Raw genomic sequence first — 111,382 nt, forward strand, 5'->3', positions numbered from 1 at the left:
CGACAGCGGGCATGAGCCGGGATATGCGCATGATGCCTCGTTTCGCGCGACACGCTGGGTGGGCGTGTCCGTGGGGGATGGTGGGCAACAGGGTGCCGGAGCGCGACGAGGACGGGGTACTAACGTTTGGCCATAACACGGCGTTATGGGGCGGGAGTTGGGGGAGCCGGGCTCTTCTGCGGGCGCCACGCCCAGGGCGCCGCGTCCGGGCCGAGGCCCACGACGACCGGGCGGCCGTCCGCCGCGTCCACGTGGAGGGCGGCGCCGTCCAGGGCGACCGGGCCCCGCGACCGTACGACGGCCCCCTCGGCGGTACGCAGCTGGATCCGGCCCTCCGCGGTCCGGCCGAGCAGGACCGGGCCGGCCGGCGACGCGGCGGTGGTCACCGGACCGTACCCCTCGAACCGGGGTGCGGGGGTGGCGTCGGCGCGTACGGCCACGAGCTGTTCACGCGCTGCGGGCCTGTAGTACAGCTCCACGGACCCGCCGGGCGCGGGGAGTGCGCCGGGCGCGTGCGCGGGCACGGGGGAGCCGGTGAGCTGGGTGCGGGCGGTGACGTCGGTGTCCGGGGCGTCCTGGGTCCAGTGGTGCACGGCATGGTGCCCGGCCGCGTACACATGGACGCGCCCCGCCGTGTCCACGACCGCGGTCAGCCCGTCCTGGACCTCGCCGCCGCCCATGTCCCGCCAGCCGCTCCAGCGGCCGGTCGCCGCGTCGCGCACCCGGGTGCTGAGCCCCTTCTCCGCGTTCCGTACGAAGAGGTGGACGCGGCCGTCCGGGGCGGTGACGGCGACCGGGGTTCCGACGCGGCGGCCGTGGTCGGGGCCCGTGGCGGGGTTGCCGAGGCCCCGCCAGGCGAGGAAGGGGCCATCGGGGGAGCGCTGCTCCAGGAGCACGATCTCGCGTTCGTTGTCCGCGCCGTGCCCGCCGAGCGCCGCGAACCGCAGCCCGAACAGCAACTGCCGGCCGTCCGCCGTCGCCGCGGCGCCCAGCACCGGGGCGAGCGGACCGCCGCCGAGGTCGTCCGGCGCGTCCCAGACGCCGCTGCCGGGCGCGCTCTCGCGCCACCGTACGGCGCGCAGCCCGAGGACCCCGTAGGCGGTGAGCCGGCCGTCCGCCCCGGCGGCGACCTGGGCGCGGGGGCCCGGGTAGCGGTGGTGGGTGGAGCGCACCCAGCCCTTGCGGTTGGTGAGCGGCCGGTCGCCGCCCACGTTGTAGTCCCCGCAGCCGGAGGGGTTGCCGCACTCCCAGTCGGGGGCGCCACCGTACGGGACGAGGTGGGCGGCCTTGCGTTCCAGCACGGCGGGCGGCAGGTTCTTGGGCCAGTGCCGGTTGTAGTACCCCCGGAACGCGGCGACGACGAACCCGGGCACCGGCTCCCCGCGTCCCGCCGCCCGGGCCACCCAGCGGATCAGGGCGGCCCAGGCGAAGCACCCGGCCGCGGTGTGGTCGGCGTGGTCGGAGTACCCGCGCTGCTCGCTGTCCCGGCGGCGTTCGTACTCGCTGCTGAACTGGAGGTCCGGGTCCGGGTCCAGGGTGTGCACCAGGGTGGGCCGGTACCGCTCCAGCAGCCCCACGAGGACGTCGACGAGACCGTCGTACGTGTACGAACCCGCTCTCCCCAGAGGGGAGTTGTCGGCCACCACCGTGCGCAGCACGAGCCGCCGGTCCCGCCAGAGGCTCGGCAGCCCGAGCCGCCCCCGCCCCGTGTGCATCGCGGTGTTGAGGAAGACCAGCTCCACCCGGCGTGCCCCGTCGGTCAGCACGTTCACCTCGGCCCGGTGGCCGCCGTGCAGGGCGAGGACGGAACGCTCCCACGGCGTGAAGCGGTCCAGGCCCAGCAGGACGGCGTACGCCTGGCGCAGGCCCTGATGGCGGGAGGAGGAGTACGCCGCACGGTCGGGGGCCGGGCGGGGCGCGCCGGGGATCTTGTTGACGCCGTCCGCCTCGCCCGCGGTGAGATACACGCAGACCAGCGGGGTCCCGGCGTCCAGGGCCTCACGGGTGTCCGGGTTCATGAAGTAGAGGTCGTCGTCCGGGTGGGCCAGCAGTTGCAGGACCAGGGCCTGCCGGGTGCTCGCTATGGCCAGCCCGGGCGCCGGGTCAGCCTCCGGCCCGCGCCGCCGGGGAGCGGGTACGGCGCATCCTGCGGTGGCGGCGGCCGTGCCGGCCGCTCCGGCCGCGAGGAGCAGGGTGCGTCGGGGCAGCCGTATCCGGCCCGGGAAAGATCGATCCACCACGCCGCGCACTCCGCTCCCGCTTCCCCCGCAGCGGGCGAACGGCCGCCCTGCCCTGCGTCACTCCCGACTCTCCGCGCAGGTCAGCGGCGGTCGGGCCGCACCTGCGGGGGAGTAGACGGACGGAGGGGCGGGTGGGTTGCCCGGGTGGGGAGTGGGGTTGCGCACGCGGGGCGGGGCGGGCCGCCCCGAGGGCCCGTCGTGATCCCGCTGCCGCCGGATGCGCGCCCGCGTTTGATCGCACGCTCGCTCGGGGTAGGATTCCCGACTCGATTGGCCAGGCCCGCGCCCCGTATGGCACACTGACCAGGTTGCTCGGTTGAGTGTCAATGCTGCGCGCCTCCCGCCGGGAGGACCGGAAGCGAGTCCCACAGTACTCGTCGGCCCTGTAGGGCCGGACGTACGGGAATCTTCCGGGAAGCAATGCAGGGCGCCGGCCAGGCACCCGGTGGGTGTTCCGCCCCCGGTTCCGCGGTCCTCGGGCCCGCACCCCCTTGGTTGGGATCTTCTTCGGGAGATTTTCGTAGAGGGGATGCGACACGCCCGACCGCGTGGGTCGGAGGAGGAGTCCAGAGAACCCCCGGGTTCCAGAGCGTTAAACAGAGAGACAGGACTACTAGTAGCCATGGCGGGACAGAAGATCCGCATCCGGCTCAAGGCCTACGACCACGAGGTCATCGACTCCTCGGCGAAGAAGATCGTCGAGACGGTGACCCGCACTGGTGCGTCGGTCGCGGGCCCGGTGCCGCTGCCCACTGAGAAGAACGTGTACTGCGTCATCAAGTCGCCGCACAAGTACAAGGACTCTCGCGAGCACTTCGAGATGCGCACCCACAAGCGCCTCATCGACATCCTCGACCCCACGCCGAAGACGGTTGACTCGCTGATGCGTCTCGACCTGCCGGCCGGCGTCGACATCGAGATCAAGCTCTGAGGGGACGGGCCGAGATGAGCAAGAACATCAAGGGCGTCCTGGGCGAGAAGCTCGGCATGACCCAGGTCTGGGACGAGAACAACCGGGTTGTCCCGGTGACCGTCGTCAAGGCCGGTCCGTGCGTCGTGACGCAGGTTCGCACCAACGACAGCGACGGCTACGAAGCGGTCCAGATCGCCTTCGGCGAGATCGACCCGCGCAAGGTGAACAAGCCCCTCAAGGGTCACTTCGCCAAGGCCGACGTCACCCCGCGCCGCCACCTGGTCGAGCTCCGCACCCCTGACGCCAGCGAGTACACGCTGGGCCAGGAGGTCACCGCCGCTGTGTTCGAGTCCGGCGTCAAGGTCGACGTCACGGGCAAGAGCAAGGGCAAGGGCTTCGCCGGTGTCATGAAGCGTCACAACTTCAAGGGCCTCGGCGCCGGGCACGGCACCCAGCGCAAGCACCGTTCCCCCGGTTCCATCGGTGGCTGCGCCACCCCTGGGCGTGTCTTCAAGGGCATGCGCATGGCGGGCCGCATGGGTAACGAGCGCGTCACCACCCAGAACCTGACCATCCACGCGGTTGACGCGGAGAAGGGTCTGCTCCTCATCAAGGGCGCGGTCCCCGGTCCGAACGGCGGCCTCGTCCTGGTCCGTACCGCGGCCAAGGGGGCTTGAGGTAATGAGCACCATTGACATCCTTTCGCCGGCAGGCGACAAGGCCGGTACCGTCGAGCTCCCCGCGGAGATCTTCGACGCGAAGACCAGCGTTCCGCTGATCCACCAGGTCGTTGTCGCTCAGCTGGCGGCTGCCCGTCAGGGCACGCACAAGACCAAGCGCCGCGGTGAAGTCCGCGGTGGTGGTAAGAAGCCTTACCGCCAGAAGGGCACCGGCCGCGCCCGTCAGGGTTCGACCCGCGCCCCGCAGTTCGCCGGCGGTGGCGTCGTCCACGGCCCGCAGCCGCGTGACTACTCGCAGCGGACCCCGAAGAAGATGAAGGCCGCCGCCCTGCGCGGTGCCCTCTCGGACCGGGCCCGTCACTCCCGTATCCACGTCGTCACCGGCGTGGTCGAGGGTGCCGCCTCCACGAAGGCCGCCAAGACGCTGCTCGGCAAGATCTCGGAGCGCCAGAACCTGCTCCTGGTCGTCGACCGCGCCGACGAGGCCGCGTGGCTGTCCGCGCGCAACCTGCCCCAGGTGCACATCCTGGAGCCGGGCCAGCTCAACACGTACGACGTGATCGTCTCTGACGACGTGGTCTTCACCCAGGCCGCTTTCGAGTCCTTCGTGTCTGGCCCCCAGACCGCTGAGACCGAAGGGAGCGACGCCTGATGAGCGAGGCGACCGTTACCAGCAAGACGTACTCGGACCCGCGTGACGTTCTCGTCAAGCCCGTGGTCTCCGAGAAGAGCTACGCGCTGCTCGACGAGAACAAGTACACGTTCATCGTCGCGCCCGGCTCCAACAAGACCCAGATCAAGCAGGCCGTCGAGGCGGTCTTCTCGGTCAAGGTCACCGGGGTCAACACGATCAACCGGCAGGGCAAGCGCAAGCGCACCCGCACCGGTTTCGGCAAGCGCGCCGACACGAAGCGCGCCATCGTGACCCTCGCCGAGGGCGACCGTATCGACATCTTCGGCGGCCCGACCTCTTAAGTGAGGTCGAGTCGTCCGGAATCGGACGAGGACTGAGAAATGGGTATCCGCAAGTACAAGCCGACGACCCCGGGCCGTCGTGGCTCCAGCGTCGCCGACTTTGTCGAGATCACGCGGTCCACGCCGGAGAAGTCGCTGGTCCGCCCCCTGCACAGCAAGGGCGGCCGTAACAACGCCGGTCGTGTGACCGTTCGCCACCAGGGTGGTGGCCACAAGCGCGCCTACCGCGTGATCGACTTCCGTCGTCACGACAAGGACGGCGTGCCGGCCAAGGTCGCGCACATCGAGTACGACCCGAACCGCACCGCGCGCATCGCGCTGCTGCACTACGCGGACGGCGAGAAGCGTTACATCGTCGCTCCCCGTGGCCTGTCGCAGGGCGACCGTGTCGAGAACGGTCCGACCGCCGACATCAAGCCCGGTAACAACCTGGCGCTGCGCAACATCCCGGTCGGTACGACCATCCACGCCATCGAGCTGCGGCCCGGCGGCGGCGCGAAGTTCGCCCGTTCCGCGGGTGCCTCCGTGCAGCTGCTGGCGAAGGAGGGCACCATGGCCCACCTTCGTATGCCGTCGGGTGAGATCCGCCTGGTCGACGCGCGCTGCCGCGCGACGATCGGTGAGGTCGGCAACGCCGAGCAGTCGAACATCAACTGGGGCAAGGCCGGCCGCATGCGCTGGAAGGGCGTCCGCCCGACCGTCCGCGGTGTCGCGATGAACCCGGTTGACCACCCGCACGGTGGTGGTGAAGGCAAGACCTCCGGTGGTCGCCACCCGGTCTCGCCGTGGGGTCAGAAGGAGGGTCGTACGCGTGCTCCCAAGAAGGCGAGCAACAAGTACATCGTCCGCCGCCGCAAGACGAACAAGAAGCGCTAGGAGCGGGTTTAGATGCCGCGCAGTCTGAAGAAGGGGCCCTTCGTCGACGGACACCTCATCAAGAAGGTGGACGTACAGAACGAGGCAGGCACCAAGAACGTCATCAAGACCTGGTCCCGTCGCTCGATGATCGTCCCGGCCATGCTGGGTCACACCATCGCGGTGCACAACGGCAAGATCCACGTCCCGGTGTTCGTCACCGAGTCGATGGTCGGCCACAAGCTCGGCGAGTTCTCGCCGACTCGCACCTTCCGCGGCCACGTCAAGGACGACCGGAAGTCGAAGCGCCGCTAGCGCGGGGTGGAAACGACTATGACTTACACCGAAGGGACAACCATGGAAGCCAGGGCCCAGGCGCGGTACATCCGCGTCACGCCCATGAAGGCCCGCCGAGTGGTGGACCTCATCCGTGGCATGGATGCCACGGAGGCTCAGGCGGTCCTGCGTTTCGCCCCGCAGGCCGCGAGCGTGCCGGTTGGCAAGGTGCTGGACAGCGCCATTGCCAACGCTGCACACAACTACGACCACACCGACGCCTCTTCGCTGGTCATCAGCGAGGCGTACGTGGACGAGGGTCCGACCCTGAAGCGGTTCCGTCCGCGTGCCCAGGGCCGGGCCTACCGGATCCGTAAGCGGACCAGCCACATCACCGTGGTCGTCAGCAGCAAGGAAGGAACCCGGTAATGGGCCAGAAGGTAAACCCGCACGGGTTCCGGCTCGGCATCACCACGGACTTCAAGTCCCGCTGGTACGCCGACAAGCTGTACAAGGACTACGTCAAGGAAGACGTCGCCATTCGTCGCATGATGACGAAGGGCATGGAGCGGGCCGGCATCTCGAAGGTCGAGATCGAGCGCACCCGCGACCGCGTCCGCGTTGACATCCACACCGCCCGCCCGGGCATCGTCATCGGCCGCCGCGGCGCCGAGGCCGATCGCATCCGCGGCGAGCTGGAGAAGCTGACCGGCAAGCAGGTCCAGCTGAACATCCTCGAGGTCAAGAACCCCGAGGTGGACGCTCAGCTGGTGGCCCAGGCCGTCGCCGAGCAGCTCTCCTCCCGCGTCTCCTTCCGTCGGGCCATGCGTAAGAGCATGCAGTCCTCGATGAAGGCCGGCGCCAAGGGCATCAAGATCCAGTGCGGCGGTCGCCTCGGCGGCGCCGAGATGTCCCGCTCGGAGTTCTACCGCGAGGGCCGTGTGCCCCTGCACACGCTCCGTGCGAACGTCGACTACGGCTTCTTCGAGGCCAAGACGACCTTCGGCCGCATCGGCGTGAAGGTCTGGATCTACAAGGGCGACGTCAAGAACATCGCCGAGGTTCGCGCCGAGAACGCCGCGGCCCGCGCCGGTAACCGTCCGGCTCGTGGCGGCGCTGACCGCCCGGCCGGCCGCGGTGGCCGTGGTGGCGAGCGTGGCGGTCGCGGCCGTAAGCCGCAGCAGTCGCCGGCAGCCGAGGCCCCCAAGGCCGACGCCGCCGCTGCTCCGGCTGCTGAGAGCACCGGAACGGAGGCCTGACCGAAATGCTGATCCCCCGTAGGGTCAAGCACCGCAAGCAGCACCACCCGAAGCGCAGCGGTATGTCCAAGGGTGGCACGCAGGTTGCGTTCGGCGAGTACGGCATCCAGGCGCTGACCCCGGCGTACGTGACGAACCGTCAGATCGAGTCCGCTCGTATCGCGATGACCCGTCACATCAAGCGTGGCGGCAAGGTCTGGATCAACATCTACCCGGACCGTCCCCTGACGAAGAAGCCCGCCGAGACCCGCATGGGTTCCGGTAAGGGTTCTCCCGAGTGGTGGATCGCGAACGTCAAGCCCGGTCGGGTGATGTTCGAGCTGTCCTACCCGAACGAGAAGATTGCTCGTGAGGCGCTCACCCGCGCTGCTCACAAGCTTCCGATGAAGTGCCGGATCGTTCGGCGCGAGGCAGGTGAGTCGTGATGTCGGCCGGTACCAAGGCGTCCGAGCTGCGCGAGCTGGGCGACGAGGAGCTCCTCAACAAGCTCCGCGAAGCCAAGGAAGAGCTGTTCAACCTCCGCTTCCAGGCGGCGACGGGCCAGCTCGAGAACCACGGCCGGCTCAAGTCCGTCCGTAAGGACATCGCCCGGATCTACACCCTGATGCGTGAGCGCGAGCTGGGCATCGAGACGGTGGAGAGCGCCTGATGAGCGAGAAGACTGTGACTGAGACGAACACCGAGCGCGGTTTCCGCAAGACCCGTGAGGGTCTGGTCGTCAGCGACAAGATGGACAAGACCGTCGTCGTCGCTGTCGAGGACCGCGTCAAGCACGCGCTGTACGGCAAGGTCATCCGCCGTACGAACAAGCTCAAGGCCCACGACGAGCAGAACTCCGCCGGCGTCGGCGACCGCGTCCTCATCATGGAGACGCGTCCGCTGTCCGCCTCGAAGCGCTGGCGCATCGTCGAGATCCTCGAGAAGGCCAAGTAATTCCTGAGGGGTTTCCCTCAGGTCAGTTCCGCCAGGCTCGGTGAGGGAGCCGCGTAAGTCACTTACGTGGCTCCCCACCGGGAACCGGCAGACGATCAGGAGATAGACGTGATCCAGCAGGAGTCGCGACTGCGCGTCGCCGACAACACGGGTGCGAAGGAAATTCTCACCATTCGTGTTCTCGGTGGCTCGGGTCGCCGCTACGCGGGTATCGGTGACGTCATCGTCGCCACCGTCAAGGACGCGATCCCCGGTGGCAACGTGAAGAAGGGTGACGTCGTCAAGGCCGTCATCGTTCGCACCGTCAAGGAGCGTCGTCGTCAGGATGGCTCGTACATCCGCTTCGACGAGAACGCCGCCGTCATTCTGAAGAACGACGGCGACCCCCGCGGCACCCGCATCTTCGGCCCGGTGGGCCGGGAGCTGCGCGAGAAGAAGTTCATGAAGATCATCTCGCTCGCGCCGGAGGTGCTGTAAGCATGAAGATCAAGAAGGGCGACCTGGTCCAGGTCATCACCGGTAAGGACAAGGGCAAGCAGGGCAAGGTCATCGTGGCCTACCCCGCTCAGGACCGCGTCCTCGTCGAGGGTGTCAACCGGGTCAAGAAGCACACCAAGGCCGGTCAGACGGCTCGCGGTTCGCAGACGGGTGGCATTGTGACCACCGAGGCCCCGATCCACGTCAGCAACGTTCAGCTTGTTGTGGAGAAGGACGGCAACAAGGTTGTCACCCGCGTCGGCTACCGCTTTGACGACGAGGGCAACAAGATCCGCGTTGCCAAGCGGACCGGTGAGGACATCTGATGACTGCCACCACTGCGCCGCGTCTCAAGACGCGCTACCGCGAGGAAATCGCCGGCAAGCTGCGTGAGGAGTTCTCGTACGAGAACGTCATGCAGGTTCCCGGTCTGGTCAAGATCGTGGTCAACATGGGTGTGGGCGACGCCGCCCGCGACTCCAAGCTGATCGACGGGGCCGTCCGCGACCTCACCACGATCACCGGCCAGAAGCCGGCCGTCACGAAGGCCCGCAAGTCCATCGCGCAGTTCAAGCTGCGCGAGGGTCAGCCGATCGGCTGCCACGTCACCCTCCGCGGTGACCGGATGTGGGAGTTCCTGGACCGTACGCTGTCGCTCGCGCTTCCGCGTATCCGTGACTTCCGTGGCCTGTCGCCGAAGCAGTTCGACGGCCGTGGCAACTACACCTTCGGTCTCACGGAGCAGGTCATGTTCCACGAGATCGACCAGGACAAGATCGACCGGGTCCGGGGCATGGACATCACCGTGGTCACCACGGCGACCAACGACGACGAGGGTCGTGCCCTCCTTCGTCACCTCGGCTTCCCGTTCAAGGAGAACTGACCGTGGCGAAGAAGGCTCTGATCGCTAAGGCCGCCCGTAAGCCGAAGTTCGGCGTTCGCGGGTACACCCGCTGCCAGCGCTGCGGCCGGCCCCACTCCGTCTACCGCAAGTTCGGCCTGTGCCGCGTGTGCCTTCGTGAGATGGCTCACCGTGGCGAGCTGCCGGGCGTGACCAAGAGCTCCTGGTAACTCTCCTTCGCCCCCTGGGCGTTGGAAGTTCCCGGAGACTCTCGGTAAGCATCTGGTCGGCAGGAGCCCCACCTTTCATGCCGTAGGCTTGAAGGGTTGGGCGCCTGCCGCCCAAGACCGACTTACTACGCCGTAGGTCCCCGCACCGCACCCGTCCCGCCAGTGAGTGGGGAGAGGGATGGCGCATACAGGAAACCCCGGCGAGAGAGGCCGAAGGCCAATTCATGACCATGACTGATCCCATCGCAGACATGCTCACGCGTCTGCGTAACGCGAACTCGGCGTACCACGACTCCGTCGTGATGCCGCACAGCAAGATCAAGTCGCACATCGCGGAGATCCTCCAGCAGGAGGGCTTCATCACCGGCTGGAAGGTCGAGGACGCCGAGGTCGGCAAGAACCTCGTCCTGGAGCTGAAGTTCGGCCCGAACCGCGAGCGTTCGATCGCCGGCATCAAGCGCATCTCGAAGCCGGGTCTGCGTGTTTACGCAAAGTCCACCAACCTGCCGAAGGTCCTCGGCGGCCTGGGCGTGGCGATCATCTCCACGTCCCACGGTCTCCTGACCGGCCAGCAGGCAGGCAAGAAGGGCGTAGGTGGGGAAGTCCTCGCCTACGTCTGGTAGTCGGGAAAGGAAGGAAAGCTCATGTCGCGAATCGGCAAGCTCCCCATCCAGGTTCCCGCCGGTGTGGACGTCACCATCGATGGCCGTACGGTCGCGGTGAAGGGCCCCAAGGGTTCCCTCACGCACACCGTCGCCGCGCCGATCGAGGTCTCCAAGGGTGAGGACGGCGTTCTGAACGTCACCCGCCCGAACGACGAGCGTCAGAACAAGGCCCTCCACGGCCTGTCCCGCACGCTGGTGGCGAACATGATCACCGGCGTGACCGCGGGTTACTCCAAGGCGCTCGAGATCAGCGGTGTCGGTTACCGCGTCCAGGCGAAGGGCTCCAACCTGGAGTTCGCCCTGGGCTACAGCCACCCGATCCTCATCGAGGCTCCGGAAGGCATCTCCTTCAAGGTCGAGTCGCCCACGAAGCTCAGCGTCGAGGGCATCGACAAGCAGAAGGTCGGCGAGGTAGCCGCCAACATCCGCAAGCTGCGGAAGCCCGACCCGTACAAGGCCAAGGGCGTCAAGTACGCGGGCGAGGTCATCCGCCGCAAGGTCGGAAAGGCTGGTAAGTAGCCATGGCATACGGTGTGAAGATCGCCAAGGGCGACGCGTACAAGCGCGCTGCTCGCAAGCGGCGCCACATCCGCGTCCGCAAGCACCTGTCGGGTTCGCCGGAGCGACCCCGTCTGGTCGTGACGCGTTCCAACCGCCACATCGTGGCCCAGGTCATCGACGACATCGCGGGCCACACGCTCGCCTCGGCGTCGACCCTGGACACCTCGATCCGTGGTGGCGAGGGCGACAAGAGCGCCCAGGCCAAGCAGGTCGGCGCCCTGGTCGCCGAGCGTGCCAAGGCTGCAGGCGTCGAGGCCGTCGTGTTTGACCGCGGTGGTAACCAGTACGCCGGGCGGATTGCCGCTCTGGCTGACGCCGCCCGTGAAGCCGGGCTGAAGTTCTAAGCCCCGGTTCCTACGCACAGCGGACGTAACAGAGAGAGGTAATTCCCATGGCTGGACCCCAGCGCCGCGGAAGCGGTGCCGGTGGCGGCGAGCGGCGGGACCGGAAGGGCCGCGACGGTGGCGCAGCCGCCGAGAAGACCGCGTACGTCGAGCGCGTCGTCGCGATCAACCGCGTCGCCAAGGTTGTGAAGGGTGGTCGTCGCTTCAGCTTTACCGCGCTGGTCGTGGTGGGCGACGGTGACGGCACGGTCGGTGTCGGATACGGCAAGGCCAAGGAAGTTCCCGCGGCCATCGCCAAGGGTGTCGAAGAGGCCAAGAAGAACTTCTTCAAGGTCCCGCGCATCCAGGGCACCATCCCTCACCCGATTACGGGCGAGAAGGCAGCGGGCGTCGTCCTGCTCAAGCCGGCTTCCCCCGGTACCGGTGTTATCGCCGGTGGCCCGGTGCGTGCCGTGCTCGAGTGCGCCGGCGTTCACGACATCCTGTCGAAGTCGCTTGGCTCGTCCAACGCGATCAACATTGTGCACGCGACCGTGGAGGCCCTGAAGGGCCTGCAGCGTCCCGAGGAGATCGCGGCCCGCCGCGGTCTGCCCCTCGAGGACGTCGCCCCCGCGGCTCTGCTTCGTGCGCGTGCGGGAGCGGGTGCGTAATGGCTCGCCTCAAGATCACGCAGACGAAGTCGTACATCGGCAGCAAGCAGAACCACCGCGACACCCTGCGTTCGCTCGGGCTCAAGCGCCTGAACGACTCGGTTGTCAAGGAGGACCGCCCCGAGTTCCGCGGAATGGTGCACACCGTCCGCCACCTCGTGACGGTTGAGGAGGTTGACTGACATGGCGGAGAACAGCCCGCTGAAGGCCCACAACCTCCGGCCTGCCCCGGGCGCCAAGACCGCCAAGACCCGTGTGGGTCGTGGTGAGGCGTCCAAGGGTAAGACCGCAGGCCGTGGTACCAAGGGTACGAAGGCTCGTTACCAGGTTCCGGAGCGCTTCGAGGGTGGCCAGATGCCCCTCCACATGCGTCTCCCGAAGCTCAAGGGCTTCAAGAACCCGTTCCGCACGGAGTACCAGGTCGTGAACCTGGACAAGCTCGCGACGCTCTACCCCGAGGGTGGAGAGGTCACGGTGGCCGACCTGGTCGCCAAGGGCGCCGTGCGCAACAACCACCTCGTCAAGGTCCTCGGACAGGGCGAGATCTCCGTGGCGCTGCAGGTTTCGGTTGACGCCGTCTCCGGCTCCGCCAAGGAGAAGATCACCGCCGCCGGCGGTACGGTCACCGAGCTCGTCTGAGCCGCGGGACAGAACTGAGCCTGGCCGGCCGCCTCTTCGGAGGTGGCCGGCCAGGCTTTTTCGTGCCCGGGGCCATTTCGGTGCGATGTACGGGAACCGTAAAGGCTCGGGAAAGGTTGAACGAGTGTCCACCGCACCGGCGGTGGGGGAGCGGAGGGGCGTTCACGTCCCAAATGGTGTGGCTTGGCCGGTCTTTCGCGGCGCGGGCCGGGGAGCGGGCCGCGCACCGGTGTGCGGTGCGTGTTTCCTGCTCAGTCCCGAGCCGGGTAGGGTAGCGCCGTTAATCTTTTGTGGCCTCCTTACGATGTAGGGCTGCCTTGTATCCGATCCCATCCAGTCCCATCCAGACCCGTCGCCTCTGACGCATAGCGCGGGGGTCGCAGGAGGCACCGTGTTCACCGCGTTCGCCCGAGCGTTCAAGACGCCCGACCTGCGCAAGAAGCTGCTCTTCACGCTCGGCATGATCGTGATCTACCGGCTCGGGGCGCACATCCCGGCTCCCGGCGTCGACTACACGAAGGTCCAGCAGTGCATCGACCAGGCGGACTCGGGTGGTCTCCTCGGTCTGATGCAGATGTTCAGCGGTGGCGCCCTGCTGCAGATCACCATCTTCGCGCTCGGCATCATGCCGTACATCACGGCCAGCATCATTCTGCAGCTGCTGACCGTCGTGATCCCGCGCCTGGAAGCCCTGAAGAAGGAGGGGCAGTCCGGCACGGCGAAGATCACGCAGTACACGCGTTATCTGACGGTCGCGCTGGCCGTCCTCCAGGGCACGGGCCTCGTCGCCACCGCCCGCAGCGGCGCGCTCTTCCAGAACTGTTCCGTGGGCGACCAGATCGTCGCGGACAAGTCGGTCTTCACCACGATCATCATGGTCCTGACGATGACCGCCGGTACGGCCGCCGTCATGTGGCTCGGTGAGCTGATCACCGACCGCGGCATCGGCAACGGCATGTCGATCCTCATGTTCATCTCGATCGCCGCCACGTTCCCCGGCGCCCTGTGGGCCATCAAGGAGAGCGGCAAGCTGGCCGACGGCTGGATCGAGTTCGGCACGGTCATCCTCATCGGCTTCGTGATGGTCGGGCTCGTCGTCTTCGTCGAGCAGGCCCAGCGCCGCATCCCGGTGCAGTACGCGAAGCGCATGATCGGCCGCCGGTCCTACGGCGGTACGTCCACGTACATCCCGCTCAAGGTGAACCAGGCGGGTGTGATTCCCGTCATCTTCGCCTCGTCGCTGCTCTACATCCCGGCGCTGATCGTCCAGTTCTCCGGCTCCAACGCGGGCTGGGCCACCTGGATCACGGACAACTTCGTGAAGCAGAACGAGCCGATCTACATGGTGGCGTACTTCCTGCTGATCGTCTTCTTCGCCTTCTTCTACGTGGCCATCTCGTTCAACCCCGACGAGGTCGCCGACAACATGAAGAAGTATGGTGGCTTCATCCCGGGTATCCGCGCAGGTCGTCCTACTGCCGAATACCTGAGCTACGTGCTCAACCGGATCACTTGGCCAGGCTCGCTGTACCTGGCCCTGATCGCTCTTGTGCCGACGATGGCGTTGGCGGGCTTCGGCGGTGCCAACGCGAACTTCCCGTTCGGCGGGACGAGCATCCTCATCATCGTGGGTGTGGGTCTGGAAACCGTGAAGCAGATCGAGAGTCAGCTCCAGCAGCGCAATTACGAAGGGTTCCTCCGCTGATGCGCATCGTCCTCGTCGGGCCTCCTGGTGCCGGCAAGGGAACGCAGGCTGCGTACCTTGCCCACAACCTCTCGATTCCGCACATCTCCACGGGTGACCTCTTCCGCGCCAACATGAGCCAGGGCACCGACCTTGGCAAGCAGGCCCGCGCCTACATCGACGCGGGTCAGCTGGTGCCGGACGAAGTCACCATCGGGATGGCGAAGGACCGCATGTCCCAGTCGGACGCCGTGAACGGCTTCCTGCTGGACGGCTTCCCGCGGAACGTGGGCCAGGCCGAAGCCCTTGACGTGATGCTCAAGGACGAGGGCGTGAAGCTCGACGCGGTTCTCGACCTGGAGGTCCCCGAGGACGAGGTCGTAAAGCGGATCGCGGGTCGCCGCGTGTGCCGCAAGGACAGTTCGCACGTCTTCCACCTGTCGTACAGCCCGCCGAAGACCGAGGGCGTCTGCGACGTCTGCGGGGGCGAGCTGTACCAGCGTCACGACGACAGCGAGGAGACGGTCCGCACCCGGCTGGAGGTCTACCACACGCAGACCGAGCCGATCATCGACTACTACCGGGCCCAGGGCCTGGTGGTGACCATTTCCGCGCTCGGCGAGGTCGCTGACGTGACCGCCCGCGCCATGGAGGCGCTGAAGCCCTCCGACGAGGGCTGAGCGTCCCCCGTACCACCCGCTGTGCAAGCCGGCCGCGGCGCCTCTGGGCGCCGCGGCCGACTGCTTGCCCCCGTATCGTTGAACACGCCGAGCCGTACCCGTCACCGTCGATGCAGAGAGGCGCCGAGCAATGGTGCAGATCAAGACCCCCGAGCAGATCGCGAAGATGCGCGAGGCGGGCCTGGTGGTCGCTGCCATTCACGCCGCCACCCGTGAGGCGGCCGTGCCCGGGGCCACCACGCACGACCTGGACCAGGTCGCCCGCAAGGTGATCGCCGACCACGGCGCCAAGTCGAACTTCCTCGGGTACGGCGGGTTCCCCGCGACCATCTGCACCTCGGTCAACGAGGTCGTCGTCCACGGCATTCCGGACGAGAAGACGGTCCTCAAGGACGGCGACATCATCTCGATCGACGCCGGCGCGATCGTGGACGGCTGGCACGGTGACGCGGCCTACACCGCCTTCGTGGGCACCGGTCACGCTCCGGAGCTGGTCGAGCTCTCCCGGGTGACCGAGGAGTCGATGTGGGCCGGGATCGCCGCGATGAAGGTGAACAACCGGCTCGTCGACATCTCCCGGGCCATCGAGACCTACATCCGCCGCCAGCCTCGCCCGGCGACCGGGAAGTACGGGATCATCGAGGACTTCGGCGGCCACGGCATCGGCACCGAGATGCACATGGACCCGCATCTGCTGAACTACGTCTCCCGCAAGCGCGGTAAGGGCATCAAGCTGGTCCCGGGCGTCTGCCTGGCGATCGAGCCCATGGTCTCGCTCGGCACGGCGCGGACGGAGACCCTCGCCGACGACTGGACGGTCATCACGACGGACGGCACCTGGTCCTCGCACTGGGAGCACTCCATCGCGCTGACCGAGCAGGGCCCGCTGGTCCTGACCTCCCCGGACTGCGGCAGGGCGAAGCTCGCGGAGTACGGCATCGAGGCCGCTCCCGACCCTCTCGGGTGATGCGACCCTTCCGGAAGGTCTAAGGATCACTCCGGCTGGGCAAACTTGACGGATTCGTCTTTTGGAGTCCGCTGACGTAGACTGACTCGTCGGCTCTGGTGCATCCGTGTGTCCACATGCAAACGCATGGCGGGCACGGATGGCGGGAGCCGATCAAGGTAGCCGATTCGAAAGGCGAAGCGTGGCCAAGAAGCAAGGTGCCATCGAGATTGAGGGCACCGTGATCGAGTCCCTCCCGAACGCAATGTTCAAGGTGGAGCTCCAGAACGGTCACAAGGTCCTGGCGCACATCAGCGGCAAGATGCGGATGCACTACATCCGTATCCTCCCCGATGACCGGGTTGTGGTGGAGCTCTCTCCGTACGACCTCACGCGTGGCCGGATCGTCTACCGCTACAAGTAGATCTTGCCCGCACCTCGTTTCGGCGGGTGATGGCACTGACCCGGAGAACCTGACATCCCATGAAGGTCAAGCCGAGCGTCAAGAAGATCTGCGACAAGTGCAAGGTGATCCGCCGTCACGGTCGGGTCATGGTCATCTGCGACAACCTGCGCCACAAGCAGCGCCAGGGCTGACGCACGACCGCCTGCATCTCGCAGTTCTTCGCGCGACGCACGTAATACGTACATACGCAGTACCCGTCCAAGCCACGGCTGACGACACCTCCGGCGGGGGCCGGGGACCCGGACGTACCACTGCTCCTCGGGAGCGGTCGGCGGTCGGGAGTGGCACTGCGGAAGACCCCCGATCTAACAACTGGAGCCATTGAATGGCACGCGTTTCAGGTGTTGACATCCCGCGCGAAAAGCGCGTGGAGGTCGCCCTCACCTACGTCTTCGGTATCGGGCGCACCCGGTCCAAGGAGATCCTCGCCGCCACCGGCGTGAACCCGAACACCCGCGTTCGTGACCTGGCCGAGGAAGACCTCGTCAAGATCCGCGAGCACGTGGACGCCAACCTCCGCACCGAGGGTGACCTCCGCCGTGAGGTCCAGGCGAACATCCGCCGCAAGGTCGAGATCGGCTGCTACCAGGGCATCCGCCACCGTCGTGGTCTGCCCGTCCACGGTCAGCGCACCAGCACGAACGCGCGTACCCGCAAGGGCCCGCGTCGCGCCATCGCCGGTAAGAAGAAGCCGGGCAAGAAGTAGTCCTCAGCGGACGCACTGCCGATCTCCGGTCTTCCGGAGCACGCAGCAACCAGCGGTCTTCGCTGTAGGACCGATCACCTCCCCTCTCCATCTGGAGTCAAGACATGCCCCCCAAGGGTCGTCAGGGCGCAGCCAAGAAGGTGCGTCGCAAGGAAAAGAAGAACGTCGCTCACGGCCACGCGCACATCAAGAGCACGTTCAACAACACCATCGTCTCGATCACGGACCCCTCGGGCAACGTGATCTCCTGGGCCTCCGCCGGCCACGTCGGCTTCAAGGGCTCGCGCAAGTCCACCCCCTTCGCCGCGCAGATGGCCGCCGAGTCGGCCGCCCGCCGCGCGCAGGAGCACGGCATGCGTAAGGTCGACGTCTTCGTCAAGGGTCCCGGCTCCGGCCGTGAGACCGCGATCCGTTCGCTCCAGGCCACCGGCCTGGAGGTCGGTTCGATCCAGGACGTCACCCCGACGCCGCACAACGGCTGCCGTCCGCCGAAGCGTCGTCGCGTCTGACCCGCTACGGCCGGTGACGGCCGTGCGTCAGTAGCGCCGGGTCCGGGCGGTACACCTCTTACGGGGCGTACCGCCCGTACCCTTGTTACATCTGTCGGGCATCAAATAGTGGGTGCCCACGACTGAAGGATCACCGCATGCTTATCGCTCAGCGTCCGTCGCTGACCGAAGAGGTCGTCGACGAGTTCCGCTCCCGGTTCGTGATCGAGCCGCTGGAGCCGGGCTTCGGTTACACCCTCGGCAACTCCCTCCGCCGTACGCTCCTCTCCTCGATCCCCGGTGCCGCTGTCACCAGCATCCGGATCGACGGTGTCCTGCACGAGTTCACCACCGTGCCGGGCGTTAAGGAGGACGTCACCGACCTCATCCTGAACATCAAGCAGCTGGTCGTCTCCTCGGAGCACGACGAGCCGGTCGTGATGTACCTGCGCAAGCAGGGCCCGGGTCTGGTCACCGCCGCCGACATCGCGCCCCCGGCCGGTGTCGAGGTGCACAACCCCGACCTCGTTCTCGCCACGCTCAACGGCAAGGGCAAGCTGGAGATGGAGCTGACCGTCGAGCGCGGTCGCGGCTACGTCTCCGCCGTCCAGAACAAGCAGGTCGGCCAGGAGATCGGCCGTATCCCGGTCGATTCCATCTACTCGCCGGTGCTCAAGGTCACGTACAAGGTCGAGGCGACCCGTGTCGAGCAGCGCACCGACTTCGACAAGCTGATCGTCGACGTCGAGACCAAGCAGGCCATGCGTCCCCGTGACGCCATGGCGTCGGCCGGTAAGACCCTGGTCGAGCTGTTCGGTCTGGCGCGCGAGCTCAACATCGACGCCGAGGGCATCGACATGGGCCCGTCCCCGACGGACGCCGCTCTCGCCGCCGATCTGGCTCTGCCGATCGAGGAGCTGGAGCTCACGGTCCGTTCGTACAACTGCCTCAAGCGCGAGGGCATCCACTCCGTGGGTGAGCTCGTGGCCCGTTCCGAGGCGGACCTGCTCGACATCCGCAACTTCGGTGCGAAGTCGATCGACGAGGTCAAGGCGAAGCTGGCCGGTATGGGCCTCGCGCTGAAGGACTCGCCTCCCGGCTTCGACCCGACCGCCGCCGCCGACGCCTTCGGTGCCGACGACGACGCGGACGCCGGTTTCGTGGAGACCGAGCAGTACTGAGTCCCCTCCCGGCTGGGGGTGCCCCTGGCCGGGGCTGAGGCTTCGTCCTCCATCGCCGGACGGGCTTGATGTATCAGGCCCGAACGGCAGCTACGACTTCCGTGGGGCGTCCGCCGCACGGGAACTGACACCGGTACCTGATACGGCCGGTGCAGCACACAAGGAGAAACACCATGCCGCGTCCCACCAAGGGAGCCCGTTTCGGCGGTAGCGCCGCTCACGAGAAGCTGCTTCTCGCGAACCTGGCGAAGTCGCTGTTCGAGCACGGCCGCATCACGACGACCGAGGCCAAGGCCCGCCGCCTGCGCCCCGTCGCCGAGCGCCTCGTCACCAAGGCGAAGAAGGGCGACATCCACAACCGTCGCCTGGTGCTCCAGACGATCACGGACAAGAGCGTCGTCCACACGCTCTTCACCGAGATCGCTCCCCGGTACGAGAACCGCCCCGGTGGTTACACCCGTATCACCAAGATCGGCAACCGTCGTGGCGACAACGCCCCGATGGCGGTCATCGAGCTGGTCGAGGCGCTGACCGTGGCCCAGCAGGCCACCGGTGAGGCCGAGGCCGCCACGAAGCGCGCGGTCAAGGAAGACGCCCTCAAGAAGGACGAGGCCCCCGCGGCCGAGGCCGTCGAGGACGCCAAGCCGGCCGACGACGCGGAGTCCAAGGACGCCTGAGCGTTCTGAGACGGACCACGGGACGGGCCCGCATCACCCTTCGGGGCGGTGCGGGCCCGTTTCGCTGACCAGGGTGTGGAGAGGGAGACACGGTGAGTGACCAGGCCGAGCCCGGTTTCGTACGGGTACGACTGGACCTGTCCTACGACGGCAAGGACTTCTCCGGCTGGGCGAAGCAGACCAGCCGGCGCACGGTGCAGGGGGAGATCGAGGACGCGCTGCGGACCGTGACCCGTTCCGCGGTGACGTACGACCTGACGGTGGCGGGGCGTACGGACGCCGGGGTGCACGCGCGCGGCCAGGTGGCCCATGTCGATCTGCCGGAGGCGGTCTGGGCCGAGCACGAGGAGAAGCTGCTGAGGCGGCTGGCGGGCCGGTTGCCGCTGGACGTACGGATCTGGCGCGCGGCCCCCGCCCCGCCGGGGTTCAACGCCCGTTTCTCCGCGCTGTGGCGGCGGTACGCCTACCGCGTCGGCGACCGGCCCGGCGGGGTCGATCCGCTGACCCGGGGCCATGTGCTGTGGCACGACCGGCCGTTGGACCTGGACGCGATGAACGAGGCGGCCGCGCTCATGGTCGGCGAGCACGACTTCGCGGCGTACTGCAAGAAGCGCGAGGGCGCGACGACCATCCGTACGCTACAGAAGCTGAGCTGGGTACGGGATCCGGAGTCCGGGGTCCTGACCGCGACCGTGCAGGCGGACGCGTTCTGCCACAACATGGTGCGGGCGCTGATCGGGGCGGCACTGTTCGTCGGCGACGGGCGGCGGCCGGCCTCCTGGCCCGCCGAGGTGCTGGCGGCGAAGGTGCGCGACCCCGGGGTGCACGTGGTGCGCCCGCACGGGCTGACGCTGGAGGAAGTGGCGTACCCGGCGGACGACTTGCTGGCAGCGAGGGCCGAAGAGGCGCGAAACGTACGGACGTTGCCGGGTGCGGGCTGCTGCTGATCCTCAACCCCCGGGCATACGCTCGGGGGTTCGGCGGCCGGCTTCGGTCAGCCGTTGGGGTCGGCGACGGCCTGTGAGGCCTGGAGCTGTCCACGGCGGTGGATCTGACGGAAGGTGAAGTTCGTCAGGTCTTTGTTGACCGCGTAGACGTTCTCGTCGGCGGTGGTGACCCGCTTGCCGTCGAGGAAGCCGCCGATGGTGAAGTAGGCGTAGCGGCCGTACGAGTTGGACGTGCGCAGGCAGACCGTGCCGCCCCGGCAGAAGGTGTCGACGCCTCCGCCGCTGAGCGAGGCGAGACCGCCGGATGCCTGGTCGACGGCCTTCTTCGCGCGGGCCTCCGTCGCGAAGACGGCGACGCCGACCGTGACGGCCACCCCGTCCTTGCGGTAGGTGGCCCGGATGAGCTGCGTGCAGCCGTTGTTCGTCAGGACGGAGCCGAGGGCACCCTGGGTGCCGGTGGCGCACTTCGCGGAGCTGCTCGTCGCGCCCTTGAGGTGGACGCGGTCGCCCATGGTGAGCTTCTTGCCGGGGAAGAACCCGTCGACGGTGACCGGCGCCTTGTCCTTTTCGGCGCTGGATATGAAGTCCTTGGGGTCCGGCGGGGGCGGCGGGGCGACCGAGGAGAACGAGGGCTGGGGCGCGGAGGTGTCCTCGGGGAGGTCGGCGGGGGCGGGCAGTTGGCTCGCGTTCTTGTCGGCCTTGCCGGTGCCGCCGCCGTTCGATGTGACCACGGCGGTGGTCACGATCGCGCCGATCGCGACGGTGGCCAGGGCCCCGCCGCCGATCATCAGCAGTCTCTTGCGGCGGGCCCGCGCGGCCGACTGATCCGCCAGCGCCGCCCAGTCCGGTGTCCCGTCACCCCCGGGCCCCCAGGAGGCCCCCCCTTGCCCAAAGCTCATGCGCGCAGTTTAGGGGGTGAGGTAAACCGGTTGGGCCAGGAGTTCGTGGACCGTGACAATGCTCGGTATGGGACATCTCGAAGCGGGCCATCTTGAGTACTACCTTCCGGACGGGCGGGTGCTGCTCGGCGATGCCTCGTTCCGGGTGGCCGACGGGGCGGTCGTCGCGCTCGTCGGGGCGAACGGCGCGGGCAAGACGACCTTGCTGCGCCTTCTCGCCGGCGAGCTCCAGCCGCACGGCGGCACGGTGTCGGTGAGCGGCGGGCTCGGGGTGATGCCGCAGTTCGTGGGCTCGGTGCGGGACGAGCGGACCGTACGGGATCTGCTGGTGTCGGTCTCACAGCCGAGGATCCGGGAGGCGGCGAAGGCGGTCGACGCGGCCGAGGAGAAGATCCTCACCGTCGATGACGAGGCCGCGCAGATGGCGTACGCGCAGGCACTGAGCGACTGGGCGGAGGCGCGCGGGTACGAGGCCGAGACCGTCTGGGACATGTGCACGATGGCCGCGCTGGGCGTCCCGTACGAGAAGGCGCAGTGGCGCGAGGTGCGCACGCTCAGCGGTGGCGAGCAGAAGCGGCTGGTGCTGGAGGCGCTGCTGCGCGGGCCCGACGAGGTGCTGCTCCTGGACGAGCCGGACAACTATCTGGACGTGCCGGGGAAGCGGTGGCTGGAGGAGAAGCTGAAGGAGACCCGTAAGACGGTCCTCTTCGTCTCCCACGACCGGGAGCTGCTGTCCCGGGCCGCCGAGAAGATCGTCAGCGTCGAGCCGAGCCCGGCGGGGAGCGACGTGTGGGTGCACGGCGGGAGCTTCGCCACGTACCACGAGGCGCGCAAGGAGCGGTTCGCGCGGTTCGAGGAGCTGCTGCGGCGCTGGCAGGAGGAGCATGCCCGGCTGAAGGCGCTCGTCCTGCGGATGCGGCAGCAGGCGGCGAACAGCCCGGACATGGCCAACCGCTACCACGCGATGCAGACCCGATTCAAGAAGTTCGAGGAGGCGGGACCGCCGCCGGAACCGCCGCGTGAGCAGGACATCCGCATGCGGCTGCGCGGCGGGCGGACCGGGGTGCGGGCGGTGACCTGCAAGGGTCTGGAGCTGACCGGGCTGATGAAACCGTTCGACCTGGAGATCTATTACGGGGAGCGCGTCGCGGTCCTCGGCTCCAACGGGTCCGGCAAGTCGCACTTCCTGCGGCTGCTGGCGGGGGAGCCGGTGGCGCACACGGGGGAGTGGAAGCTCGGGGCGCGGGTGGTGCCCGGGCATTTCGCGCAGACGCACGCCCATCCGGAACTGCTGGGGAAGACCCTGGTGGACATCCTCTGGTCCGAGCACGCCAAGGACCGGGGCGGGGCGATGTCGGTGCTGCGGCGGTACGAGCTGGAGCGGCAGGGCGACCAGGACTTCGAGCGGCTGTCTGGTGGGCAGCAGGCTCGGTTCCAGATCCTGCTGCTGGAGCTGGCGGGCACGACGGCGCTGCTGCTGGACGAGCCCACGGACAACCTGGACCTGGAGTCGGCGGAGGCGTTGCAGGACGGGCTGGAGTCGTACGACGGCACGGTGATGGCCGTCACGCACGACCGGTGGTTCGCGAAGTCGTTCGACCGGTATCTGGTGTTCGGGTCGGACGGGGTGGTGCGGGAGACGGGGGAGCCGGTGTGGGACGAGCGGAGGGTGCAGCGGGCGCGGTGAGCCGGGGTGCGGGGTGCGGGGTGCCGTGCGGCGCCGTTGCGGGGGCGCTGCCCCCAGGCCCCCGCGCCTCAAGCGCCGGCGGGGCTGGGGTGTGCGGCGGGGCTGAAAGGATCGCCTCAAGCGGCCGGCGGGGCTGAGGTGCGCGGCGGGGCTGGTGCCTTCAGGGGCGTTTTGACCCCTGCGGGGGGTCGACGGTAGGCTTCCCCTTTGTTATGCGTATCGGCCGCGCCCTCGTGGCGCTCAGGGCCCTTACGTAGGTTCTCTGGAGCAGTTACCAGTGGCTCGCATACGGGCAGCGTCCCGGCATTGTGAGCCCCAGCTGCATGATCGCTTCAGGGGTGCCATGTGTCTGGACCTCATCCACTGAAGAAGCGAAGGCTACGAAGTGCGTACGTACAGCCCCAAGCCCGGCGATGTCACTCGCCAGTGGCACATCATTGACGCTCAGGACGTCGTCCTGGGCCGTCTGGCCACCACGGCCGCCACTCTCCTCCGTGGCAAGCACAAGGCGATCTACGCCCCCCACATGGACATGGGCGACTTCGTCATCATCATCAACGCCGACAAGGTGCACCTGTCCGGCAACAAGAAGACCCAGAAGATGGCGTACCGCCACTCGGGCTTCCCGGGCGGTCTCCGTTCGGTGCGCTACGACGAGCTGCTGGCGAAGAACCCCGAGAAGGCCGTCGAGAAGGCCATCAAGGGCATGATCCCCAAGAACACCCTGGGCCGTCAGGTGCTCTCGAAGCTCAAGGTCTACGCGGGCGACCAGCACCCGCACGCTGCTCAGCAGCCGGTCCCGTTCGAGATCACCCAGGTCGCGCAGTAGTTCCGGCCACCCCTAAGACGTACAGAAAGATCTGAGGAGAATCGTGGCCGAGACCACTGTTGAGAACCCCGTCGAGGGCACCGAGGGCGAGGAGACCTTCGCCGAGGTGACCACCTTCGAGTCCGAGGTTCCCGTCGAGGGCGAGTACACCAGCGAGTCCCTCGCGGGCCGCTTCGGTGACCCGCAGCCCGCCGCCGGCCTGGGCCGTCGCAAGAACGCCATCGCCCGCGTCCGGATCGTTCCGGGCACCGGCAAGTGGAAGATCAACGGTCGCACCCTTGAGGACTACTTCCCCAACAAGGTGCACCAGCAGGAAGTCAACGAGCCCTTCAAGGTGCTCGAGCTCGACGGCCGCTACGACGTCATCGCCCGTATCTCGGGTGGCGGCGTCTCCGGTCAGGCCGGCGCCCTGCGCCTCGGCGTGGCCCGCGCGCTGAACGAGGCGGACGTGGACAACAACCGCGCCACGCTGAAGAAGGCCGGCTTCCTCTCCCGCGACGACCGTGCGGTCGAGCGCAAGAAGGCCGGTCTCAAGAAGGCCCGTAAGGCCCCGCAGTACAGCAAGCGCTAAGTATCGCCTGCTCGACTGTCACGTTCGCCCCGGCGGCACACTCCGTGCTGCCGGGGCGTTCGTTTATCGACGCTCGCGGGCGTATAACGGCATGAGACGTTCATCGGTCCGGTGGCGCCGTACCCGTGTTCAGCCTGCGCCCATGCCCGCGCCGGGCCCGAGCAATGCCGTCCGGCACGCCTTTTTGTGGGTTTTCGCCGCTTTCGTTGTTGGTTTCTCAGTTCGTTTGCTGTGCAGTAGTGGTTTGTGGTTTCGGAGCACTTCGGAGGACACCAGTGGGACGACTCTTCGGTACGGATGGAGTACGGGGTGTCGCCAACGCCGATCTGACGGCCGAGCTGGCGCTCGGTCTCTCGGTCGCTGCGGCGCACGTACTCGCCGAGGCAGGCACCTTCGCGGGCCATCGCCCGACCGCCGTGGTCGGACGTGATCCGCGGGCATCCGGAGAGTTCCTGGAGGCCGCCGTCGTGGCGGGCCTGGCCAGCGCCGGGGTGGACGTGCTGCGCGTCGGCGTCCTGCCGACGCCCGCGGTCGCCCACCTCACCGGGGCCCTCGACGCCGACCTCGGTGTGATGCTCTCCGCCAGCCACAACGCGATGCCCGACAACGGCATCAAGTTCTTCGCGCGTGGCGGCCACAAGCTCGCCGACGAGCTGGAGGACCGGATCGAGACGGTCTACGAGCAGCACCGCAACGGTGAGCCGTGGAACCGCCCGACCGGCGCCGGCGTCGGCCGGGTCTCCGACTACGCGGAGGGCTTCGACCGGTACGTCGCCCACCTCATCGGTGTCCTCCCCAACCGGCTCGACGGTCTGAAGGTCGTCCTGGACGAGGCGCACGGCGCCGCCGCCCGGGTCTCGCCGGCCGCGTTCGCACGGGCCGGCGCCCAGGTCGTCACCATCGGGGCCGACCCGGACGGCCTCAACATCAACGACGGCTGCGGCTCCACCCACCTGGAGCTGCTGCGCGCCGCCGTCGTCGAGCACGGGGCCGACCTCGGCATCGCGCACGACGGCGACGCCGACCGCTGCCTGGCCGTGGACGCGGCGGGCGAGGAGGTCGACGGCGACCAGATCCTCGCCGTGCTGGCCCTCGCCATGCGGGAGGCCGGGCAGCTGCGGAAGGACACCGTGGTCGGCACGGTCATGTCGAACCTCGGCTTCAAGCTGGCCATGGAGCGCGAGGGCATCCGGCTCGTCCAGACGGCGGTCGGCGACCGGTACGTCCTGGAGTCGATGAAGGCCGAGGGCTTCGCGCTGGGCGGCGAACAGTCCGGTCACGTCATCGTCCTGGACCACGCCACGACCGGCGACGGCACGCTGACCGGCCTGATGCTGGCCGCCCGCGTCGCCGCCACCGGGCGGAGCCTCGCCGAGCTGGCCGGGGTCATGCAGCGCCTGCCGCAGGTCCTCATCAACGTCCCCGACGTCGACAAGACCCGGGTGAACACCTCGGCCGAGCTGGCCGCGGCGGTCGTCGAGGCGGAGCACGAGCTCGGCGAGAGCGGGCGCGTACTGCTGCGCCAGTCGGGTACGGAGCCGCTGGTGCGGGTCATGGTCGAGGCCGCCGACATCGAGCAGGCGCGGGCCGTCGCGGGCCGGCTGGCCGATGTGGTGAAGTCCGCGCTGGGGTGACGCCCTGAGCCATACGGCCCGTCAGCGGTCCGTCACGCTCCCACCGAGGCCCCCGGCGTGCTCGCCGGGGGCTTTCGCGTACGCCGGAGCTTCCACAGGCCCTTCTGGAGCAGCAGCGTCAGCGTGCCCGCCAGGACGATGCCGCCGAGGTTGGCGAGGAGCTGCTGGCCCGAGCCGATCGTCTGCTGGTAGTCGGCGTAGCTGAACGCGACGGCCGCGTTGGCGGCGGCCGGGACCGTCGTCACGGAGATCGCCACGCCGATCAGGGCCCCGGACTTCGCCGAGGTGAGGGAGAGGGTCCCGGCGACGCCGGCCAGGAACGCGACGACGAACGACATCCGGTCCGGGTGCCAGATGAAGCCGGTGTTCGGCCGGGGCCTGTCGATCATGTCGCGGGTGAACAGGCCGAACGCGTCCAGCAGCCAGGCGAACCCGGCCGTCACGATCATCGCCAGCGCGAAGCCGCCGATCAGCGCCCACAGCGAGCGGGCGACCAGGCGCGGGGCGCGCTGGACGACGGCCGTGGAGATCCCGGCCAGCGGGCCGAACTCCGGGCCGACCGCCATCGCGCCCACGATCAGCACCGCGTTGTCGAGCATCACGCCGCAGGCGGCGAGCATCGTGGCGAGGGCGAGGAAGGAGACGTAGGTGAGGGAGAACGTCGACTCCTCGTGCGTCGCCTCCGTCAGCTCCTCCCACAGCACCGCGTCGGCGCTGTCGCCCGGGGCCTCGCGCTCGGCTCTGTCGGCGTGCGAGGAGAGGGTGAGGTCGAGGTTCTCGACGCTGATCGCCCCGGTCCTTTCGATGCCGAGCCGGCGCAGCGCCTCGATCAGCTCGTCGCCGGCCTCGCGCGCCACGTCGCACATCACGACGTCCCCCGCGGGCGAGCGGGCGGCGCCCGGCAGGACCACGAGGTGGGCGGTGCCGACGGTGGACCCCAGGAGGGCGACAACCTCCTCCGTGGTGTCGGCGGGCACGATCAGACGCAGGTGCAGCACGCGGCACGCCCTTCCGGGCCGAAAGGTCAGAGCTTGCGCAGGGACAGCTTCTGGACCTTGTGGTCCGGGCCCTTGCGGAGCACCAGGGTGGCACGGCCGCGCGTCGGAGCCACGTTCTCCAGGAGGTTCGGCTTGTTGATGGTCCGCCACATGGTGCGCGCGTAGTCCAGTGCCTCCTCCTCGGAGACCTGGGTGTACTTGCGGAAGTACGAGGACGGGTCCTGGAACGCCGTGGCGCGCAGCTTGCGGAAGCGGTTCAGGTACCAGGTCTCGATGTCCTCGGCGCGCGCGTCGACGTACACGCTGAAGTCGAAGTAGTCGGCGAGCCCGACCCTGGTCCGGCCGTCGCTGCCGGGCAGGGCGGGCTGCAGGACGTTGAGGCCCTCGACGATGAGGATGTCGGGGCGGCGCACGGTGAGCCGCTCGCCGGGGACGATGTCGTAGATCAGGTGCGAGTAGACGGGCGCGGTCACCTCGTCCTTGCCCGCCTTGATGTCCGCGACGAACCGGGTCAGGGCCCGCCGGTCGTACGACTCCGGGAACCCTTTGCGCGAGGTCAGCCCGCGCGCCTTGAGCTCCTTCATCGGCAGCAGGAACCCGTCCGTCGTCACCAGCTCGACCCTCGGGTGCTCGGGCCAGCGGGCCAGCAGCGCCTGGAGGATACGGGCACTGGTGGACTTCCCGACGGCGACACTGCCCGCGACCCCTATGACGAACGGGGTCCCGCGCTGCGCCCCGTGCCCGTTCCCGGCGTCCCCCAGGAAGGTGTTCAGCGCGCCGCGCAGCCCGGAGGTGGCCTGGACGTACAGGTTGAGCAGCCGGGAGAGCGGCAGATAGACGTCCCGCACCTCGTCCAGATCGATGACGTCCCCGAGCCCTCGCAGCCGCTCCACCTCGTCGGCGGTCAGCGGCAGCGGCGTCTTGTCCCGCAGGGCGCTCCACTCGTCGCGCGAGAGGTCGACGTACGGGGTCGGCGCATGCTCGGTGCGGCGCTGGGGGCTCCGTGCGGGCGAAGTGATCACCCTTCATTGTTGCGGGAGTTTTGACGGAGTGGGGGGTGGGGTCGGTCACGTGGGTGGCGGCCCCCGGGAAACGGCCGTGGGCCCGGTGTCCGCTCCCCTGTGCCGGACACCGGGCCCACGCCCGGGCTTCGTGTGGGACGTACGGTCAGGGCTTCTGGCCCTTGGCGTCGACCACGGCCGCCCTGGTCCTCGCGACGTCCAGCAGGATGTCGCCGCGCTGGTAGGCGATCGGCTCGATGCCCTCGGGGCCGGTGACCTCGTGAGTCCTGGTGACGACATCGCGCTGGCCCGCGTAGCTGTAGTCCACCGGGTCGATGAAGATCTCGCTCCGGGTGTTCCGGTCGTACGCGCGGGTGACGGCGATGACCTGGCGGCCGCCGGCGTCACGGATCAGGTGGTCGGTCACGCCGATGCCCTTGATCGTGGCCAGCGCCCGGTAGATCCGGGCCAGCGCGTCAGGTGGCAGCGGGTACGACTGCAAGAGGACGGTCAGGGCGCGGAAGCTGTGGGCGTCCTCGTCCTCCCGAGGTCCGTTGGACCCGTCGCCGGTGGGGAAGACCTTCCGCAGTTCCGCGAGGAGTGCTTCCGGGTCTTCCGGCAGGCCGGCGGCGATCCGGTAGGACTCGCGGGCGGTCCGGTAGTCCGTGTCGGACTCGTCGTTCTCCGCGGCCTTGTCGTCGTACGGGATCCAGGAGTCCGGGCTGTAGGACCACGGCATCGTCTTCCGGATGTCGGCGGGCATCTCTTTCCACTGCTTCTCCTGTTCCGGGTTCTCCTCCCGGAGGTAGATCCACTGGTCCGACCGCGGTTCCGGAGGCACCTCCTGCCGCTCCAGGTAGTCGGCGGCCTCCCCCAGGGCGGCGGCCGGGCTCGACAGGTCGAGGTCGCCCGCCACGGTCGCCGGGCCCGACTGGCGGGGGTCCGAGGTGTCGACGATCTGCGTCACGAAGAGCGCCGCCGCGGTGATCGCCACCACCGCGCCGAGCGAGGCGATCCGCCAGTCGGCCCGCAGCCGGAGCGTGCGGCGGCTCCTGCCCTCGATGGCGTCGGTCAGCCGCTCGCGGCCGGGGGCCAGTGTGGCGCGGTCGGGTACGGGGGCGTCGGCACGCAGCTCCCGCAGCCGGGTCATTTCGTCCATGACGGGCTCAGCTCCTGTCCGGCCGTGGCGGGCGACGCGTCGAGCGCCGAGTCGAGCGCGGATGTGAACGCGGGGTCGGTGCTCAGGGACGCGCGGACCTTGCGGCGGGCCCGGTTCAGCCGGGACCTCACCGTGCCCAGCGGTATCCGCAGGGCCTCGGCCACCTCCTGGTAGCCGAGGTCCGCCCACGCGACCAGCAGCAGAACGTGCCGGTCACCGGGCGACAGCGCGGACAGCGCCCCCGCGAGCGGGGCCTGCACGGCGATCCGGTCGTCCGAGCGGTCGCTCCACGACGCGGCGACCGGGTCGTGTCCCGTCCGGGCCAGCGCCTTCAGCGCGCGCACCTCGGTACGGCGGTGCTTGCCGATCAGGTTGGCCGCGATGCCGTACAGCCAGGGCCGGGCCAGCCGGTGGGCCGTGTCGTAGCGGGCCCGGGTGCGGAACGCGATGAGGAACGTCTCCGCCGTGATGTCGTCCGCCGCGCCCTCCCCGAGGCGGCGGGCGGCGTAGCGGTGGATGTCCGGGGCGTGCCGGTCGTAGAGCCCGGCGAACAGTTCGGGCTCGTCGAGCGACTGGGCGATGACGTCGGCGTCGTCCCTGCCGTCGCCTCTGCCCTCGCCCGCGGTGCCCGGGCGGGCCGGAGGTGGTCCGGTCACTGCGCCTCCAGGGTGCGTCGGTCGGTGTGTCTGTCACCCCCCTGTTGTCCGCAGCGGACGGAATGGTTCACGAGTGAACGGCGGCCCCCCACGACGGAGGAGGCCGGGCCGCAGCGGACTGCGGGCCCGGCCTCGTCTCACGCGTCCTGGGGGTACCAGCGCAGTTCTACCGTGTTGCCGTCCGGGTCGAGGACGTAGACCGAGGTGGCCGAACCCCGGGCCCCGAAGCGGGGGACCGGGCCCTCCTTCACCGTGAACACCCCGGAGTCGATGACCTCCTGCCAGTCGAGCGGATCGACGACGAGGCAGATGTGATCCACGTTCGACTCGCCGCGCGGACGGTCCAGCAGGTCGATGATCGTCGTCGGGCTGACCCGGACCGACGGGAACGGGACCTTGCCCGCCCGCCACTCCTCCACCCGGACCGGCTCCAGGCCGAGCGGCCCGCAGTAGAACTCAAGGGCTCGCTCGACGTCGCCGACGTTGAGGACGAGGTGGTCGAAGTCCTTGATGCGGACGACCGGCTGTACGGACATGGCTCAGGCCTCCGACGCGTACGTGACGAAGTCCGCCCAGGCGGCGGGCGTGAAGCCGAGGCGCGGGCCGCCCGTGGGGAGTTGCTTGGAGTCGCGTACGTGGATGGTGGTGGGGGCGGCGGCGACCTCGACGCAGGAGGGGCCATCGTTGGTGCTGTAGCTGCTCTTGAACCACGTCAGCTCAGGGGTGCTCATGTCTCTCCCAGCAGTTTCTCGATGAATTCCCGCGACAGCCGGGGCGTGAGGGCCTGCGACCGGATGAGGTTGTAGCGCATCTCCAGGATCTGCACCTGCCTCGGATCGCTGATCAGCCCGCTGATGAGCTGAACCTCGTTGAGCCCGACGGTCTTTCCGTCCGTGAGCTTAAGGACGCGGTGCGAGCCGCCCAGACCCGCGTGCTCCTCCGCCTCCATCGGCATGACCTGGATCTCGACATGCCGCAACTGGCTCAACTCAAGCAGATGTTCGAGCTGGCGTCGCAGGACCATTCTGCCTCCGGTCCGCCGCCGGAGCGTCGCCTCTTCCTGGACAAAGGTCAGCAGGGGAGCGGGGCGGCGGTCGAAGACCACCTGCCTGGCCATCCGGGCGGCCACCAAGCGCTCGATGTCGTCCTCTGCGTACGCGGGCCGCCGTTCGCGGTACAGAGCTTGGGCGTACTCCTCGGTCTGGAGCAGCCCGTCGATCACGCCGTTGGCGTACGACCCGATCTCGATCGCCTCCGCCTCCAGCTTCGCCAGGTCGCGGACCTTCCTCGGGTACCGCGCCTCCTCCACGTCCTTCTTCATCGCCGAGATCTTGCCGTTCGCCCCGACGGCATCGTCCGTCTTGTCCAGGAACTCCGGCTTCGGGATGCGCCGCCCGCCCTCGACCTTGAAGACCAGGTTCTCGCTGTACCCGATGATCGAGCCCAGCTCGGCGGCGCGTAATCCGGCTTCCTCGCGCCACAGCTTGATCTGCCGGCCCACGGCCGCGATGACCGCGCCGGAGTCGTCCTCCAGGCCGAACTCGTGGTCCTCTTCGGTTCCGTCGATCATCTGCCGTTCCCGCCTTCATCCGTGCGCCCGCGCGGTGGGCACCGTACGTACGGGGACAGGCCCGTACACGCCAGGGACAGTGACGGTCCGTACCCGTGTCAGTGCTTCTCAGCGTAGGTACGGGCGGCCACGCTGAGTGACGTGAACCGAAAAATCACCCAACCGCGTGCACGCACCGGACAGTTCGCCGTCCAGCTCTCCGCCACCCGCCGGGGCGCCCGACTCGCCCGCCTGCTCGCCACCGAGCAACTGCGCTCCTGGGGGCTGCCGCTGGAGGACGCGAGCCTCGTCATCGGTGAGCTGGCGACCAACGCCGCCCTGCACGGGTACGTCCCCGGACGCGACTTCCGGATCGTGCTGAGCGTGTACGACGACGTGTTGCGGATCGAGGTCGCCGACACCCGGGGTGACCGCCTCCCGGAGAAACGCGACCCGGACGCGGACTCCGAGGGCGGGCGCGGGCTGTTGCTCGTCGAGGCGCTGTCGGTGCGGTGGGGTACGGAACACGGGCCGTTCCCGCGCAAGACGGTCTGGGCCGAGGTGGCGCTCACCGGATCGTGACGGTCGCGATCCGGTGGGCGGGAGAGGCCCCGGGAACGTGGGTCACCGGGGCGTGGGTCACCGCGACGCGGTCAACCGCGACGTGGTGGCCCACGACGTAAAAGCTTTTGAGTACGTGTCTTTGATCACTGGAGAAACAACCCGACCCAACCCCCCTCGTGGACCTCTGCGGGCCCCGGTCAGCTCGGGGGAGGCGCGATCACTCACATGGGTGAAGTGTGCCAACCGGGCTGGATTTATGACCTGTTGGCGGGCATATGCTCACGCTGACCACCACCCCAGACATTGAGACGGCCCCCGGCCGGGACTGGCATCCCGACCGAAGGCCTGACCACCGAGGAAGTAGGAGCTTCCCGATGGATACCCAGCAGGTTAGCGCTCCCCCGCGCCCTCCGTCCGCCGGAGTCGTACACATCAACATCCGGCTCACCGACGGCTACACGATCATCTCCAACCGGCTCTCCCAGCACCGCGGCATGTCCCTGCTGGCCATCGGCCTCGGCACTCACATCCAGTCGCTGCCCGACGGGCGGCGCGTCGGCGTGAAGGCGCTCGCCGCGGTCTTCCCGGAGAGCGAGACCCGTATCGCCGCCGCGTTGCGGGAGTTGGAGCAGCACGGGTTTCTGCGCCGCACCCGGGAGCGGGTCGGAGGCGGGAAGCTGGCCACGCGTACGGAGTCGTACAACCACCCGGAGGCGGCGGCCCGGGGGCGCGGGAGGGGACGGGAGCGCGTGGCTGTGCCGGTTCCGGCGCGTGCGGCTGTGCCGGTGCCTGCGGCTGGGCCTGTGCCCGCAGCTGGGTCTGGGCCTGGGCCTGTGCCCGCACCGGTGGCTGAGCCCGTGCGCGTAGCCGTGCCGGAGCCGGTGCCCGCGCCCGTCCCCGTGCCGGTCGAGCCCGCCCCCGCTCCCCGTCTCGTGCCGACGCCCACCGCTCCCCGTAAACCGCGCGTCACGCTGCCCGTCCCGCAGCGGCCCACCGAGGCCCTGTACGCGGCGGCGGCCGATCTGCTCGCCGGGCTCCCCCGGGCCGCGCCCCTGTTCCTCCTCTCCGAGGAGGACGTGCGCGGGCTCGTCCCGGGCGTCGCCGCCTGGCTGGAGCGCGGGGCGCGGCCGGATGCCGTACGGGCGGCGATCACCGATGATCCGCCCGTTCCCCTCCGGCATCCCGCCAAACTGCTGCGGCACCGGCTCGCCACGCTGCTCCCGCCGCCCCTGCCCGCCGCCGAGCCGACCGTCCCGCTCCAGAACTGCGACGACTGCGACCGGGCCTTCCGGTCGTCCGTGCCGGGGTGCTGCCGTGGGTGCCGCGACGCGCGTGCGTACGGCGACGATCGGCTGCTGAGCGCGTGACCCAGGAAAGAGGAAAGCAGTGATGCCCGTACGGATGAGCCAGGTGGACGCGGGGAGCAGGAGAAAGCGCCGGACTTTTTCGGCGTGCGTGTCGATCGCGGTCGGTCCCGTTCGTCGTCATGGTGTAAGCAGCCTTGAGGGCTGGTACCAGACAGGCGACAGGAGCCGATCATGAAGTACATGCTGCTGATCCACAGCGGGGCCGTCGACGAGCAGGGCGGCGCGCCCCAGTGCACCGTCGAGGACTGGATGGCGTACGACAAGGCCGTACGCGACGCCGGGATCCACGTCTCCGGGGAGTCGCTGGCCGACCTCGTGACCGCGACCACCGTGCGGGTCTCGCCCACGGGGGAGCGGACCGTGACGGACGGGCCGTTCGCCGAGACCAGGGAGTTGCTGGGCGGGTTCCTCGTGATCGACGTGCCCGACCTCGACGCCGCCCTCGACTGGGCCGCGCGCTGTCCCGGCTCGCGTGACGGCGGCGCGGTCGTCGTCCGGCCGGTCGCGGACTTCGGGGCCTGAGAGCCGTGGCGGACGAGGGCGCCTCGGCCGGGGAGGGCCTTCCGCCGGCCGGTGAGGGCGTCTCGGCGGGGGAGGCCCGGGTCGCCGTCGAGGCGGTGTTCCGGGAGGAGCGCGGGCTGCTGCTCGCCTCCCTCGTCCGCCGGTTCGGAGACCTCGACCTGGCCGAGGAGGTGACGTCCGAGGCGATCGAGGCGGCGTTGCGCCACTGGCCCGCCGAAGGCGTCCCCGCCCGGCCCGGGGCCTGGCTGCTGACGACCGCGCGGCGCAAGGCCGTGGACCGGCTGCGGCGCGACCAGGCGTACGCGGCCCGGCTCGCCGTCCTCCGGGCCGACGCGGAACGGGCGGAGCCGGCCCCCGCGGCGGACACGGGATCCGTATCGGGCGCGGGATCCACCTCGGGAGCCGAGACCGGTGAGCCGGCCGACGAACGGCTTCAGTTGTTCTTCACCTGTACCCACCCCGCCCTCGCCGCCGAGGACCGTACCGCCATCACCCTGCGCTGCCTCGCCGGCCTCACCACACCGGAGGTCGCCCGCGCCTTCCTCGTGCCGACGGCGACCATGGCCCAGCGCATCGTGCGGGCCAAGAAGAAGATCCGCGAGGCCCGGATCCCGTTCCGGGTGCCCGGACCCGATGAACTGCCGGAGCGGCTGCCCGGAGTGCTCCAGGTCGTCTACTCGGTGTTCACGGAGGGGTACGCGGCCAGCTCCGGTCCCCGTCTCCAGCGGCTCGACCTGGCCGAGGAGGCCATCCGCCTCGCCCGGATACTGCGCCGTCTGCTGCCCGCCGAACGGGAGACCGCCGGGCTCCTCGCGCTGCTGCTCCTCGTCCACGCCCGGCGCGACGCGCGGACCGGGCCGGACGGCGAGCCGGTGCTCCTGGAGGAGCAGGACCGGGGGCGCTGGGACCGGGCGATGATCGAGGAGGGCCGTGGGCTGGTGGTCCGGGCGCTGACCGGCGGACCGGCCGGGCCCTACGGGGTGCAGGCGGCCATCGCCGCTCTGCACGACGAGGCGGCGGACGTGGAGTCCACGGACTGGGCGCAGATCGTGGCCCTGTACGACGTGCTGTTCACCCTCGCCCCCTCCCCCGTGGTGGCGGTGAACCGCGCCGTGGCGGTCGCGATGCGGGACGGGCCGGGCGCCGGGCTCGCGCTGCTGGACGCGTTGGCGGGAGAGCCGAGGCTGCGCGCGTACCCGCCGTACGCGGTGGCCCGGGGGGATCTGCTGACCCGGCTGGGGCGGGCGGGGGAGGCGGCGGAGGCGTACCGGCAGGCGCTGGAGCAGGCGGGCACCGAGCCGGAACGGGCCGCGCTGCGACGGAAGCTGGGGGAGTAGGCGGAGACCGTGCCCGAGGCGGCTGGAGGGGTACGGGCGGCGCTCGCCGGTGATCCGCCCGTACCCCTCCGGTACCCGGCTCGTCACCGGGCCGCTCACCCGCCGGAGCTGGGCCCCGGAGGCCTACACGTCGACCAGCGTGGTGCCGCTCACGTCGGCGTCGTCGTGGGCTCCGGTCTCCTTGTTCGTCACCCGGACCACGAGGTCGCCCTTGTAGGCCGGCCGGGCCACGCCCTCGGCGGGCGGAAGCAGTTCGCTGCTGACCACCTCGTCCACGATCGGCTCGCCGTGGACCGGGAACGCGCACCGCTCGCCGGCCGGGACGTCCCAGGGTGCGGAGGGGGCCGGTTCCCAGCCCGAGCCCTGGGCGGCGGCGGTGGCGGGGAGCCCCCGGGCGCGGTCAGCGCTGCTCGCCGCGGTGGTGGTCCACGAGGCGCGTCAGCAGGCCGGTCAGTGTTCGCCGGTCGGCCGCGCCCAGCGGGGCGAGGAAGTCCTCCTGCGCGGCGGCGAGCAGTTCGTCGAGGTGGGTGAGTTCCCGGCGGCCCGCCGCGGTGATGCTGATGATGTTGCGGCGGCGGTCCTCCGGGTCGGGTGACCGGTCGAGGAGCCGCCGCTCGGCCAGCTCGTTGACGGTCGCCACCATGTCGCTGCGGTCGATGCCGGTACGGCGGCCCAGGGCGGCCTGGCTGGACGGGCCGTACTCCTCCGACGCGGCGAGCAGCGCGTAGTGGTAGCGCCGGGCGCCGGCCTCGGCGAGCGCCCGGTCCACGATCCGGTTGGCGGCCAGGGCCGCCTGGTTGGTCAGCCTGCTCGGCAGTGTGCGCAGCCGCCGCGGCGGCATCCCCTCTTCGATGTCCACGGGCGCGAATCTAGCAAGTCGTTGGCCGGACCCACGATCCGGCGTATTGTGGGTCCAGCCAACGTTGGTTCAGCCAATGACATGGAAGGTCGCGATCATGATCAAGCCGTTCCGCATCGACATCCCCCAGGCCGACCTCGACGACCTGGACGACCGGCTCTCCCGCACCCGCTGGCCCAACGAGATCGCCGACGCCGGGTGGGACTACGGCTTCCCGCTCGCCCGGCTGAAGGAGCTGGCCGACCACTGGCACACCCGGTACGACTGGCGGAAGCACGAGGCCGAGCTCAACGACCTGCCCCACTTCACCACGGAGATCGAGGGCCAGAACGTGCACTTCGTCCATGTGCGGTCCCCGAGACCGGACGCGCTCGCGCTGATCCTCACCCACGGCTGGCCCGGGTCCTTCCTGGAGTTCCTCGACGTGATCGAGCCGCTGGCCCGCGACTTCCACCTCGTCATCCCGTCCATCCCGGGTTACGGCTTCTCCGGGCCGACCCGCGAGCGCGGCTGGGACGTCACCCGGGTGGCGCGGGCCTGGGCCGAGCTCATGCGCCGCCTCGGGTACGAGCGATACGGCGCGCAGGGCGGCGACTTCGGGTCGGGCATCTCGACGGCGCTCGGATCGGTGGACCGGGAACGGGTGGTCGGGGTGCACGTCAACTACCTGCCGACCCGGCCGGATCCGGACGCCGGGGTCGACCTGTCCGAGCAGGACCGGGCCCGGCTGGACCAGGTCAGGCGACTGATGGCGAACCGGCCGCCGTACCAGGCGCTCCAGGCCGCCACCCCGCAGACCATCGGCTACGCGCTGACCGATTCGCCCGTCGGCCAACTGGCCTGGATCGCCGAGCGCTTCGCCCAGTGGACGGACCCCCGCACGCCGGTCGGCGACGAGCGGATACTCACCGACGTATCGCTGTACTGGCTGACCGCCACCGCGGCCTCCTCGGCGCGACTGCACCGCGAGTCGACGCGGCGGGGCGAGCCGTGCCCGGTGCCGCTCGGCGTGGCGGTGTTCGCCCACGACATCACGCGGTCGGTGCGGCCGCTGGCCGAGCGGCTGTACGACATCAGGCACTGGTCGGAGTTCGACCGTGGCGGTCACTTCGCGGCGATGGAGGTGCCGGAGCTGCTGGCCGGGGACGTGCGGGAGTTCTTCCTCGAGCTCGCCCGGGGCGTTGCTCAGGGGTAGCCCTGAGGGCTGGCGCGGTCGGCTGCCTTCCTGATGGCATTCCCGTTGCCTGGACCGTTCGCCGCGCAGGGGGGGGCGGAAGAGGGGTGAGCGCCGAGCCGGGTGAATCATGGCCGGAAGTCCTATCTTGACCCGCTCATGACATGGCTCCATTCTGTGCCCGTCGCACAGCTCCACCCCCCACCCCGACGGACCCAGGAGATGCCAGCATGCGACTCGTCACCCCACGGACCTCCCGGCCGAGAACCCGGCCCGCGAGGACCCGCCGCAACGCCGCCCTAGCCGTTCTGCTCGCCCTCGGCCTCGCGGCCCCCGCGACCGCCGTGGCCACCGCCGAGCCCTCCGCCCCGAACGCGGCCGTCGCCGCCGACGAGCGGGTGCTCCAGTACGAGATCGCCGGGCGCACCACCCCCGCCGCCCGGACCGACATCGCCCGCGCGGGCGTCTCGATCGACGAGGTGCACGACCACGGAGTCGTGATCACCGCGGACGCCGCCCAGGCCAGGAAGCTCCGGGCGCGCGGTCACGTCCTGGAGGCCCTGCCCGCGCCCGACGCCCATGCGCACGCCCACGGGGCGGACGGCGTCGGCGTACAGGACTTCCCGCCCGCCGACTCCCGCTACCACAACTACGCCGAGATGACGGCGGCGATCGACGCGCGCATCGCCGCGAACCCCTCGATCATGAGCAAGCGGGTCATCGGCAAGACGTACCAGGGCCGGGACATCATCGCGGTCAAGGTCAGCGACAACGTCGGCACCGACGAGGCCGAACCCGAGGTCCTGTTCACCGCCCACCAGCACGCCCGTGAGCACCTGACCGTCGAGATGTCCCTGTACCTGCTGCGCGAGTTCGCGGCCGGCTACGGGACCGACTCCCGGATCACGCAGGCCGTCAACGGCCGCGAGCTGTGGATCGTGCCGGACATGAACCCGGACGGCGGCGAGTACGACATCGCCTCCGGCTCGTACCGCAGCTGGCGCAAGAACCGGCAGCCCAACAGCGGCTCCAGCGCGATCGGCACCGACCTCAACCGCAACTGGGCCTACAAGTGGGGCTGCTGCGGCGGCTCCTCCTCCAGCCCGTCGTCGGACACCTACCGCGGCCGGGCGGCCGAGTCCGCGCCCGAGACGAAGGTCGTGGCGGACTTCGTGCGCAGCCGGGTGGTCGGCGGCAAGCAGCAGATCACGGCGGCCATCGACTTCCACACGTACAGCGAACTGGTGCTGTGGCCCTTCGGCTACACGTACAACGACACCGCCCCCGGCATGACCGCCGACGACCGCAACGCGTTCGCGGCCGTGGGCCGGAAGATGGCGGCGAGCAACGGCTACACCGCCGAGCAGTCCAGCGACCTGTACATCACCGACGGGTCGATCGACGACTGGCTGTGGGGCTCGCAGAGGATCTTCGGCTACACCTTCGAGATGTACCCGAGCTCGTCCTGGGGCGGCGGCTTCTACCCGCCCGACGAGGTCATCGAGCGCGAGACCTCCCGCAACCGGGACGCGGTGCTGCAGCTGATCGAGAACGCGGACTGCATGTACCGGTCGATCGGCAAGGAGGCGCAGTACTGCTCCTGACGGGGTGAGACCGGCTCCCCTCCGGTGCGGGATCCCCTGCGGCCCCGCACCGGAGTCTCACGCCACGTCGTGGACGCTGTGCTCGCCGAGGTCCGGGGCGTGCCGGCGACCGTGTGGTGGTCGAGGTCGTCATGAAGGACCGTCAGCCCGTGGTGGGCCGCCACTTGGAGGGCGTGAGCGAAGTGCCGGCCGATGCGTGCCGCCCTCTCCTGCTGCTCGGCGTAGAAGCGCAGGGCGATGTTGACGGTCTCCTTCTTCGTGCGGGCCCTGGACAGGGCCATCGCCTGCTCCAGAGCTTCATCGTCTAGGTCGAACTGGGCCACCGACATGTCCGGCCCTCCCGTCGGGCGTCCTGCGCCGCCATGTGGAGCATGTACAGAGCTCTGTATGGGACCAACATTCCTCCCGCGAGCCGCCTCCGGCCTTATGGTGCCGCTATGTGCGGAATCGTGGGTTATGTCGGTGTGCAGTCGGCGCAGGACGTCGTCGTCGCGGGACTCAAGCGCCTCGAATACCGGGGCTACGACTCGGCGGGTGTCGCCGTTCTCGCGGACGGCGGGCTCGCCGCCGCGAAGAAGGCGGGCAAGCTCGTCAATCTGGAGAAGGAGCTGGGCGACCGGCCGCTGCCGGCCGGGCGGACCGGGATCGGGCACACGCGGTGGGCGACGCACGGGGCGCCCACCGACGTCAACGCCCATCCGCATCTGGACAACGCGGGACGGGTCGCCGTCGTGCACAACGGGATCATCGAGAACTTCGCCGCCCTGCGGCGCGAGCTGACCGGGCGCGGGCACGCCCTGGAGTCGGAGACGGACACCGAGGTCGTCGGGCATCTGCTGGCCGAGGCGTTCTCGGCGGGCGGGGACCTCGCGGACGCCATGCGGCAGGTGTGCCGGCGGCTGGAGGGGGCCTTCACCCTCGTCGCCGTGCACGCGGACCAGCCGGACGTCGTCGTCGGCGCGCGGCGCAACTCACCGCTCGTCGTGGGCGTCGGGCAGGACGAGTGGTTCCTCGCCTCCGACGTCGCCGCCTTCATCGCGCACACCCGCTCCGCGATCGAGCTGGGCCAGGACCAGGTCGTCGAGCTGAGCCCCGAGGGCGTCACCGTCACCGGGTTCGACGGGCAGCCCGCGGACGTACGCGAGTACCACGTCGACTGGGACGCCTCCGCCGCGGAGAAGGGCGGCTACGCCTCCTTCATGCTCAAGGAGATCGCCGACCAGCCCCAGGCCGTCGCCGACACCCTCCTCGGCCGGGTCGACGGCGAAGGCGCGCTCCACCTCGACGAGGTCCGCATCCCGGACGTCGAACTCCGCGAGGTCGACAAGGTCGTCATCGTCGCCTGCGGCACCGCGTTCCACGCCGGGATGATCGCCAAGTACGCCATCGAGCACTGGACCCGGCTGCCCTGCGAGACCGAGCTGGCCAGCGAGTTCCGCTACCGCGACCCGATCCTCGACCAGCGCACCCTCGTCGTCGCCATCTCCCAGTCCGGCGAGACCATGGACACCCTGATGGCCCTGCGGCACGCCCGGGAACAGGGCGCCAAGGTGCTCGCCATCTGCAACACCAACGGCTCGACGATCCCGCGCGAATCCGACGCCGTGCTCTACACGCACGCCGGGCCCGAAGTCGCCGTCGCCTCCACCAAGGCCTTCCTGACCCAGCTCGTCGCCTGCTACCTCGTCGCCCTCTACCTCGGCCAGGTGCGCGGCACCAAATGGGGCGACGAGATCCGCACGGTGGTGCGCCAGCTCTCCGCGATCTCCGCCGAGGTGGGACGCGTCCTCACCACCATGGAGCCCGTCCGCGAGCTGGCCCGCTCCCTCGCCCACCACGACACCGTCCTCTTCGTCGGGCGCCACGTCGGCTACCCGGTCGCCCTCGAAGGCGCGCTCAAACTCAAGGAACTCGCCTACATGCACGCCGAGGGGTTCGCCGCGGGAGAGCTCAAGCACGGGCCCATCGCGCTCATCGAGGAGGGCCTCCCGGTCGTCGTCATCGTCCCCTCACCGCGCGGGCGTTCGGTCCTCCACGACAAGATCGTCTCCAACATCCAGGAGATCCGGGCCCGGGGCGCGATCACGATCGTCGTCGCCGAGGAGGGCGACGAGGCCGTCGTCCCGTACGCCGACCACCTCATCACCGTCCCCGCAACGCCTACGCTGCTTCAGCCGCTGGTCTCCACCGTGCCGCTCCAGGTCTTCGCCTGCGAGCTCGCGACGGCCCGCGGCAACGAAGTGGACCAGCCGCGCAACCTGGCGAAGTCCGTGACCGTGGAGTGAGCGAGTGAGCGAACGAGGGTGGGGGCCGTGATCATTGGGGTCGGCATCGACGTGGCCGAGATCGAGCGGTTCGGCGCCGCGCTGGAGCGTACGCCCCAGCTGGCCGACCGGCTCTTCGTCGGCAGCGAGCTGACGCTGCCGAGCGGCGAGCGGCGCGGGATCGCCTCGCTCGCCGCCCGGTTCGCCGCGAAGGAGGCCCTGGCCAAGGCGCTCGGCGCACCGGGCGGGCTGCTCTGGAGCGACGCGGAGGTCTGGGTCGAGGAGAGCGGGCAGCCCCGGCTGCGGGTCAGCGGCACGGTCGCCGCCCGCGCCGCCGAACTGGGGGTACGCGGCTGGCACGTCTCGCTCAGCCATGACGCGGGGGTCGCGTCGGCGGTGGTCATCGCGGAGGGGTGAGCACCCGCACGGCCGAACCGGTCGCCACGCCGCGCGGGGGTGGCGTCGGCCCGTGTGATCGCGGAGGGTTGGACCATGCGACGTGCCTACAGCGTGGAGACCGTACGGGCCGCCGAGGCCGCCCTCATGCAACGCCTGCCGGAGGGCGCGCTGATGCAGCGCGCCGCCGCCGGGCTCGCCGCCGCCTGCGGCGATCTGCTGCGACGCAAGGGTCGGGTGTACGGGTCCCGGGTCCTGCTCCTCGTCGGCAGCGGCGACAACGGCGGCGACGCGCTGTACGCGGGTGCCCGCCTGGCCCGCCGGGGCGCGGGCGTGCGGGCCCTGCTGCTCGCCCCCGACCGCGCCCACCCGGGCGGGCTCGCCGCGCTGCTGGCCGCCGGGGGGCAGGTCGTCGACGGGCCGGACGGGCTCGGCGTGCTCGACCTCGTCGTGGACGGCATCACCGGCATCGGCGGGCGCGGCGGGCTGCGCGAGGACGCCACCGAGCTGGTGCACACGGTGACCCGGGACCGTACGCCGGTCATCTCCGTCGACCTGCCGAGCGGGGTCGAGGCCGACACCGGGGAGGTGCACGGCGAGGCCGTCCGGGCGGATGCCACCGTCACCTTCGGGACGTACAAGCCGGGCCTCCTGATCGACCCGGCAGCCGAACACGCGGGCGCCCTGCGGCTGGTGGACATCGGGCTCGGGCCCGAGCTGCCCGAGCCGCCGGACCTGGAGGCGCTCCAGTACGCGGACGTGGCCGCGCTGCTGCCGGTGCCGGGCGCGGAGAGCGACAAGTACCGGCGCGGCGTCGTCGGCGTCGTCGCCGGGTCCGAGCGCTACCCGGGCGCCGCCGTCCTCGCCGTCGCGGGCGCGCTGCGCGGCGGCGCCGGAGCCGTGCGGTACGTCGGACCGGGCGCGGACGCGGTGATCGCCCGGTTCCCCGAGGCGCTGGTGCACGCCGGGCCGCCGTCGAAGGCCGGGCGGGTGCAGGCCTGGGTGGTCGGGCCGGGGCTGGGGGACGGGCGCGGCGCGGAGGCCGCCGTCGCCGATGTGCTGGCCGCCGACGTTCCGGTGCTCGTCGACGCGGACGGGCTGCGACTGCTGGACGCCGGGACCGTACGGACCCGGACCGCCCCGACCGTCCTCACGCCGCACGCGGGTGAGGCCGCCGCGCTGCTCGGCACGGCCCGAGAGGAGGTCGAGTCCGGACGGCTCACCGCCGTGCGCGAACTGGCCGCCCGCTACCGCGCCACCGTGCTCCTCAAGGGCTCCACCACCCTGATCGCGGAGGCCCGCGACACCCCCGTACGGGTCAACCCGACCGGCACGCCCTGGCTCGCCACCGCGGGCAGCGGCGACGTCCTCTCCGGTCTCACCGGGTCCCTGCTCGCGGCCGGGCTCGCCCCGCGCGACGCCGCGTCCGTCGGCGCCTATCTGCACGGACTCGCCGCCCGGCACGGCTCCGACGGGGCCCCGGTCTCCGCGCAGGACGTCGCCGACGGCATCCCGGCGGCCTGGCGCGACGTGCGGGCGGGATGAGGCGGGGAGATGGTGGAGGCCCAAGGAGGCCCAGGAGGCTCGGCGGAGGAAGGGCGGTTCCGGTCGTGAGTGAAGCCGTACGCGTACGCAGGGCGTACGACCCGGTCGAGGACACCGACGGCACCCGGGTGCTGGTCGACCGGCTCTGGCCCCGGGGCGTCTCCAAGGAGCGGGCAGCCGTCGACGTATGGCTCAAGGACCTCACGCCCTCGGACGAGCTGCGCTCCTGGTACCACCACGACCGCGCGGACCGGCACGAGGAGTTCGTCGAGCGCTACCGCACCGAGCTGGACGACCCGACGCACACGGAGGCCGTCGAGCGGCTGGCGGGGCTCGTGCGGGAAGGCGGGCCCGTCACCCTGATCACCGCCGCCAAGGACGTCGAGGACAGTCATGTGCCCGTGCTGGTCGACCACCTCCGACATGTGATGAAACGTACATAAGTCCGGATACCGGCGTGCGCTGCCGGGGAGGCGGACGGGGCCTCTGAGAGACTGGGCGCGATGAACGAGACAGCGTCCCTGAGAGCCCGTGCCGAGATCGACCTCGCCGCGCTGCGCGCCAATGTGCGCGTCCTGCGCGAGCGGGCGACCGGTGCGCAGCTCATGGCCGTCGTGAAGTCCGACGGGTACGGGCACGGCGCGGTGCCCTGCGCCCGGGCCGCACGGGAGGCCGGGGCGACCTGGCTCGGCACCGCGACCCCCCACGAGGCGCTCGCCCTGCGGGCGGCCGGACTCGACGGCCGGATGATGTGCTGGCTGTGGACGCCGGGCGGGCCCTGGCGCGAGGCGATCGAGGCCGACATCGACGTGTCGGTCGGCGGCCTGTGGGCGCTGCGCGAGGTCGTCGCCGCCGCCGAGGCGGCGCAACGCCCCGCCCGCGTCCAGCTCAAGGCCGACACCGGCCTCGGCCGGGGCGGCTGCCAGCCCGCCGACTGGTCCGAGCTGGTCACCGAGGCGCTGGCCGCCGAACGGGCCGGACGCCTGAAGGTCACCGGACTGTGGTCCCACTTCGCCTGCGCCGACGAGCCCGGCCACCCCTCGATCGCCGCCCAGCTCGGCGTCTACCGCGACATGGTGGCGTACGCCGAGAAGGAGGGCGTGGAGCCCGAGGTGCGGCACCTGGCCAACTCCCCGGCCACGCTCACGATCCCCGAGGCGCACTTCGACCTCGTGCGGACCGGCATCGCGATGTACGGCATCTCGCCCGCCCCCGAGCTGGGCACATCGGCCGAGCTCGGGCTGCGCCCCGTGATGACGCTCGCCGCGGCCGTCGCCCTGGTCAAGGACGCCCCGGCCGGACACGGTGTCAGCTACGGCCACCACTACACGACTCCCGCCGAGACCACCCTCGGCCTGATCCCCGTCGGCTACGCGGACGGCGTCCCGCGCCACGCGTCCGGCAGCGGGCCCGTCCTGGTCGGCGGGAAGGTGCGCACGGTCGCGGGCCGGGTCGCCATGGACCAGTTCGTCGTCGACCTCCGGGGCGACCGTCCCGAGGCGGGCGCGGAAGCGGTGCTGTTCGGGCCGGGCGACCGGGGCGAGCCGACCGCGCAGGACTGGGCGGAGGCCGCCGGAACCATCGCGTACGAGATCGTCACCCGCATCGGCACCCGGGTGCCCCGCGTCTACGTGAACGAGACGGCCGACGAGCTGACCGGAGGCGCGCCGCGGTGAGCGAGAGCAGCGCGGAGGCCGTGGTGGCCGCGACCGCGAACGCGGCGGGCGCGGCCGGTACGGCGGGCTGGCGGCGGGCCGGGATCGCCGGGGCCGCGATAGGGGTCCTCGCCGCCGGAGCGGCGGCCGGGGTCGCCGTCGAGCGGCTCACCGTCGGGCGCGGCATGCGCAAGAAGGCCCGCCTCGCGCTGGACGCGACCGGGCCCTACGGATCGCTGCGCGGCACCCCGGGCCGGGCCGTCGCCGACGACGGCACCGAGCTGTACTACGAGGTCGACGAGGTGGAGGCCGAGCCGGCGACGGCCGACGAGAGCGCCTCCTCCGGCACGCGTCGCCGCCGGCTCTTCGGGCGCAAGGCCCCCGCCCCGGTCACCGTCGTCTTCAGCCACGGCTACTGCCTCGGCCAGGACTCCTGGCACTTCCAGCGGGCCGCCCTGCGCGGCCTCGTCCGCACCGTCCACTGGGACCAGCGCAGCCACGGCCGCTCCGAGCGCGGGCGGTCCCAGGCCGACGGGGTGCCGGTCGGCATCGACCAGCTCGGCCGCGATCTGAAGGCGGTCATCGACGCGGCGGCCCCCGACGGCCCGCTGGTGCTGGCCGGGCACTCCATGGGCGGCATGACGATGATGGCGCTGGCCGACCAGTACCCGGCGCTGATCCGGGACCGGGTCGCCGCCGTCGCCCTGATCGGCACCTCCAGCGGCAAGCTCGGCGAGGTCGACTTCGGGCTGCCGGTGGCGGGCGTGAACGCGGTGCGCCGGGTGCTGCCGGGCGTGCTCAAGGCGCTGGGCTCGCAGGCGGAGCTGGTGGAGAAGGGGCGGCGGGCCACCGCGGACCTCTTCGCCGGCCTGATCAAGCGCTATTCGTTCGGGTCCCGGGACGTGGACCCGGCGGTCGCCCGGTTCGCGGAGCGGCTGATCGAGGCCACCCCGATCGACGTGGTCGCCGAGTTCTACCCGGCGTTCACCGAGCACGACAAGAGCGGCGCGCTGCCCGGGTTCCGGGACGTGCCCGTGCTGATCCTGGCCGGCGACAAGGACCTGGTGACGCCCAGCTCCCACAGCGAGGCCATCGCGGACGTCCTGCCCGACGCCGAACTGGTGATCGTGCCGGACGCCGGGCACCTGGTGATGCTGGAGCACCCCGAGACCGTCACGGACCGGCTGGCCGACCTGCTCGTCCGCAGTGGCACGGTGCCGGCCGCTAACGTTGGCGGACATGGAAGCACCGCACAACGGCCCGGCCGCTGAGACCGTTCCCGAGCCCACCGGGACGACCGTTCCCGACGCCGCCGGGGCCCTGCCCGATGCCGTCACCGTCACGCTCACCGTCACCTCCCCCGAACAGATGCAGGACCTCGGCCGCCGCCTGGCCGGGGTGCTGGCCCCCGGCGACCTGGTGATGCTCACGGGCGAGCTGGGCGCCGGGAAGACGACCCTGACCCGCGGCCTCGGCGAGGGCCTCGGCGTGCGCGGCGCGGTCACCTCGCCCACCTTCGTCATCGCCCGCGTCCATCCCTCCCTGGTCCAGGGGCCCGCCCTGGTCCACGTCGACGCGTACCGCCTGGGCGGCGGGCTCGACGAGATGGAGGACCTGGACCTGGACGTGTCGCTGCCGGAGTCGGTGGTGGTCGTGGAGTGGGGCGACGGCAAGGTCGAGGAGCTCTCGGAGGACCGGCTGCGCGTCCTCATCGACCGCGCGACCGGCGACACCGACGACGAGCGGCGCGAGGTGACCCTGGTGGGCATCGGGGCGCGCTGGGCGGGGCTGCGGGAGGCGCTGGCGTAACGCCCCGGGGGTGGCCTTCCCGACAGGGCGTCGGTAAATTGTTGCGCGGGAGACCGTGGTCATGGTCACATGGGTACGAGGCGTAGTTAGGTTTACCTAACCGCGCCCTCCACCGGAGCCCCCAGGAGGCATCCATGCCGACGCCCGAGCGCGCAGCGCGACCGCAGCCGCGACCGTCCGCCCCGTCCGTCCTGTCGATGAAAGACCTGCTGGCCTCGTGCGCCGCGGCCACCGCGGTCTCCACCCCGCCGAGCGACACCACGGACGCCGGCGAAGCGTCCGACGCGGCGGACCGGGACGGGGGCGGCGGCCACGCGGACGCCGTCCGGCGTCACGCGGCCTGAGACCCGGCGTTCTGACCCCGCTCGACGGTTACGGGACGACGACGACCTTCGCGCCGACCGTCGCGAAGGTCCACATCGCGTTGCCGTCCGCGCGCTTCATCCGTACGCCTCCGGTCTTCGACGTCGGGTCCGGGCTGGCCATCGAGCCGTCCTGCGCGGCGCTGAAGCCGATCGCCACCTCGTCCACGTTCGCGAAGCGGACCACGTGCTCGATCGGGACGCCGTCCGAGCCCTGGACCGTGCCCGAGCGCGAGGTGACCCGGTGGACGCCGGGCGGCGGGCTGACGGGGCTCGGCATGACCGTGAAGGTCCGGATCGACTCGTTGTCCTCGTTGACGAGCCACACCCGGCGGTCCTTCAGCGCGTACACCACGCGCTCGCCCTTGCCGGACGCCGCCGGGACCGCCAGCGGGTCGGCCGGCTTCGGCTTGGCGGAGGGCTTGGCCGGGGCCGTGGCGGAGGTCTTCGGGCCCGGCGAGGAGGCCACCGAGCCGGGGGCGTTGGCCGAGGCCTGGTAAGCGAGGAAGGCGACCGCGGCGACCGCTGCGGCGGTGAGCCCGGCCACGATTCCCGAGCTGCTCCTTGCCACCTGAACTCCCCTTTCGGCGGCCGTCTGCCGCATGTCGTACAAGCGTTTACGTCGTACCCGCGGATACCCGGTGACGGTAGCAGCAGCACGGGTGCGGGCCGGGACGCCGTACGGGCGCCGTAACGCCGTCGGCGGAGCCGTAGGCTGTTTGCTGTGCTCTTGCTCGCCATGGATACCGCCACACCCGCCGTGACCGTCGCCCTGCACGACGGTACGTCCGTCATCGCCTCCTCCGGGCAGGTCGACGCCCGCAGGCACGGGGAGCTGCTGCTCCCCGCCGTCGACCGGGTCCTCGCCGAGGCCGGGACGAAGCTCGACGCCGTGACGGGCGTGGTCGTCGGCGTCGGCCCCGGCCCGTACACCGGCCTGCGCGTCGGCCTGGTCACCGCCGCCACCTTCGGCTCGGCCCTCTCCGTCCCGGTCCACGGCCTGTGCACCCTGGACGGGATCGCGTACGCCGCGGGGCAGGACGGCCTGGAAGGGCCCTTCGCCGTGGCGACGGACGCCCGCCGCAAGGAGGTGTACTGGGCGCGGTACGAGAACGCCCGCACCCGTACGGGTGGGCCCGCCGTCGACCGGCCCGCCGACATCGCCGAAGCCGTCGCCGGGCTCCCCGTCGTCGGCGCGGGCGCGGTGCTCTACCCGGAGTCCTTCCCGGACCGGCGCGGCCCCGAGCACGTCTGTGCCGGGGCGCTCGCCGCGCTCGCCGCCGAGCGTCTCGCCGCCGGGCAGGAGCTCCTGGAGCCGCAGCCGCTCTATCTGCGCCGTCCCGACGCCCAGGTCCCGAAGAACTACAAGGTGGTCACCCCCAAGTGAGCGCCACCACCGCCGTCCTGCGCGAGATGCGCTGGTGGGACATCGAACCGGTGCTGGAGCTCGAACACGCGCTGTTCCCGGACGACGCCTGGTCGCCCGGCATGTTCTGGTCCGAGCTGGCCCATGCCCGCGGCCCCGGCGCCACCCGCCACTACGTCGTCGCCGAGGAGCCCGCCACCGGGCGTATCGTCGGCTACGCGGGGCTCGCCGCCCTCGGCGACCTCTCCGACGTCCAGACCATCGCGGTCAGCCGCGAGGCCTGGGGCACCGGCCTCGGCTCCGAACTCCTCACCGATCTGCTGAAGGCCGCGACCGCCTTCGAGTGCGCCACCGTGCTGCTGGAAGTGCGGGTCGACAACACCCGCGCGCAGAAGCTGTACGAGCGCTTCGGCTTCGAGCCGATCGGCTTCCGGCGCGGCTACTACCAACCGGGGAACATCGACGCCCTGGTCATGCGCCTCACCCTGCACGAACACGTAGCGGACAACGCTCCAGAGACCGGGACTGAATGATGGCTGCCGACGAACCCCTCGTACTCGGCATCGAGACCTCCTGCGACGAGACCGGCGTGGGCATCGTGCGCGGCACGACCCTGCTCGCCGACGCCGTCGCCTCCAGCGTCGACACCCACGCCCGCTTCGGCGGCGTCGTCCCGGAGATCGCCTCCCGCGCCCACCTGGAGGCGATGGTCCCCACCATCGAGCGGGCCCTGAAGGAGGCGGGGGTCAGCGCCCGCGACCTCGACGGGATCGCCGTCACCTCCGGACCCGGGCTCGCCGGAGCCCTGCTCGTCGGCGTCTCGGCCGCCAAGGCGTACGCGTACGCCCTCGGCAAACCGCTCTACGGGGTCAACCACCTCGCCTCGCACATCTGCGTCGACCAGCTGGAGCACGGCCCGTTGCCCGAGCCGACGATGGCCCTGCTGGTCAGCGGCGGCCACTCCTCCCTGCTCCTGGCCCCCGACATCACCTCCGACGTCCGCCCGCTCGGCGCGACGATCGACGACGCGGCGGGCGAGGCCTTCGACAAGATCGCCCGCGTCCTGGACCTCGGCTTCCCCGGCGGCCCCGTCATCGACCGGCTGGCCCGCGAGGGCGACCCGCGGGCCATCGCCTTCCCGCGCGGTCTGACCGGCCCGCGCGACGCCCCGTACGACTTCTCCTTCTCCGGGCTGAAGACGTCCGTGGCGCGCTGGATCGAGGCGAAGCGCGCGGCCGGCGAGGAGGTGCCCGTACGGGATGTGGCGGCGTCCTTCCAGGAGGCCGTGGTGGACGTGCTCACGCGAAAGGCCGTGCGGGCCTGCAAGGACGAGGGCGTCGACCACCTGATGATCGGCGGCGGCGTCGCGGCCAACTCCCGGCTGCGCGCCCTCGCCGAGGAGCGGTGCGAGCGGGCCGGCATCCGGCTGCGGGTGCCCCGCCCGAAGCTCTGCACCGACAACGGCGCGATGGTCGCGGCGCTCGGCGCGGAGATGGTCGCCCGCAACCGGCTCCCCTCCGACCTGGAGCTGTCGGCCGACTCCTCGCTGCCGGTGACGGAGCCGCACGTGCCGGGGGCCGCGCACTCCCACTCCCACGCGCACGATCACGACCACGTGCACGAGATCAGCAAGGACAACCTGTACTCATGAGCGGCACGGCCGTCGTCCTGATGTGGGAGGCCCGCGCCACCGAGGGCCGGGGCGCCGAACTCCTGGAGTGGGCCCGGGCCCGCTCCGCCGAGCTGTCCCGGGAGCCCGCCCGCCGTGAACTCCTGCGCGCCCCGCAGGACCGGGTGCTCGTGATGACCTGGTGGCCGGGCGCCTCGTACGGTGACGACCTCCCCGAACTGCCCGAGCCCGACGCCGACCTGGTCACCCGGGCCGTGCACCGGTGGCGGTTCGAAGCGGTGGGGTGAGGCGCGGGGTTCCGTCGCGTGTCCGATGAGTTCGGGCGGCGGGCCCGGTCTACCTTCCACGACGTCCGGACCGCCCGGCCCGGACGCGTGGACGCCCGAAGAGGTGAAGGTCATGCAGAAGATCACCCCCTGTCTCTGGTTCGACGGTCAGGCCGAGGAGGCGGCCGAGCACTACGTCGCGATCTTCGGCGGTGACTCCCGGATCCTGGACATCGCCTACTACGGCGACGAGGCTCCCGGCCGGAAGGGCTCGGTGCTCACCGTGGCCTTCCGGCTCGCCGGGCAGGACTACACGGGGCTCAACGGCGGCCCGCAGTTCCCGTTCACCGAGGCGATCTCGCTCTCCGTCGACTGCGCCGACCAGGCCGAGGTGGACCGGTTCTGGGAGGCGCTCTCCGAGGGCGGCGAGGAGGGCCGGTGCGGCTGGCTCAAGGACAAGTTCGGGGTGTCCTGGCAGATCGTGCCCAACGAGCTGCCGCGCCTGCTGGCCGACCCGGACCCGGCCAAGGCGGACCGGACCATGAAGGCCATGCTGGGCATGGGCAAGCTGGACATCCAGGCCCTGCGCGACGCCTGACCGGCAGCGCCGCCCCCGGGGCCCCATCGGTAGTGTTCCGCGCATGCCACGCCGTGCCCCGCTCCCGCCGCCCCCTCCGCCCGTCGCGATCCGGTCCTGGCCCGACCGCGACGCGCTGCTCGCCGACCGGGCGGTGGTCCTGGGCGAGCTGGTGAGGATGCACGTGGGGCCGGGGCGGCTCGGGCTGCTGTGGATGTGGGCGGCGCTCGCCGCGACCGGCTGGAGCCTGGTGGGCTCGGGGCTCGTCGTCTTCGAGCAGGAGGCCGACGTCTTCAGCGCCATCGGCGGAGTCGTCGTCCTGGTCATCGGCTTCGCGGTCCTCGTCCCGGCGGTCGCCTTCGCCTGCGTCGGCATCTCCCGGGACCGGAAGGTCCGCGTGCTGCTCGACGCGTGGGGTGCGCTGGACCGCGACCCGGAGCGCGACCGGCGGCTGCGGATGCCCGGGACGAGCCTGACCTGGCTGCTGCTGTCGTTCGTCCTGGGCGCCGCGGGGCTCGCCCTCTGCGTCATCGGGCCCGCGAGCGCACGGCCGGGGCGGGAGACCTACGGACTGGTCGCCCTGGTGATGGGCGTCGGCATGGTCGCCTGGCTGACCGCGCTGGTCGGCGGGGTGACCGCTCTCGCCCACCGCCGCTGGGTGGTGCGCGTGCTGATGGGCGGCGGCAGCGGTACGGGCACGGGGGCCGGGTCCGTACCGGTCAGCCCAGCGGGTGGCCGATCAGCATCGTCGGGGCACCCGCGACCCGGGTCAGGAACACCGTCGCCACGTTCGGACCACTCAGCTTCATCCGGCGCCGCAGCTCCTCCGGTTCCACCGCCGAACCCCGCTTCTTGACGGTCAGCACGCCGACCCGACGCTCCCGCAGCAGCGCCTTCAGCCTCTTCATGCTGAACGGCAGCTCGTCGGTGATCTCGTACCCGGCGACGTACGGCGAGGAGTACCGCCGGTCGCTCGTGATGTACGCGATCGTCTCGTCCACCAGCCGCCCGCCGCACCGCTCCACGAGGTCCGCGACCAGATGGGCCCGGATCACCGCGCCGTCCGGCTCGTACAGATAGCGCCCGACCGGGCCCACCGGCGGGGCCGGCAGCGGGGCGGGGGCGCTCAGGGCCGCCCCGGACGGCAGCAGCGTGGCCCGGAACGAACCGGGCGCGAAGCCCTCCCCGTACCAGAGCACCGCCTCCTTCACGTCCCCGCCGTCCGAGATCCACTCGGCCTCCGCCTCCGGGCCGATCGCCTCGTGCGGGATGCCCGGGGCGATCTTCAGCGCCGCCCTGGGGGCCTTCAGCGCGGCGGCCGTGGCCCAGGACAGCGGCGGTGAGTACGCCTCCGGATCGAAGATCCTGCCGCGTCCGCCGCGCCGCGCCGGGTCCACGAAGACTGCGTCGTACGGAGCGGTGTCGATCTCCGTGACATCGGCGCACCGCACCTCGATCAGCTCCCCGAGTCCCAGCGCCTCGGCGTTGGCACGGGCCACCTCGGCCGTCAGCGGGTCGCGGTCCACGGCGAGCACGGAGATCCCGGCGCGGGCCAGCGCGATCGCGTCGCCGCCGATGCCGCAGCACAGGTCCGCCACGCTCCGCACGCCGAGCCCGGCGAACCGGGCGGCGCGGTGGGCGGCGACCGAGGTACGGGTGGCCTGCTCGACCCCGTTGGGCGTGAAGTACATCCGGTACGCGTCCTCGGCCCCGAACTTGGCGACCGCCCGCTGCCGCAACCGGGCCTGGCCCAGGGCCGCCGACACCAGCTCCGCCGGGTGCGTGCGGCGCAGCCGGGTCGCGGTGGCCAGCTCGTCCGCCGGGTCGTGGTCGCGCAGCTCGGCCAGCAGCTGTTCGCCCTCGGGGGTGCGCAGCGCGGCGAAGGCGGCGCGGGCGGGGTCGTCGGCCGAGGAGGCGGAGGGGGTCGTTGCGTTCACCCGGTCCATTGTGGGCCAGGCCGGGCGCGCCGGGTCCCTGTGGGCCGCCCGGGGGACGGCGCCGGTCCGCTCGGGTGTCGGAAAGGGCACCCGGGTGGGCGGCTGGCAGGATGCGGCGCCATGCAGCTAGTACGACAAAACGAAAAATCAGCCGTAAAACGGCGCAGGTCGGGCGTCGTCGTGCTGGCGGCCCTGCTGGCCGCCGCCGTCGCCTCCGGATGCGCGGCGGAGCCGGACGGCAGCGGCACGGGGACTCCCGGCGCACCCGCGAAGCCCACCGCGGGCCGGTCGGGCGAGGCGGCCCCGCAGGCCGGGCCCGCCCGGGCCCCGGACGCGTACGCCGAGACGGTCAGGAAGAAGCAGGCCGCACGGGCCGTCGCGGCGAAGAAGTGGGGGCTGGCCAAGACCCCGCTCGCGGCCCCCGAGCCGCCGGCGGTCAAGCCGTCCATCACCACCCGCAAGGGCTTCGAGGTCCGGAACGACAAGGGGCTGCCGCCCGTCTTCACCACCGTCCCGACCAAGGAGAAGATCGTCTTCCTGACGATGGACGACGGGGCGGAGAAGGACCCCGAGCTGCTGCGGATGATGACCGAACTCGCCATCCCGTACAGCGCGTTCGTCAGCGACTACGTCATCAACGACGACTACGGCTACTTCAGGAAGATGCAGCGGCGCGGGGTGACCATCAGCAACCACACCCTCAACCACCGCTATCTGCCCGGCCTCTCCTACGCCGAGCAGAAGCGGGAGATCTGCGGCCAGCAGGACAAGATCCTCAAGAACTACGGCAAGCGCCCCACCCTCTTCCGCCCGCCCTACGGCAACTACAACCGCGACACCCTCGTCGTCGCCAAGTCCTGCGGGATCACCGCCGTGCCCCTGTGGTCCGCCGAGGCCTTCCCCGACCGCATGGAATGGCGCGAGTGGGACAAGGACCTGCACCCCGGCGACATCGTCCTCACCCACTTCCGGGGCAAGGAGGACTGGAAGGGCTCCATGCCCGACATGATCCGCCGCGTCATGAAGACCATCACGGACAAGGGGTACGCGGTGGCGAAGCTGGAGGACTACGTCTGACCCGTCCCGGTCATCCGTGCGGCTCCGAAGTGCGCGCTCAGCCCCGCTGAGCGCGCACGCGTCGCTGTCGCCGCCGTTGCGGCAGGGCGGGGAGGCGCAAGCGGGGGCCGGGGCTGATCCGACGGAGCCCCGATCGAGACGGCGCGCGGGTGGTGAATTGGCACTCCGCTTGACCGAGTGCTAATCGCGGTCATAGTCTCGGGTCTGGCACTCCCCCCTGGAGAGTGCCAGCAGCACTCTGCGCGACAGGGACAGGTCCGGCACCCGCGACGACGGATCGGTTCGGTCGCCACCCACAGACTGTTAAACCCCGTGAGATCTCCGAAGGGGGAGACCGGATCGTGTCGACCACCAGCTCCAAGGTTGCGATCAAGCCGCTCGAGGACCGCATTGTGGTCCAGCCGCTCGACGCCGAGCAGACCACGGCTTCCGGCCTGGTCATTCCGGACACCGCGAAGGAGAAGCCCCAGGAGGGCGTCGTCCTCGCCGTGGGCCCGGGCCGCTTCGAGAACGGCGAGCGGCTTCCGCTCGACGTCAAGACCGGCGACGTCGTCCTGTACAGCAAGTACGGCGGCACCGAGGTGAAGTACAACGGCGAGGAGTACCTCGTCCTTTCGGCCCGCGACGTCCTCGCGATCGTCGAGAAGTAATTCACCCACGTTTGCATGTGTTCTGCGCCCCTGGCCCCCAGCGAAATAACTAGCCGGGCGGCGAGGGGCGCAGTTCATTTTGAGAGGGATACAGCCCATGGCGAAGATTCTGAAGTTCGACGAGGACGCCCGTCGCGCCCTTGAGCGCGGCGTCAACAAGCTTGCCGACACGGTCAAGGTGACGATCGGCCCCAAGGGCCGCAACGTCGTCATCGACAAGAAGTTCGGTGCCCCCACCATCACCAACGACGGTGTCACCATCGCACGCGAGGTCGAGCTCGACGACCCGTACGAGAACCTCGGCGCCCAGCTCGTCAAGGAGGTGGCGACCAAGACCAACGACGTAGCGGGTGACGGCACCACCACCGCGACCGTCCTGGCCCAGGCGCTCGTCCGCGAGGGTCTGCGCAACGTCGCCGCCGGCGCCTCCCCGGCCGCCCTGAAGAAGGGCATCGACGCCGCCGTCAAGGCCGTCTCCGAGGAGCTGCTCGCCACGGCCCGCCCGATCGACGACAAGGCCGACATCGCCGCCGTGGCCGCGCTCTCCGCGCAGGACCCGCAGGTCGGCGAGCTCATCGCGGACGCGATGGACAAGGTCGGCAAGGACGGTGTCATCACCGTCGAGGAGTCCAACACCTTCGGTCTGGACCTGGAGTTCACCGAGGGCATGGCCTTCGACAAGGGCTACCTGTCCCCGTACATGGTGACCGACCAGGAGCGTATGGAGGCCGTCCTCGACGACCCGTACATCCTGATCCACCAGGGCAAGATCGGCGCCATCCAGGAGCTGCTGCCGCTGCTGGAGAAGGTCATCCAGAGCGGTGGCTCCAAGCCGCTCCTGATCATCGCCGAGGACGTCGAGGGCGAGGCGCTCTCCACCCTCGTCGTCAACAAGATCCGCGGCACCTTCAACGCCGTCGCGGTGAAGGCCCCGGGCTTCGGCGACCGCCGCAAGGCCATGCTCGGTGACATCGCCACCCTCACCGGTGCGACCGTCATCGCCGAGGAGGTCGGCCTCAAGCTCGACCAGGCCGGTCTGGACGTGCTCGGCACCGCCCGCCGCGTCACCGTCTCCAAGGACGACACGACCATCGTCGACGGCGGCGGCAACGCCGAGGACGTCAAGGGCCGCGTCAACCAGATCAAGGCCGAGATCGAGTCCACGGACTCCGACTGGGACCGCGAGAAGCTCCAGGAGCGCCTCGCGAAGCTGGCCGGCGGCGTGTGCGTCATCCGCGTCGGCGCCGCCACCGAGGTGGAGCTGAAGGAGAAGAAGCACCGCCTGGAGGACGCCATCTCCGCCACCCGCGCCGCGGTCGAGGAGGGCATCGTCTCCGGCGGTGGCTCCTCCCTCGTCCACGCGGTGAAGGTCCTGGAGGGCAACCTCGGCAAGACCGGCGACGAGGCCACCGGTGTCGCGGTCGTCCGCCGCGCCGCCGTCGAGCCGCTGCGCTGGATCGCCGAGAACGCCGGCCTGGAGGGTTACGTCATCACCTCCAAGGTCGCCGAGCTCGACAAGGGCCAGGGCTTCAACGCCGCCACCGGCGAGTACGGCGACCTGGTCAAGGCCGGCGTCATCGACCCGGTCAAGGTCACCCGCTCCGCGCTGGAGAACGCCGCGTCCATCGCGTCGCTGCTGCTCACGACCGAGACCCTGGTCGTCGAGAAGCCGGCCGAGGAAGAGGCCGACGCCGGTCACGGCGGCCACGGCCACTCCCACTAGTACGGCCCGTACCGCCCGTACCGCTCTCGGTACGCCTGAGGCCCGGTGCCCCCGTCGCGGGGGCACCGGGCCTCGGTGCGTTCCGGCCCTGATCCGCCGGACATCCCCAACGGGCGATCACGCGATCACAGGACGGTCGGGTGCGGCAGGGGCAGGGGCAGGGGCAGGGGCAGGGGCAGGGCCGGGGCCGAGCAACTCCCGTACCGCTACCGCGGACCGTACGTGCGCCCCGCCCGCGAGGTGACGTCGCCGAGCAGCCCCCGCGGCACGACCTTGACCAGCCCCATCAGCGCCTTGTAGCGCGGGTCGGGGATCGACACCGTCTTCCCCCGGGCCAGATCCGCCAGCGCCGAGGCCACCAGCTTGTCCGCGTCGAGCCACATCCAGTCCGGGATGTTGTCCGTGCCCATCCCGGCCCGCTCGTGGAACTCCGTCCGCACGAGCCCGGGGCACAGCGCCATCAGCCGCACCCCCGACCCGGCCAGATCCCGCGCCGCGCCCTGGGTGAACTGCACGACCCAGGACTTCGACGCCCCGTACGTACCGCGCGGCACGAACGCCGCGACGGACGCCACGTTGACGACCCCGCCCCGGCCCCGTTCCCGCATCCCGGTGACCGCCGCCGAGGTCAGCCGCAGGACCGCCTCGCAGTGCACCTTCAGCATCGTCAGCTCATCGGCCATGGACACTTCCAGGTAGCGCCCCTTGTTGCCGAACCCGGCGTTGTTGACCAGCAGGTCGATCGGGTGCGTGCGGTCCGCGAGCCGCTTCTCGACCGCCTCGATACCGCCGTCCGTGGACAGATCGGCGCGCAGCACCTCGGCCTCGATGCCGTGCCGGTCGTGCAGTTCCGTGGCCTGCTCGCGCAGCCGCTCGGTGTCCCGCGCCACCAGCACCAGGTTGTGGCCCTGGGCCGCGAGCCGCCGTGCGAACGCGGCCCCGATGCCCGCCGTCGCGCCTGTGATCAGTGCAGTCGTCATACGCGGCACGTTAGTGCCCCGCGTGGTCCGGGACCTCACCCGCCCGCTGCCCCTTCTCCACCACCACGAACTGGCCCATCATCCCGTCGTCCTCGTGGGACAGCAGATGGCAGTGGTACATGTATGGGACATCCGGATCGGACGGGCCGTCGAAGCGCAGGGCGATCCGCACGGTCGTGCCCATCGGCACCGCCACCGTGTCCTTGCGGCCCCGCAACGCCGGCTCCGGCCGCTTCCCGTTCACGTCCAGCACCCGGAACTGCACATCGTGCACGTGGAAGTTGTGCGTCATGTCGCCGCCGTTGCGCAGCGTCCACACCTCCGTCGTGCCCCGGGTGACCGTCCCGTCGATCCGGTCCATCGCCATCGGCTTCCCATTGATCCCCGACTTGCGCAGCTCGAAGTGGCGGGTGCGCACCGCGTCGTCGGCCTCCGGCAGCTCAAGGCCCCGGTCCGCGGCCAATCGGTCCGGCACCCCGGGGGAGGGGCGCAGCCGCTCGGCCGCCCGCAACTGGAGTACGTCGAAGGAGTCGTCGCCGCCGTTGAAACGCCGCTCCCAGCCGTTCCCGTCGCGCCACGGGTAGCTGCGCAGCACCGTCCGCTCGCCCGGCCGCATCGTCACGACGACCTCCGCCCGCTCACCCGGCGAGAGCTGCACCCGGTTCATCGACGCGGGCGCCGCGAGCAGCCCGCCGTCCGTCCCCACCAGGTCGAAGGCGCGGTCGTCGTCGAAGCCGAAGGTGTAGATCCGGGCGGTCGACGCGTTCAGCAGGCGCAGCCGTACGCGCTCGTCGCCGACCTGGGCGTACGGGTCGAGCGTGCCGTTGACCATCGTCCGCTCGCCCAGGAAGCCGGTGTTGGCCAGGAACCGGTGCCCGTGGTCGAACTTCGCGCCGTCGAAGGTGACGTCCTGCACCATGACCGGCAGATCGTCCACCCCGTACGTCTTCGGCAGCGCGAGCCGCCCGGAGTTCTCGTCGTCGAGCAGGAACATCCCGGCCAGGCCCCGCTGTACGTGCTTCTCCGTCGCCCCGTGCGGATGCGGGTGGTACCAGAGCGTCGAGGCCGGCTGGTCGACCTTCCAGTGCGGGGTCCAGGTGGAGCCCGCGTCGACCGTCTGGTGCGGTCCGCCGTCCATGGCGGCGGGCAGGTGCATCCCGTGCCAGTGCACACCGGACGCCTCGTCGAGGGCGTTGCGCACCCGGACCTTCACCCGCTCGCCGCGCTTCGCCCGCAGGGTCGGGCCCAGATGGTCCCCGTTGAACCCCCACGTCGGCGTCGCCGCCCCCTCCCGGAACTCCGTGCTCCCCGCCTGCATCCGCAGATCGAAGACGCGCGTGCCGTCCTCGTCCACCGTCGAGGGCGCGAGCGGCGGCACCGCCAGCTCGTTGCCGAAGCGGACCTTGCCCACCGTGCTCAGATCGGCGCTCGTCCACCACCACGCGAACGAGCCGCCGATCCCCGCCGTGAGCGCCCCCACCACGACCGTCAGCGTGATCAGCACCCGCTTCAGCCGCCGTCGTCCCCTGGTCTTCTCCATGCTCGTCAGCATTTCGAGCCGACCGTGCCCCGGGCATGGGGCAGACCCCTGAACGGCCCCCGACCGGGCCACGAGGTCCGGCCGGGGGAGATCCCTCAGTACGGGGCAGGGTTCCGTACGGGTCAGGGGGAGGCGGCGAAGGACAGCATGCGGGCCTCGCGCACGGGCTTCTGGTTCTCGTCCCCGCTCATGTGCGTCGAGGTCAGGACGAGCCGTCCGTCGACGTAGGCCGTGTGCCCCATGAACATCTCGTACTCCCACGCGGCGGTCGCCTTCGGGTGCTTCACGACCTCCGTCTCCGTGCCGGCGCCGCGCGGACCCATGAGGAAGGTCCGGCCGGGAGTGCTCGGGCCGGCCGCCTCATAGATGCGCATCGCCTTGCCGTCCTCGGCGCGCAGGGCGTACAGCATGCGCATCTCCTCGGACTTGATGCCCCACAGGAACTTCCCGCTCTTCACGTCGTACGCGCCGACCTGGCTCTGGCCGCCCAGCATGATGAGGCCCTTGTCGACCGAGGCGCCCCGGCAGGGCTGGATGTTCCCGCCGGACCCGTCCCCGGCGCACTCCTCGAAACCTTTGTCCCGGGCGTCGAAGGTGACGCGGTGCTTGCCCTTGGGGTCCAGGACCGTGATCCGCCAGTCGTTCGCGGTGTCCTCGTTGTTGAAGGTGGTGAAGACGACAGGGTCCATGGAGATCAGGCTCCCGAACCTCCAGCCGGTTTTCGTCCGGTAGCGCCACAGGATCTTGCCGGTGCGCGGGTCGAGTTCCCGCACCTGGCCGTAGTTCTCGCCCGGGTCGACGGAGACCATGCACTCCGACGTCACCAGAAGCCGGGCGGCTCCGCCCGCCACGTCGTCGGGGAAGCATGCCCCCTTCTTCTCCGACGGGACCTCGTAGAGCTTGCTCCCGTCGCCCATCCGGTAGGTGACGGCCCGTTGGCCCCGGGCGACGGAGAGGACGTCGCCGCTGATGGCGCTGTAGACGATGAGGGTGTCGTCCTCGTCACCGGGCTCGTCGAGCTTCTTGTGCCACCCCTGCTTCCCGGTCCTCAGATCGATCATCTGCATCTGGTTGCAGCGATTGCCCCGTTCGTTGTCGGGCCTCTCCTTGCGGAAGACCACGACCTTGCCGTCGGGCGTGGGGTTGGCCGGGGTCTCGCACACGGCGGAGGGAAGCGTCACGCTCCAGACCTCGGCCCCGTCCGAGAGCCGGTAGGCCGTCACCTTCCGGTACAGGGCCTGGACGGCGGTGTCGCCGACGATCCACAGGTCGTGGACCTTGTTGATCTGCTTGGGGATGTCGGTCCTGTCGTCCGCGATCCACGCCGACGACTCACCAGGCTTCCGCGCGGCCGCGACCTCCTTCGTCGTCGGAATGTGGCTCAGCTCCGGGCCGCCCGCCCCCGGCGCACGGGAAGGGGACGCCGAACCGGAGGGGCGGGGCGACTCCTTCGCCACCGGCTTCGCGGGATCTTCCCGCCCCCAGTCGGTGAGGCCGTACACCCCGTCGGCCACGACCACGAGCACCAGCGCCACGACCGCGGCGACGACCGGCCCCCGGCCGAAGCGGCGACGCGGAGGCGTCGGCGGCGGGGGCGTCGGCGGTCCGAACCCCTGGGCCCCGCTGCCCGGTTGCGCGCCGCCCTCCGAGGCGTACGGATTACCGGGAACGGGCTGCTGCGGCGGGCCCGGCGTGTACCAGGGCTGCTGCGGATCGGGCATGGTCTTCCCCTCAAGACGTGCCACTCGGCGCGAAGTCCGATTCTCGGGCGCGGGTCACTGGTGGTGGACGCGTCGCCGGACGATCCAGTTCCCGGCCGACGACCGGGAACCGGGGCGCGGGCGGCGCCGCGTCCCCGACCGGCCCCGAATGGCTTCCGGCCCGGCCCTCAGCCCTGCCGTGCCACGTACTCCCGTGCCTTGCGCAGCGCCTCGGGGTGCAGCGCCTCCCCGGCGGCCAGCAGCGAGGGCAGCAGGGTGCGTTCGGTCGTGGACGCCCGGAACTGCAGGGCGGCGGTGACCTCGTGGTCCGGCCGGTGCACGATCTCGATGGGATCCCCGGCGCGGACCGCGCCCGCTTCGATCACCCGCAGATAGGCGCCGGTCACGCCCTGCTGGGTGAACCGCCTGACCCACCCCCGCTCGCCGAGGTGCTCGGCGAAGGTCCGGCACGGGATCCGCCCCGAGGTCACCTCCAGCACCAGGTCCGCCCCCACCCGCCAGCGCTCGCCGATCCGCGCACCGCTGACGTCGAGGCCGAGCGTCGTGAAGTTCTCCCCGAACATTCCGGCGGCCAGCTTCCGGCCGCCCAGCTCCCGCTCCCAGGCGTCCAGATCCTCCCGGGCGAAGGCGTACACGGCCTGGTCGCTGCCGCCGTGATGGCGCAGGTCGCACACCGCGTCACCGGCCAGCCCGCTGCCGCCGACGCCCTTGGGCCCCGGGTCGCGCACCTCCACGGGGCCCTCCACCGGGCGCTTGTCGATTCCGGAGAGGCCGTCCGGGCCGTCGGTCTGTGCGTTGGGCCGGGGACGGCCGATGTTCACGGTCAGCAGCTTCATGCGGTCACGCTAACCGTCCCGAGCTCAAAGAGTCACGCCATTAGTTAGGTCAATCTCCAAGGGTTGCTTATGATGGTGGGGTGATCGAAGCTCGCCACCTCCGTGTCCTGCGCGCCGTGTCCACCACCGGCTCGTTCTCCGCCGCAGCCCGCGAACTCGGCTGCACCCAGCCCGCCGTCAGTCAGCAGATGAAGGCCCTGGAGGCCTCCATCGGCACCACGCTGCTGATCCGCACCGGACGCGAGATGCGCCTCACCCAGGCCGGCGAGGCGCTGGTGCGGCACGCCTCCGGCATCCTCGCGGGGCTGACCGCCGCCGAGGAGGAGGTCGCCGCCATCGCCGGACTGCGGGCCGGCCGGGTCCGGCTGGTCTCCTTCCCCAGCGGCAGCTCCACCCTGGTCCCGGGCGCGCTGGCCGCGCTGCGCGCCGAACACCCCGGCACCCGCGTCTCGCTCGTCGAGGCCGAGCCACCGCGCTCGGTGGACCTGCTGCGCGAGGGCGACTGCGACATCGCGCTGGCGTTCCGTTACGGGGCGGCCGGCGGCGAATGGGACGACCTGGTGGTCCGGCCCCTGCTCACCGACCGGCTGATCGGCCTCCTGCCGGAGGGTCACCGGCTGGCCGAGGCGCCGAGCGTGTCCATCGGCGAGCTGGCCGAGGAGTCCTGGATCGCGGGCTGCCCGCGCTGCCGCCGCCAGCTGGTCGAGGTCTGCGAGGAGTCCGGTTTCGCCCCGCGCATCGACTTCGCCACCGACGACTACCCGGCGGTGATGGGGCTCGTCGGGGCCGGGCTCGGTGTGGCGGTGCTGCCGGAGCTGGCCGTCGAGTCGGTACGCCCCAAGGGGGCCAGGGCCGTGCCGGTCGAGCCCGCCATCGAGCGGGAGATCGTCGCGCTGACCCTGCCGGACCTGGCCCGGGTCCCGGCGGTGGCGGCCACCCTGGACCAGCTGGCGCGCACGGCCGCCCGCTGAGACCGCGCGGGCCGCCACGCCCGTACGGGCGCCCGCTGGGGCCGCGCGGACCGTACGGAAGCCCTGCCGGTGCCGCGCGGGCCGCGACACCCCCCGGAAGCCCGCCGCGGCCGGTCGCGGGCCGGAGGTCCGAAGGTGTCGCAGAAACGTTTCTGCGTTGCGTTGGGGCGTACGGGTGTCAGGTGGCGCCGGAGCCCGGCCCCGCGGCGGGGACCCCGGAGGGCGCCGCGCTGATCAGCCGGTTCCTGGCCCGGCCCATCAGCTCCTCGCGCTCGTCCTCCGTCAGGCCGCCCCACACGCCGTAGGGCTCCCGTACGGCCAGGGCGTGGGCCGCGCACTCGGCCCGTACCGGGCAGCGCATGCACACCTCCTTCGCGGAGGTCTCGCGGGCGCTCCGCGCCGCGCCGCGCTCACCCTCCGGGTGGAAGAAAAGGGAGCTGTCCACGCCTCGGCAGGCGGCGAGCAGCTGCCAGTCCCACAGGTCTGCGTTGGGTCCGGGAAGGCGGGAGAAATCTGCCATTGCTTGTCCCCTCGGAGCTGTGCTGCGTCGGAAGCGGCATCCTCGACCGTCCGTGATCGACGGCCTGCTGTGTTCGGACCGTCTCTGATCGGTGTGACCGAAGTCTCGACCGTACATCTACGGTGCTAGTAGATGTAAATATGACTGATTGCGAATCTAGCCACAGACACCCCCGAAAGGGAAGAAAAGCTGCCAAATAGGGCATGCCGAGGAGTGAAGATTCGGTTGACGGGTGAATCACCCGTGCCGTTCTCCTCCGTATTCAGGTCCTCACGTAGAGTGCCGAACCCGGTCGCACGACCCGTAACTCTTTCGAGTGACCGTCGTTAAGAGAACGGATGCGGTTGACGGATATCCGGCTCGGGCACATGTCCGAGGGGGTCAACCGCACAGGTGACGACTTGTACCAGCCTGGAGGCTCAAGGTGACGCGCATCAGCTGCGGAGGACGGTCATGACATCCGTCCTCGTCTGCGACGACTCCCCGCTTGCCCGAGAAGCGCTCCGTCGCGCGGTGGCCACCGTGCCCGGCGTCGAGCGTGTGACGACGGCGGCCAACGGCGAGGAAGTCCTCCGCCGCTGGGGGGCCGATCGTTCGGATCTGATTCTGATGGACGTACGCATGCCCGGTCTGGGAGGTGTGGAGACCGTCCGGCGACTGCTCTCCGCCGACCCCGGGGCCCGGATCATCATGCTGACCGTCGCCGAGGACCTGGACGGTGTCGCGCTCGCGGTCGCCGCCGGTGCCCGCGGATATCTGCACAAGGACGCCTCGCGCGCCGAGCTGCGGGCCACCGTCACCCAGGCGTTGGCCGACCCGACGTGGCGGCTCGCCCCGCGCCGGCTGCGGTCCGCCGAGATGGGGGCCGCCCCCACGCTCACCGCGCGGGAGATCCAGGTGCTCGAAGGCATGAGCCACGGCCGGTCCAACGCGGAGATCGGCCGTGAGCTGTTCCTCTCCGAGGACACGGTCAAGACCCACGCCCGCCGCCTGTTCAAGAAGCTCGGGGCCTCGGACCGCGCCCACGCGGTTGCTCTCGGATTCCGCTGGGGCCTGGTCCGCTGACGACACGGCCCGGGCCGCGCCCCGTCCGCAGACCGGCGGGCGGGGACACGGAGCGGGCCACCGGCTCCACACCCCGCATCCGGGTGCCCGCCCAGCGGTGCCATGTGACGCTTCCCGGCCGATGACGCATCCTTGAGTCGTGGAGTTCCTCGGGAACGATTCGGTCGAGCGGAAGGGGAGGGCGCAGGACATGACATCCGGCGCACCCGCTCATAACGCTTCGGTGCACAACTCGGGGCGCGGTGCAGCGGACCGAGTGGCATCAGGGCACCATGGTTCGATGCGCGATGACGAGACCACGGTGATCGGTGCCCTGGTGCACCGCGCCGTCGACGGCGACGCGCAGGCCACCCACGATCTGCTGGCCCACGTCCACCCCCTCGCCCTGCGCTACTGCCGCTCCCGGTTGAACCGTCTCCCGGGTGATGCTCGCCACTTCGTGGAGGACCTGGCGCAGGAGGTCTGCGTCGCGGTGCTGATGGCGCTGCCGCGCTACAAGGACACCGGCAGGCCCTTCGAAGCCTTCGTCTTCGCCATCGCCGGACACAAGGTCGCCGACCTCCAGCGCGCCGCGATGCGCCACCCGGGGTCGACCGCCGTCCCCTCCGACGAGATGCCGGAGCGGCCCGACGACTCCCTCGGCCCGGAGGAGCGTGCCCTGCTCAGCAGCGACGCCGCCTGGGCCAAGAAGCTCCTCGCCAACCTCCCGGAAAGCCAGCGCGAGCTGCTGGTCCTGCGGGTCGCGGTCGGACTGACCGCCGAGGAGACCGGACGGATGCTCGGGATGTCGCCGGGTGCGGTCCGGGTCGCCCAGCACCGCGCGCTCAGCAGGCTCCGGGCGCTCGCGGAGCAGTAGAGACGCCCGTTCCGGCCCTCGCCGAGGGCTCTGTAGAAAGCTACAGAACGGCCAAGTGATCTTGATCGTGGAATGAGACACCCGTGGAGCCCGTTAGCATGGACATCCGCACCGATCAAGGCCATTTGGGGAAGGTGTCATGACTGCAAACGTCGACGGAGTGCCCGAGAAATTCGCGACGCTCGGGCTGACCTACGACGACGTGCTGCTGTTGCCCGGCGCGTCCGAGGTCCTGCCCAACGCGGTCGACACCTCGACCCTCATCTCGCGCAACGTCCGGGTGAACATCCCCCTGCTGTCGGCCGCCATGGACAAGGTGACCGAGGCCCGCATGGCCATCGCCATGGCCCGTCAGGGCGGCGTCGGCGTGCTGCACCGCAACCTCTCCATCGAGGACCAGGTGAACCAGGTCGACCTGGTCAAGCGGTCCGAGTCCGGCATGGTCACCGACCCGATCACCGTGCACCCCGACGCCACGCTCGGCGAGGCCGACGCGCTCTGCGCGAAGTTCCGCATCAGCGGTGTGCCGGTCACCGACGCCGCGGGCAAGCTGCTCGGCATCGTCACCAACCGCGACATGGCCTTCGAGTCGGACCGCACGCGCCAGGTGCGCGAGGTCATGACGCCGATGCCGCTCGTCACCGGCAAGGTCGGCATCTCCGGCGTCGAGGCCATGGAGCTGCTGCGCCGCCACAAGATCGAGAAGCTGCCGCTGGTCGACGAAGGGGGCCTCCTCAAGGGCCTCATCACGGTCAAGGACTTCAAGAAGGCCGAGCAGTACCCGAACGCCGCCAAGGACGGCGAGGGCCGCCTGCTCGTCGGCGCGGCCGTCGGCGCCAGCCCCGAGGCGCTGGAGCGCGCGCAGGCCCTCGCCTCCGCCGGGGTCGACTTCCTCATCGTCGACACCTCCCACGGCCACAACAGCAACGCCCTCTCCTGGATGGCGAAGATCAAGTCGAGCGTCGGCGTCGACGTCATCGGCGGCAACGTCGCCACCCGCGACGGCGCCCAGGCCCTGATCGACGCCGGTGTCGACGGCGTCAAGGTCGGCGTCGGGCCCGGCTCGATCTGTACGACCCGCGTGGTCGCCGGTATCGGCGTCCCGCAGGTCACCGCGATCTACGAGGCGGCCCTCGCCGCCCGTGCCGCGGGCGTCCCGGTGATCGGCGACGGCGGCCTCCAGTACAGCGGCGACATCGGCAAGGCGCTCGCCGCGGGCGCGGACAGCGTGATGCTGGGCAGCCTGCTCGCGGGCTGCGAGGAGTCGCCGGGCGAGCTGATGTTCATCAACGGCAAGCAGTTCAAGTCGTACCGCGGCATGGGCTCGCTGGGCGCGATGCAGTCCCGTGGCCAGGGCCGGTCCTACTCCAAGGACCGCTACTTCCAGGCCGAGGTCTCCTCGGACGACAAGCTCGTCCCCGAGGGCATCGAGGGCCAGGTGCCCTACCGGGGCCCGCTGGCCAACGTCCTCCACCAGCTCGTCGGTGGCCTGCGCCAGACCATGGGCTACGTCGGCGCCGCGTCCGTCGACCAGATGGAGAGCAAGGGCCGCTTCGTCCGGATCACCTCGGCGGGCCTCAAGGAGAGCCACCCGCACGACATCCAGATGACGGTGGAAGCACCGAACTACAGCAGGAAGTAACGCATCACCGCAGGTGAGGGGCGGACCGGAGTTCCCGGTACCGCCCCTCACCCATGCGTCGGGGATACTGGTCAGCGCAGACGTAGAGGGAAAGGCCACACATCGTGACTGAGATCGAGATCGGGCGCGGCAAGCGCGGCCGCCGGGCTTACGCATTCGACGACATCGCTGTCGTTCCGAGCCGCCGCACCCGGGACCCGAAGGAGGTCTCGATCGCCTGGCAGATCGACGCCTACCGCTTCGAGCTGCCGTTCCTGGCCGCTCCCATGGACTCCGTCGTCTCTCCGCAGACCGCCATCCGCATCGGCGAGATGGGCGGCCTGGGCGTCCTCAACCTGGAAGGCCTGTGGACCCGGCACGCCGACCCGCAGCCGCTGCTCGACGAGATCGCCGAGATGCCGGTCGAGTCCGCGACCCGCCGGCTCCAGGAGATCTACTCCGCGCCGATCCAGGAGGAGCTGATCGGGCAGCGCATCAAGGAGGTGCGCGACTCCGGCGTCGTCACCGCCGCCGCGCTCTCCCCGCAGCGCACCGCCCAGTTCTCCAAGGCGGTCGTCGACGCGGGCGTCGACATCTTCGTCATCCGCGGTACGACGGTCTCCGCCGAGCACGTCTCGGGCGCGGCCGAGCCGCTGAACCTGAAGCAGTTCATCTACGAGCTGGACGTTCCGGTCATCGTCGGCGGCTGCGCCACGTACACCGCCGCCCTCCACCTGATGCGGACCGGCGCGGCCGGTGTCCTCGTCGGCTTCGGCGGCGGCGCCGCGCACACCACGCGCAACGTCTTCGGCATCCAGGTCCCGATGGCCACCGCCGTCGCGGACGTCGCGGGCGCCCGCCGCGACTACATGGACGAGTCCGGCGGCCGGTACGTGCACGTCATCGCCGACGGCGGTGTCGGCTGGTCCGGCGACCTGCCGAAGGCCATCGCCTGCGGCGCCGACGCCGTGATGATGGGCTCCCCGCTGGCCCGTGCCACCGACGCGCCGGGCCGTGGCCGCCACTGGGGCATGGAGGCGGTCCACGAGGACGTGCCGCGCGGCAAGCTGGTCGACCTCGGCTCGGTCGGGACGACGGAGGAGGTCCTCACGGGCCCCTCGCACACCCCGGACGGCTCGATGAACATCTTCGGCGCCCTGCGCCGCGCGATGGCCACCACCGGCTACAGCGACCTCAAGGAGTTCCAGCGCGTCGAGGTGACGGTGGCGGACTCGCAGCACCGCCGCTGACCCTCCCGTACGGACGCGCAGGGCCCGGACCGCCGAAGCGGTCCGGGCCCTGCCGTATGTCCTGATGCCCTGCGGGGTGTCAGCCGGCCTTCTTCGCGCCACCGACGGCCGCGGCCCCGCCCAGCACGAGGAAGAGGTACGTCATGAAGTCGGCCTCTTCCGACCAGGCCTTGGTCACCGTGTCGAAGTGGTCGCCGACGACCTCGGAGAACGGGATCTGCGCCAGATCGGACAGGATCATCGAGATGCCGATGAGCTGACCGAGGTAGACCGCGCCGATCGAGAAGACCGCGGAGGCGGCGATGACCGCGGGGTTGGAGCCGCCGACCTTGCTCGCCGCGAAGCCGACCAGGAAGCCCACGCCGACCGCCGCGTAGCCGACCTCGCGCTCGATGGAGCCCGCGATCACGCCGTACAGGATGCCCGCGACGATCGCCGCGCCGAGCGCGACCGCCACGCCGAGCAGGATGTTGTTGCGGGCCGGGGGAACGGGGGCGAAGGGTGCGCCGCCGCCGAACGGGGCGCCCTGGCCGGGCTGCTGGCCCGCGAACGGGTTGCCGGTCGGGGCCGGGGGCTGCTGGCCGTACGGGTTGCCGGTCGGGGCGGCGGGGGCGGGCTGACCCGGCTGGCCGGCGTAGGGGTTGCCTTCGACGGGCTGACCGCCGAAGGGCTGCTGGGGCGGGTTCGGCGGCTGCACGGGCTGGCTCACGGTGGGACTCCCCCTGGGGCGGCTGCGCACTACTGCGCGGAATACGCACGTGTGTGCGCTCTGTGACGCCGCAGAGTAGCAGCACCCTCTGGTTTCGGTCACTGACTATCTTTCGACGGTCCGTCACCTGGTGGGCGTCCGCGTTCAGAGCCGGTGCGCCGCCCCCGCCGGAGTGGCCCCCCGGGTGTCCAGGAGCAGTTGGGCCTTCACCGCGAGGCCCTGGAGGTCGTAGGTGCGGTGCTGCTGGAGCAGTACGGTCAGGTCGGCGGCGGCCGCCGCCTCGTACAGCGAGTCGGCGCGCGGGACGGGCCGTTCGCGAACCCGCCAGTCCAGGACGTGCGGGTCGTGGTAGCCGATCTGGGCGCCCATGTCCATCAGCCGGGTGGCGATCTCCCGGGCGGGCGCGGCCTCCTGGTCCGCCGTGTCCGGTTTGTAGGTCACGCCGAGCAGGAGGACGCGCGCGCCCCGGACGGATTTGCCGTGCTCGTTCAGGAGGGTGGCGCAGCGCTGGATGACGTATCGGGGCATCCGGTCGTTGATCTCCTGCGCGAGCGAGACCATCCGCAGCGGGTGCCCGGAGGAGTGGCCGCCGTGGGGCGGGCCGCTCGGGTCGACCGGGACGCCGTGCCCGCCGACGCCGGGTCCGGGGCGGAAGGGCTGGAAGCCGAACGGTTTGGTCTCGGCGCACCGGATGACGTCCCAGAAGTCGACGCCGAGGTCGTGGCAGAGCACCGCCATCTCGTTGACCAGCGCGATGTTGACGTGCCGGAAGTTGGTCTCCAGGACCTTCGTCATCTCCGCCTCGCGCGGGCCGCGGGCCCGTACGACCTTGTCGGTGAGCCGTCCGTAGACGGCGGCGGCCGACTCGGTGCAGGCGGGGGTGAGGCCGCCGATGACCTTGGGCGTGTTGGCCAGGGTGCGGGTGCGGTTGCCGGGGTCGAGCCGGCCGGGGGAGCAGGCGAGGTGGAAGTCGCGTCCGGCGACGAGTCCGGAGCCCTCTTCGAGCAGGGGGCGCAGGAAGGTCTCCGTGGTGCCCGGCGGTACGGCGGACTCCAGCAGCACGGTGGTGTGCGGGCGCAGCCGGGAGGCCAGGGCGCGGGCGGCGTCGCCGAGCGCGGTGAGGTCGACGGTGCGGTCGGGGCCGAGCGGGGTGGGGGAGCAGATCACGGCGGTACGGACCCGGCCCAGCTCGGCGGCGTCGGTGGTGGGCCGGAAGCCGCCCGAGAGCATGCGGCGGACCTCGGAGGCCGTGAGGGAGCCCTCGACGGGGCTCCGGCCGGCTCTCAGCTCCGCGTACGGGCGGGGATCGGGGTCGTAGCCGACGGTGTCGATTCCGGCGGTCACGGCGGCCTGGGCGAGCGGCAGGCCGAGGTGACCGAGTCCGATGACGGCGAGGTCTGCGGGCATACAGGAAGACCCCCTAAGTGCGGAGAGCGAAGATCGCAACTGCTGTGGACAGCGCAATGTCAGACTAGGCGTAAATATGACCTATATGTCGCATTGTGCCGCTTCGGTCACCGGGGTGTTGTCCACAGGCGGTGGCTGAACTCGGGGAGCGCGGACAGAATCGAGAGGTGGACACGGGCGGCCGGCCCCTCGGCCGGGTGGCACTCCCGTGTCCGACCACCCCGATCCACCGGGAGGCAGCAGTGAGGACAGCGACACTGGGACCCGCCGAGCGCACCCTCGCGCTCGCCGCCATGGCCGAGCGCGAACTGGACGTGCTGGTCGTGGGAGCGGGCGTGGTCGGTGCGGGCACGGCACTGGACGCCGCGACCAGAGGCCTGACGACCGGCCTGGTCGAGGCGCGCGACTGGGCGTCCGGCACATCGAGCAGGTCGAGCAAGCTGATCCACGGCGGCCTGCGCTATCTGGAGATGCTCGACTTCGCCCTGGTCCGGGAGGCGCTCAAGGAGCGCGGGCTGCTCCTGGAACGGCTCGCCCCGCACCTGGTGAAGCCCGTGCCCTTCCTCTACCCCTTGCAGCACAAGGGGTGGGAGCGGCTCTACGCCGGCTCCGGCGTCGCGCTGTACGACGCCATGTCGGTCTCCTCCGGCCACGGACGCGGCCTGCCGGTCCACCGCCACCTCTCCCGCAAGCACGCCCTGCGGGTCGCCCCCGCGCTGAAGAAGGACGCCCTGGTCGGCGCCCTCCAGTACTACGACGCCCAGATGGACGACGCCCGGTTCGTCACCGAGCTGGTGCGCACCGCCGCGTCCTACGGCGCCCACGTGGCCAACCAGGCCCGGGTCGTCGGCTTCCTCCGCGAGGGCGAGCGGGTCGTCGGCGCGCTCGTCCGGGACGTCGAGAGCGGTACGGAGTACGAGGTCCGGGCCAAGCAGGTGGTCAACGCGACCGGCGTGTGGACGGACGACACCCAGGGGCTCATCGGCGAGCGCGGACAGTTCCACGTCCGGGCCTCCAAGGGCATCCACCTGGTCGTCCCCAAGGACCGCATCCACTCCTCCACCGGCCTCATCCTGCGCACCGAGAAGTCCGTCCTCTTCGTCATCCCCTGGGGCCGGCACTGGATCATCGGCACCACGGACACCGACTGGGACCTGGACAAGGCCCACCCGGCCGCCTCCAGCGCCGATATCGACTATCTCCTCCAGCACGTCAACTCCGTCCTGAACACCCCGCTGACCAGGGACGACGTCCAGGGCGTCTACGCCGGACTGCGGCCGTTGCTGGCCGGCGAGTCGGACGCCACCAGCAAGCTGTCCCGCGAGCACACGGTGGCCCACCCCGCCCCCGGCCTGGTCGTCGTGGCGGGCGGCAAGTACACGACGTACCGGGTCATGGCCAAGGACGCGGTGGACGAGGCGGTGCACGGGCTCGACCAGCGGGTCGCCGCCTGCGTCACCGAGGACACCCCGCTGCTGGGCGCCGAGGGGTACAAGGCCCTGTGGAACGCGCGCGCCCGGATCGCGGCCCGGACCGGACTCCATGTCGCCCGGGTGGAGCACCTGCTCAACCGGTACGGCTCAATGACCGAGGAAATTCTGGAACTGATCCTCGCCGACCCGGTCCTGGGGGAACCGCTGCCCGCCGCCGACGACTATCTGCGCGCCGAGATCGTCTACGCGGCCTCCCACGAGGGCGCCCGCCACCTGGACGACGTGCTGACCCGGCGCACCCGGATCTCCATCGAGACGTTCGACCGGGGCACCCGCAGCGCCCGGCTCTGCGCCGAGCTGATCGCGCCGGTGCTGGGCTGGGACGAGGGGCGGATCGACCGGGAGGTCGAGCACTACGAGAAGCGGGTGGAGGCCGAGCGCGAATCGCAGCGACAGCCCGACGACCTCACGGCGGACGCGGCCCGGCTCGGCGCCCCGGACATCGTGCCGATCTGAGGCGCGCCCCGCGGAGCCCCGGACAGCGGCCACCGCCTGTTGCCTCCGGGGCAGTTGGGACCCACCGGCCCGGTGGGGCGGTGCGGCGGACCGGTCCGGCCTGGACGGGGAGGACCGGTTGGTAGGAGGCTGTGGGTGATTCCCCGCCGGGCCGCGGTGCGGCGGACCCGGACCCGGCACCAGGACCGGTCCCGGGGTGAGGGACAATGAACGCTCTGCCAGGGCGGGTTGATCGCAGAGGGGACGCATGTCGGAGGCGGAGCAGGCACGGGAGCCCCAACGGGACAAGAACGGTCGTCTCCTCGCGGGGCGCTACCGGCTCGGTGAGGTGCTCGGCCGGGGCGGCATGGGCACGGTCTGGCGCGCCGACGACGAGACGCTCGGCCGCACGGTCGCGGTGAAGGAACTGCGGTTCCCCTCGGCGATCGACGAGGACGAGAAGCGCCGGCTGATCACGCGCACCCTGCGCGAGGCGAAGGCGATCGCACGGATCCGCAACAACAGCGCGGTGACCGTCTACGACGTGGTCGACGAAGACGACCGCCCGTGGATCGTCATGGAGCTGATCGAGGGCAAGTCGCTCGCCGAGGCGATCCGCGAGGACGGCACGCTGACGCCGAAGCGGGCCGCCGAGGTCGGGCTCGCCATCCTCGACGTCCTGCGCTCGGCGCACCGCGAGGGCATCCTGCACCGCGACGTGAAGCCGTCCAACGTGCTGATCGCCGAGGACGGACGCGTCGTGCTCACCGACTTCGGCATCGCCCAGGTCGAGGGCGACCCGTCGGTCACCTCGACCGGCATGCTCGTCGGCGCCCCCTCCTACATCTCGCCGGAGCGGGCCCGTGGTCACAAGCCGGGCCCGCCCGCCGACCTGTGGTCGCTCGGCGGACTGCTGTACGCGAGCGTCGAGGGCTGCCCGCCGTACGACAAGGGCTCGGCCATCGCCACGCTCACGGCCGTGATGACCGAACCGCTCGACCCGCCGAAGAACGCCGGTCCGCTCACCGAGGTCATCTACGGGCTGCTCGCCCGCGACCCTGAACAGCGTCTCGACGACGCCGGGGCACGGGCGTTGCTCAACGACGTCATCAACGCCCCCGACGTGCCCGCGCCCGCCCCCGCGGACTCGACGCAGATCATGGCCATCCCGCCGGCCCCGGCCGTGGACCTCCTCGTCAAGCGGACGCCGAAGCAGCCCAAGGCCCCGAAGCCGCCGAAGCAGTCCACCGGAACGGGTGAGTCCGGCGAAGGCGCCCGCGACCGGCTGCGCGGAGCCCTGCGGTCCGTGCGCAACGCGAAGACCCCGGCGGTGGCCGCCGGATCCGCCGCGGCCGCTGCGGCGGCGCCCGCCGTCCCCGGCCGCCTGGCCGCAGCGGCCACCGGCTCGCCCGCCGCCCCGCCCAAGCCGCCGTCCCCGCCCGGGACCCCCGCCCCGGCCGCGAAGTCGGCGGCGGCCGGGCCCGTCCCGGCGGGAACGCGGGGAGCCGTCGCGGCCCCCGCCGGAGCCTCGAAGTCCGCGGTGGCGGCGAACGCTTCCGTGCCCGGGCAGCGCCCGCCGTCCCCGGCCGCCTCCACGCGCGCCTCGATCACCGACGTGGTGCCCCGTCGCACCCTCGTGATCATCGCGGCCGTCGTCGCGCTGGCCATCCTCGGCACGATCCTCGCGATCGCCCTCGGCGGCGGTGACGCGGACCAGGGCGGCAAGGACGACACCGCCGCGTCGGCCGGAGCCTCGACGGGCGGCAGCGACGGCAAGGGCGAGGACACGGGCGGCGGTTCGTCCGGCGGGCAGGACGACGGCCGGAAGGAGGGACAGGGCAAGGAGGACGGCCGGGCCTCCGAGGGCTCGTCCGGCGAGGCCTCCGACGACCCGAAGGGCGACGACCCCAAGGGCGACGAGGGCGACGGCGGTGACAAGCCGGGCGCGGGCGACTCCCTGCCCGCCGGCTACCAGCAGGTCACCGACGCCCGGTTCCACTTCACCATGGCGATGCCCGAGGACTTCCGGCGCACCGCCATCGCGGGCACCAACTCCGGAGGCATCTACAACGCCGGACAGGGGAGCTTCCCCCGGGTCCAGGTCGACTTCAACAGCTCGCCCAAGGACGATGCCGCGGCCGCCTGGCGCGGGGCCGTCGCCAGCGCCAAGGTCCTCAGCGACGGCTACCAGCACGGCAGCATAAAAAAGGTCGAGTACAACGGCTATCCGACCGTCGCCGACTGGACGTTCGAGCGCAGCCACAGCGGCGTCCGGGTCAAGGTGCTCAACCGCGGCTTCAAGGTGGACGCCAAGCGCGGCTACTCCATCATGATCAGCTGCAAGGTGGACGAGTGGGACGGCGACGAGTGCCGGACGCTGCGCGAAACGGCGTTCGCCACCTTCACCCCCACGGACTGACCGCACGCCCGTGAACCGGCCGCCGGGCGCGCCCGATCCGGGCCGGTGTGAAACGTTTGTGCGGGCCGGGTTGGCACGACCCGTCCCGTCGGCCCGCGTTGCCACGTATCGTAAGAGGCCGGAGACCGTACGCAGCCGGAACGGCGGGTCAATTGCCCGCCGGACGACCGTGACTGACGGAATCGTGCGGCTCTGACGGCCGGGGGAACAGCGCGCTCTGGGGAGGCGTCGTGGACGACTACGCGGGTCGGGTGCTCGCCGACCGCTACCGCCTTCCGCTGCCCCCGTCCGACGGGTACGAACTGGCCGAGACCCGGGCGTTCGACACGTACAGCGGCCAGGAAGTCCTGGTCCGCCAGGTGCCGTTGCCGGAGATCGTGGACGCCGAGGTGCTCGACGCCGACGGGCGGGCCCCGGCGTCCGGGCGGGCCGGCGGGCGGGCGGTCCGCCGCAGTACGGACCCCGCGGTCCGGCGGGCGATCGAGGCCGCGCAGGCCGCCGCCCAGGTGCCCGACCACCCCCGCCTCGACCAGGTCTTCGACGTGTTCGCCGAGGCGGATTCGCTCTGGATAGTCAGCGAGCTCGTCGCGGCCCGGCCGCTCGCCGCGCTCCTTGCCGAGCGCCCCCTCAACCCCTACCGGGCCGCCGAGATCGGCTCCGACGTGCTCACCGCCCTGCGGGTGCTGCACGCCCATGGCTGGACCCACCGCAACATCACCGTGCGCACGGTCCTGGTGTGCGACGACGGCCGCGTCATGCTCACCGGTCTCGCGGCGGGCGCCGCCGAGGAGGCCCTCTGCGGGTACGCCCCCGCACCGCTGCCCGACGCCGATCCGCTGCCCGACGCCGATCCGGTGGCCGGCCCGTCGGAGCCCGGCCCCACGACGTACGGCATCCCGGCCCTCGATCCCACCCCGCCGGGTGAGCTCGGCGGCGGCTACGCGCTCCCGCCGGCCAGGAGCGACGCGGACGTCCCGGAGTACGCGGACGCGGACGTCCAGGAGTACGCCGACCACGACAGGCACGAGACCTACGGCAGCCGGGAGCTGCCCGTTCCGCCGCTGCCGCAGGGGTACGCCCCGCGCCGCGAGGACGACGGGCACGACCCGTACGACCAGCCCGACCGGTACGACCTGCCGTCGGGCCGCGAGACCGGCCCCGTCCTGGAGCAGCGGACCGACGGGCAGGAGATCGTCCCGCGCCCCGCCGCCCCCGCCGTCCCGTACACCGCCGTACCGCCCCCTGCCGAGCCGGGCGCGGCGAGCGCCGCCCAGCTGCGGGCCGCCCGCGCCGGGGCGATCGCCGCCTACCGCGCGGGGGCGCGGGCCGCCGCCCGGGCCACGGAGGACCGCCAGCAGGCCGGCCACACCCCGGCCGACCTCACGAAGCCACCGCGGGACGGACGCGAAGCCGCCCCGGACGCCGGTGCCACAGGCACCGCCGAAGCCGCCGGAAACGCCACGGACCCAGGCGCCCCCGGGGCACCGGGAGGACTCGGCGCCGATGGAGTCGCGGGCGGCGCAACGCCGTCGAGCGCCCCCGGCGCCCCCGAAGCCGACTCCGCCACCGACGCCGCCCCGGATGCCCCCGGCCCCCGCCCCCTCCCGTTCCAGCGGCCCGCCACCGGCGCTCCCGGCACCCCCCGACCGACCGCGCCGTGGGGCAGCCCCGCCGAGGACCCGTACGACGACGAGGACGACGAGGACGACGAAGAGGGCCCCCGGCCGCCGGGCCGCCGTGTCCATCTCGCCGGGACCTGGGACGACGGCCCCGGCGCCGGGCGGCCCGTCCCCGCCGGCGGATCGGGCGCGGACGCCCTGCGCGCCGACTCCCGGCGGCCCGGCGTATCAGGCGTACCGGGCGCCGCCGCGCAGGATCCGGCCCGCACCGCGCCGCTCCCGGCCGTGCGGACCACCACCCGGGCCTGGGAGGACGCCGTCGCGGGCGGCAGCGAAACGGCCGTCTACCGCGGCCCCGCCACCCCGCTCGCCGCCGAGCGCGCCCGCCAGGCCCGGATCGCCGTCGTCGGAGCCGTCACCGAGCGCTGGGCGCCCGAGCAGGCGGGGCCGGTACACGAGAACTGGCAGCTGGCACCGCCGATCGGCCCCTCCACCGACCTGTGGGCGCTCGGCGCGCTGCTCTACCGCGCCGTCCAGGGCCACGCTCCCTACCCCGAGGAGAACGCGGCCGAGCTGGTCCAGATGGTGTGCGGCGAGCCGCCCGCCTTCGCGGAGGAGTGCGGTCCGCTGCGGCCCGTCGTCGAGTCGCTGCTGCGCCAGGACCCCACCGAGCGGCCGGACTTCGAGGAGCTGCGCGGCTGGCTGCGCTCGCTGGTGCGCTCCGCTCCGGAGCCGGAGGCGGGTGCCGACGTCGTCCCGCTGCCCGCGCCCGACGCCACCCGGCTCCCCGTCGTACGCCGCCGGGGCGAGCTGGTCCGGCGACGCCGCGGCCGGTTCGGCGGCGCCGGGGCGGGCAGGCACCGCCAGGGCAAGCGCCGGCAGCGCGACGGCAAGCAGCGGGACCGCCACGAGTCCCTGTTGCCGCCCGACCGGCCCGTGCGCAGGCCGGTGGAGTCCTGGGAGGACGAGCGCCCGGCCCGCGCGCCGCGTGCGCCCAAGGGGCCCCGGGTGCTGCGGGAACCCCCGCGTCGGAACGAGGGCTCTCCGCGCAAGCTGGGCCGGCTGCTGCTCGTCCTGATCCTCCTGCTGATGGCCGCTGCCATCGCGTACGCCGTGATGTTCATGCCGAAGGCGGAACCGGGCCAGGACAACGGGGCGCCCGCGCCCACCGATTCCGCCGCACCGCCCGCCGCCTCGGGAGAGCCCGACCCCTCGGGCTCGACGGACGGTTCGACCGGGGGATCCGGTGAGCCCGGCTCCCAGCAGCCACAGACCAGCCGGTCCGCGGCCGCCCTCGCCCCCGGCTACACGCTCCGCAAGGACGCGGAGGGCTTCGAGGTCGGCGTACCGAAGGACTGGCAGCGCAGCCCGGCCAACGCCGACCGTCAGATCCGTTACGGGAGCGACGGGTTCACCCTGCTCGTGGTGCCCGGCCGGGACACCGTGAAGACGGGCGGCAGCGATCCGCTGGACTACCAGCGGGACAAGGAGCCCGAGCTCCAGCCGTTCCGGGACTCCAGCTGGTCCTCCTCGTCCGGAGTGCGCCGGGTCGACGTCGGCCGGCAGGCCATGGCCGAGGGGCAGTTCACCTGGCAGGAGAGCGGCGGGCGCGAGGTGTTCGTCCGTAACCTCGCCATGATCGTCGACGGTCGGTACCACGTCATCCAGGTCATCGGCCCCGAGAACGACCGGGACAAGGTCACCGAGATCTACGAGCAGGCGATCGCCTCGTACCGGGTCGCCGGCTGACCCCACGTCATCGGCACCGCAGCCCCCTGGGCGTTGTGCGGTGCCGACAACCATCACAGTGCGGTCTCGTGGGCGATCCCCCGTATCCCCGCCGCGCCCCGCCTCCGTAATCTGGCCATTCGAGGAACGGGGCGGGGACATCACGTGGATCGATCACAGGGCGCGGAAGCCGGACTGGTGCTGTCGGGGCGCTACCGGCTGGGCGACGTCCTCGGCCGGGGCGGCATGGGCAAGGTCTGGCGCGCCCACGACGAGGTGCTGCACCGCACGGTCGCCGTCAAGGAGTTGACCGCCGGACTGTACGTCGCCGAGGCCGACCGGCTCGTCCTGCACGCCCGGACGCAGAAGGAGGCCCGGGCGGCGGCGCGCATCACGCACCCCGGCGTCGTCACCGTCCACGACGTGATCGAGTACGACAACCGCCCCTGGATCGTCATGCAGTACGTCGACGGGCCCTCGCTCGCCGACGCGGCCAAGGAGAGCGGCGAGGTCGCCCCGCGCGAGGCGGCCCGGATCGGCCTGCACGTCCTGAGTGCCCTGCGTGCCGCCCACAGCGCCGGGGTCCTCCACCGGGACGTCAAGCCCGGCAACGTCCTGCTGGCCCGCGACGGGCAGGTGCTCCTGACCGACTTCGGGATCGCCGCGATCGAGGGCGACTCCACCATCACCCGGACCGGCGAACTCGTCGGCTCCATCGACTACCTGGCCCCCGAGCGGGTACGCGGCGGCGATCCGGGACCGGCCTCCGACCTCTGGTCGCTGGGGGCCACGCTGTACACGGCGGTCGAGGGGACCTCCCCGTTCCGCCGTACGTCGCCGATCTCCACCATGCAGGCCGTCGTCACCGAGGAGCCGCCCGCCCCGGTCAACGCCGGTCCGCTCGGGGCCGTCATCACCGCGCTGCTCCGCAAGGACCCGGCCGAGCGGCCCACGGCCGCGCAGACCGAGCAGATGCTGCTGGACGCCATGGAGGGCCGCGAACCCCGGGCCGCGCAGGCGCATGTGCCCACCCAGCGGCTCCCCGAGGAGGCCCGCTACGGCTACCGGGACGGCAGCGGTTCCGACGCCGGCGCCGTCCCGCCCGGCTCCGACGGCGCCACCGCCCGACTGCCCGGCGCGGCCTCCGCCTCCGCCGCCCCGACCGGTCAGGACCGGACCGGCCCGGCCCCCGGCCCCGCCTCCGCCCCGGTGACCCGGCGCGCCGGCTCCCGGTGGCGCACGGTCCTGGCCGTGATCGTCGCCGCGGCCGTCCTCGGCGGCGCGGCCGGGCTGATCGCGATGAAGTACGGGGAGGGGTCGGGCACCCCGGCCGCCGGGCGCACGCCGTCCGCGCCCCGGACCACTCCGGAGGCCACCGGCCCCGGGCCGAGCTCGTCGGAGATACCCGACGGCTGGCACCGGGTCGAGGACCCGGCCGGCTTCAGCCTCGTCGTGCCCGACGGCTGGGAGCGGCAGGTGAACGAGGGGCAGATCGACTACACGCCGGACGACGGTGCCCACCGGATACGCATCAGCGTCGACCCGGACCCGGACTTCGACCATCCCTATCTGCACCTGGAGAACATGGAGGAGCAGCTCTCCACGCGCCTGCCGGGGTACCGGCGGATCGGGATGGAGAAGAAGACCTTCCGCGACCGGCCGGGCGCCCTCTGGGAGTTCACCTGGAACGAGACCAAGGACCACCCGGGGCCCCGGCACGGGATCGACCAGATGTACTACGGCGGCCCCGGCGGTCCCGAGTACGCGCTGTACCTGACCGCCCCTCAGGAGAGCTGGGAGGCCAGCCGGGAGAAGTTCGACGTCATGCTGCGCAGCTGGCGCGCCCCGAAGGCGCGGCAGTGAGGGCGAGTCCGGCGAGCGCCCCGACCGTGCGGCGAACCGGCTGGGCTGCTGATCCCCGGCGAGAAGAAGAGCGACCCCCACGGGCACGAGCGGGTGCGGGTGCGGATGCCCGCGAAGGGGGAGGCGGCGAAGGACGGCGACGCGATCTTCGCCCCGCTGACCGAGGGCCTGAAAATTCACGCTTCCTGAGTGCCGCGGGCCGACCGCCGTCGGGTGACCGGCCGTAACGCCACTGATCAGCGGTTATGTCGCCAGTGATCACTGGCTCGTTCGAGGGTGGCGCCGAACGGGGGTGGCGGGTCCTGTGAAAAACTGTTACCGACGGGTACCCAAAGGCTCCGGCTGGACATACTCTCGGCCCCATGACGGACTCGCAGGCCCTTGACGCCCCTCTCGGTACGAACCCCGTGGCGGTCGCCCCCGCCGGGGTGCGCACGGCCGCCGACGTGGTCACCCCCGAGGTGATCGCCCAGCTGACCCGCGGGGTCGTCGGATCGGGCCGTACGGCCAACCACACCCCCTTCACCGGGGAGAAGCTGGCCGATCTGCCCGAGTCCACCCCCGAGGACGTGGCCACCGCCTTCGACCGGGCCCGCGCCGCACAGCCCGTCTGGGCCGCCGTCCCCGTACGGCAGCGCGCCGCCGTCCTGCTGCGCTTCCACGATCTCGTCCTGAGCCGCCAGGCCGAGGTCCTCGACCTCATCCAGCTGGAGACCGGCAAGGCCCGGCTGCACGCCCACGAGGAGGTGCAGGCCGTCGCCGTCGCCGCCCGCCACTACGGGCGCAGGGCCGCCTCCTACCTCAAGCCCCGCCGCCACACCGGCGTCGTCCCGACCCTCACCAAGGTCACCGAACTGCGTCAGCCGCGCGGCGTCGTCGGCCAGATCGCCCCCTGGAACTACCCGCTGGAACTCTCCGTGGGCGACGCGCTCCCCGCGTTCGTCTCCGGCAACGCCGTCGTGATGAAGCCCGACACCGAGACCGCGCTCACCGCCCTGTGGGCCCGCGACCTGCTGATCGAGGCCGGACTGCCCGCCGAGGTCTTCCAGATCGTCCTCGGCGAGGGCCCGGTCGTCGGCCCCGAGGTCGTCAGCCGCGCCGACTACGTCTCCTTCACCGGCTCCACCCGCACCGGCCGCGAGGTCGCCGTCGGCGCCGCCAACCGCCTGGTCGGCGTCTCCCTGGAGCTCGGCGGCAAGAACGCCATGCTCGTCCTCAAGGACGCCGACGTCGAGAAGGCCGCAGCCGGAGCCGTCCGCGCCTGCTTCTCCTCCGCCGGACAGCTCTGCATCTCCATCGAGCGGCTGTACGTCCACGAGTCCATCGCCGACGACTTCGTCCAGCGCTTCGCCACCCGGACGAAGGCCATGCGGCTCGGCAACTCCCTGGCGTACGGGGCCGACATGGGCTCCCTCGTCGGCGAACGCCAGCTGGAGACCGTCGCGCGCCATGTCGACGAGGCCGTCGAGAAGGGCGCGACCCTCGTCGCCGGCGGCGTCGCCCGCCCCGACATCGGCCCGCTGTTCTACGAGCCGACCATCCTCGACGGCGTCGAGGCCCCCATGGCCGTCTGCGCCGAGGAGACCTTCGGGCCGGTCGTCGCGATCTACCGCTTCAGCGACGAGGACGAGGTCATCGCGCTGGCCAACGCCACCCCGTACGGTCTCAACTCCAGCGTCTGGACCACCGACTCCCGGCGCGGCCACGAGGTAGCCGCCCGGCTGCGCACCGGCACCGTCAACATCAACGAGGGGTACGCGCCCGCCTACGGCAGCGTCCAGTCCCCGATGGGCGGCATGAAGGAGTCCGGCCTCGGCCGGCGGCACGGCTCCGAGGGCATCCTCAAGTACACCGAGGCCCAGACCGTCGCCCAGCAGCGGCTGATCCCGCTCGCGCCCGCCTTCGGGATGGACGACGAGAAGTACGCCGCGTTCATGACGACCAGCCTCAAGGTGATGAAGGCGTTCCGGCTGCGCTGAGACGCCGACACCGACGCCGTAGCGGCTTCCGTCCTTTTCGTACCGATTCCGTTCCGAGGAGTGCCATGTCCCAGGACAGCCCTGCCCAGAAACAGGCCGTGAGCCATGTCCCGGCCGAGGACGACGCCGCGTACGACTACGACGTCCTGGTCGTCGGCTCCGGCTTCGGGGGCGCGGTGTCGGCGCTCCGGCTCACCGAGAAGGGCTACCGCGTCGGCGTCCTGGAGGCGGGCCGCCGCTTCACCCCCGGCACGCTCCCCAAGACCTCCTGGGACCTGAAGAACTACCTCTGGGCCCCCGCCCTCGGCCTCTTCGGCCTCCAGCGCATCCACCTTCTCGGCAACGTCATGGTGCTCGCCGGGGCCGGCGTCGGCGGCGGGTCGCTCAACTACGCCAACACGCTGTACGTGCCGCCCGCCCCGTTCTTCGAGGACCGGCAGTGGGCCTCGATCACCGACTGGCAGGACGAGCTGAAGCCGTACTACGACCAGGCCCGCCGGATGCTCGGGGTCCGTCTCAACCCGACGATGACCCCCTCGGACATCCACCTCAAGGCCGTCGCCGAGACCATGGGCGTCGGCGACACCTTCCACATGACCCCGGTCGGCGTCTTCTTCGGCGACGGCAAGGACGCCGACGGCACCGCGAGGGCCAAGGCCGGCGGGCAGGTCCCCGACCCGTACTTCGGCGGCGCGGGCCCCGACCGCAAAGCCTGCACCGAGTGCGGCGAGTGCATGACGGGCTGCCGCCACGGCGCGAAGAACACCCTCAACGAGAACTACCTCTACCTCGCCGAGCGGGCCGGAGCGGTCATCCACCCGATGACCTCCGTCGTCGCCGTCACCGAGGACCCCGAGGGGGGCTACCGCGTCCTGACCGTCCCCACCGACCGCCGCCGCAGGGCGAAGCCCACCAAGCTGCGCGCCCGCAAGGTCGTCATCGCCGCCGGAACGTACGGCACCCAGACGCTCCTGCACACGATGAAGGACCGGGGCCTCCTGCCCCGGCTCTCCGCGAAGCTCGGGGAGCTGACCCGTACCAACTCCGAAGGCCTGGTGGGCGCCCAGACCAGCGACCGCCGCTACCGCAAGAAGCACGGCACCGCCAAGGCCGACTTCACCCGGGGCGTCGCGATCACCTCGTCGATCCACCCCGACGACAACACCCACATCGAGCCCGTCCGCTACGGCAGGGGCTCCAACGCCATGGGGGCGCTGACGGTCCTCCAGGTCCCCTACGGGGCACACCGGGTGCGCGGCTGGATCGCCAACATGATCAAGCACCCCACCCTCGCCGCCCGTTCGCTCTCCAACCGCCGCTGGTCCGAGCGGACCATCATCGGCCTGGTCATGCAGTCGCTGGACAACTCGCTGACCACGTACCGCAAACCGGGCGGCGTCGGAAAGGGCCTGCTCACCGCCCGCCAGGGCCACGGCGCCCCCAACCCGACGCAGATCCCGGAGGCGACCCTCGGCGCCACCCTGCTCGCCGAGGAGATCAACGGCTTCGCCGGATCCAACGTCGGCGAGCTGATGGGCACCCCGCTCACCGCCCACTTCCTCGGCGGCTGCCCGATCGGCGCGAGCGCCGAGGAAGGCGTCATCGACCCGTACCACCGCCTCTACGGCCACCCCGGCATCAGCGTCGTCGACGGTTCCGCCGTCTCCGCCAACCTCGGCGTCAACCCCTCGCTGACCATCACCGCCCAGGCCGAGCGCGCGATGTCGCTGTGGCCCAACAAGGGCGAGGCGGACCCGCGCCCGGAGCAGGACGCGGCCTACGAGCGGCTCGCCCCGGTCGCCCCGCGCACGCCCGCCGTGCCCAAGGAGGCGTTCGGCGCGCTGAAGCTGCCGTTCCTGGGCATCCCGGTGGTGCCGCCGAAGGGGACGACGGAGGCCGGGACGGATGTGGAGGGCGTCGGGAACACCCCGGTCCCCAACCCGTGACCGGGCCTCGTCATCCGTGACCGCGCACCGTCATCCGTGACCGTGCCCAATCCGTGATCTTGGGGAGGACAACTGTTCGGGGAGCTGCGCGGTCCAACCCGTACCGCGACACCTGTCACAGCAGCCACACAGCTCCTGCCGAGTCCCCGAGGTACCCGATGACACTCTGTTCCCCGAGAACCGTGCTGCACCGCGCAGCCGGTTCGCTCGCCGCCGCAGGCCTGCTGGCCGCGGCCTCGCTCGCCGGGGCGGCCGCCCCGGCGCAGGCCGCGGACACGCCGGTGTTCACGCTCGGTGGCCCGGCCGATACGGCCCTGCACCCGTATCCGAAGAGTGGCCGGCCGAAGGCGTCCACGGTCGGGATCAGCCTCAACAACCCGTCCGAGGACGAGGAGAACGGCGGCTTCGGCGGCTACTTCACCCTCACCTTCGACCTCAGCGGCGTCGCGGGCGTCGCCGACGTGAAGTTCGACGGCGAGTCGAGTCCGGACTGCGAGATCACCGGTACGAAGGCCGTCTGCGAGGACTGGGGCATCTGGCCCGGCCTCCAGGGCGCGGCGGACCTCCTCGTCACCGCCGCCGACGGCAGCGAGAACGGTGACTCCGGAACGATCACGGTGACCGGCGAGGCGGAGGGCGCCACCTTCACGCCGTTCACCACCCGGGTCACGGTCGGCGGCCCCGACCTCGTGATGGAGCGGCTGCCGTTCAGGACGGAGCTGGCCCCGGGGGAGAAGCAGCAGGCACCGATCACCTTCGCCAACCGCGGGACCCGGGACGCCGACGGCGTCCTGCTCACGCTGCGGTACTCGCGTGGCCTGGACATCCCGCAGCGCTACTCGAACTGCGAGTACACCGTGGACGACCCGGGCCAGCCGGACTTCGGCTCGACCACGGCGCTCTGCTCCGTCGAGGGGGCCTTCGAGGCGGGCGCGACGTACACGCTGGCGACCCCGCTGACGCTGGAGGCCACCGAGCGCGCCTACTACGACACCTTCCTGTACCGCATCCAGGAGGACAGCGCCGCCCAGCGTGCCGCCCAGCGTGCGGGCGCCGCCTTCGAGCGGGGCACCGGCGGCGTGCTGAAGGCGGTCCCGGTGAAGAAGGGCGCGGCAGTCAGCAGCGCTGACCTCAATCCGTACGACAACCAGCAGGATGTCGACTTCCGTACGAAGAACACGGCCGACTTCGTCGCGTACGGCGACGACGTGGCCGGGCCCGAGGGATCCACCGTCAAGGCCGACATCGGCTTCCGCAACGAGGGCCCGGCGTGGATCGGCCACATCCGTTCCGGCGAGGACGTCGCCACCGTCGACTTCACCGTCCCGCAGGGCACTTCGGTCACGTCGAAGCCGGAACGCTGCCGCGCGGTGAAGGCCGACGGTTCGTACCGTGAGGACCAGAAGAGCCCCGCGCCGCGCTACGTCTGCAACACCTCGATGACCGTGCGGGACGGAGCCGGCCTCGACCTGCCCTTCGAGCTGCGGGTCGACAAGGCCATGGTCGGCGCGAGCGGCACGGTCACCGTACGCAACACCTGGCTGCAGAACCCGAAGCTCCCGTTCGACCCGAAGCCCGGCAACAACACGGCCTACCTGGTCCTGAACGGTGAGGGCGGCGGCTCCGACTCCGGCGGCGTGACGGCGGGCGGCGACGGCGGTGGCTCCGGCGAGCCGTCCACCCCGCCGACCTCGGCCCCGGACCCGGAGAAGAGCCCGTCCGGCACCGCCAGTCCCTCGGCGTCCACCACGTCCGGCGGCTCCTCGGCGGGCACCGCCGGGGGCTCCGGCGACGGCGGCGGCCTCGCCTCGACGGGATCGGTCGCCCTGATCGCCTCGGGCACGGCGGCCGCGGCGCTGGCGGCGGGCCTGGTGCTGTTCACGGCGGCACGGCGACGGGCCGCGCGCCAGAGCTGAGAAGCGGAGGGGGCGGAGGAGGGAGCGGGCCTCCGCCCGGATGCGTTCCGATGCGGCCGACCCGGGCGTCCCCGGGATCGGCCGCATATGGGGTGACCGGGCTGCTGTCCCCTGCGGACCGGTCACATACGCCGGGTCGTGGTCCCACGACGCACCTGCAGTACGTCACACTCCCCGGCGGAGCCACGCGTGGTTTCCTACCGATGCCGCCCCTGGTTGGCACGGACATCAGGACCAACGAAGGCACCGCGCTCCTGGTCACGCGCCGTACGGGTGAGACGGGCCCCGAACGCAGATACGGCCCGTGCGAGGCGGGCGGAGAACCGTTCCGTCCGCGCGCCGCCCGCTGGGCCTCACACCCGGCCGCGGCACAGCTCCAGGAGCGTCATGGCCAGCGCGGTGCCCGGCTTGCCCAGCGCGTCCCTGTAGTGGCCGAGCACAGCCGTCTCGCGGGAGAGGTTGACCCGTCGGCCGCCCGAGGTGATCCGGGCCTCCTGGATCACCGCCGAGACGGCCATCCGTTCCTGGACGAGACCGATGATCCGGTCGTCGAGGGCGTCGATGCGCTCCCGGGCCCCGCCGATCAGGACGGCGGCCTCGTCGGTGTGGGCGCCGGTGGCGGTGGTGGTGTCCGTGGTGCCGATGCCGATGCTGCTCATGATGGTGACTCCTGATGATCGGAGGCCACCCGGGGCGAACGGGCCCGGATACGCAGAACGCCCCGGGCCTGCTGGCCCGGGGCGCCTGGAACGTTGCTTGTCAGTAGCTCAAGCAGCACGACCATGGCAGCCGGCGGGCCGGATGCCATAGGTAAAGACGAAGGTCGTGTGCTGACGCATGGCGCACATTATGGCGGTGCTTCCGTCGACCCGACAAAACGGGGCCCGGATCGTGAGACGAGCGACGGTCGCCTCCCCGGCCTCACCGGCCCGGAGGAGGGTCCGCGCACGGCCGGTAGAATCGGAAGCACCGACCCTCATCACCACCGCCGGAAGGCCGCCCCGTGCCAGCAGCACCCCCCGCCGCCCCCGACGCCACGGCCGACGTGGTCCTCGTCGTCGACTTCGGCGCGCAGTACGCCCAGCTCATCGCCCGCCGCGTCCGTGAGGCCCGGGTCTACAGCGAGATCGTCCCGTCCACCATGCCGGTGGCCGAGATGCTGGCCAAGAACCCCCGCGCGATCATCCTCTCCGGCGGCCCGTCGTCGGTGTACGCGGAGGGCGCGCCGTCCCTGGACCGCTCGCTGTTCGAGGCCGGCGTCCCGGTCTTCGGCATGTGCTACGGCTTCCAGCTGATGGCCACCACGCTCGGTGGCACGGTCGACGACAACGGGGCCCGTGAGTACGGCCGTACCCCGCTGCACGTCACCAAGGCGGGCTCGACGCTCTTCGAGGGCACGCCCACCGAGCAGCCGGTGTGGATGTCGCACGGCGACGCCTGCTCGGCCGCACCCGAGGGCTTCACGGTCACCGCCTCCACCGACGTGGTCCCGGTCGCCGCCTTCGAGAACGACGAGAAGAAGCTGTACGGCGTCCAGTACCACCCGGAGGTCATGCACTCGACCCACGGCCAGCAGGTCCTGGAGCACTTCCTCTACCGTGGCGCGGGCATCGAGCCGAACTGGACCACCACCAACGTGGTCGAGGAGCAGGTCGCCCTCATCCGCGAGCAGGTCGGCGACAAGCGCGCCATCTGCGGCCTCTCCGGCGGCGTCGACTCCGCGGTGGCGGCGGCCCTGGTCCAGAAGGCCATCGGCTCCCAGCTGACCTGCGTCTACGTCGACCACGGTCTGATGCGCAAGGGCGAGACCGAGCAGGTCGAGAAGGACTTCGTCGCCGCGACCGGCGCGAAGCTGAAGGTCGTCGACGCGGAGAAGCGCTTCCTCGACGCCCTCGCCGGGGTCTCCGACCCGGAGCAGAAGCGGAAGATCATCGGCCGCGAGTTCATCCGCGTCTTCGAGCAGGCCCAGCTGGAGATCCTCCAGGAGGAGGGCCCCGAGGTCGCCTTCCTCGTCCAGGGCACGCTCTACCCGGACGTGGTGGAGTCCGGCGGCGGCACCGGCACCGCCAACATCAAGTCCCACCACAACGTCGGCGGCCTCCCCGACGACATCGAGTTCCAGCTCGTCGAGCCGCTGCGCCAGCTGTTCAAGGACGAGGTCCGCATGGTCGGCCAGGAGCTGGGCCTCCCCGAGGAGATCGTCCAGCGCCAGCCGTTCCCCGGCCCCGGCCTCGGCATCCGCATCGTCGGCGAGGTCACCAAGGACCGCCTCGATCTGCTCCGCGAGGCCGACGCCATCGCCCGCGAGGAGCTGACGGCGGCCGGCCTGGACCGCGACATCTGGCAGTGCCCGGTGGTCCTCCTCGCCGACGTCCGCTCGGTCGGCGTCCAGGGCGACGGCCGCACCTACGGCCACCCGATCGTGCTGCGCCCGGTCTCCTCCGAGGACGCGATGACGGCCGACTGGTCGCGCCTGCCGTACGAGACGCTGGCGAAGATCTCCACCCGCATCACCAACGAGGTCGCCGACGTCAACCGCGTCGTCCTCGACGTGACGAGCAAGCCGCCGGGGACGATCGAGTGGGAGTGACCTTCCCCGCTCTCTGAGAGCCCCAGGTCGACGCCGATGCCGTCGCTCATTCGTTTGGGCGGCGGCATTGTCGTATCGGATGGGTACGCTGAGTGAAGAGACGAGACTCCGGCGTATGGGAGCAACTATGAGCGCCGCACCCGAGGACAGGCTTGAGCAGGAGCCGAACCGGTGGCCGGTCCCGCCGGAGGGCGGCTGGACGGCGGACGACCTCGACCGGATTCCGGGCCTCCCGCCCCACACCGAGCTGATTGACGGGAGTCTCGTCTTCAAGAGTCCGCAGCGGAAGTTCCACACGCGAGCCATGTGGCTGTTGGAATCCGCGCTTCTCGCCCACGTTCCCGCGGATCTGGACGTCGACCGGGAGATGACCATCAGGCTGGACGCCAGCAACCGCCCGGAGCCGGACCTGCTGGTGTACCGGGCCGACGCCGACACCGGACCCGACCAGACCTGGTACGCACCGGAGGACGTCGTCCTCGCTGTCGAGGTCGTCTCCCCCGATTCCCTGGAGCGCGACCGGGGCGTCAAACCGCGCAAGTACGCCGAGGCCGGGGTCAAGCACTTCTGGCGGGTCGAGCAGGGTGACGACGATCTGCCCGTCGTCTACGTCTACGAGCTCGACCCGGCGACGCACACCTACACGCCCACCGGAATCCACCACCAGAAGATGAACCTGTCCGTTCCCTTCCGGATCGACGTGGACCTCAGCGAGATCTACCACCGGGGCCGCCGGTAATTCCCTGGCACGGGCCCCTCCACCCGTGCCAGGCTCCTCCCTCATGTCCGCCGAAGAAGTCCACGCCATCATCTCCGCCGCCGGGAACGACCGCCTCACCTGGAACACCCCGCTCTCCGAGGAGCATGCGGCCCGGCTGATCGCCGCCTGCGACCCCGCCCCCGGGGCCCGGATCGTCGATCTCGGGTCCGGCTGGGGCGAACTGCTGATGCGGCTCGTCGAGTCCGCGCCCGGGGCCACCGGGGACGGCGTCGAGACCGACCCGGCCGCCGTGGCGCGCGGGCGGAAGCTCGCCGAGGAGCGGGGGCTCACGGAGCGGGTGCGGTTCCACGAGACGCCCGCCGCCCAGTGGTCGGACGGCGGATACGACCTCGCCGTCTCCATCGGCTCCTCGCACGCCTGGCCCGGCACCACCCGCGAAGCCCTCACCGCGCTGGCCGCCACCGTGCGCCCCGGCGGGCGGGTGCTGTTCGGCGAGGCGGTCTGGCTCAAGGAACCGACCCCGGCCGCGCTGGAGGGCATCGGGGCCGGGCCGGGGGACTTCGGGTCGCTGCTGGAGCTGATCCGGCTCGCCGAGTCCGTCGGGCTGCGCGCCCTCCAGGTCACCGTCGCCGACGAGCGCGAATGGGACCTCTTCGAGTCCGAGGGCCCCATCGGACGCGGCCAACGCTGGGCCCTGGCGAACCCGGACCATCCGCTGCACGCCGAGGTGACGGCCGAGATCGACGCCCGCCGCACCGGCTACTACGGCGGCTACCGCTCGTACCTCACCCTCGCCTATCTGGTGCTCGGCACCTGACCTACAGCTGGTCCGCGAGGCACTGCCGAGCGGCGTCGACGAAAGCCGTGCGCAGGGCCGTGCAGCGGGCCCGGACACCTTCCGGTCCATCGTCGGCGGTGGGCATGGAGCGGATGCTCCCCTCCGACCCGACGGTCGACGTCGCGGGCACGGCGTACGACTTCACCACCCCGCGCCGTATCGGGAAGCAGGCCATCGACGTCGCCTTCACCGGTCTCGACCGCGACGCCGACGGGCGCGCCTGGGTCCGCCTGGAAGGCTCGCGGCGCGCCACCCGATTCTGGCTGGACGAGGCCCAGCCATGGCTGGAGGTCTACACGGCGGACCAGGTGCCGCCCGCCCCGCACCGCCGGGGCATCGGCGTCGAGCCGATGACGGGACCGCCGAATGCCCTGGGCAGCGGTACCGACCTGATCCGGCCGGCCCCGGGCGCGTCGTACATCGGCGGCTGGGGCGTCCTCCACGGCTGACCCGGCCCGGAAACTGCGCGACGGCCGCACCCGTGTCCTCCTCGGGCCGCTCGGCCGGACGGATCGGTATCACCTGCCGGAGCGGCCATTGCGGGCGAGCGCCGCTCCGTCGTGGCCGCGGGTGGCCAGTTCATTTGTCCTCAAGCCACCCGATTGCTTCGCAACACCATCTTTTCGTCCGGGAAAGTGATGATGTGGCCAGGGCGAGCACGCTCACGACGGAGGAAGCGACATGGTCCAGGGCTTTTCCAAGGAACCGGGCACCCACGGGCCGCTCACTGACGTTCCCCCGAGGGGCAACGGAAGATCACCCGCTGGGCAGCCGCGATCGCTCTGGGCGGCTTCCTCTTCGGCTTCGACACCGGGGTTGTGTCCGGCGCCCTGCTGTACATCAAGCAGGACTTCGACCTGAACTCCTTCGAGCAGGGCAGCGTGGTCAGTGTGCTGCTCATCGGCGCGGTGATCGGCGCCACCTCGGCCGGCCGGCTCTCCGACGGACTCGGGCGGAGGAAAGCGCTCGGCCTGATCGGCGTGGTGTTCATCATCGGCACGGCGATCGCGAGCACCGCGAACGGATACCCCGTCCTCATGGTGGGCCGTATCATCCTCGGCCTCGCGGTCGGTGCGGCATCGGCGACGGTGCCGGTCTACCTCTCCGAGATCTCACCGACGAAGATCCGTGGCCGGCTGCTCACGATGAACCAGCTGATGATCACCCTCGGCATCCTGATCGCCTACCTGGTCAACCTCGCCTTCTCCAGCGGCGGGATGTGGCGGGCCATGTTCGCCGTCGGCGTGGTCCCGGCCGCCCTCATGGTGGCGGCGACCCTGTGGTTCCTTCCCGAGTCGCCCCAGTGGCTCATCGCGCACGGGCAGGCGGAGAGGGCGCGCAAGGGTATCGCCTCGGTCGCCGACGAGGCCACGGCGGACGCCTTGGTCGCCCGGGCCCAGCACCGGATCGCCGAGGACCGCGAGCAGCGGAAGCGGAACGCCGAGTCCTCCGGCCGGGCGGCCAAGAGACTACTCACGCCCGACCTGCGTCCAGCCCTCGTCGTCGGGCTCACCCTCGCCGCCGTACAGCAGTTCGGCGGGATCAACACGATCATCTACTACGCGCCGACCATCATCCAGCAGACCGGTCTGAACGCGTCGAACTCCATCTTCTACTCCGTGTTCATCGGCCTGATCAACCTGGTCATGACGCTCATCGCGATCCGTCTGGTCGACCGGGCCGGCCGCCGCCTCATGGTGCTCGTCTCGCTGGCCCTCATGGCGGTCTCGATCTTCATGCTCGGGCTCGCGTTCGTGGTCGGCATGAACTCGGTGCTGACGCTGCTGTTCATGGTGATCTACATCGCCGCCTACGCCGGCGGCCTCGGACCGGTGTTCTGGACACTGCTGGGCGAGATCTTCCCGCCGTCCGTCCGGGCGGAGGGGTCCAGCGTGGCCACGGCAGTCAACTGGATCTCCAACTTCATCGTCAGCCTCGCCTTCCTCCCCGTGGCCTCCGCCCTCGGCCAGGGCGAGACGTTCTGGATCTTCGCCGCGATCTGCGTGCTCGCGTTCTTCTTCGTCAGCCGCTACCTGCCCGAGACCAAGGGCCGCGACCCCGAACAGATCGAAACGGCGCTGAACGCCCGCTTCGGGCGCGACCAGGGCACGCCGGACAACCCCTCGAATGCGGCTACCCCCCAGAAAGGACGGTCGTGATGACCGAAACCCTCCTCAGCCCGCCCGAGATGGAACCGTCCGACGCCCTGGTGCTCTTCGGTATCTCCGGCGACCTCGCCAAGAAGATGCTGCTGCCCGCCCTGTACCGGCTCACCGAGTCCGGCAAGCTCACCGTGCCCGTCATCGGGGTGGCCGCCACCGACTGGGACGACGACGCCCTGCGCAGACACGCGCGGGAGGCAGTCACCGCCGAGGGCACGGACATCGACGAGGAGGTCTTCGCCCGGTTCGCGGCGAACCTGTCCATCGTCGCCGGGGACTTCGCCGACGCCGCCACCTTCACCCGGTTGCGCGAGGCCGTGGCCGGGCGTGGCTTCGTGACGTACTACCTGGCGATCCCGCCGTCGCTGTTCACCGAGGTCGCCGGCTCGCTGGCCGCCGAGGGCCTGAACCGGAACGCCCGGCTGGTGGTGGAGAAGCCGTTCGGACACGACCTCGACTCCGCGCGAAAGCTCCAGGACGAACTCTCCGCCCACTTCGACAACGCCCATCTGCTGCGCGTCGACCACTTCCTCGGCAACCGCGCGGTCGAGAGCCTGATGGTCTCCCGGTTCGCCAACACACTGCTCGCACCGATCTGGCACCGCGCCTACGTGGACAACGTCCAGATCACCCTCGCCGAGGACTTCGACGTCGCCGACCGCGGCTCCTTCTACGACGCGGTGGGCTGCCTGCGCGACGTGGTCCAGAACCACATGCTCCAGGTCCTGGCCCTTCTGGTGATGGAACCGCCGAGCGCCACCAACGCCCAGGCGCAGGGGCTGGAGAAGTGGCGGGCACTGCACGCGACCCGCACCATGGACCCCGCCGTGACCGTCCGCGGCCAGTACGACGGCTACCGGGATGTCGAGGGCGTCAAGCCCGGCTCCACCACGGAGACCTACTTCGCGACCCGTATGTTCGTCGACAACTGGCGCTGGGCCGACGTCCCCTTCTACCTCCGCAGTGGCAAAGCGCTGGCCGTCTCCGCCACCGAGGTCGTCGTCGAACTGCGCAAGCCGCCACTGGAACTCTTCGGCGGCGACGGCATCCAGGCGCCGCCGAACACCATCCGCTTCCGCATCGACGGCGACACCGGCATCCGGGCGGACCTGATGCTGAACAAGCCCGAAAGCACCGACGGACCGCTGGCCGTGCCCATCGGCGTCGACTTCGCGCAAGTGCTGGGGCGGCAGGAACTCCCGTACGAGAACATCCTGCACGGGGCCGTCGTCGGCGACCCCGAATGCTTCGCCTTCTTCCCCACCGTCCTGGAGTGCTGGCGCATCGTGGGCCCCGTCCTCGACCCGGTCGAGCCGCCCCTGCCGTACGCACCGGGAAGCTGGGGACCGGACGCGGGCGACCGTCTCCCGGGGCTGCGGAACTGGCACGAGCTGGGCCCCCGCCTGTTCGACGACGCCCGCCCGGCCGGGGAACGCGGGCCCGGCGTCGCGCCGGCCGGCTGAGGACCCGTCGCGGACCGGCCCGACCGGGCGGCAAGGAGGGAGGACGATGCGTGGGACGTGGCCGCGCGTCAAGGCCAACCTGTGGCCGGTGCTCCAGCAGTCGGCCGCGGCCGCGCTCTCCTGGTGGATCGCCGGGAACGTCTTCGACCACCACGTCCCGCTCTTCGCCCCGATCGCGACACTCGTCGCCCTCAACACACCGGTCGGCGGGCGCGGCACCAACGCGGTCCGGGTCATGGCCGGGGTCATCGCGGGCGTCATCGTGGGGCAGTTGGCCTTCCGCTTCCTCGGCCACGGTGACGGGGCCGTCGGCGCCGCCGTGCTGTGCGCGCTCCTCGTCGCACTCCTCATCGACGGGGAGCGCATCACGATGGCGCAGGCCGCCGTGGGCGCGGTGATCTCCGTCGCGGCCGGGCAGCAGGCCGGCGTCGACCGCGTACAGGACGCCCTGCTCGGCGCGGGCGTCGCTCTCGTGTTCAGCCAAGTCCTTTTCCCGCCACACCCGTTCACCCTGCTGAGACGGGCGGAGGCCGCCACGTTGAGAGGGCTGGGCCGCGCGATGGAGCTGGCGGCCCGGCCCCTGGACGCTTCGGCCGATGAGCAGGAGGGCCAGGCGTGGAAGGAACTCCGCCCGGTCTACACCCTGTTGAACGATCTGGGCCGCACCCGTGACGACGCGATCGCCGTCGCCCGCCGGACCCCGCGCTGGCGCGGTCGGCGGGAGCCGATCCAGCGGGAGATCGCCGCCACACGCTGTCTGGACCTGCTCGGCAACAGCTGCCTCACGCTCATTCGCGGCGCGACGATCCTCGACCCCGTGCACAGGAAGGCGCTCGCCGCCACGCTACGGGAGCTGTCCGGGGCCCTGGACGCTCTGGCAGAGGCGCGCGGAAGCCATGCCGTGTTCCAGCATGTCGCCCGGCGCACCCTCGACATCGTCCGGGACGCCCCGGAACGCGGCTCGGCCGTACCGGTCGCGGTGGGGGAAAGCGTACGGCTGGTCGCGGCGGACATCCTGGTCTTCGCCGGCGCCGACCCGGACGAGGCCGAGCGGGCGGTGCGCGACGGGTCCACCGACATCACCGTCGAACGCCGGGCACATCCCGGGGAGTAGCCGGACGGCCTCGCGCGGTGGCGGATCACTCGAACGTGTGAACTGCGCCCGTCCCCGGCTTGCCCCGATGTGAGGACCGGCCGCCCCGTACGGCACAATTCGCTGATATCGCAAGTGAGTTGGCTGTACCGGGGCGGGAAAGGGCGTAATCCTCCGTGGCGTTGGACGAAACCAGGACGAGCGGCACGTCCGGCGGCGGATGCACCTGCGGCGACTGCCCGCACGGAGCGCGTCGCGGACACCGGCACGCGGTCGCCGCGTTCCTCGCCAAGCGGGACGAACTCGCGGCGGGCAACGGGCTGCCCGCCGGGGTCGCCCAGTCCGCTTCCGCCTCCCGGCAGTGGGTCTCCGACGAGCTGACCGGGTCCGCCCGCGCCGTCGCCGAACGGGCCCGGGAGGCCGGGGACGCCTGGCTCCACCAGGTCTGGCGGTACACCCTGTTCACCGTCTGGGGCGCGGCCGGGGCGCTGCTCGTCGGCGTCTGCGTCACCGCGATCGGGGCCGGCTGGTCCACCGCCCGCACCGCCGCGCTGCTCGCCGCCCTCGTCACGGCCGGGCTGCTCACCGTCGCCGCCCGCCTCCACCGTGCCCGCGGCGGCCTCCTCGCCCCGCTGATCGGGGAGGACAACCGGCTCTCCACCTCCCGGACGGTGGCCGCCTCCTGGGTGCTGCTCGCCGTCTTCGCCGTTCTCGTCCTCGCCCTGCAGCTGGCCGGGGCCTCCGACCCGGACGAGCGGGACGCACTGATCGAGGGGCTCGACCTCGTACGCTCCGCCGGGGTCGTCGCCGTGCTGGCCCTGGTCTGCGCGGTCGCCGTCGTCGTGCGCCGCGTCGTGACCGTACGGGTGCTGGGCCGACGGCTCCAGAAGCTGCGCGCGGACCGGCCGCGCGCCGCCGACCTGCTCACCGACGACTCCGGGCGCGGGTCGTTCACCGACGTGCAGTACGTGCTGGTCAGCGCCGTCGCCGTACTGTTCGCCGGGGTTCGCCTCGCCCGCCGCCCCGAGCAGCTGCCCGATCTGCCCTGGGGGCTCGCGCTGCTGGTGGCCGTCTCGGCGGCGACCTACTTCGCCGGGAAGTACGCGGAGGGCGGGCGGCCCGTCGTGCTGTCCGTCGTGCGGGCCCGGGAGGCCGGGGACCTGGACGGCGCCATCCGGACCGGTGACGACATCGAGATCCGGGGCGCGGGCTTCGTACCGCCCGGCGCGGGCACCCCCGACCGGCTGGCCCGGCTCGTCGTCCGGATAGGGACCGTCCACGTCCACGTCCCGCTGGTCCCGGTCGCCGGGGGCTTCGCCAACCCCACCGACACGGTTCTCACCGTGCCCGTCCCGGTCGAGGTCGAGCCGGGGACCGTGGACGTCCAGGTCGTCACCGCCGCCGGGGTGGAGACCGACCGGGTCCCGATCGACGTCACCGACTGACGACCGCCCGCTTTCCCCGATCTGCCCCGCGACCCTGGTGAGCGGCGCGCCGAAGGCGTACGTATGGTCGAAGTGACGGGACATCGGGAAGTGGGGCAGCGGTCATGAACGGTTACGGCGAGCGGGGTTCGTACGGGCTGGGCGAGCGCAGGACGCTGAAGGAACAGGCGGGCACGTACGCCCTGCTGCCGCTGCGGATCTTCCTCGGCGTCACCTTCGTCTACGCGGGCCTCGACAAGCTCACCGACAGCGCGTTCCTGTCCGCGACCGGCAGCGGCTCCATCGGCGAGATGATGCGCGGGGTGCGCGACTCCTCCGCGATCCCCGCCCTCGTCGACCTGGCCCTGAAGAGCCCCGAGGGCTTCGGATACGCCATCGCGATCGGTGAACTCCTCGTCGGCCTCGGCACCCTCGTCGGCCTCTGGGCCCGCCTCGCCGCACTCGGCGGCGCCCTCATCTCGCTGAGCCTCTGGCTGACCGTGAGCTGGCAGGCCACCCCGTACTACTACGGCAACGACCTGCCCTACCTGATGGCGTGGCTGCCGCTCGTGCTCGCGGGCGCCCCGCTGTTCTCCGCCGACGCCTTCTTCGCCTCGCGCCGCCGCCGCAGCATGTAGGCGGCCCAGGTCACCGTCGCGGCCAGCCACAGCCCGCCGAGGAACAACGGCAGGAAGAACGTCCACGTGGCCTCCCAGCCCCCGGCCGCGTCCGCCGCGTAACCGGCGGCCAGGCCCAGCATCACCAGACCGGCCACGGCCCTGCCGGGCCGGAATTCATGACGTAGCACGGGTGACCTCCACCTGTCCGATGCCGACTTCCACGTCCAGCTCGACCGTTCCGGCGGGAGCCATGCCCTTCGCCGGCGGCAGCGTGCGCTCGGTCGACTCGCCGCTGTTGATCCGGACCTGGACCCGCTGCCCGTCCTCGAGACGGACCTCCCCGAGACCCGCCTCGGCGCGCACCTTCACCGTCACGTTCGCCGGAACGACGACGGCCGCCCGCCCCGCCACCACGTCCAGCTCCGTGCGCACGGTCTCGCCCTCGGGGACCTTCAGGCCGGACAGGTCCAGCCGGGCGTCGCCCGTGCTCAGTTCGTAGCTCGGCCGGACGGCGGTCACCGACGCGGGCCGCCACTCCTGGCGGACCCACGAGGTGTCGATCTCCTTGGGCAGCGCCGCCGCGCCCGCCAGCAGACCCGCCGTGACCATGGCCAAGAAGACCGTGCCGAAGCCGGTCCGCCCCAGCAGCGAAGCGATCAGCAGGCCGAGCCCGAAGACGGCGAGAGCCGCGGCCAGACCGATCTGGAGTGCCGTGCCCAGCGGCTGGTGCTCCCAGCTCAGCCCGGTCCCCAGACCGCCCGCCACCAGCGCCGTCAGGAAGACCAAGCCGCCGATGGAACGCGGCCCGCGCGGCTCGGGGGAGGGCCGCGGGGTCCGGAACGGGGCGTCCGGAGTGGGCTGCCCGGCCTTCGCCCCGGCCCGCGCGGCCTCCGCGTCGGTGTCCGACGGCCCCCACAGATAGCCGGAGCCGACCGGTCCGGTGGTGCCGTCCTTGACGATCGGGTCCCGCCACCACGACGGGCCGCCCGGCGTCGGCGGGGCCTTCACCTCCGGCGGCGCGCCGAGCCCGCCCGTGTGCGCGGGACCCGAAGAGGGGGCCGGTGTGCCGGGCGGGGCCGCCGGGTCCTCCGGGGCCGCCGTCCGCCGGGACTGCGTCCACACGGCGAAGCCGACTACGGCCACCGACAGCAGCGCGGCGAACGACAGCATGCCCCGGTTGTGCAGCATCGACAGGAAAAGACCGCAGCCGATCAGCGCCAGCAGCAGTGCCACCAGGGACGCCCCGTCGACCCGCCCCGACAGCAGCTTGCGCGCCTCGTTCTCGTCCTCGTCGTCGGCGGGCAGCAGCAGCCAGGCGAAACCGTAGAAGATCAGCCCGATGCCCCCGGTCACCGAGAGCACGCCGATCACGATCCGGAAGATCACCGGGTCCACGTCGCAGTACCGGCCGAGCCCGCCGCACACCCCGGCGACGACCTTCTGCCGTGGGGTGCGCCGCAGCGTCGGCTTCGGCGCTTCGGGGGGCGCGACGCCGGGGCCGGCGTTGGAGGGAGCGGTCATGCCTCCATGGTGACGGGCCCGACCGCCCGCCGGGAGCCGCCCCGACCCTGGACGGTCCCTGATATTGCCCTGACTCCACCCTCCACCCGGGACACGGGGGACAGCATCAGGGTCACTTCGGGGGCTTACCCTGATGCCGCCCCGCGTCCGCGCGTGTGACGATCGGGGTATGCCAGCCGCCACCGCCCGAGCCGCCAGCTCCCTCGCCGCCGACCCGGAGGAGCCGCCGGTGCGCAAGCTCTACCGCAGCGCCGACGGCCGGCTGCTCGGCGGCGTCGCGCGCGGGCTCGCCGGACATCTCGGGCTGCCGGTCGCCTGGGTGCGGCTCGTCTTCCTCGGACTGTTCGTCACCGACGGCCTCGGCGCCCTGCTCTACGCGGTGTTCTGGATCGTCGTCCCGCTCGGTGTGGGCGGTGTCGAGCCTTCCCGTTCCGTCTTCGAGACCGTCGCGGACGGCCGCCGCAGGCTCCGCAAGCCGGACAAGGGCCAGGTCTTCGCCCTGGTCGCCCTGACGATCGGGGCCGTCGCCTATTTCGTCAACGTCGACATGGGCGGCGAGACCGGCCGCTACATCTGGCCCACCCTCCTCATCGGCGCGGGCTCCGTCCTGGTCTGGCGGCAGGCGGACAACGCCCGGCGGGCCCGCTGGATGGAGGTCAGCCGCAACCGCAGGCTGCTCCACGTGGCCCGCGGCCTCGCCGGGGTCGCCCTCGTCGGCCTCGGTCTCGCCGTCTTCCTCGTCGTCCGCGGCTCCGCCGCCCAGCTCGGCAATGTGCTGACCGCCGCCATCGCCGTGCTGACCGGCATCTTCCTGCTCGCCGGCCCCTATCTCGTGCGGATGACCCAGGACCTCTCCGAGGAGCGCCTGATGCGCATCCGCGCCCAGGAGCGGGCCGAGGTCGCCGCCCACGTCCACGACTCCGTGCTGCACACCCTCACCCTGATCCAGCGCAACGCGGACGACGCCGGCGAGGTCAGACGCCTCGCCCGCGCCCAGGAACGCGAGCTGCGCAACTGGCTCTACAACCCCGAGGGCACCGGCAAGGACGAGGACGACGAACCGGAGACCCTGGCCGAGGCGGTCAAACGGGCCGCCGCCGAGGTCGAGGACAAGCACGGCGTGCCCCTGGAGGTCGTCGTGGTCGGCGACTGCCCCCTCGACGAGAAGCTGTCCGCGCAGATGCAGGCCGCGCGCGAGGCGATGGTCAACGCCGCCAAGTACGGTGGCGAGGGCGGGGCGGTCCAGGTCTTCGCGGAGGTCGAGGGCCGTACGGTCTTCGTGTCCGTACGGGACCGGGGCCCGGGTTTCGACCTGGACGAGGTTCCCGGCGACCGCATGGGCGTACGAGAATCAATCATCGGCCGGATGCAGCGCAACGGCGGGACCGCCCGGCTGCGTTCGGTGCCCGGCGGAGGCACCGAGGTCGAGCTGGAGATGGAGAGGGCGAGCGAATGACCGAGAACACCGAAGCCACCGGGGGCCCGGAGCGACGGGTACGGGTCGTGCTCGTCGACGACCACCGGATGTTCCGCACCGGGGTGCAGGCCGAGATCGGCCGCACCGAGGAGACCGGCGTCGAGGTGGTCGGCGAGGCCGCCGACGTCGACCAGGCGGTCACCGTCATCACCGCGACCCGCCCCGAGGTCGTCCTCCTCGACGTCCATCTCCCGGGCGGCGGCGGCGTCGAGGTGCTCCGCCGCTGCGCCCCCCTGATGGGCACGGCGGAGAACCCGGTCCGCTTCCTCGCGCTGTCCGTGTCGGACGCAGCGGAGGACGTCATCGGCGTGATCCGGGGTGGTGCGCGCGGCTATGTCACCAAGACGATCACCGGAACCGACCTCGTCGACTCCGTCTTCCGGGTCCAGGAGGGCGACGCGGTCTTCTCGCCCCGCCTGGCCGGCTTCGTCCTCGACGCCTTCGCCTCCACGGACGCCCCGCCGGTCGACGAGGACCTGGACCGCCTCACCCAGCGCGAGCGCGAGGTCCTGCGGCTGATCGCCCGGGGCTACGCGTACAAGGAGATCGCCAAGCAGCTGTTCATCTCGGTGAAGACGGTCGAGTCGCACGTCTCGGCGGTGCTGCGGAAGCTCCAGCTCTCCAACCGGCACGAACTGACCCGCTGGGCGACGGCGCGACGGCTGGTCTGAGGCCGGGGCGCGCTGACAGGCTCTACGCCACCCGGGTCGCCCCGGCGAAAGGCATCTGGTCGATGGGCGCGATACGCACCGGCGCCCCCGGGCGCGGGGCGTGGATCATCTGGCCGCCGCCGATGTAGAGGCCGACGTGGCTGATCCCGGAGTAGAAGAACACCAGGTCGCCGGGGGCCAGTCGGGAGCGCGGGATGCGCTGTCCGGCGTTGATCTGGGTGTAGGTGGTGCGCGGCAGGCTCACGCCCGCCGCCTTCCAGGCCGCCTGGGTGAGGCCGGAGCAGTCGAAGGCGTTCGGGCCGGTCGCGCCCCAGACGTACGGCTTGCCGATCGCGCCGTGGGCGAAGGCGATGGCCTGCCCGGCGCGGGAGTTCGGAGCGGCGACCGAGCCGCTGCGGGCGGTGGAGCGGTCGGAACGGTCCGGGCCGCCGCCGTGCCGGGTGTCGGCCGAGCGCTCGTAGTCGGCGCGTTCGGCGGCGGTCAGGGTGTCCAGCAGCTTCCGGGCGTCGGCGAGCTTGGCGCGGACCGCGGTGCGGTGCTCGCGCAGTTCGGCGCGGCGGGCGGCGAGGCGTTCGGTCTCCTCGTCGGCGCGGGCCTTGACCTGGGCGATCCGGGAGACCTGCCGCTTGATGTTCCGCAGCAGCCCGGTCTGCCGGTCGCCCGCCCGGTCGAGGTAGGAGGCGCGTTCCAGATAGGCGTCGGGGTCGGAGGAGAGCGCCAGTTGCAGAGCCGGGTCGAGGGTGCCGGAACGGTACTGCGCGGTGGCCAGCGAACCGAGCGCGTGCCGGGCGGTGTTGAGACGGCCGGTGCGGCGGGCGGCCTCGTCGGTCAGGGCGTCGACGGTGCGGGTGGCGGCGTCCGCCTTGGCCTTCGCCCCGTTGTACTTCTCGGTGGCGACCTCGGCGTCGTGGTACAGCCGGTCGACCTTCGCCTTGACCTGGGCCGCGGTGGGGGCCGGTTCGGCGGGGGCCGCGCCCGCCCCGGTGACGGAGCCGGCGGTGGCGGCCCCGGCGAGCGCCAAGGTGGCGGCGGTGCGGGCAGCAGGGCCGGTGAGGGGGCGCTGCTTGGGTTTTCGATGAGCTGACCTGCGGTGCGCTGCCACGGGGGCGGCATCCTTCCTCTCGGCTGCCCGCCGGGGGTGGCGGCGGGGTCCGGGATGGACGCTAATCCCGGCGCGGAGAAAAGGGTCGCCATGACAGCTATTGCCCTGATGTGACGTTTCGCCGGTCACGAATGATCGAAGCGATCGAGGAAGGCTTGCCTCACTGAAAGGTAAAACTTTGGCCATGGCTAGGCTCCGGAGCCATGGACGTACTCATCAATGTCTTCGTCGCCCTGCACATCATCGGCATCGCCTCCCTGCTGGGCGGCTTCCTGACGCAGATGAAGGCCATGGGGGCGGGGGCCGCCCGGTTCACCCCCGCGATGCTGCACGGCGCGCTGACCATGCTGGTCACCGGCGTGGCCCTGGTCGGCCTCAACCAGGCCGACGACCAGACCGTCAACAACGTCAAGATCGGCATCAAGCTGGCGCTGCTGGTCGTGATCCTCGCCCTGGTCTACGTCAAGCGCGACGAGGAGAAGGTCGACAAGGGCGCGTTCATCGCCGTCGGCGCCCTGACGACCGTCAACATCTTCATCGCGACGATCTGGACCTGAGGCCGGACCTGAAGCCTGGCGGTGGCGGCCGTTCACCGGCCGCCACCGCCCCGGGTCACGCCGGGCGCACGCTCCCGTAGATCGGCATGTAGTAGATCGACTCCTCGCGCACGTTCGCACCGGGCTTCGGGGCGTGGATCATCATCCCGTCGCCCTTGTAGATGCCGACATGGCTGATGTCGTCGTAGAAGAAGACCAGGTCCCCGGGCTGAAGGTCGGACGTGGCGACCCGCGTGCCGACCTCGACCTGGTCCCAGGTGGTCCGCGGCAGGGTCACGCCCGCCTCCCGCCAGGCCGCCTGTGTCAGCCCCGAGCAGTCGTAACTGGAGGGGCCCGACGCCCCCCACACGTACGGCTTCCCGATCTGGGCGCGGGCGAAGGCCAGCACCTTCTCCGCCTTGGCGGCGTAACTGCTGTCCGTACCGGAGCCGGACCCTGGACCCGTGTCCGTACCGCTGCCCGATCCGGATCCCGAACCGCCGCCGGATTCCTGCGCGGCCTCCTCGCGGGCCTTCTCCTCGGCCTCGGCCTTCTCCTTCGCCTCGGCGGCCTGGCGGGCGGCCAGCTTCGCCGCCTTCTCCTTCGCCTCGGCCTCCTTCTTGCGCTCCAGCTCCGCCAGCCGCGCCTTCTCCTCGGCGGTCAGCCGGGACAGCAGCCCGCGCGCCTCGGTCAGCTTGGCCTGGACGTCCTTCTTGCTGGAGGCGAGCGTGGCCTGCGTCTCGGTCAGGGTCTCCAGGCTCTTCACGGCCTCCGCGCGCTTCTTCGCCGCCGATGCCTGCTGCGTACGGAAGTCGCTCACGGCCTTCTGCTGCCGCTCCGTCGCCCGGTCCATCAGCCGGCTCTGGTCGAAGTACCCCTGCGGGTCGTCCGCGAAGAAGAAAGTCGCCGTGGGCGCGATGCCACCGCTGCGGTACTGGGCAGCCGCGTAGGAGCCCAGCGCCCGGCGCGCCTCGTTGATCCTCTCGGTCCGCTTCGCCACGTCCGCGAGCAGGCCGTCGACCTTCCTCTGCTGCGACGCGGAGGCGGCTTTGGCCCGGTTGTACTCCTGGGTCGCCGTGCCCGCCTGCCGGTACAGGGCGTCGACCTTCTTCTGGACGTCCTCGATGGCGGGCTTCGGCTCCGCGGGCGCGGCCGTGGCGCTCTGCGTGGAGAGCAACGTCACGGAGGCCAGCGCGGCCGTCGTCAGCCCGACGGCGGGGGTGGTGGTGCGCACCTTCGTGCGCGGCTTGCGATGCGATGCCAAGACCGGCATCTCCTTCCGTGGACCGCCTACCGGGTTAGCTGTCGGGTTCGGACGGAACGGAAGGCTGTCCTACGGTCCGCATGCGAGGGCACGGACCGATTCACCCCGGTTCTGCGTGTGGGTCCCCGGTTCCGAACTGCCAGGACGGCAGGCCGGATTCGGCAGAGGTGTCCGTCAGGCGCGGTTCGCCTCAGGGAGGTACGGATCACCTGACCGAGCACGCTAGCCAAAGCGCCCCACCGCTGGGAAGGACGATGAGCGATATGCCCGATACATTTTCGTGACCTTTCCGGATCGGGGGTCCCGCACCCCCTCCGACCGGGCGCTTTTTCACGGAACGCGTACGTCCGCTCTCCGTGCGTGGGGCTGAGGTCCCCGCTTCCCGGCTTCGGCGGAAGGTTGTCAGTCCGGCCGCCTAGACTCGGGAGGCGATGAGCAGCCTCTTTGACGACAACTTCCTGACCGGCCTCCAGCCCGCGGAGGACGGCCCCCCGCCGCCCCCCGAGGACCACGCGCCCGAAGCGGTGCCGGAGGGCCTCTTCGAGGGCGTCTACGACGCGCCCCCGCCGCCCCGGGACGGGTACTACCGGGACGGTCACCCGCGCCCGGCGATCGACTCCGCCGCGCTGCTCGACGGGCTCAACACCGAGCAGCGCGCCGCCGTCGTGCACGCCGGATCCCCGCTGCTCATCGTCGCCGGGGCCGGCTCCGGCAAGACCCGGGTGCTCACCCACCGCATCGCCCACCTGCTGGCCGAGCGCGGCACGCACCCCGGGCAGATCCTCGCGATCACCTTCACCAACAAGGCCGCGGGCGAGATGAAGGAGCGCGTCGAGCAGCTCGTCGGCCCGCGCGCCAACGCCATGTGGGTCATGACCTTCCACAGCGCGTGCGTCCGCATCCTGCGCCGCGAGTCGAAGAAGCTCGGCTTCACCTCGTCGTTCTCGATCTACGACGCCGCCGACTCCAAGCGCCTGATGGCCCTGGTCTGCCGCGATCTGGATCTCGATCCCAAGCGGTATCCGCCGAAGTCCTTCACCGCCAAGGTCTCCAACCTCAAGAACGAGCTCATCGACGAGGAGACCTTCGCCGGGCAGGCCGCCGACGGGTTCGAGAAGACCCTCGCCCAGGCGTACGCGCTCTACCAGGCCCGCCTGCGCGAGGCCAACGCCCTGGACTTCGACGACATCATCATGACGACGGTCCACCTTCTCCAGGCCTTCCCGGACGTCGCCGAGCACTACCGCCGCCGCTTCCGCCACGTCCTCGTCGACGAGTACCAGGACACCAACCACGCCCAGTACACGCTGGTCCGTGAGCTGGTCGGCCCGGCCGGCGAGAGCGACGCCCCCGCCGAGCTGTGCGTGGTCGGTGACGCGGACCAGTCGATCTACGCCTTCCGGGGCGCGACCATCCGCAACATCCTCCAGTTCGAGGAGGACTACCCCAGTGCCACGACGATCCTGCTGGAGCAGAACTACCGCTCCACGCAGACGATCCTCTCCGCGGCCAACGCCGTCATCGAGCGCAACGAGAGCCGCCGCCCCAAGAACCTCTGGACCAACGCCGGCTCCGGCGCCCGCATCACCGGCTATGTCGCCGACACCGAGCACGACGAGGCGCAGTTCGTCGCCGACGAGATCGACCGGCTCACCGACGCGGGCGACGCCAAGGCGGGCGACGTCGCCGTCTTCTACCGCACCAACGCCCAGTCCCGCGTCTTCGAAGAGATCTTCATCCGCGTCGGCCTGCCCTACAAGGTCGTCGGCGGGGTGCGCTTCTACGAGCGCAAGGAGGTCCGGGACGTCCTGGCCTACCTCCGGGTCCTCGCCAACCCCGAGGACACCGTCCCGCTCCGCCGCATCCTCAACGTCCCCAAGCGCGGCATCGGCGACCGCGCCGAAGCGATGATCGACGCCCTGTCGATGCGCGAGAAGATCTCCTTCCCGCAGGCACTGCGCCGCGTCGACGAGGCGTACGGCATGGCCGCCCGCTCCTCCAACGCCGTCAAGCGCTTCAACACGCTGATGGAGGAGCTGCGCACGATCGTCGAGTCCGGCGCCGGACCCGCCGTCGTCCTGGAAGCCGTCCTGGAGCGCACGGGCTATCTGGCCGAGCTCCAGGCCTCCACGGACCCGCAGGACGAGACCCGTATCGAGAACCTCCAGGAACTCGCCGCCGTCGCCCTCGAATTCGAGCAGGAGCGCGGCGAGGAGGAGGGCGCGGGCACGCTCGCGGAGTTCCTGGAGAAGGTCGCGCTGGTGGCCGACTCCGACCAGATCCCCGACGAGGACGAGGACGGCTCCGGCGTCATCACGCTGATGACCCTGCACACCGCGAAGGGCCTGGAGTTTCCCGTCGTCTTCCTCACCGGCCTGGAGGACGGCGTCTTCCCGCACATGCGGGCCCTCGGCCAGACCAAGGAGCTGGAGGAGGAGCGCCGCCTCGCGTACGTCGGCATCACCCGCGCCCGCGAGCGGCTCTACCTGACCCGGGCCGCGATGCGCAGCGCCTGGGGCCAGCCCTCGTACAACCCCCCGTCGCGGTTCCTGGAGGAGATCCCGGAAGCGCACCTCGACTGGAAGCGCAAGGGCCCGATGGCCGCCCCCGCCGGGCCCACCTCCGGCATCACGTCCTCGCTCTCCTCCTCGCGCTCCCGCTCCGGGCCCTCGGGCTTCGCGACCCGGCGCTCCTCGGACAAGCCGACGGTCGCCCTGGCCGTGGGCGACCGGGTCACGCACGACCAGTTCGGCCTGGGCACGGTGACGGCCGTCGAGGGCCACGGCGACCAGGCCAAGGCGACGGTCGACTTCGGCGACGAGCGCCCGAAGAAGCTCCTCCTGCGGTACGCGCCGGTCGAGAAGCTCTAGGGAACGAGTGAGGGGGAGGGCTTCGAAGCCCTCCCCCTCACTCGTGTCCTCGCTCGCGCGCCGGTCCGTCAGGCCGGGTTGAGACCCTTGCTGCGCAGCCACGCCAGCGGGTCGATCGCCGCGCCGCCGCCGGGCCGGACCTCGAAGTGCAGGTGGGGGCCGGTGGAGTTGCCCGAGTTCCCGGAGTACGCGATGACGTCACCGGCCTTCACCGGGCCCGAGCGGATCTTGGTGCTGCTGAGGTGGCAGTACCAGGTCTCGGTGCCGTCGGCGGCGGTCACGATCGCCATGACCCCGTAGGCGCTGTTCAACTGGGTGCGTACGGTGCCGTCGGTCGCGGCCATCACCGGGGTGCCGTACGAGACGGGGAAGTCGATGCCCGAGTGCACGGACATCCAGTTGACGCCCGCCTGGCCGTAGTAGGCGGAGAGCCCGTGCTGCTTGACCGGCAGGACGAACTTGGGGCGCAGCGCCTCACGGCGTGCGGCCTCCTCCTCGCGCTTCTTCTTCTCCGCCTCCTGCCGCTCCCGCAGGTCGATGCGCTCCTGGGTGCGGCTCGCGCGCTCGCGGAAGTCGTTGCTCCCCTCGGAGAGCTGTTCGAGCTGGTTGTTGAGCTTGTCGTTGGCGGCGACCTGCTTGACCGTGCTGGGGTCGGCGACCGCCAGCGAGGTGGTCGTCTCCTCCGGCTTCTCCTCGCCGCCGGGCATCCCGCCGACCGAGGCGGCCGCGATGCCCGCGACGCTCATCACGCAGGCGGAGGGCACCGCGACGGTCAGCAGGGCGGAACGCTTGGCGGGGTTGCGGCGGCGGGCCCGGTTGCGCGGGGCGGGGGGACGGGCCGCGGCGCGGTTCACGGGGTGCGGGGCGGGGAAGCCGTCCCCGCCGTCCTGCTCCGGTTCCCCTTCCGGCTCCGGCGCGGTGTCCCGGGCGAAGTCGTGGGTGAGGGCGGCGAACTCGGAGGTGGCGGACGCGTCGGGCGCCTGCTCATCCGCCGTGCGGTCCGCCTCGGTCGGCCCCTCGGGCGCGGTCGCGTCGGCCGACTGCTGTTCGTACGGCGCGTGCGACGTCTGTTCGGGTTCGTACGCGGTGTCCCCGGGCGTGGCGCCGGAGTTCCAGGCGGTCGCGTCGTAGGCGCCCGTGTCGTACGGGACTGTGCCGTACGCGCCGGTGTCGTAGGCCCCGGTGTCGTAGGCGCCGGTGGTGAAGGCCGTGGTGTCGTACGCCCCGGTCTCGTAGGAGTCCGCACCCGTCCCGTAGGCGTCCGCCCCGTGGACGCCACCGGTTCCGTAGGCGGTGTCCGCCGGGTACGTGCCGGTGGCGTGGGCGGCCGCGTCGTACGCGCCGGTGTCGTAGGCCCCGGTGTCGTACGCGTCCGCCCCGTACGCGGCGTCCGTGCCGTACGGGGCGGAGGGGAGGTCCGTGGTGGGGAACGCGCCGGTGCCGGTGGACGCCCACTGGCCGGTCAGGTCCTGGTCGTCGGCCTGCTGCCAGGCCCCGGAGGTGTCCCACTGCTGCGTGGCCGGAGCCTGCTGGGCGTGTTCCTGGACGTGGTCCTGAGCGGCGTAGCCGTCGTGGGTGAGCGTCTGCTGAGCGCCGGTGTTCCACGCGGAGGCGTCGTACTGGCCGCTGTGGTCGGGCTGTCCGGTCGCGTACGCGGTGGCGAAGCCGGAGCCGTAGGTGCCCTGGTCGTAGGTGGCGTCGCCGTATCCGGCGGTGGGGTGACCGACGTCGTAGCCGGTGTCGTGGCCGCCGGGGAGCGAGCCGAAGAGCGGGTCGGTGTCGAAGCTGCCGGTCGATCGGGCGTCGTACCCGACGTGCCCGGCGTGGGGGTGCTGGTCGTTCACCAACGTCTCTCTCGCCTCGGCAGCAGGACTGTTCTGGATCCCGGTCAGGGGTGCCCCAGGGGGAAGCAGTGGCCGCGACTGTACCCGGCGGTATGTGAGGACGACAATCTTCGACAGGTTTTGGGGCCACAGGAAACGGGCAATCGACCGTCTTTCGGTGGACGACAGACGCAGCCTTGGCCCTACGTTCGAGCGATGTTCTATTTTCAGGCCGCGGATGTCGCCCCGGTGGCGGTGGCGTCGTCCTCTCCGGCCTCCGGTGCCTCAAGAGCCTCACGGACCGCGGCGGCCACGGTGGGGTGGACGGGCAGCGCGAGGTGTCCGATACCGGTGACGCGTACGTTCACCGCGTCGAGATCGGGGTGGTCGACGCATGCCGTCCCGACGGGGACCATCACCTGGTCCAGCTCGCTCCAGAAGCTCACGAACCGGGTCCGGCAGCCGGGGGCGGGACCGCGCAGCTCCTCGATCACCGAGGAACCGGCGCGCATCTGCCGCACGATGGGGTGAACGCCCGCCCCGGGGGCGACGGCGGTGCCCCCGTGCGGGGTGCCGAGCGTCACCAGGGTGCGCACGCGCCGGTCACCGCCGAGTCGCTGTACGTAGTAGCGGGCGATCAGGCCGCCGAGGCTGTGCCCGACGATGTCGACCCGGCTCTGCCCGGTGCGCGCGCAGAGCTCCTCCACATGCCGGCCGAGCAGCCCGGCGGCGGTACGGACGTCGCGGGTCAGCGGCGAGTAGTTGAGGGATTCCGGTCGGCGGCCGTGCCGGGCCAGCGTGCGGCGCAGGACGACGAACGCGGAGCGGTTGTCGATGAAGCCGTGCAGCAGGACGACGGGCGGCGCGGAGGGCGGCGCGGTGGTTGGCACGGTGGCGGCCGTGGCCGGCGGACCGGTGATCGCGGCGGGCCCGGCCGCGGCGGGTGCGGTTCCGGGAGGCCCGGACTCGCCCCCGGGCGCGGCCCCGGTGGGCGCGGCCCCGCCCCGCTCGGGGGTGAGCCCGAAGGGGTAGACGGCCAGACGCCCGGCGAGGACGAACAGCTCCAGCGCGGTGGCGCCGAGCAGCGCGGACGACAGGCGGGGCACCGGGAGCCGGGGCAGGCGGGGGAGGGACACCAGGCGGGTGAGGTCGGCCGGCCCGGCGAGGCGGGTCAGCGGCGAGAGGGGTGGGGGGAACTTCATGGCCGGCCTCCTGCACCGGCGTACGGAGGAGGCGGCTCCCGTCCCCGTACGCCCTTGTGGGTGGCGGGACGAGGAGCGCTGCCGACCCGGCCGGGCGGCCGTGACCGGGTGCGTGGGGCCGTACCACCGTGCCGTGCGGCTGGCGGCGCGGTGGTACGGCGACCTCGCAGCGGCTCCCCTGGGGGGTGTCGTGCCGATCAGGCCGGGCTCGCGGGCCTGATCGGCACGACACCTCCCAGCGCCGAGGCCCCGCGCGGCCGGAACACCGCGTGACACCGGGGACGACGCCTGGCGAACATGTCCCACGTGTGATTTCCCCCTCCCCGCCTGCCGCGAAACTGTGGCTTGCGGGATGCTGTGGATAACGTTCGTTCACATCCCCGTCCCTTCAGACGCGGGAGACCAGGTGGAGGCAGTGATGGGTGTGACCGGTCCGATCCGTGTGGTGGTGGCCAAGCCGGGCCTCGACGGCCACGACCGCGGGGCCAAAGTCATCGCGCGGGCGTTGCGGGACGCCGGTATGGAGGTGATCTACACCGGGCTCCACCAGACGCCCGAGCAGATCGTCGACACGGCGATCCAGGAGGACGCCGACGCCATCGGCCTCTCGATCCTCTCCGGGGCGCACAACACGCTGTTCGCCAAGGTGATCGAGCTGCTGAAGGCCCGCGAGGCGGAGGACATCAAGGTGTTCGGGGGCGGGATCATCCCGGAGGACGACATCGCCCCGCTGAAGAAGCTGGGTGTCGCGGAGCTCTTCACCCCGGGGGCGACGACGACCGAGATCGTCACGTGGGTCAACGCCAACGTCCGCCAGGGTGCCGCCCAGGCCTGAACGCCGCACCCGGGACGGGCCCGCCACGCACGGGCCCGTCTTCGTCCCGGGTGGTCTGCGTACCGGGCTGTCTCCGTCCCGGCCGGTCTTCGTCGTGGGTCGTCTGCGTCCCGGGTCGTTTCCGTCCCGGCCCGTCTCCGTCCGGGGCGGCAGTGCCCCCGCCGTGGCTGTCAGGCCATCAGCTCAGCCTCCATCGCGGCGCGCAGCCGCAGGGTGGAGACCAGGCGTTGGAAGGCTTCCGACCAGTAGCCGCCCGCTCCCGGCGATGCCCCCTCCTGTTCGTCCTGCGCTGCCGTCAGGACCTCCAGCCGGTCGGCCTCGGCCGGATCGAGGCAGCGCTCCGCGAGGCCCATCACCCCGCTGAAGCTCCACGGATAACTCCCGCCGTCCCGCGCGATGTCGAGCGCGTCGACCACCGCACGCCCGAGCGGCCCCGCCCAGGGGACCGTGCACACCCCGAGCAGCTGGAACGCCTCCGACAGGCCGTGCGCCGCGATGAACCCGGCCACCCAGGAGGCGCGTTCCCCGGCGTCCAGGATCGCGAGGAGCTTCGAGCGCTCGGCGATCGATGCCGTCCCGGGGCCGCTCGCCACCGGCGCCGACGAGCGCCCGAGCAGAGCCCGGGCCCACCGTGGATTCCGCTGCCGGACCGCCGCCCGGCACCAGGCGGTGTGCAGCTCGTCGGCCCAGTCGTCGGCGACGGGCAAGGCCACGACCTCTTCGGCCGGACGCCCGCCGAACCGCTCCTCCCAGACGCCGAGCGGGGTGGCCTCCACCAACTGCCCGAGCCACCACGACCGCTCGCCCCGCCCCGTCGGCGGGACCGCCATGACACCGTCGCGCTGCATGCCCGCGTCGCACTCGTGCGGAGCCTCCACGGCGATGGCGGCGAGGTCCCCCGTACGGTCCGGGTGCACGCAGGACATCGCGCGGGCCGCCATCCGTCCGGCGAGCGCCGACTCGGGCAGGGCGGAGAGCAGTTCGGCGGCGGTGGCGCGGACATTGCGGCTGCGGTCGGACAGGGCCTGTTCCAGGAACGGCTCGTCGGCGTCGCCGAGTCCCGACCGCAGGGAATCCAGGAACATCAGCCGGTCCTCAGCCCGTTCGGCGGCCCACGTGGTCGCGAGCAGGGCGAGTCCGGCGGGCGGATCCTGCGCCCGTACGGCGTCGAGCAGCGCGACCCGTTCCGCGAACAGCCCCTCCTCCCACAGCCGGGCCACCGCGTCCGGGTCCGTGGTGTCGGTCTGCGGCGCGCCGCTCGCGGAGCCCCGCAGGGCGAACTTCCAGTCGGGATTCAGCCCGGCCAGCCATCTGCCGCGCGGTCCGGCGAACGCGAGCGCCTGCGGGCGCAGGTCCGTACGCGCGCGGGCGGCGTCCAGCAGCGGAGGCAGCAGGGCCGCCGGGGCGCGGAAGCCCCTCCGGTTGGCGATGGCCAGCCACTGCGGGATGAGCTCGGTGAGGTCGGGCGCGGTCCCCCGCCGCCCGCTGCCCGAGGGCGCGGAGCGGTCGGCCAGCAGGTGGGCGAGCCGGTGTCGGGCGGCCTCGGGGAGCGCCGGGCGCGGATCCGGGGCGGCGGGCTCGGGTCGGGTTTCCGGCGTGGCGGGGAGCAGCCCGGCCCGCCGCCGCACGGTGTGCAGGGCGGCGGCGTCCAGCAGGGCGGCGGGAGCATCGGCCGATAGGGGGCCGCCGCGTGGTGCGGGAGGACGGCGGTCGGTCCCGAGGAGCGCCGAGGTGACCAACTCCTCCCAGGGGAGGGAGTCGACGGACCCGGAGGCGGGGGGCGCGGTGGAGGTGTCGGCGGGGGTCGTTGCGGTGGGGCCGGTCGTGCGAGGCATCTCTTTCCCCTCCCGTGGCAGGGATGCGCGGATGTCGGACAGGGGGAGCGAGCAAGGGCAGTGGGGGGCAGGGGCGGTGGATGGGGGAGCGGACACGGACGGTGGATGCGGGCCGGACAGGGGTGGGGAGCAGGGGCAGGGACAGAGCCGCGAGGAAGAGAGGAATAGGTGGGTGGGCACCGGCGCGCAGGCCGATCGTCCCTGCCGCTCGGGTCAGGCCAGTTGGACGACCGACCCGCCCGTGACGCGCCCGTCCTCCTGCCGCTCGCCCGGGTCCCAGGCCGCGAACGGGTCGAAGCCGCGGTGGCCCAGCTCGCCGAAGACCGTGACCGGGCCGCCGCCGGACAGGGCGACGAGCTTCCACAGCCCCGGTCGGGACAGCGCGGCCGGGGCGATGGGCAGCGCGGATCCGGTGCGGGCGTCGGCGTGGGCGGTCGCGGGGCCGTCGGCGTGGGCTTCGGCGTGGGCGTCAGCCACTTGC

General features: G+C 71.4%; 112 protein-coding genes, 2 pseudogenes and 1 riboswitch (2 of these 115 cut by a window edge). Of the genes and pseudogenes, 83 read left to right on the forward strand and 31 right to left on the reverse strand.

Annotated elements, in window-relative coordinates:
- Positions 1-31, reverse strand: partial view of a S1 family peptidase gene (locus CCZ36_RS21375; protein ID WP_069736453.1) — the beginning only. Its footprint begins 695 nt before the window's first position; 31 of the gene's 726 nt are visible here — the first part of the coding sequence; it begins with the start codon at positions 29-31; the stop codon falls past the left edge of the window.
- 112 nt (positions 32-143) lie between these two features.
- Complete coding sequence (locus tag CCZ36_RS21380; protein ID WP_069736509.1) at positions 144-2,207, reverse strand: PIG-L family deacetylase; 2,064 nt, start codon at positions 2,205-2,207, stop codon at positions 144-146.
- Positions 2,208-2,862: 655 nt separating this feature from the next.
- On the opposite strand from CCZ36_RS21380, the gene rpsJ reads away from it, so the two are divergent.
- The 31 genes from rpsJ (at position 2,863) to truA (ending at position 20,313) form a co-directional block, all read left to right on the forward strand.
- Entirely contained in the window at positions 2,863-3,171 is a 309-nt protein-coding gene (rpsJ, locus tag CCZ36_RS21385; protein ID WP_003948644.1) for a 30S ribosomal protein S10, read from the forward strand.
- Between the two features lie 14 nt (positions 3,172-3,185).
- Positions 3,186-3,830: a 50S ribosomal protein L3 gene (gene rplC / locus CCZ36_RS21390; protein ID WP_006126884.1), complete on the forward strand. Its 645-nt coding sequence runs from the start codon at positions 3,186-3,188 to the stop codon at positions 3,828-3,830.
- A gap of 4 nt (positions 3,831-3,834) precedes the next feature.
- Positions 3,835-4,485, forward strand: coding sequence for a 50S ribosomal protein L4 (gene rplD / locus CCZ36_RS21395; RefSeq protein WP_030578049.1), 651 nt, complete (start codon positions 3,835-3,837; stop codon positions 4,483-4,485).
- Positions 4,485-4,808, forward strand: coding sequence for a 50S ribosomal protein L23 (rplW, locus tag CCZ36_RS21400; protein ID WP_003966958.1), 324 nt, complete (start codon positions 4,485-4,487; stop codon positions 4,806-4,808). The genes rplD and rplW overlap by 1 nt, the downstream gene beginning before the upstream one ends.
- Before the next feature lie 39 nt (positions 4,809-4,847).
- Positions 4,848-5,684, forward strand: coding sequence for a 50S ribosomal protein L2 (gene rplB, locus CCZ36_RS21405; protein WP_006126887.1), 837 nt, complete (start codon positions 4,848-4,850; stop codon positions 5,682-5,684).
- A 12-nt stretch (positions 5,685-5,696) separates the two neighbouring features.
- Positions 5,697-5,978, forward strand: coding sequence for a 30S ribosomal protein S19 (rpsS, locus tag CCZ36_RS21410; protein WP_003966956.1), 282 nt, complete (start codon positions 5,697-5,699; stop codon positions 5,976-5,978).
- 42 nt (positions 5,979-6,020) lie between these two features.
- A complete protein-coding gene (rplV, locus tag CCZ36_RS21415) occupies positions 6,021-6,368 on the forward strand; it encodes a 50S ribosomal protein L22 (RefSeq protein ID WP_004571827.1) in 348 nt (115 codons plus the stop codon).
- Positions 6,368-7,198 carry a 30S ribosomal protein S3 gene (gene rpsC / locus CCZ36_RS21420; protein WP_003966954.1) on the forward strand — a complete coding sequence of 277 codons (831 nt, stop codon included), beginning with the start codon at positions 6,368-6,370 and terminating at the stop codon, positions 7,196-7,198. The genes rplV and rpsC overlap by 1 nt, the downstream gene beginning before the upstream one ends.
- 5 nt (positions 7,199-7,203) lie before the next feature.
- The gene (rplP, locus tag CCZ36_RS21425; protein WP_003966953.1) at positions 7,204-7,623 is read left to right on the forward strand and encodes a 50S ribosomal protein L16; all 420 of its coding nucleotides are present in this window, start codon (positions 7,204-7,206) and stop codon (positions 7,621-7,623) included.
- Positions 7,623-7,847 (forward strand): 50S ribosomal protein L29, encoded by a 225-nt coding sequence (gene rpmC, locus CCZ36_RS21430; RefSeq protein WP_003966952.1) that lies wholly within the window; start codon positions 7,623-7,625, stop codon positions 7,845-7,847. Before rplP ends, rpmC begins: the two co-directional genes overlap by 1 nt.
- On the forward strand, positions 7,847-8,131 hold the full coding sequence (rpsQ, locus tag CCZ36_RS21435) for a 30S ribosomal protein S17 (protein ID WP_018490820.1): 285 nt from the start codon (positions 7,847-7,849) through the stop codon (positions 8,129-8,131). The genes rpmC and rpsQ overlap by 1 nt, the downstream gene beginning before the upstream one ends.
- A 108-nt stretch (positions 8,132-8,239) precedes the next feature.
- Positions 8,240-8,608, forward strand: a complete 369-nt coding sequence (rplN, locus tag CCZ36_RS21440) for a 50S ribosomal protein L14 (RefSeq protein WP_003966950.1) — start codon at positions 8,240-8,242, stop codon at positions 8,606-8,608.
- Positions 8,609-8,610: 2 nt separating this feature from the next.
- Positions 8,611-8,934 (forward strand): 50S ribosomal protein L24, encoded by a 324-nt coding sequence (rplX, locus tag CCZ36_RS21445; protein WP_003966949.1) that lies wholly within the window; start codon positions 8,611-8,613, stop codon positions 8,932-8,934.
- Positions 8,934-9,491, forward strand: a complete 558-nt coding sequence (gene rplE / locus CCZ36_RS21450; RefSeq protein ID WP_006126888.1) for a 50S ribosomal protein L5 — start codon at positions 8,934-8,936, stop codon at positions 9,489-9,491. The genes rplX and rplE overlap by 1 nt, the downstream gene beginning before the upstream one ends.
- Before the next feature lie 2 nt (positions 9,492-9,493).
- Positions 9,494-9,679, forward strand: a complete 186-nt coding sequence (locus tag CCZ36_RS21455; RefSeq protein ID WP_003948630.1) for a type Z 30S ribosomal protein S14 — start codon at positions 9,494-9,496, stop codon at positions 9,677-9,679.
- A gap of 224 nt (positions 9,680-9,903) precedes the next feature.
- The gene (gene rpsH, locus CCZ36_RS21465; protein WP_003966947.1) at positions 9,904-10,302 is read left to right on the forward strand and encodes a 30S ribosomal protein S8; all 399 of its coding nucleotides are present in this window, start codon (positions 9,904-9,906) and stop codon (positions 10,300-10,302) included.
- 21 nt (positions 10,303-10,323) lie between these two features.
- A complete protein-coding gene (gene rplF / locus CCZ36_RS21470; protein WP_128818369.1) occupies positions 10,324-10,863 on the forward strand; it encodes a 50S ribosomal protein L6 in 540 nt (179 codons plus the stop codon).
- Positions 10,864-10,865: 2 nt separating this feature from the next.
- Complete coding sequence (rplR, locus tag CCZ36_RS21475; protein WP_018490822.1) at positions 10,866-11,249, forward strand: 50S ribosomal protein L18; 384 nt, start codon at positions 10,866-10,868, stop codon at positions 11,247-11,249.
- A gap of 47 nt (positions 11,250-11,296) precedes the next feature.
- Positions 11,297-11,899: a 30S ribosomal protein S5 gene (gene rpsE, locus CCZ36_RS21480; protein WP_006126891.1), complete on the forward strand. Its 603-nt coding sequence runs from the start codon at positions 11,297-11,299 to the stop codon at positions 11,897-11,899.
- Entirely contained in the window at positions 11,899-12,081 is a 183-nt protein-coding gene (rpmD, locus tag CCZ36_RS21485; RefSeq protein ID WP_003966943.1) for a 50S ribosomal protein L30, read from the forward strand. Before rpsE ends, rpmD begins: the two co-directional genes overlap by 1 nt.
- A gap of 1 nt (position 12,082) precedes the next feature.
- The gene (gene rplO / locus CCZ36_RS21490; RefSeq protein ID WP_003966942.1) at positions 12,083-12,538 is read left to right on the forward strand and encodes a 50S ribosomal protein L15; all 456 of its coding nucleotides are present in this window, start codon (positions 12,083-12,085) and stop codon (positions 12,536-12,538) included.
- Positions 12,539-12,929: 391 nt separating this feature from the next.
- Positions 12,930-14,243: a preprotein translocase subunit SecY gene (gene secY, locus CCZ36_RS21495; protein ID WP_128818370.1), complete on the forward strand. Its 1,314-nt coding sequence runs from the start codon at positions 12,930-12,932 to the stop codon at positions 14,241-14,243.
- Positions 14,243-14,902 (forward strand): adenylate kinase, encoded by a 660-nt coding sequence (locus CCZ36_RS21500; protein ID WP_069736455.1) that lies wholly within the window; start codon positions 14,243-14,245, stop codon positions 14,900-14,902. Before secY ends, CCZ36_RS21500 begins: the two co-directional genes overlap by 1 nt.
- 130 nt (positions 14,903-15,032) lie before the next feature.
- Complete coding sequence (map, locus tag CCZ36_RS21505) at positions 15,033-15,869, forward strand: type I methionyl aminopeptidase (protein ID WP_006126895.1); 837 nt, start codon at positions 15,033-15,035, stop codon at positions 15,867-15,869.
- 181 nt (positions 15,870-16,050) lie between these two features.
- Positions 16,051-16,272: a translation initiation factor IF-1 gene (infA, locus tag CCZ36_RS21510; RefSeq protein ID WP_003956442.1), complete on the forward strand. Its 222-nt coding sequence runs from the start codon at positions 16,051-16,053 to the stop codon at positions 16,270-16,272.
- A gap of 59 nt (positions 16,273-16,331) precedes the next feature.
- Positions 16,332-16,445 carry a 50S ribosomal protein L36 gene (gene rpmJ / locus CCZ36_RS21515; RefSeq protein WP_003956441.1) on the forward strand — a complete coding sequence of 38 codons (114 nt, stop codon included), beginning with the start codon at positions 16,332-16,334 and terminating at the stop codon, positions 16,443-16,445.
- A 194-nt stretch (positions 16,446-16,639) separates the two neighbouring features.
- Positions 16,640-17,020 (forward strand): 30S ribosomal protein S13, encoded by a 381-nt coding sequence (gene rpsM, locus CCZ36_RS21520; protein WP_006126897.1) that lies wholly within the window; start codon positions 16,640-16,642, stop codon positions 17,018-17,020.
- 104 nt (positions 17,021-17,124) lie between these two features.
- Positions 17,125-17,529 carry a 30S ribosomal protein S11 gene (rpsK, locus tag CCZ36_RS21525; RefSeq protein WP_003956432.1) on the forward strand — a complete coding sequence of 135 codons (405 nt, stop codon included), beginning with the start codon at positions 17,125-17,127 and terminating at the stop codon, positions 17,527-17,529.
- 137 nt (positions 17,530-17,666) lie between these two features.
- A complete protein-coding gene (locus tag CCZ36_RS21530) occupies positions 17,667-18,689 on the forward strand; it encodes a DNA-directed RNA polymerase subunit alpha (protein ID WP_003966937.1) in 1,023 nt (340 codons plus the stop codon).
- Between the two features lie 173 nt (positions 18,690-18,862).
- The gene (gene rplQ, locus CCZ36_RS21535; protein ID WP_069736456.1) at positions 18,863-19,366 is read left to right on the forward strand and encodes a 50S ribosomal protein L17; all 504 of its coding nucleotides are present in this window, start codon (positions 18,863-18,865) and stop codon (positions 19,364-19,366) included.
- A 92-nt stretch (positions 19,367-19,458) separates the two neighbouring features.
- Positions 19,459-20,313 carry a tRNA pseudouridine(38-40) synthase TruA gene (gene truA / locus CCZ36_RS21540; protein ID WP_128818371.1) on the forward strand — a complete coding sequence of 285 codons (855 nt, stop codon included), beginning with the start codon at positions 19,459-19,461 and terminating at the stop codon, positions 20,311-20,313.
- Between the two features lie 47 nt (positions 20,314-20,360).
- Here the strand turns inward: truA and CCZ36_RS21545 are convergent, their stop codons facing one another.
- Entirely contained in the window at positions 20,361-21,212 is an 852-nt protein-coding gene (locus CCZ36_RS21545; RefSeq protein ID WP_079149497.1) for a hypothetical protein, read from the reverse strand.
- A 67-nt stretch (positions 21,213-21,279) separates the two neighbouring features.
- Here CCZ36_RS21545 and CCZ36_RS21550 point away from each other — a divergent pair, with 67 nt between their 5' ends.
- From CCZ36_RS21550 to glmM, 4 genes are all read left to right on the forward strand, one after another.
- Positions 21,280-22,899, forward strand: coding sequence for an ABC-F family ATP-binding cassette domain-containing protein (locus tag CCZ36_RS21550; protein ID WP_069736459.1), 1,620 nt, complete (start codon positions 21,280-21,282; stop codon positions 22,897-22,899).
- Between the two features lie 385 nt (positions 22,900-23,284).
- Positions 23,285-23,728 carry a 50S ribosomal protein L13 gene (gene rplM, locus CCZ36_RS21555; protein WP_069736460.1) on the forward strand — a complete coding sequence of 148 codons (444 nt, stop codon included), beginning with the start codon at positions 23,285-23,287 and terminating at the stop codon, positions 23,726-23,728.
- A gap of 43 nt (positions 23,729-23,771) precedes the next feature.
- Positions 23,772-24,299 carry a 30S ribosomal protein S9 gene (gene rpsI, locus CCZ36_RS21560; protein ID WP_010058767.1) on the forward strand — a complete coding sequence of 176 codons (528 nt, stop codon included), beginning with the start codon at positions 23,772-23,774 and terminating at the stop codon, positions 24,297-24,299.
- Positions 24,300-24,574: 275 nt separating this feature from the next.
- Positions 24,575-25,933, forward strand: coding sequence for a phosphoglucosamine mutase (glmM, locus tag CCZ36_RS21565; RefSeq protein WP_128818372.1), 1,359 nt, complete (start codon positions 24,575-24,577; stop codon positions 25,931-25,933).
- A gap of 32 nt (positions 25,934-25,965) precedes the next feature.
- On the opposite strand, the gene CCZ36_RS21570 is transcribed toward glmM, so the two are convergent.
- The 7 genes from CCZ36_RS21570 to CCZ36_RS21600 form a co-directional block, all read right to left on the reverse strand.
- Positions 25,966-26,931: a DUF389 domain-containing protein gene (locus CCZ36_RS21570; RefSeq protein WP_128818373.1), complete on the reverse strand. Its 966-nt coding sequence runs from the start codon at positions 26,929-26,931 to the stop codon at positions 25,966-25,968.
- A gap of 26 nt (positions 26,932-26,957) precedes the next feature.
- Entirely contained in the window at positions 26,958-27,953 is a 996-nt protein-coding gene (gene coaA / locus CCZ36_RS21575) for a type I pantothenate kinase (RefSeq protein WP_069736463.1), read from the reverse strand.
- 145 nt (positions 27,954-28,098) lie between these two features.
- Positions 28,099-29,091 (reverse strand): CU044_5270 family protein, encoded by a 993-nt coding sequence (locus tag CCZ36_RS21580; protein ID WP_128818374.1) that lies wholly within the window; start codon positions 29,089-29,091, stop codon positions 28,099-28,101.
- On the reverse strand, positions 29,079-29,747 hold the full coding sequence (locus CCZ36_RS21585) for an RNA polymerase sigma factor (protein WP_128818375.1): 669 nt from the start codon (positions 29,745-29,747) through the stop codon (positions 29,079-29,081). The genes CCZ36_RS21580 and CCZ36_RS21585 overlap by 13 nt, the downstream gene beginning before the upstream one ends.
- Positions 29,748-29,884: 137 nt before the next feature.
- On the reverse strand, positions 29,885-30,283 hold the full coding sequence (locus tag CCZ36_RS21590) for a VOC family protein (RefSeq protein WP_069736468.1): 399 nt from the start codon (positions 30,281-30,283) through the stop codon (positions 29,885-29,887).
- A 3-nt stretch (positions 30,284-30,286) separates the two neighbouring features.
- On the reverse strand, positions 30,287-30,478 hold the full coding sequence (locus CCZ36_RS21595) for a DUF397 domain-containing protein (RefSeq protein ID WP_069736469.1): 192 nt from the start codon (positions 30,476-30,478) through the stop codon (positions 30,287-30,289).
- Complete coding sequence (locus CCZ36_RS21600) at positions 30,475-31,317, reverse strand: helix-turn-helix domain-containing protein (protein ID WP_069736470.1); 843 nt, start codon at positions 31,315-31,317, stop codon at positions 30,475-30,477. Before CCZ36_RS21600 ends, CCZ36_RS21595 begins: the two co-directional genes overlap by 4 nt.
- Before the next feature lie 141 nt (positions 31,318-31,458).
- Here CCZ36_RS21600 and CCZ36_RS21605 point away from each other — a divergent pair, with 141 nt between their 5' ends.
- From CCZ36_RS21605 to CCZ36_RS21620, 4 genes are all read left to right on the forward strand, one after another.
- Entirely contained in the window at positions 31,459-31,878 is a 420-nt protein-coding gene (locus CCZ36_RS21605) for an ATP-binding protein (protein WP_069736471.1), read from the forward strand.
- Between the two features lie 356 nt (positions 31,879-32,234).
- Positions 32,235-33,227 carry a hypothetical protein gene (locus CCZ36_RS21610; RefSeq protein WP_128818376.1) on the forward strand — a complete coding sequence of 331 codons (993 nt, stop codon included), beginning with the start codon at positions 32,235-32,237 and terminating at the stop codon, positions 33,225-33,227.
- 171 nt (positions 33,228-33,398) lie between these two features.
- Entirely contained in the window at positions 33,399-33,749 is a 351-nt protein-coding gene (locus tag CCZ36_RS21615) for a YciI family protein (RefSeq protein ID WP_030798833.1), read from the forward strand.
- Positions 33,750-33,754: 5 nt separating this feature from the next.
- Complete coding sequence (locus CCZ36_RS21620; protein ID WP_206515761.1) at positions 33,755-35,086, forward strand: RNA polymerase sigma factor; 1,332 nt, start codon at positions 33,755-33,757, stop codon at positions 35,084-35,086.
- 123 nt (positions 35,087-35,209) lie between these two features.
- Here CCZ36_RS21620 and CCZ36_RS36980 read toward each other — a convergent pair whose 3' ends face one another.
- Together CCZ36_RS36980 and CCZ36_RS21630 are read right to left on the reverse strand one after the other, a co-directional pair.
- Complete coding sequence (locus CCZ36_RS36980; protein WP_443069814.1) at positions 35,210-35,362, reverse strand: hypothetical protein; 153 nt, start codon at positions 35,360-35,362, stop codon at positions 35,210-35,212.
- Between the two features lie 124 nt (positions 35,363-35,486).
- Positions 35,487-35,945 (reverse strand): MarR family winged helix-turn-helix transcriptional regulator, encoded by a 459-nt coding sequence (locus CCZ36_RS21630; RefSeq protein WP_128818377.1) that lies wholly within the window; start codon positions 35,943-35,945, stop codon positions 35,487-35,489.
- Positions 35,946-36,042: 97 nt separating this feature from the next.
- Between CCZ36_RS21630 and CCZ36_RS21635 the strand changes: the two genes are divergently transcribed.
- Both CCZ36_RS21635 and CCZ36_RS21640 read left to right on the forward strand, forming a co-directional pair.
- Entirely contained in the window at positions 36,043-37,140 is a 1,098-nt protein-coding gene (locus CCZ36_RS21635; RefSeq protein WP_128819667.1) for an epoxide hydrolase family protein, read from the forward strand.
- Between the two features lie 209 nt (positions 37,141-37,349).
- The gene (locus tag CCZ36_RS21640; protein WP_069736477.1) at positions 37,350-38,723 is read left to right on the forward strand and encodes a M14 family metallopeptidase; all 1,374 of its coding nucleotides are present in this window, start codon (positions 37,350-37,352) and stop codon (positions 38,721-38,723) included.
- Between the two features lie 257 nt (positions 38,724-38,980).
- On the opposite strand, the pseudogene CCZ36_RS36985 reads toward CCZ36_RS21640, so the two are convergent.
- Positions 38,981-39,052, reverse strand: a pseudogene (locus CCZ36_RS36985) (type II toxin-antitoxin system VapB family antitoxin); the annotation flags it as partial.
- 108 nt (positions 39,053-39,160) lie between these two features.
- On the opposite strand from CCZ36_RS36985, the gene glmS reads away from it, so the two are divergent.
- The 8 genes from glmS (at position 39,161) to CCZ36_RS21685 (ending at position 46,736) form a co-directional block, all read left to right on the forward strand.
- On the forward strand, positions 39,161-41,008 hold the full coding sequence (gene glmS, locus CCZ36_RS21650) for a glutamine--fructose-6-phosphate transaminase (isomerizing) (RefSeq protein ID WP_069736479.1): 1,848 nt from the start codon (positions 39,161-39,163) through the stop codon (positions 41,006-41,008).
- 27 nt (positions 41,009-41,035) lie between these two features.
- The gene (locus tag CCZ36_RS21655) at positions 41,036-41,404 is read left to right on the forward strand and encodes a holo-ACP synthase (protein WP_012379449.1); all 369 of its coding nucleotides are present in this window, start codon (positions 41,036-41,038) and stop codon (positions 41,402-41,404) included.
- Between the two features lie 75 nt (positions 41,405-41,479).
- Positions 41,480-42,928 (forward strand): bifunctional ADP-dependent NAD(P)H-hydrate dehydratase/NAD(P)H-hydrate epimerase, encoded by a 1,449-nt coding sequence (locus CCZ36_RS21660; protein WP_069736480.1) that lies wholly within the window; start codon positions 41,480-41,482, stop codon positions 42,926-42,928.
- A gap of 65 nt (positions 42,929-42,993) precedes the next feature.
- On the forward strand, positions 42,994-43,371 hold the full coding sequence (locus CCZ36_RS21665; RefSeq protein ID WP_069736481.1) for a DUF488 domain-containing protein: 378 nt from the start codon (positions 42,994-42,996) through the stop codon (positions 43,369-43,371).
- A gap of 60 nt (positions 43,372-43,431) precedes the next feature.
- Positions 43,432-44,604, forward strand: a complete 1,173-nt coding sequence (gene alr, locus CCZ36_RS21670) for an alanine racemase (RefSeq protein ID WP_069736482.1) — start codon at positions 43,432-43,434, stop codon at positions 44,602-44,604.
- Complete coding sequence (locus CCZ36_RS21675; protein ID WP_069736483.1) at positions 44,601-45,854, forward strand: alpha/beta fold hydrolase; 1,254 nt, start codon at positions 44,601-44,603, stop codon at positions 45,852-45,854. Before alr ends, CCZ36_RS21675 begins: the two co-directional genes overlap by 4 nt.
- Positions 45,823-46,392 carry a tRNA (adenosine(37)-N6)-threonylcarbamoyltransferase complex ATPase subunit type 1 TsaE gene (tsaE, locus tag CCZ36_RS21680; RefSeq protein WP_069736484.1) on the forward strand — a complete coding sequence of 190 codons (570 nt, stop codon included), beginning with the start codon at positions 45,823-45,825 and terminating at the stop codon, positions 46,390-46,392. The genes CCZ36_RS21675 and tsaE overlap by 32 nt, the downstream gene beginning before the upstream one ends.
- A 134-nt stretch (positions 46,393-46,526) precedes the next feature.
- A complete protein-coding gene (locus CCZ36_RS21685) occupies positions 46,527-46,736 on the forward strand; it encodes a hypothetical protein (protein ID WP_069736485.1) in 210 nt (69 codons plus the stop codon).
- A gap of 28 nt (positions 46,737-46,764) precedes the next feature.
- Here the strand turns inward: CCZ36_RS21685 and CCZ36_RS21690 are convergent, their stop codons facing one another.
- On the reverse strand, positions 46,765-47,358 hold the full coding sequence (locus CCZ36_RS21690; protein WP_199888369.1) for a hypothetical protein: 594 nt from the start codon (positions 47,356-47,358) through the stop codon (positions 46,765-46,767).
- A 135-nt stretch (positions 47,359-47,493) separates the two neighbouring features.
- On the opposite strand from CCZ36_RS21690, the gene tsaB reads away from it, so the two are divergent.
- The 5 genes from tsaB (at position 47,494) to CCZ36_RS21715 (ending at position 50,614) form a co-directional block, all read left to right on the forward strand.
- Positions 47,494-48,141: a tRNA (adenosine(37)-N6)-threonylcarbamoyltransferase complex dimerization subunit type 1 TsaB gene (tsaB, locus tag CCZ36_RS21695; protein ID WP_069736512.1), complete on the forward strand. Its 648-nt coding sequence runs from the start codon at positions 47,494-47,496 to the stop codon at positions 48,139-48,141.
- Positions 48,138-48,653: a ribosomal protein S18-alanine N-acetyltransferase gene (rimI, locus tag CCZ36_RS21700; protein WP_069736487.1), complete on the forward strand. Its 516-nt coding sequence runs from the start codon at positions 48,138-48,140 to the stop codon at positions 48,651-48,653. Before tsaB ends, rimI begins: the two co-directional genes overlap by 4 nt.
- Complete coding sequence (gene tsaD, locus CCZ36_RS21705) at positions 48,653-49,771, forward strand: tRNA (adenosine(37)-N6)-threonylcarbamoyltransferase complex transferase subunit TsaD (RefSeq protein ID WP_069736488.1); 1,119 nt, start codon at positions 48,653-48,655, stop codon at positions 49,769-49,771. The genes rimI and tsaD overlap by 1 nt, the downstream gene beginning before the upstream one ends.
- Positions 49,768-50,037 (forward strand): hypothetical protein, encoded by a 270-nt coding sequence (locus CCZ36_RS21710; protein WP_069736489.1) that lies wholly within the window; start codon positions 49,768-49,770, stop codon positions 50,035-50,037. The genes tsaD and CCZ36_RS21710 overlap by 4 nt, the downstream gene beginning before the upstream one ends.
- A gap of 112 nt (positions 50,038-50,149) precedes the next feature.
- Positions 50,150-50,614 (forward strand): VOC family protein, encoded by a 465-nt coding sequence (locus CCZ36_RS21715; protein ID WP_069736490.1) that lies wholly within the window; start codon positions 50,150-50,152, stop codon positions 50,612-50,614.
- 698 nt (positions 50,615-51,312) lie between these two features.
- Here the strand turns inward: CCZ36_RS21715 and CCZ36_RS21725 are convergent.
- Positions 51,313-52,539 (reverse strand): THUMP-like domain-containing protein, encoded by a 1,227-nt coding sequence (locus CCZ36_RS21725; RefSeq protein ID WP_128818378.1) that lies wholly within the window; start codon positions 52,537-52,539, stop codon positions 51,313-51,315.
- A 111-nt stretch (positions 52,540-52,650) separates the two neighbouring features.
- Between CCZ36_RS21725 and CCZ36_RS21730 the strand changes: the two genes are divergently transcribed.
- The 3 genes from CCZ36_RS21730 to groL all read left to right on the forward strand — a co-directional run bounded on the left by CCZ36_RS21730 (position 52,651) and on the right by groL (position 55,980).
- Positions 52,651-53,607 carry a polysaccharide deacetylase family protein gene (locus CCZ36_RS21730; RefSeq protein WP_069736492.1) on the forward strand — a complete coding sequence of 319 codons (957 nt, stop codon included), beginning with the start codon at positions 52,651-52,653 and terminating at the stop codon, positions 53,605-53,607.
- A gap of 341 nt (positions 53,608-53,948) precedes the next feature.
- The gene (gene groES / locus CCZ36_RS21740; protein WP_003966899.1) at positions 53,949-54,257 is read left to right on the forward strand and encodes a co-chaperone GroES; all 309 of its coding nucleotides are present in this window, start codon (positions 53,949-53,951) and stop codon (positions 54,255-54,257) included.
- A 97-nt stretch (positions 54,258-54,354) separates the two neighbouring features.
- Positions 54,355-55,980, forward strand: coding sequence for a chaperonin GroEL (gene groL, locus CCZ36_RS21745; RefSeq protein ID WP_069736493.1), 1,626 nt, complete (start codon positions 54,355-54,357; stop codon positions 55,978-55,980).
- 206 nt (positions 55,981-56,186) lie between these two features.
- Here groL and CCZ36_RS21750 read toward each other — a convergent pair whose 3' ends face one another.
- The 4 genes from CCZ36_RS21750 to CCZ36_RS21765 all read right to left on the reverse strand — a co-directional run bounded on the left by CCZ36_RS21750 (position 56,187) and on the right by CCZ36_RS21765 (position 61,057).
- On the reverse strand, positions 56,187-56,960 hold the full coding sequence (locus CCZ36_RS21750; RefSeq protein WP_069736494.1) for an SDR family NAD(P)-dependent oxidoreductase: 774 nt from the start codon (positions 56,958-56,960) through the stop codon (positions 56,187-56,189).
- Positions 56,961-56,970: 10 nt separating this feature from the next.
- A complete protein-coding gene (locus CCZ36_RS21755; RefSeq protein ID WP_206515762.1) occupies positions 56,971-58,500 on the reverse strand; it encodes a multicopper oxidase family protein in 1,530 nt (509 codons plus the stop codon).
- A 122-nt stretch (positions 58,501-58,622) separates the two neighbouring features.
- Positions 58,623-60,221: an outer membrane protein assembly factor BamB family protein gene (locus CCZ36_RS21760; RefSeq protein ID WP_128818379.1), complete on the reverse strand. Its 1,599-nt coding sequence runs from the start codon at positions 60,219-60,221 to the stop codon at positions 58,623-58,625.
- A 167-nt stretch (positions 60,222-60,388) separates the two neighbouring features.
- Entirely contained in the window at positions 60,389-61,057 is a 669-nt protein-coding gene (locus tag CCZ36_RS21765) for an MOSC domain-containing protein (protein ID WP_128818380.1), read from the reverse strand.
- Between the two features lie 80 nt (positions 61,058-61,137).
- On the opposite strand from CCZ36_RS21765, the gene CCZ36_RS21770 reads away from it, so the two are divergent.
- Positions 61,138-62,028, forward strand: a complete 891-nt coding sequence (locus tag CCZ36_RS21770) for a LysR family transcriptional regulator (RefSeq protein ID WP_069736497.1) — start codon at positions 61,138-61,140, stop codon at positions 62,026-62,028.
- A 178-nt stretch (positions 62,029-62,206) separates the two neighbouring features.
- On the opposite strand, the gene CCZ36_RS21775 is transcribed toward CCZ36_RS21770, so the two are convergent.
- A complete protein-coding gene (locus CCZ36_RS21775) occupies positions 62,207-62,548 on the reverse strand; it encodes a WhiB family transcriptional regulator (protein ID WP_069736498.1) in 342 nt (113 codons plus the stop codon).
- Positions 62,549-63,001: 453 nt separating this feature from the next.
- Between CCZ36_RS21775 and CCZ36_RS21780 the strand changes: the two genes are divergently transcribed.
- The 4 genes from CCZ36_RS21780 (at position 63,002) to CCZ36_RS21795 (ending at position 67,340) form a co-directional block, all read left to right on the forward strand.
- Positions 63,002-63,613, forward strand: coding sequence for a response regulator transcription factor (locus CCZ36_RS21780; protein WP_003948568.1), 612 nt, complete (start codon positions 63,002-63,004; stop codon positions 63,611-63,613).
- Positions 63,614-63,893: 280 nt separating this feature from the next.
- On the forward strand, positions 63,894-64,469 hold the full coding sequence (locus CCZ36_RS21785; RefSeq protein ID WP_006126954.1) for a sigma-70 family RNA polymerase sigma factor: 576 nt from the start codon (positions 63,894-63,896) through the stop codon (positions 64,467-64,469).
- Positions 64,470-64,608: 139 nt separating this feature from the next.
- Entirely contained in the window at positions 64,609-66,111 is a 1,503-nt protein-coding gene (guaB, locus tag CCZ36_RS21790) for an IMP dehydrogenase (protein WP_069736499.1), read from the forward strand.
- Positions 66,112-66,215: 104 nt separating this feature from the next.
- Complete coding sequence (locus CCZ36_RS21795) at positions 66,216-67,340, forward strand: GuaB3 family IMP dehydrogenase-related protein (RefSeq protein ID WP_010058709.1); 1,125 nt, start codon at positions 66,216-66,218, stop codon at positions 67,338-67,340.
- 79 nt (positions 67,341-67,419) lie between these two features.
- On the opposite strand, the gene CCZ36_RS21800 is transcribed toward CCZ36_RS21795, so the two are convergent.
- Entirely contained in the window at positions 67,420-68,049 is a 630-nt protein-coding gene (locus tag CCZ36_RS21800; protein ID WP_237302718.1) for a hypothetical protein, read from the reverse strand.
- A 144-nt stretch (positions 68,050-68,193) separates the two neighbouring features.
- The gene (locus tag CCZ36_RS21805; protein WP_069736500.1) at positions 68,194-69,456 is read right to left on the reverse strand and encodes a nucleotide sugar dehydrogenase; all 1,263 of its coding nucleotides are present in this window, start codon (positions 69,454-69,456) and stop codon (positions 68,194-68,196) included.
- 242 nt (positions 69,457-69,698) lie between these two features.
- On the opposite strand from CCZ36_RS21805, the gene CCZ36_RS21810 reads away from it, so the two are divergent.
- The 7 genes from CCZ36_RS21810 (at position 69,699) to CCZ36_RS21840 (ending at position 84,854) form a co-directional block, all read left to right on the forward strand.
- A complete protein-coding gene (locus CCZ36_RS21810; protein WP_069736501.1) occupies positions 69,699-71,405 on the forward strand; it encodes a glycerol-3-phosphate dehydrogenase/oxidase in 1,707 nt (568 codons plus the stop codon).
- 247 nt (positions 71,406-71,652) lie between these two features.
- Positions 71,653-73,803, forward strand: coding sequence for a serine/threonine-protein kinase (locus tag CCZ36_RS21815; protein WP_128818381.1), 2,151 nt, complete (start codon positions 71,653-71,655; stop codon positions 73,801-73,803).
- Positions 73,804-74,033: 230 nt separating this feature from the next.
- Entirely contained in the window at positions 74,034-77,171 is a 3,138-nt protein-coding gene (locus tag CCZ36_RS21820; RefSeq protein WP_128818382.1) for a protein kinase, read from the forward strand.
- 144 nt (positions 77,172-77,315) lie between these two features.
- Positions 77,316-79,013 (forward strand): serine/threonine-protein kinase, encoded by a 1,698-nt coding sequence (locus CCZ36_RS21825; protein WP_128818383.1) that lies wholly within the window; start codon positions 77,316-77,318, stop codon positions 79,011-79,013.
- Positions 79,014-79,375: 362 nt separating this feature from the next.
- Positions 79,376-80,992 carry a succinic semialdehyde dehydrogenase gene (locus tag CCZ36_RS21830; protein ID WP_069739879.1) on the forward strand — a complete coding sequence of 539 codons (1,617 nt, stop codon included), beginning with the start codon at positions 79,376-79,378 and terminating at the stop codon, positions 80,990-80,992.
- A gap of 65 nt (positions 80,993-81,057) precedes the next feature.
- Complete coding sequence (locus CCZ36_RS21835; protein ID WP_069739880.1) at positions 81,058-82,938, forward strand: GMC oxidoreductase; 1,881 nt, start codon at positions 81,058-81,060, stop codon at positions 82,936-82,938.
- 158 nt (positions 82,939-83,096) lie between these two features.
- Positions 83,097-84,854 carry a peptidase gene (locus tag CCZ36_RS21840; RefSeq protein WP_128818384.1) on the forward strand — a complete coding sequence of 586 codons (1,758 nt, stop codon included), beginning with the start codon at positions 83,097-83,099 and terminating at the stop codon, positions 84,852-84,854.
- Positions 84,855-85,207: 353 nt separating this feature from the next.
- On the opposite strand, the gene CCZ36_RS21845 is transcribed toward CCZ36_RS21840, so the two are convergent.
- A complete protein-coding gene (locus CCZ36_RS21845; protein WP_069739882.1) occupies positions 85,208-85,513 on the reverse strand; it encodes a chorismate mutase in 306 nt (101 codons plus the stop codon).
- 344 nt (positions 85,514-85,857) lie between these two features.
- On the opposite strand from CCZ36_RS21845, the gene guaA reads away from it, so the two are divergent.
- From guaA to CCZ36_RS21890, 9 genes and pseudogenes are all read left to right on the forward strand, one after another.
- On the forward strand, positions 85,858-87,444 hold the full coding sequence (guaA, locus tag CCZ36_RS21850; protein WP_069739883.1) for a glutamine-hydrolyzing GMP synthase: 1,587 nt from the start codon (positions 85,858-85,860) through the stop codon (positions 87,442-87,444).
- 127 nt (positions 87,445-87,571) lie between these two features.
- Positions 87,572-88,183, forward strand: a complete 612-nt coding sequence (locus CCZ36_RS21855) for a Uma2 family endonuclease (protein WP_128818385.1) — start codon at positions 87,572-87,574, stop codon at positions 88,181-88,183.
- Between the two features lie 43 nt (positions 88,184-88,226).
- The gene (locus CCZ36_RS21860) at positions 88,227-88,982 is read left to right on the forward strand and encodes an SAM-dependent methyltransferase (RefSeq protein WP_069739885.1); all 756 of its coding nucleotides are present in this window, start codon (positions 88,227-88,229) and stop codon (positions 88,980-88,982) included.
- Positions 88,983-89,086: 104 nt separating this feature from the next.
- A complete protein-coding gene (locus CCZ36_RS21865; RefSeq protein WP_237302719.1) occupies positions 89,087-89,452 on the forward strand; it encodes an aldose epimerase family protein in 366 nt (121 codons plus the stop codon).
- 232 nt (positions 89,453-89,684) lie between these two features.
- Positions 89,685-91,162 (forward strand): annotated as a pseudogene (locus CCZ36_RS21870) (sugar porter family MFS transporter).
- Positions 91,162-92,628, forward strand: coding sequence for a glucose-6-phosphate dehydrogenase (zwf, locus tag CCZ36_RS21875; protein ID WP_069744144.1), 1,467 nt, complete (start codon positions 91,162-91,164; stop codon positions 92,626-92,628). Before CCZ36_RS21870 ends, zwf begins: the two are co-directional and overlap by 1 nt.
- A gap of 46 nt (positions 92,629-92,674) precedes the next feature.
- Positions 92,675-93,742, forward strand: coding sequence for an FUSC family protein (locus CCZ36_RS21880; RefSeq protein ID WP_164873535.1), 1,068 nt, complete (start codon positions 92,675-92,677; stop codon positions 93,740-93,742).
- A 155-nt stretch (positions 93,743-93,897) separates the two neighbouring features.
- Positions 93,898-95,166: a hypothetical protein gene (locus CCZ36_RS21885; RefSeq protein WP_069739889.1), complete on the forward strand. Its 1,269-nt coding sequence runs from the start codon at positions 93,898-93,900 to the stop codon at positions 95,164-95,166.
- A 104-nt stretch (positions 95,167-95,270) separates the two neighbouring features.
- A complete protein-coding gene (locus CCZ36_RS21890) occupies positions 95,271-95,783 on the forward strand; it encodes a DoxX family protein (RefSeq protein ID WP_069739890.1) in 513 nt (170 codons plus the stop codon).
- On the opposite strand, the gene CCZ36_RS21895 is transcribed toward CCZ36_RS21890, so the two are convergent.
- Entirely contained in the window at positions 95,690-95,953 is a 264-nt protein-coding gene (locus tag CCZ36_RS21895) for a hypothetical protein (protein WP_079134307.1), read from the reverse strand. The two genes, CCZ36_RS21890 and CCZ36_RS21895, sit on opposite strands and share 94 nt — an antisense overlap.
- Positions 95,940-97,286, reverse strand: coding sequence for a PspC domain-containing protein (locus CCZ36_RS21900; RefSeq protein ID WP_069739891.1), 1,347 nt, complete (start codon positions 97,284-97,286; stop codon positions 95,940-95,942). The genes CCZ36_RS21895 and CCZ36_RS21900 overlap by 14 nt, the downstream gene beginning before the upstream one ends.
- A gap of 169 nt (positions 97,287-97,455) precedes the next feature.
- On the opposite strand from CCZ36_RS21900, the gene CCZ36_RS21905 reads away from it, so the two are divergent.
- Together CCZ36_RS21905 and CCZ36_RS21910 are read left to right on the forward strand one after the other, a co-directional pair.
- Positions 97,456-98,742, forward strand: a complete 1,287-nt coding sequence (locus tag CCZ36_RS21905; RefSeq protein ID WP_069739892.1) for an ATP-binding protein — start codon at positions 97,456-97,458, stop codon at positions 98,740-98,742.
- A complete protein-coding gene (locus CCZ36_RS21910) occupies positions 98,739-99,434 on the forward strand; it encodes a LuxR C-terminal-related transcriptional regulator (protein WP_006126978.1) in 696 nt (231 codons plus the stop codon). The genes CCZ36_RS21905 and CCZ36_RS21910 overlap by 4 nt, the downstream gene beginning before the upstream one ends.
- Positions 99,435-99,456: 22 nt before the next feature.
- Here the strand turns inward: CCZ36_RS21910 and CCZ36_RS21915 are convergent, their stop codons facing one another.
- A complete protein-coding gene (locus tag CCZ36_RS21915; RefSeq protein WP_128818387.1) occupies positions 99,457-100,536 on the reverse strand; it encodes a C40 family peptidase in 1,080 nt (359 codons plus the stop codon).
- Between the two features lie 203 nt (positions 100,537-100,739).
- Here CCZ36_RS21915 and CCZ36_RS21920 point away from each other — a divergent pair, with 203 nt between their 5' ends.
- Positions 100,740-101,093: a hypothetical protein gene (locus CCZ36_RS21920; RefSeq protein WP_069739894.1), complete on the forward strand. Its 354-nt coding sequence runs from the start codon at positions 100,740-100,742 to the stop codon at positions 101,091-101,093.
- A gap of 55 nt (positions 101,094-101,148) precedes the next feature.
- On the opposite strand, the gene CCZ36_RS21925 is transcribed toward CCZ36_RS21920, so the two are convergent.
- Positions 101,149-102,345: a C40 family peptidase gene (locus CCZ36_RS21925; RefSeq protein ID WP_128818388.1), complete on the reverse strand. Its 1,197-nt coding sequence runs from the start codon at positions 102,343-102,345 to the stop codon at positions 101,149-101,151.
- Positions 102,344-102,510, reverse strand: a riboswitch (cyclic di-AMP (ydaO/yuaA leader). Its footprint overlaps the gene before it by 2 nt.
- A gap of 257 nt (positions 102,511-102,767) precedes the next feature.
- Here CCZ36_RS21925 and pcrA point away from each other — a divergent pair.
- Complete coding sequence (gene pcrA, locus CCZ36_RS21930; RefSeq protein ID WP_069739896.1) at positions 102,768-105,206, forward strand: DNA helicase PcrA; 2,439 nt, start codon at positions 102,768-102,770, stop codon at positions 105,204-105,206.
- 68 nt (positions 105,207-105,274) lie between these two features.
- On the opposite strand, the gene CCZ36_RS21935 is transcribed toward pcrA, so the two are convergent.
- Positions 105,275-107,050 carry a M23 family metallopeptidase gene (locus CCZ36_RS21935; protein ID WP_128818389.1) on the reverse strand — a complete coding sequence of 592 codons (1,776 nt, stop codon included), beginning with the start codon at positions 107,048-107,050 and terminating at the stop codon, positions 105,275-105,277.
- A gap of 206 nt (positions 107,051-107,256) precedes the next feature.
- Positions 107,257-108,231: a lipase family alpha/beta hydrolase gene (locus CCZ36_RS21940; protein WP_128818390.1), complete on the reverse strand. Its 975-nt coding sequence runs from the start codon at positions 108,229-108,231 to the stop codon at positions 107,257-107,259.
- 418 nt (positions 108,232-108,649) lie between these two features.
- Here CCZ36_RS21940 and CCZ36_RS21945 point away from each other — a divergent pair, with 418 nt between their 5' ends.
- Positions 108,650-109,066, forward strand: a complete 417-nt coding sequence (locus tag CCZ36_RS21945; RefSeq protein WP_069739899.1) for a cobalamin B12-binding domain-containing protein — start codon at positions 108,650-108,652, stop codon at positions 109,064-109,066.
- 170 nt (positions 109,067-109,236) lie between these two features.
- Here the strand turns inward: CCZ36_RS21945 and CCZ36_RS21950 are convergent, their stop codons facing one another.
- Both CCZ36_RS21950 and CCZ36_RS21955 read right to left on the reverse strand, forming a co-directional pair.
- A complete protein-coding gene (locus CCZ36_RS21950; RefSeq protein WP_128818391.1) occupies positions 109,237-110,901 on the reverse strand; it encodes a DUF5691 domain-containing protein in 1,665 nt (554 codons plus the stop codon).
- A 213-nt stretch (positions 110,902-111,114) separates the two neighbouring features.
- Positions 111,115-111,382, reverse strand: the final stretch of a protein-coding gene (locus CCZ36_RS21955) for an SWIM zinc finger family protein (RefSeq protein WP_128818392.1). 1,190 nt of this gene lie beyond the right edge of the window; only the last 268 of its 1,458 coding nucleotides appear in the window; its start codon lies off the right edge, out of view; it ends in the stop codon at positions 111,115-111,117.

This window comes from Streptomyces sp. S063 (assembly GCF_002832675.1).
GTDB classification, from domain to species: domain Bacteria; phylum Actinomycetota; class Actinomycetes; order Streptomycetales; family Streptomycetaceae; genus Streptomyces; species Streptomyces sindenensis.

Coding starts and splice junctions, on each gene's coding strand:
- pcrA (WP_069739896.1), top strand. CDS start 102,768: ATGAGCAGCCTCTTTGACGACAACTTCCTGACCGGCCTCCAGCCCGCG.
- rpmD (WP_003966943.1), top strand. CDS start 11,899: ATGGCTCGCCTCAAGATCACGCAGACGAAGTCGTACATCGGCAGCAAG.
- CCZ36_RS21760 (WP_128818379.1), bottom strand. CDS start 60,221: ATGCCCGATCCGCAGCAGCCCTGGTACACGCCGGGCCCGCCGCAGCAG.
- CCZ36_RS21925 (WP_128818388.1), bottom strand. CDS start 102,345: ATGCCGGTCTTGGCATCGCATCGCAAGCCGCGCACGAAGGTGCGCACC.
- CCZ36_RS21550 (WP_069736459.1), top strand. CDS start 21,280: ATGGGACATCTCGAAGCGGGCCATCTTGAGTACTACCTTCCGGACGGG.
- rplP (WP_003966953.1), top strand. CDS start 7,204: ATGCTGATCCCCCGTAGGGTCAAGCACCGCAAGCAGCACCACCCGAAG.
- CCZ36_RS21855 (WP_128818385.1), top strand. CDS start 87,572: ATGAGCGCCGCACCCGAGGACAGGCTTGAGCAGGAGCCGAACCGGTGG.
- rplE (WP_006126888.1), top strand. CDS start 8,934: ATGACTGCCACCACTGCGCCGCGTCTCAAGACGCGCTACCGCGAGGAA.
- CCZ36_RS21545 (WP_079149497.1), bottom strand. CDS start 21,212: ATGAGCTTTGGGCAAGGGGGGGCCTCCTGGGGGCCCGGGGGTGACGGG.
- CCZ36_RS21845 (WP_069739882.1), bottom strand. CDS start 85,513: ATGAGCAGCATCGGCATCGGCACCACGGACACCACCACCGCCACCGGC.
- guaB (WP_069736499.1), top strand. CDS start 64,609: ATGACTGCAAACGTCGACGGAGTGCCCGAGAAATTCGCGACGCTCGGG.
- CCZ36_RS21950 (WP_128818391.1), bottom strand. CDS start 110,901: ATGCCTCGCACGACCGGCCCCACCGCAACGACCCCCGCCGACACCTCC.
- CCZ36_RS21835 (WP_069739880.1), top strand. CDS start 81,058: ATGTCCCAGGACAGCCCTGCCCAGAAACAGGCCGTGAGCCATGTCCCG.
- CCZ36_RS21755 (WP_206515762.1), bottom strand. CDS start 58,500: ATGGAGAAGACCAGGGGACGACGGCGGCTGAAGCGGGTGCTGATCACG.
- CCZ36_RS21860 (WP_069739885.1), top strand. CDS start 88,227: ATGTCCGCCGAAGAAGTCCACGCCATCATCTCCGCCGCCGGGAACGAC.
- rpsS (WP_003966956.1), top strand. CDS start 5,697: ATGCCGCGCAGTCTGAAGAAGGGGCCCTTCGTCGACGGACACCTCATC.
- rplF (WP_128818369.1), top strand. CDS start 10,324: ATGTCGCGAATCGGCAAGCTCCCCATCCAGGTTCCCGCCGGTGTGGAC.
- rpmC (WP_003966952.1), top strand. CDS start 7,623: ATGTCGGCCGGTACCAAGGCGTCCGAGCTGCGCGAGCTGGGCGACGAG.
- rpsH (WP_003966947.1), top strand. CDS start 9,904: ATGACCATGACTGATCCCATCGCAGACATGCTCACGCGTCTGCGTAAC.
- CCZ36_RS21730 (WP_069736492.1), top strand. CDS start 52,651: ATGCAGCTAGTACGACAAAACGAAAAATCAGCCGTAAAACGGCGCAGG.
- rplW (WP_003966958.1), top strand. CDS start 4,485: ATGAGCGAGGCGACCGTTACCAGCAAGACGTACTCGGACCCGCGTGAC.
- CCZ36_RS21910 (WP_006126978.1), top strand. CDS start 98,739: ATGACCGAGAACACCGAAGCCACCGGGGGCCCGGAGCGACGGGTACGG.
- CCZ36_RS21710 (WP_069736489.1), top strand. CDS start 49,768: ATGAGCGGCACGGCCGTCGTCCTGATGTGGGAGGCCCGCGCCACCGAG.
- rplC (WP_006126884.1), top strand. CDS start 3,186: ATGAGCAAGAACATCAAGGGCGTCCTGGGCGAGAAGCTCGGCATGACC.
- CCZ36_RS21765 (WP_128818380.1), bottom strand. CDS start 61,057: ATGAAGCTGCTGACCGTGAACATCGGCCGTCCCCGGCCCAACGCACAG.
- glmS (WP_069736479.1), top strand. CDS start 39,161: ATGTGCGGAATCGTGGGTTATGTCGGTGTGCAGTCGGCGCAGGACGTC.
- CCZ36_RS21725 (WP_128818378.1), bottom strand. CDS start 52,539: ATGGACCGGGTGAACGCAACGACCCCCTCCGCCTCCTCGGCCGACGAC.
- rpmJ (WP_003956441.1), top strand. CDS start 16,332: ATGAAGGTCAAGCCGAGCGTCAAGAAGATCTGCGACAAGTGCAAGGTG.
- CCZ36_RS21635 (WP_128819667.1), top strand. CDS start 36,043: ATGATCAAGCCGTTCCGCATCGACATCCCCCAGGCCGACCTCGACGAC.
- CCZ36_RS21805 (WP_069736500.1), bottom strand. CDS start 69,456: ATGCCCGCAGACCTCGCCGTCATCGGACTCGGTCACCTCGGCCTGCCG.
- CCZ36_RS21715 (WP_069736490.1), top strand. CDS start 50,150: ATGCAGAAGATCACCCCCTGTCTCTGGTTCGACGGTCAGGCCGAGGAG.
- CCZ36_RS21865 (WP_237302719.1), top strand. CDS start 89,087: ATGGAGCGGATGCTCCCCTCCGACCCGACGGTCGACGTCGCGGGCACG.
- rpsK (WP_003956432.1), top strand. CDS start 17,125: ATGCCCCCCAAGGGTCGTCAGGGCGCAGCCAAGAAGGTGCGTCGCAAG.
- map (WP_006126895.1), top strand. CDS start 15,033: ATGGTGCAGATCAAGACCCCCGAGCAGATCGCGAAGATGCGCGAGGCG.
- tsaE (WP_069736484.1), top strand. CDS start 45,823: ATGGAAGCACCGCACAACGGCCCGGCCGCTGAGACCGTTCCCGAGCCC.
- CCZ36_RS21880 (WP_164873535.1), top strand. CDS start 92,675: ATGCGTGGGACGTGGCCGCGCGTCAAGGCCAACCTGTGGCCGGTGCTC.
- rplD (WP_030578049.1), top strand. CDS start 3,835: ATGAGCACCATTGACATCCTTTCGCCGGCAGGCGACAAGGCCGGTACC.
- CCZ36_RS21780 (WP_003948568.1), top strand. CDS start 63,002: ATGACATCCGTCCTCGTCTGCGACGACTCCCCGCTTGCCCGAGAAGCG.
- rplV (WP_004571827.1), top strand. CDS start 6,021: ATGGAAGCCAGGGCCCAGGCGCGGTACATCCGCGTCACGCCCATGAAG.
- CCZ36_RS21660 (WP_069736480.1), top strand. CDS start 41,480: ATGCGACGTGCCTACAGCGTGGAGACCGTACGGGCCGCCGAGGCCGCC.
- rpsE (WP_006126891.1), top strand. CDS start 11,297: ATGGCTGGACCCCAGCGCCGCGGAAGCGGTGCCGGTGGCGGCGAGCGG.
- alr (WP_069736482.1), top strand. CDS start 43,432: ATGAACGAGACAGCGTCCCTGAGAGCCCGTGCCGAGATCGACCTCGCC.
- CCZ36_RS21830 (WP_069739879.1), top strand. CDS start 79,376: ATGACGGACTCGCAGGCCCTTGACGCCCCTCTCGGTACGAACCCCGTG.
- CCZ36_RS21685 (WP_069736485.1), top strand. CDS start 46,527: ATGCCGACGCCCGAGCGCGCAGCGCGACCGCAGCCGCGACCGTCCGCC.
- CCZ36_RS21600 (WP_069736470.1), bottom strand. CDS start 31,317: ATGATCGACGGAACCGAAGAGGACCACGAGTTCGGCCTGGAGGACGAC.
- rplQ (WP_069736456.1), top strand. CDS start 18,863: ATGCCGCGTCCCACCAAGGGAGCCCGTTTCGGCGGTAGCGCCGCTCAC.
- CCZ36_RS21640 (WP_069736477.1), top strand. CDS start 37,350: ATGCGACTCGTCACCCCACGGACCTCCCGGCCGAGAACCCGGCCCGCG.
- CCZ36_RS21530 (WP_003966937.1), top strand. CDS start 17,667: ATGCTTATCGCTCAGCGTCCGTCGCTGACCGAAGAGGTCGTCGACGAG.
- CCZ36_RS21610 (WP_128818376.1), top strand. CDS start 32,235: ATGGATACCCAGCAGGTTAGCGCTCCCCCGCGCCCTCCGTCCGCCGGA.
- CCZ36_RS21920 (WP_069739894.1), top strand. CDS start 100,740: ATGGACGTACTCATCAATGTCTTCGTCGCCCTGCACATCATCGGCATC.
- rplB (WP_006126887.1), top strand. CDS start 4,848: ATGGGTATCCGCAAGTACAAGCCGACGACCCCGGGCCGTCGTGGCTCC.
- CCZ36_RS21690 (WP_199888369.1), bottom strand. CDS start 47,358: ATGCGGCAGACGGCCGCCGAAAGGGGAGTTCAGGTGGCAAGGAGCAGC.
- CCZ36_RS21940 (WP_128818390.1), bottom strand. CDS start 108,231: ATGAAGTTCCCCCCACCCCTCTCGCCGCTGACCCGCCTCGCCGGGCCG.
- rplO (WP_003966942.1), top strand. CDS start 12,083: ATGGCGGAGAACAGCCCGCTGAAGGCCCACAACCTCCGGCCTGCCCCG.
- tsaB (WP_069736512.1), top strand. CDS start 47,494: ATGGATACCGCCACACCCGCCGTGACCGTCGCCCTGCACGACGGTACG.
- rplR (WP_018490822.1), top strand. CDS start 10,866: ATGGCATACGGTGTGAAGATCGCCAAGGGCGACGCGTACAAGCGCGCT.
- rplX (WP_003966949.1), top strand. CDS start 8,611: ATGAAGATCAAGAAGGGCGACCTGGTCCAGGTCATCACCGGTAAGGAC.
- CCZ36_RS21590 (WP_069736468.1), bottom strand. CDS start 30,283: ATGTCCGTACAGCCGGTCGTCCGCATCAAGGACTTCGACCACCTCGTC.
- CCZ36_RS21890 (WP_069739890.1), top strand. CDS start 95,271: ATGAACGGTTACGGCGAGCGGGGTTCGTACGGGCTGGGCGAGCGCAGG.
- rpsM (WP_006126897.1), top strand. CDS start 16,640: ATGGCACGCGTTTCAGGTGTTGACATCCCGCGCGAAAAGCGCGTGGAG.
- CCZ36_RS21775 (WP_069736498.1), bottom strand. CDS start 62,548: ATGGCAGATTTCTCCCGCCTTCCCGGACCCAACGCAGACCTGTGGGAC.
- CCZ36_RS21815 (WP_128818381.1), top strand. CDS start 71,653: ATGTCGGAGGCGGAGCAGGCACGGGAGCCCCAACGGGACAAGAACGGT.
- CCZ36_RS21500 (WP_069736455.1), top strand. CDS start 14,243: ATGCGCATCGTCCTCGTCGGGCCTCCTGGTGCCGGCAAGGGAACGCAG.
- rpsC (WP_003966954.1), top strand. CDS start 6,368: ATGGGCCAGAAGGTAAACCCGCACGGGTTCCGGCTCGGCATCACCACG.
- CCZ36_RS21900 (WP_069739891.1), bottom strand. CDS start 97,286: ATGACCGCTCCCTCCAACGCCGGCCCCGGCGTCGCGCCCCCCGAAGCG.
- CCZ36_RS21945 (WP_069739899.1), top strand. CDS start 108,650: ATGGGTGTGACCGGTCCGATCCGTGTGGTGGTGGCCAAGCCGGGCCTC.
- CCZ36_RS21595 (WP_069736469.1), bottom strand. CDS start 30,478: ATGAGCACCCCTGAGCTGACGTGGTTCAAGAGCAGCTACAGCACCAAC.
- rpsQ (WP_018490820.1), top strand. CDS start 7,847: ATGAGCGAGAAGACTGTGACTGAGACGAACACCGAGCGCGGTTTCCGC.
- CCZ36_RS21615 (WP_030798833.1), top strand. CDS start 33,399: ATGAAGTACATGCTGCTGATCCACAGCGGGGCCGTCGACGAGCAGGGC.
- groL (WP_069736493.1), top strand. CDS start 54,355: ATGGCGAAGATTCTGAAGTTCGACGAGGACGCCCGTCGCGCCCTTGAG.
- tsaD (WP_069736488.1), top strand. CDS start 48,653: ATGGCTGCCGACGAACCCCTCGTACTCGGCATCGAGACCTCCTGCGAC.
- CCZ36_RS21840 (WP_128818384.1), top strand. CDS start 83,097: ATGACACTCTGTTCCCCGAGAACCGTGCTGCACCGCGCAGCCGGTTCG.
- rpsJ (WP_003948644.1), top strand. CDS start 2,863: ATGGCGGGACAGAAGATCCGCATCCGGCTCAAGGCCTACGACCACGAG.
- CCZ36_RS21750 (WP_069736494.1), bottom strand. CDS start 56,960: ATGACGACTGCACTGATCACAGGCGCGACGGCGGGCATCGGGGCCGCG.
- zwf (WP_069744144.1), top strand. CDS start 91,162: ATGACCGAAACCCTCCTCAGCCCGCCCGAGATGGAACCGTCCGACGCC.
- CCZ36_RS21905 (WP_069739892.1), top strand. CDS start 97,456: ATGCCAGCCGCCACCGCCCGAGCCGCCAGCTCCCTCGCCGCCGACCCG.
- CCZ36_RS21580 (WP_128818374.1), bottom strand. CDS start 29,091: ATGGACGAAATGACCCGGCTGCGGGAGCTGCGTGCCGACGCCCCCGTA.
- CCZ36_RS21785 (WP_006126954.1), top strand. CDS start 63,894: ATGCGCGATGACGAGACCACGGTGATCGGTGCCCTGGTGCACCGCGCC.